The sequence below is a fragment of the Streptococcus suis genome (assembly GCF_019794555.1).
In the GTDB taxonomy this organism is placed as follows: domain Bacteria; phylum Bacillota; class Bacilli; order Lactobacillales; family Streptococcaceae; genus Streptococcus; species Streptococcus suis_AB.
This window is the reverse complement of record NZ_JAIMEP010000003.1, coordinates 57,672-147,201: the sequence shown is the minus strand read 5'-3', so window position 1 is coordinate 147,201 and position 89,530 is coordinate 57,672. Positions and strand designations below refer to the sequence as shown.

Genomic DNA, 89,530 nt, shown 5'->3' with positions numbered 1-89,530 from the left:
ACAATTTCTAGTTTCTCAGAGACAGACTTTGGACTTCTTTTGGACATAATAAAACTCCCTTTATAGTTTCTAGTGAAAATTTTTGTTTTTTCACTGTCCACTATAAGGGGAGTATATCAACTTCCTAGAGGTTTTTGCTTTTTTTATTACCAGTTTTTAGGTAAAATAGATAAAAATCAACAAAGGAGTCAAATAATGGGACTATTTTCAGGTTTGCTTGGTAATGCTTCGCAATTAAATAATGACAAAATTGAGCAGGAATTAGAACATGTATTGTTGGACAATGAACAGGTTGATATGGCTTTCAGCTTGGTTCGTGACTTGATTGTGTTTACGGAATATCGTTTAATTTTGGTGGATAAACAAGGAGTGACTGGGAAGAAAGTATCCTATAAGTCTATTCCTTATCGCTCTATTTCTCGCTTTACAGTAGAAACATCAGGACATTTTGATTTGGATGCCGAGCTCAAAATTTGGATTTCTTCGGCTGCAGAACCTGCTGAAATTCTTCAATTTAAGAGTGATAAAAGTGTGATTGCCATTCAAAAAGCCTTAGCTACTGCTGTTTTAGGGAAATAAAGAACACTCAAAAATGTAAGTGATAACTTTTAGTTTTTGAGAATTGTGGATATTCAAAAAATTTACCAAGATAAATAGTAAAAAGCAGAGAATTGAACTCTGCTTTTTTTCATGAAAACGTATTATTTTTATTTTCAAAGTATTTACTAACGATTATTCCTAGATTGTGTTATACTAGGTAAGTTGCAAGTCTGATACTGGTTAGTTCGCTGCCAGTGGAAATAATTGTTACAAATAACGTGAGATAAGGTAGCTTCGCACTGCCTTGTAAAAGAAAGGAAATGCGTTAGGAAACTAGTTCGGGATGAGTATTCGAACCCGTGCTAAAAACTTCGTGAAAAAGATAGACTTCCTAGTGTGTGGTCACACTGCGTCAGTCTCCTATTTTCATCTTGTTTTCTTAACGCACTTGGTATTATAATTGAAATTTACCGAATTAAACTTATCCGAAGATATTTTGCTTGCCGTTGAGAAGGCTGGTTTTGAAACGCCGTCACCAATCCAGGAGCAGACCATTCCGCTTGCTCTGGAAGGAAAAGATGTGATTGGTCAAGCACAGACGGGGACAGGGAAAACTGCAGCCTTTGGTTTGCCAACTCTCAACAAAATTGACACAAACAATCAAGCAATTCAAGCCTTGATTATTGCTCCAACGCGTGAGTTGGCGGTGCAGAGTCAGGAAGAGCTTTTCAAATTTGGTCGTGAAAAGGGTGTAAAAGTTCGCTCGGTTTACGGTGGTTCTAGCATTGAAAAACAAATCAAGGCCCTTCGTTCTGGTGCTCACATTGTTGTTGGTACACCTGGTCGTCTCTTGGACTTGATCAAACGTAAAGCTCTCAAGCTTGACGGTGTTGAAACCCTTATTCTTGATGAGGCTGATGAAATGCTCAACATGGGCTTCTTGGATGATATTGAAGCCATCATCGAACGTGTGCCAGAAAGCCGTCAAACTCTTCTGTTTTCTGCAACTATGCCAGAGCCAATCAAGCGTATTGGTGTCAAATTCATGAAAGAGCCTGAGCACGTTAAGATTGCTGCCAAGGAATTGACCAACGTCAACGTGGACCAATACTATATCCGTGTCAAAGAACATGAAAAGTTTGATACGATGACACGTTTGATGGATGTTGACCAGCCAGAATTATCCATTGTTTTTGGTCGTACCAAACGCCGTGTCGATGAGTTGACCCGTGGCTTAAAATTGCGTGGGTTCCGTGCTGAAGGTATTCATGGTGATTTGGACCAGAATAAACGTCTCCGTGTCATTCGTGATTTTAAAAATGATCAGATTGATGTCCTTGTTGCGACAGACGTTGCAGCCCGTGGTTTGGATATCTCAGGTGTGACACATGTCTACAACTACGATATTCCACAGGACCCTGAAAGTTACGTGCACCGTATCGGTCGTACAGGTCGTGCTGGTCAATCCGGTCAGTCGATTACCTTTGTATCTCCAAATGAGATGGGTTACTTGGCCATCATCGAAGAGTTGACCAAGAAACGTATGAAGGGACTTAAGCCAGCAACTGCTGAGGAGGCTTTTGAAGCGAAGAAGAAAGTTGCTCTGAAAAAGATTGAGCGTGACTTCGCCGACGAGAGCATTCGTGGAAACTTTGATAAGTTTAAGAAAGACGCAGTCAAGTTGGCGGCCGAATTTACCCCTGAGGAGCTCGCACTCTACGTACTCAGTCTGACTGTACAAGACCCAGACAGCTTGCCAGAAGTGGAAATCGCACGTGAAAAACCATTGCCATTCAAGTATGCTCCTGGTCAAGCCAAGGGCAAGGGTGGACGTGGTGGTCGCGACCGTGATCGCGGTGGTCGTCGTGATGGAGACCGCAACCGAGACCGCGGAGGACGCCGTGGTGATCGTAATGACCGCAACCGTCGCGATGACAAGTTCAAGCGCGATAACCGCCGTCAAGACAACAAAAAACCACACCAACGCACATCAAGTGAAAAGAAAACAGGCTTTGTTATCCGCAATAAAGGGGAGAGATAAGTTCAAAACCGCTTCATAATTGGAGCGGTTTTTGTTATACTAGAAGTAGCAAAACAGGAGGAAATACCATGGGTGTTTTAACAATGGACAAAGCCTTTGTATTCTAAAAAACAATACAAAGGAGAAAGACATGATTACTTACAAACAAAATCCTCAACTTGATTTTCAAGCTGTCCTAGACCTCTATGCTTCTGTGGGTTGGACAGGCTATACTAGACATCCAGAAATGCTAGAGAAGGCCTTGGAACATAGTCTGCTCGTTCTTGCTGCCTTTGACGGTGACCGTCTAGTGGGTCTCTTGCGAGCAGTTGGCGACGGGTATTCAATCGTTTTTATTCAGGACATCTTGGTCCTACCAACCTATCAGCGACAAGGAATTGGGTGTCAGCTTTTGGAGCAGGCCGTTACCCACTTTCCGGGTATTTATCAGCTTCATCTCTTGACGGACAATACTGAGAAAACACGGTCTTTCTATGAGGCAATTGGCTTTACAGCCGTTGATAGCCTGGACTGTGTCGCTTACACCTATTTAAAATAATAAAACAATCTAAAAAAAAGAGGCTGGGAGACCAGCCTTTTGCTTCGAGCAAATGATTTGAATTTCAAATCAAAAAGAGTAGAATATGTTTATCAATAATTAGTAATAACGAATGATAAAGGAGAGAACCAATGGCAAATCTATTAATCGTAAAAGCCCACCCCCTTGACCCACAAAAGTCCTACGCCTTGCGAGCATTGGAGGAATTTCTAACTCGTTACGCCAGTTTGCACCCAGAAGATCAGATAGAAGTAGTGGATGTTTTTGAAGACCAGATTCCAGCCCTGGACAAATCTTTGTTAGAGGCTATGGGAGCTGCTAAAAAAGGCGAGAGTATCAGTCCTGAACAAGCAAAGCAATTGGACCGTTACAATGCCTTGACCCAGCAATTTCTTATGGCGGATAAGATTGTTGTCGTCAATCCTCTCTGGAATCTCAATGTGCCAAGTCAGTTGGTATCTTGGGTCAATACCATCAATGTAGCAGGCCTGACCTTTAAGTATGGTCCAGAAGGCTCTATCGGTTTGGTCAAGGGCAAAAAATTGTTGCACATCCAGTCCAATGGTGGTGTTTATGCAGGTCAAGATCCAGCTGCCCAGTATATCAAGTCTATCTTTGAATTTCTTGGCTTTGAAGACATCCATCAGGTCTTTATCGAAGGACAATCAGCTGATCCAAGCCAGGCTCAGGCTATTTTTGAAGAAGCTATGGGGAAAATTGATACAATTTTGGAAGTATTTTAAGATTTGGAATTTCCAAGTCTTTTTTTTTTTGGAAGATTTAGTTGACATTATAGACCAAGCGGTCTATAATTATAAATCGGAGGGAAGACCATGAGAAAAGAAGAAAAAACAAGACTTCGTAGAGAAATGATCATTGCAGCAGCCTTGGGGGAATTTGCTGCCAAGGGTTACAAGGGATTTGTCATTAATGAGCTTTGTAAGGTAGAAGGGATTTCTAAAGGAGTTTTGTATCATAATTTCTCAGGAAAGTCGGATCTCTATCTGGCATGTGTTCAGGAAAGTTTTGAAAAAGCTTTGACCTTGTTTCTGGGGGAAGATGGTCAAGTGCCCACTCTGGCTGCTTATATGGAAAGACGACACCAATTTTATCGGGACTTTCCAGAGCAGAGTCATCTATTCTTTGAAGCTATGATTGCAACACCAGAGGAGTTGGAGGAGGATATTGCGCCTCAGAAGGCAATTTTTCTAGACTTGAATGAACAGGTTTGTCAAAAATTACTATCAGAATCCAAACTGAAAGAGCATATTGATAAAAAGAAGGCCATGGCCTATCTACGCTTGATTCAGGACATGTTTCGTTCTTACTATCTAACTGTTTCGTCAGACAGCAGTTTGACAGATTTGGTATCGGGCTACGAAAATCAATTGTCACAGGTTTTGGATATGATGGTTTATGGAATCATTAAGGACTAGGTCCTTAAAAAAGGGGGAGACAGAAATGTCAAAAAATTGGAAATGGTTGTTATTGCTTGCAGGTATCTTTTCTGTATTTGCTGGTTTTCAAATGTTAGCGAATCCAGCGATTAGTCTTGCTTCAATGACCTTTTTATTCGCACTTGTATTTGCAGCTCAGGGGATTTCTGAGATTGTGAATTATTTTAAAGCAGAAGAAAAGCATGGTTGGAACTTGTTTGGCGGGATTGTAACGCTTATCTTGGCCCTAGCCTTGTTCTCTGGTAGCTTTATTGAAATGGTAACCTTTGTACCATTCATCATTTCATTCTGGGCCTTAACAAACGGTATTACTAAAACAATCGTTGGTTTTAAGGTTCGTAAGGCAGATAAATCGGTTGGGACACCCTTATTAGCTTTAGGAATTTTAGGAATTATTGCTGGTCTAGTCATGATGGCCCATCCGTTGATGACAGGATTCTTGATCAGCTACACCATTGCCTTTGTCTTTATTTATCAAGGGATTGTGGCGATTGTTCAATTCTTCAAATTGAAATAATGAAAGATGCAAAAGTGCCTCTTTCTTGTAGGTAGATTATGGTAGGAAAAAAGAAATTCACCTGACCGCCATTGGTTTGGTTTACAGTAGTGTCATTGCCTTAGTTTCGTATGGTTTTATCATGGCTGAAAAGGTTATTAGTCACTTTTTATGGGAAAGTCTGCCCCATCAGTTTCATTTTGGAACAGTCTATTCGATTCTGATCTTGCTTCTGTTAACCTGTTTGGTCATTCTTCTAAAAAATAAGTGGGGGAATTTACCCAAGACCAGTCATGATTTGCTTCATGAATTGGGACATGACGGAACGGTGTCTTATCAGAATACATGGCGTAATTTAGTTTTGGCACTGGTCATTTTGGTTTCGGGTGCTGGAGTTGGTCCTGAAGCCACCTTACTTGGGGCAGTGATTGCCTATTCCATCTGGCAGGCGGATAAGTTACGTTATCTGGAAGCCAACTGGGAGCAGGTGAGTGGACAGGGAATAGGGATGTGGATAAATTATCTCTTTCATCCTAGCTCTTACCTTTTGCCTTATCCGAACAGTCAAAAGCAGACAGGGAAACTATTACGCAACTTGTTGATTGCCAATGGTTTGTTTGTCTTTTGGCTTATGATGAGATTGACCGACCAGCCATCTTTTGTCACTAAGTTGGGAGAAACCAGCTGGTCGCTGAATGACTTACTTTTCTTTTTGCCACTTTGTCTGTATGGTTATTTTTTGGGAAAAGGCTATTCTTGGTTGAAACCATTTATTCGTGCAAGTTTAAATCGATTGAACCTTTCATTACCAATCAAGACTAGCCTTGGTGCAGTAGCAATTTTCATTGTTACAATGATTGCTCCAACTCTATTGTTTTCAGGACAACAGAGTTTACATTCAATTGTCGAATTGGGGATGGGGACTCCTGTACTCATTCTATTTATTCTATCCATAACTAAGTTGCTATTCTTAGAAGTTTGCTTATGGACTGGTTGGACTGGAGGGGACGTTTTTCCTGTAACCTTTGCAGCCTTCCTGCAAGGGTTTGCTGTGGCACAACTTTTTCCACAGGTGGACAGCTTATTTATCGTGTTGGTCGTGAGCTTGTCTATGGCCATCGCTTCTCTTGAAAAGGAATGGCTAGCAGGTATATTTATTAGTTTATTCTTTCCATTTCAGCTTTTGCCAATCTCTTTATTGATAATTGGCTTGACTATATTTGGAAGAAAGTTAATCTCTAATCAGAAACAAGAAAAAACTGGTTCCTAAGAGCCAGTTTTTTGCTTGTCCTGTTCGATTGCTAAAGAATAATGCTTGCTGACCTCAGTATAGTAGCTGACGACCAAACCAGACAGACTTCCTAAAAAGAGGATGCCATAAATAGCTAAGAGAATGCTGATAATCCGTCCAAAAGCAGTGGTGACTAGCATATCTCCATAGCCAACAGTCGTTGCTGTAACAAAGCTGTACCATAAACTATCACCGTAGCTGGTAAAATCAGGCTCCAACCAGAGTAGCAAACCAGCTGCTAGGAAGATAAAACTGAAAAAGGAAGTGAGAAAAGTGGCGAAGCCAGTCACTCTCACGATATGCCAAATGATGCGAAGGCGGTGGATTTGTTTCTTATTTTGTATCATTTTTTCTGCTTTCTGCAATATAATTTAACTTGCTCTGCCGGCTACGTTTTTTAAACAAGGCTTCGGCAGACATGGCTTCCTGCTTACTGGCAAAAGCTTCTTGATAGAGTAGTTTGACAGGCAAACGACCACGTGTATATTTAGCACCTTTTCCACAATTATGAGTAGCAAGTCTTTTTTCCACATTTGTTGTATAACCGGTATAGAGGCTGTCATCAGCACATTCTAAAACATAAAAATAGGCTTTATTTTCCATAATAAATCTCATGAATAGCAGGAGTATAGTCGCCGTCTTCCTCGTGAACAACCAGAGGTGGCAGGATATGTAATCCATCTACAGAACCATCTTTGATAGCCTCAATCAGTAACATATTCGCTTCCTTACTGGCCTTGGGATAGACAAACTGGATGCGTTTTGGAGCCAGTTTGTAGATACGTAGCTTATCTAAAATATCCAAAAATCGATCTGGTCTATGGACCATGGCCAAGCGACCATTGGATTTGAGTACTTGTTGTGCTACCTGGCAAATATTGTCAAGGTTGGTCGCAATCTCGTGTCTGGCTAAAAGGTAATGCTCGCTTTCATTGAGGTTAGAAGATTCATCTACTTTAAAGTAAGGAGGATTGCAGAGCATTAAATCAACTTTTGATCGTAAATCATAATGAGGTAAGTTTGCCAAATCGTCGTTAATCACTGTTAACTGTTCCTCTAAATCATTGAGTTCGATGGATCGCCGATTCATGTCCGCTAAGCGTTCCTGTAATTCAATCTGCACAATCTGAGCCTTTGTACGTGTGGAGGCAAAGAGGCCCACCGCCCCATTTCCGCTACAAAGGTCGACAATCAATCCTTTTTTAGCTGGCATTTTCGGAAAACGCGATAGGAGGACGCTATCAATTGAATAACTAAAAACTTCCCGATTTTGAATAATTTGAACATCTGTTGAGAAGAGCTGGTCAATCCGCTCCCCATCTTGTAATTCTATTTTATGCATATGATAATTATAGCATATTGTAAGAACAGAACTTCAGATTTTTTTCGGAGATAAAATATGGTATAATGTAAGGACTGAAAAGGAGATGACTATGTTTTACGCCTATTTACGTACCTTACTATCTTTTTTACTTTGGGCAATTAATGGAAATATCCATTATCATGATAAAGAAAAAATATTGCCACAAGAGGAGAATTATATTTTAATCGCTCCACATAAGACCTTCTGGGATCCTGTTTTTTTAGGATTTGCTGCTGCGCCAAAACAGTTTATTTTTATGGCTAAAAAAGAACTTTTCAAGGATCGCGGTTTTGGCTGGTGGATTCGCAAATGTGGAGCCTTCCCAATTGATCGTGAAAATCCTGGGATGGCAGCTATTAAATACCCTGTCAACATGTTGAAAAAAAGCAATCGTTCTTTGGTCATGTTTCCTTCTGGAAGTCGTCATTCTTCAGAACTAAAAGGTGGTGTAGCGGTCATTGCCAAGTCAGCCAAGGTTAAACTCATGCCTGCAACCTATGTGGGACCGATGAGCATCAATGGGCTCTTGGCTGGTGAGCGAATCGATGTGGCTTTTGGAAATCCTATCGATGTTTCAGACATCAAGCGCTTGGATGATGCAGGGACGGCTGAAGTAACTCATCGAATCGAAACTGAATTTAAACGTTTGAATGATTACGCAGCATCCTTCCAAACTAAGAAAAAACCAAATATATTAACTTATATTTACCGTCTCCCTATCCTTATCCTAGTAGCAATTATTTTAGGATTAACCTATGTTTTTAGTTACATAGCAAGCTTCTTTTGGAATCCATCGGTAGAATTAAAAAAATGAATTGAAAAACTCGTTTCTGCGGGTTTTTCTTTTTTATTTTCGAATAAAAGGATGGAGGTAAATTTATGGAAGAAATGTTAAACATAGTAAAGAAACATAAGTGGTTTTGTGTAATTGCAAGTATGATGACAGTAGTGGTTGTGAGTGTTCTATTGCTCAACCAGCCCCCTCAGCCTGCAGATCAAACGGGTTTGGCAGCATTTTCACAGGAGAACCAAGCAAGTAGTGTTCCAGAAGAGGTTGAAGAATCCAGTACAGAAAGCAAAACAAGAGATACTGAACAAGAAATCCAACTGGTTGTGGTAGATGTTAAAGGAGAAGTAGAGAGACCTGGACTTTACACACTTAAGCTCGAGAGTCGCGTCAATGATGCGATTGTTGCGGCTGGTGGTTTCACAGCAGAAGCAAATCAAAAATCAGTCAACTTAGCTCAAAAATTGGCAGATGAAGAGATTATTTACGTCGCACACAAGGATGAGGATATTTCGGTAATAACAGCACCAAGTTCCAGTGCTGTAGCAACTCAAACTAAAGAGGAGAGCCAATCTTCTTTGGTCAATTTAAATACTGCTACCGAGGCAGATTTACAAACCATTTCAGGTATAGGTGCAAAGAGAGCGGCGGATATTATTGCTTACCGTGAAGCCAATGGTGGTTTCAAATCGGTTGACGACCTGAATAATGTTTCAGGAATTGGTGATAAAACGATGGAAAGTATCCGACCATATGTCACGGTTGATTAGACTCCCTTGTCAGCCCATTCACTTTGCAGTTTTGGCGGTGTTAACCTACTTTGCAGTCCACTCTTTTTCCCTTTTGACAATGAGCCTGCTGAGTCTGTTACTAGCAGTCTTTGGGCTTCGGCAAGGAAAGGTGGTCTTCATCAAAACGCTACCGCTTCTAGCCTTATGTGGTCTCTTTTTCGGATGTCAGAAGATACAATGGGAGCGGACAAATCAATGGGCTCCAGAGCAAGTGACAACTGTGCAGGTTATTCCTGATACCATTGATGTCAACGGAGAGAGTCTATCTTTTCGTGGTCGGGCTGAAGGTCAAGTTTTTCAGGTTTTCTATAAACTTGCAAGTCAGGAAGAACAAACCTACTTTCAGGAGCTTACGGACTTGGTGCAGTTAGAGGTAGATGCAGAAGTTAGCCAACCAGCAGGTCAACGTAATTTCAATGGTTTTGATTATCAGGCTTATCTCAAAACCCAGGGCATCTATCGGACAGTAAAAATAAGTACCATTAACAATATTCTCCCTATTCATTCCTGGAATATCTTTGACTGGTTGTCAACCTGGCGGAGGCAGGCTCTCGTTTATATCAAATCACATTTTCCTGCTCCCATGAGCCACTACATGACTGGACTACTATTGGGAGAGTTAGATAGTGACTTTGACCAAATGAGTGACCTCTATTCTAGTTTAGGGATCATTCATCTCTTTGCCCTGTCTGGGATGCAGGTTGGTTTTTTCATTGACAAATTTCGTTGGCTTTTATTGCGTTTGGGTTTTACCAAGGAAACTGTCGATAAGCTTCAAATTCCGTTTTCTCTTGTTTATGCAGGATTGACAGGATTTTCTGTCTCAGTCGTGCGGTCCTTGGTCCAGAAAATTCTGGGTAATCTTGGGCTACGAAAATTGGATAATTTTGCAGCAACTGTCTTTGTTTGTCTCTTGCTTATGCCACGTTTTCTTCTGACAGCAGGAGGTGTGCTGACATTTACCTATGCTTTGTTATTGACAGTCTTTGATTTTGAAGAGCTAGGGCAGCTAAAGAAGATAGCAGTGGAGAGTCTGAGTATTTCTCTTGGAATTTTACCGGTCTTGATGTCCTATTTTTTTGCCTTTCAGCCCTTATCTATCCTTTTAACGTTTGTTTTTTCCTTCGTTTTTGATGTGTTGTTGTTACCTGGGCTATCTGTCATTTTTTTACTATCGCCCTTCATTAAAATTACGTGGGTCAACGGATTCTTTATCCTTATGGAAAAGATTATTGTATGGGTGGCAGAATTGGGGATTCGGCCCTGGATTTTAGGAAAACCTACGGGCCTTGTCTTTTTGCTCTTGCTGGTCTGCCTTTTCTTGCTTTATGATTTTCACAGAGAGAAGAAATGGCTCCTTGGATTGAGTCTGATCCTTGCTCTGCTATTTTTCATAACCAAACACCCGCTGGAAAATGAGGTGACGGTGGTAGACGTAGGGCAGGGGGATAGTATCTTTCTACGGGACATTCGGGGGCGGACGATTCTGATTGATGTGGGCGGACGAGTCGATTTCGCAGCCAAGGAAGCGTGGCAGGAGCGATCTCGGCAGGCAAATGCAGAGCGGACTTTGATTCCCTATCTGCATAGTCGAGGTGTGGATAGGATTGATGATTTGGTTCTGACCCATACCGAAGTGTGAGTTCTGAAATTGATACAATAACACATAACGGTTTTTAATGAAGTTTATTATTTTTTTTGAAAAAATTCGCAAATTTTACTTTTTCTTGCGAATATAATAAGTGAAAGCAAATTGCTTACTTATTAATGATGAAGAGGAAAAGTAGAATGACAACTATATTTTTAACAAAAACAAACTGCACTAATTGTGGAAAACAAAGTATATTTGAACGATTTGATAGGGTTTATGCGGTGAAGACCCCCGACATTATTTCTGCTATTTTGGACTGGGATTTCTTTAAGTTTACCTGCCATAACTGTAACCATATGGTGCTAATTGATTACCCAACAGTCGTAGTAGATGAAGAACAAAAAACAATTATTCAATATTGTGCAGACGGTAATGTTGATGTTCTTTCTATGCAAATATACTCTTTGATTTCTGAGGGTGTTGATCTCAGTGAATATAGAATTCGAGTAGTTTCGGATATAGAGTCTTTTGTTGAGAAGGTACAGATTGTTTCAGCAGGGTATGATGATAGAGCAATTGAGCTTATGAAGTTTATGAATAGTCCTCTAGAGGATGGTGATATTCAGTTTAACTATGAGCATATGGTTTTTACCAAGGTTGGACAGGGAAGCTATCAGTTTATGTTTATTGATAACCAGATTGCAGTAGCATCTCTCGACTTTTCTCAAGAACAATATGAGTACTACCTTACAGATGTTCAAGACCTAGAAACGAATACATATTACATAGATTCTAGATGGGCGGAATCATTCTGTCGTACCAGTTTGGCATAAAATTAAAAATTTATTTACAAGTATTAATGGCCTAATTTTTAGTTAGGTCATTTTTTATCTTCTAATTTAGAAAAATGTAGTTAATATATATAATTATTATGTAGATTTCTAGAAAGGAGGTAAAACCAATGGTAAGACGGAATTCTAAAACTACTCATCAACAGAAGAAAATTCGAGATGCATTTGTATCTGAGAGAACTGTTGAAATTATTCCTGCAAAGCGAGAGTTCACTGATGTTAAGACTAAGAAGTTGCGTGTTGCTGCCTATTGTCGAGTAAGTACTTTTGACGAATCTCAGTCAGGTAGTTTTGAACTTCAAAAACAAACCTATACTGAAAGAATCAATAGTAACCCTGATTGGATAATGGCTGGAATCTATGCTGACCAGGGAGCTTCAGGAACATCAATCAAACGACGCGAACAATTCCAACAGATGCTTCATGATTGTAGAAGTGGTAAGATTGACTTGATAATCGTTAAAAGTGTAAGTAGGTTTGCTCGCAATCAGCTAGATTTTATTAGCATTTACCGAGAGTTGAAGGCGCTGTCCCCACCTGTTGGAATATACATCGAAGATATAAATTTGAATACACTTGATACGAATAGTGAATTCATTCTTGGTATTATGGCCATAGTAGCTCAAGGTGAGAGTGAGCAAAAAAGTGCTTCAATTACATGGTCTGTAATTGAACGCTTTAAAAGAGGGATACCAATGATTCCTACCCATAACCTTCTGGGGTATACGAAAGACCAGTATGGTCGAGTAGTGATAGATGAGACAGAAGCAAAAATTGTTCGCCTAATATATGATTCGTACATTGAAGGTATGACTGCAAGTGAGATTGCTTCAACTTTAATGACCAATCATATACCAACAGTTACTGGTTTGGAGCGTTGGACAAGTTTAGCTGTCTATAATATTCTCAGGAACGAGAAATATAAAGGCGAAATCATCATGCAGAAGACATTTACTGTTGATTGTTTTAGTCATAAAACTCGGAAAAATAATGGTGAAAAGCCAAAATATCGATTAAAAAATGGAATTCCCTCTATCATACCAGAATCAAGATGGGATTTAGTACAAGAATTACTCAAGCAACCTAGAAGAAAATCGAAATCTACTTCTGAGATATTTGTACCTAAACTCTATATCAAGAAACTAAAATCTGGTAAGTTGAGGGATTTTGTTGTACTTGATCCTAGTTGGAAGTCGGAAGACATTCACGAAGTTTTTAAATAAGAAAGAGGTAAATTATGCGTTTTAAAGATTTTAATCTTGAAGTTGTTAATGTTGAACGTTACTCATCAGATTATAGTATGACGGTGAACAAGAACTTTGTTACTTTTAGTAAAGGAATTGTCCAAGCTTTAGAATATCCAGCACATGTATTGGTTGCCTTTAATAAGGATACAAAGGTAATGGGTATACAAGTTTGTCGTGCAAAAACTAGGGGAGCATTTTCTTTTTCAAAACCTGTTGGGGAGCAAAAAGGTATTGTTCAGGTAGGTCATAAAAATTTAAAAGAAACACTCTTAACAATCATGAGTGAATGGAAATCTGATAAGCGTTATAGGGTAGAGGGGATTCACATTCCTGAAGATAAGGCATTTATTTTTGAATTGAAGGATTTTGAGGAACTATCTGACTTTCGTAAAAACGACAATAAATATTAAGGAACGAAGATAAAATTTATTGGTGGGAGTACAACTATTGTATTCCTACCATTTTCATATTCTTTAAGTCCATATACACAAGGGGGTTAAAAAATTTGATAATTGTTTATGATGTTTTGTATTGTAATAGTAGAGGTCTATTTTTGATTTGCAGCTAAAGTATCTAATAGTAAACGCCCAATAATGTAAAGTGGAAGGCGTGAATGTACTTCTACATCTGGGAAGTATGTTAACTCTGTTTTAAATCCAAAAAGCTTTATCTGAGTATAATTTGATAGGCTACCTGAGGGGTTAGCACTCAGGAGTATAGTTGTGGTATCGTTCTTTTGACAAATTTTTGCAGCATCTTGTAATTCAATCGTTTCTCCATTTAAGGATACAAATACCACACAATCATTTGCATCCAATCTGGTACTTACAGTACGGATAATGTTTGGGTCTGTATGAAGTTCTGTATAATACCCTAGTAAGAGAAATTTTGTTTGCATCTCAGTAGCAAGTAATTCAGAAAATCCTCTGGCAAAAATAGTAATTTTCTTTGCACTTTGTAGTTTTGAGATTGCCATTTCTAATGTTTCTAGGTCAAGTTCATTAAGAGTTTTTGTAACTTCTTGATAACTCTTTAATACGGAAACTTTGATTTCGTCGGTAATTTTTTTATCTTTGAGGATGGATAAGCTATCCTGTTTTCTGTTTCTTACATCGTGCTTAAAATCAGAAAATCCAGTATAACCTTTTTTTTGTAGTGTTCTAGTAATAGTAGCAGTTGAAACATTTAATAATTCACTAGCTTCCGAAATGCTAAGAGTAGAGATCTCTTTAAATTTATTATTAAGATGTGTCCAAGTGTGTTTTTCAGTTTCAGTCAAATGTTTATTAATCGCCATTATTATTCCTTATGCTTTATGAATTTTTTATCTCAAAGAGGGAAGAGCATTTTTCATCTAATCATCATTAAAGAAACTGCAACACAAAAAATTAGATGAAGTTGTTTTCTTAATACTGATAATTTATGCTCATTAATTTATATGATTTTCAGTTTACCTTTATTGAATTTTGGGATGTCCTGTAGAGTAAATTGTTACAAAATCATTAGAATATTAGAAAACACTTACATTTTAAAAATGTTATTATTATTATAACAAAAAAGAATGAAAGGAGAATAAGGTGTGGGTATCTATACTTTAACAATGAATCCGGCTATTGATATGTTTATCAAAACAAACCAGCTAAAAAATAACATCGTTAATCGAACTTTATACGATGAACTGCAACCAAACGGAAAAGGTGTTAATGTCTCGTTAATTCTAAAGATGCTAGATATTCCAAATACAGCTTTTGGGTTTAGTGCAGGTTTTACGGGACAGTTCATCAAGGATGAGTTAGTTGCTAAAGGGATTACCGAAGAGTTTATTGACGTTGAAGGAATAACTAGAATTAATGTGTTCACACAGGTTCTAGAAACATCAGAGGAATATAAATTGGTAAATAAAGGCCCAGAAGTTTCTCCTTCTGCTCAAGATGCTCTATTAGAAAAAATTCGATTGCTCGGTTTAAATGATTATTTAGTTATTTCAGGAAGTCTTCCTAGAGGAATTGATTCCAGTTATTTAGTTAAGATAGCTGAGATAACAAATGAAAATAACGTATCTTTAATTTTAGATATTAGTGATCCAGTTATTCTCACTTGCCTAAAGTATAAGCCATATCTGATTAAGCCAAATGATGAAGAAATTGCACAATGGTTCGAAGTGCAAGATATATCAGAAGATGACATTTTAGAATATGGGAAATCGCTTCAAGACTTAGGTGCAAGAAATGTACTGATTTCTTTAGGTAGTAAGGGAGCAGTAATGTTTACGGATAGTGGAGAAATATTTACTTGCAACGCTCCGAAAGGAGAAGTGGTAAATACTGCTTGTGCGGGGGATACTACTCTTGGTACTTTTTTAGGATCAAAAATATTGGGTCTATCAACTGAGAAGTCCTTAATCAAAGCAGTTGCTGCAGGCTCTTCGACGGCATTTAGAAGTGGACTAACGGATTTTTCAGATGTCGATGAATTAAGTAAACAAATATTACTAAAAAAAATGGAGGTAAAGTAGATGGCTACTTATAAATTGATTGCAGCTACTGGTTGTCCAACTGGTATTGCACATACATTCATGGCTCAAGAAGCACTTGAGCAAGCGGCTAAAGAGCGTAACGTTTCTATCAAAGTAGAAACTCATGGTCAAATTGGTATTGAGAACGAGTTGACAGCTGAAGAAATTGCTGCAGCCGATGCGGTTATTATTGCAGCTGACAAGGATGTAAACGCAGAACGCTTTGCAGGGAAACGTGTCATTGAGACTTCAGTTGGGGAAGGTATTAAAAATGCTTCTAAATTGATTGATGATGCTCTATCTGGTAAAGGTGTTGTAAAAGCAGGTGAAGCTATTAAGCAAGAATCTTCATCAGCAGGAAATGAGAGTTTTGGACGTCAAATCTATAAACATCTAATGAACGGTGTATCTCACATGCTTCCATTTGTAGTTGCAGGAGGAGTTTTGATTGCCATTTCATTCCTATTTGGTATTTTTTCATTTGACCCAAATAGTGAACAATATAATCCTTTTGCTGCTATGTTGAAAAATGACATTGGTGGTGTAGCAATGGGTATGATGGTTCCTGTTTTATCAGCTTATATTGCCGAATCTATTGCTAAGCGTCCTGGATTTGTATCAGGTCTTGTCGCTGGTTTGATGGCCGCAAATGGAGGTTCAGGATTCTTAGGTGGTATCGTTGGTGGTTTCGCTGCTGGCTATATTGTTTTGGCTCTAATGAAACTATTTAAGGGATTGCCAAAATCACTAGATGGTTTGAAAGCTATTTTCCTATATCCATTGTTCGGTGTATTTGTTACTGGATTATTTATGGTGGCAGTGAACTCTCCAATGACATGGGTAAATGAATCTATGATGGCTTGGCTCGCAGGATTTGAAAATGCCAATCCTATAATTCTTGGAATTATTATTGGTTGCATGTCTGCTTTTGATATGGGTGGTCCAGTAAATAAAGCAGCGTATGTAACAGGTACAGCCCTTTTAGCACAAGGAAATACTAGCTTTATGGCAGGTGTTTCTGCAGCATGTATTGTCCCACCATTGACAACTTTTGTTGCTACAACAGTATTCCGTAAATATTACTCTGATGAAGATTGCAATGCAGGTCTTGCAAATTTAATCTTAGGTTCTACACATATTACTGAAGGTGCTATCCCATTCGCTGCAAAAGATCCACTCCGTAATCTACCAACATTGATGCTTGGGTCATCAATTGGTGCAGTGTTAACTTATCTTTGGGGTGTAAAAGTCCCTGCTCCACACGGTGGATTCTTAGTCCTTCCTGTAGTAACAAATGCTGGACTTTGGGTGTTAGCAATTGCAATTGGAGCTATTATTTCAGGATTACTTCTAGGATTTATTCAAAAAACTAAAATTGAAAAGGTATAAGAGGTACATTAATGATAGATAAGAAATTAGTACTAGTTGATGTGTCTGCTTCATCAAAGGAGAGTGTGTTTGATTGTTTATCACAACTGGTTTTTGAACATGGATATGCAACAGACATTGCCTTAGTTAAAGAAGCACTTCTTGCAAGGGAAGATGAAGGTACTACCGGAATGATGGATGGTTTTGCCATTCCACATGCTAAATCTTCTGCAATCACAAAACCTGGCGTAGCTGTTTTGAAATTAGCTAATGGTGTTGAATGGCAGTCAATGGATGGTCAACCTATCACTTCAGTTATTGCACTATTTATTCCGGAAACGGAAGCAGGTACCACTCACTTAAAATTTTTATCAAAAATTGCTCGTTTACTCATGAAGACTGAGTTCAAAACATCTTTTACAAATGCTAATTGTGTAGAGGAAATTGTTGAGCTATTGGAGAAACACTTAGTGTAATCATCTTTATCTCCTGACGTATAGAGTAGATGTCAGGAGATTTCTTTATTTAGAAAGGAATAAAAATGGTAAAAAATCTATCTAAGTTAATGACAAAGAATGGTATTATATCAGCTCTTGCTTTTGACCAACGTGGTGCTTTGAAAAAAATGATGGCAAAACATCAGGCAGAAGAACCTACTGTGGAGCAGATGGAAGAGCTAAAAACGCTAGTTTCTGAAGAACTAACACAGTTTTCTTCTTCTATTCTTTTAGATCCTGAATTTGGCTTACCAGCTTCACGCACCCGCGATGAACAATGTGGTTTACTTTTGGCCTATGAAAAAACTGGCTATGACACCAGCTCTACCAGTCGTTTGCCAGATTGCCTAGTAGAATGGTCTGTAAAACGACTAAAAGAAGAGGGGGCAGATGCCATTAAGTTTCTACTCTACTATGACGTTGACGGTGATCCATACGTTAATCTTCAAAAACATGCTTATATTGAACGCTTAGGTTCAGAATGTCAGGCAGAAGGTTTGCCATTCTTCTTGGAGATTTTGAGCTATGATGAAACAATTGAAGACAATGCTAGTGTTGAGTTTGCTAAAGTTAAACCTAGAAAAGTAAATGAAGCCATGAAAGTCTTTTCGGACGAACGTTTTGGAGTAGATGTTCTCAAGGTAGAAGTACCTGTGAACATGAATTTTGTAGAAGGATTTGGAACAGGGGAAGTCGTTTATACAAAAGAAGAAGCAGCCGAATATTTCCGTCAACAAGAAGCATCAACTCATTTACCTTATATTTATCTAAGTGCAGGTGTTTCAGCTAAACTCTTCCAAGATACTCTAGTGTTTGCTCATGAAGCAGGTGCTAAATTTAACGGTGTTCTCTGTGGTCGTGCAACATGGGCAGGTGTTGTGCCAGTCTATATTGAACAAGGAGAAGAAGCTGCACGTGAATGGTTACGAACTGTTGGTCGTAAAAATATTGAGAGCTTAGATAGAGTATTATCTCTTACTGCTAGTTCTTGTGAGGAAGGATAGATAGAACTATTCTAAGGGCAGTTTCTGAGTACTTTAAAATAACTTTAATTCATGTTATAAGAAAATAGGAGCATATTTATGAACTCCTATTTTTGTGCTAAGTAAGTTGTTGTTTTCTTATATGAATAGCGGTAGATTAGTGGATTTTCATCTATGGTACTTACCTCAAAAATGAAAAAATGATCACGATTATCTCTAGCCTTTTCCTTATTTAGGACAAAGTAATTCTTATGAGAAGTCGCCATTGTTTTGAGGATATCATCAGTCAGGAAGGTCAATGGAATATTCATGTTGGAGTAGCGGTAGAAGTCACGTTCAAAATCTTGGTAGCTCTCACTGTAATAGTCCATTTGCAGGTGATTACGCTGAAATTCAAGCTGATTCATAGGAGACCTCCTCTTCAAGTTCAATACTAATTATGTCTTTCAATTTCAAATTGATGTGACCTGTTGTAGTTTTTATCAAAATGAAATCTTTGGTCAGACTTGGTATTGTCCCAGTGTAGGAAACTCGCATGTTTTTTTCAACGACATAAATGCGCGTGTGAAGTTGCCCAGCATACACCTGACTTAGGAGTAATAATTTCTTCTCTAGTGATAAATCAGACATGTACGTTACTTTGTTTGCATCGTCAGTGAGTGCTGATGTATGCTCAGATAGGAAAAATCCCATCCATTTTTGCATCTTTGTATCTTGGTACTCTCTTGCTGATTGAAATGGTAAGTATGAACGGTCAATCATTTTAATCCCTCCAATCCACCAGCGGAATGACCGCCGATAAGTTTACTACGTTCAATATTTCTGGAACCTTCGGTTAGGACGGTTCCTTTTTGTATGGCTAAAAAGCCAAACTGTTCTCTGACAACATCAATAGCTGTCTGAAGTCTATTATCTTTTTCAATTTGTTCTACATCATCAAAGAGTGATAGTAGAGTATAGCTTTCATCTACGAAGCCACTATAAGATACACCAATTTGTCTCACTGCACCAGAGGTGTATTTCTTTCGGAATAATTCAAGTACATGGCTTACCATTGTTTTTGGGAGATTTGCGGGGTCAATTTTTTTCTGAGTATTTATAGATTTTTTCATTTCAGTTCTAGAATAGCCAATATGGATTGAAACAACAGTTGCTTTTTTATGTGCCGAGCGAAGACGGTTAGCAACCTGATCAGCCATTTCAGCTAATACGATTTCAATTTCTCTTTGGGTTCTGTAATCTCTAGGAAGTACTTGTGAGTTACCCAATCCTCGTGATTTTGGTTTATAGGGTTCATGGACGTTGCTCTCGTCAACTCCATTGGCGTGAAACCAAAGTTGAACACCGACTTTACCGAATTCTTTTTTGAGAATATCAGGATTGAAATTGGCTAATTCTTTGATTGAATGAATACCAAGTTTTTGTAAATGAATCTCGGTTTTACTACCGATTCCCCAAAAGTCTGTTAATTTTGGAATGGCCCATACCTTGGTTTCTACATCTTCGTATGACCAGTTAGCTCTCATTGTAGCAGTTTTCTTTGCTTCATTATCTAGAGCTAGTTTAGCTAGAAGAGGATTGGAATTACTCATTCCAACAGTTGAGATAATACCTGTTTTACTGTAAATATCTCTCTGAATCATAGCCGAAACATTATCTAACTTATCTTTCCTTGACATTGACTTATCAGAAATAAAGTAAGAAAGTGAGCTAGTAAGGTCAATAAAGCCTTCATCGATTGAATAGGGGAGAATGTCATCTGGAGCAGCATAGTCTTGAAAGATATGCTGAATCTCTAGATTCTTCTCAATATATCTGTCCATTCGAGGAGGAACGATGAGTGTACGTTTTGCCCAGTGTTCAATAAACGATTTATACTTTGGTGTTACCTCAATTCCCTGTTTCCATGCATTTTGATAGCTGAATTTTCGAGTGTTGATATCAAATGGCAAGTCGTAGGAACGACCTACATTTGCTTTACCGAAGACTTTCTTAAACATAGGAGAAGAAGCGAGAATCAATCCTGCCGAGTTGTCTGCACGGCTCATGACGCACAGTGATGTGTAGAGAGGATGCAAACCTCTATCCACACATTCTACTGAAGCGTAGAAGGACTTCATATCGAGGAAGGCTATGTCACTTTCAGGTTCTATAGAATAGTCGATATAGCCCATAGGATTATCTCCTTTTAAGTTTTTCAAGCTCTTCGATAAGTTCTCCGATATAGTCAGTAATGTCGTATTCGAATTTGTCAGGGCTGAAGAAAATACGTTCGTCTTTGATGTAAATCATTTCTTTAACATTCATTGGTATTGTCATCCTCCTCGGTCATAGCAATTAAAATAGAATCTTCTATCAAAAAAGCGTAAGGATAGATTTTTGCATCCTCATTTTGAGGAATAAGAATTTCATCGAATCCTTCGTTCTCTAGTCGCTCTTCAAAGTTATCCATATTGAAAATTTCAACTTTACAATCAGGGTTGTAACCATATGTTCCTAGTTCTAAAATATCTTTTAATTTCATAACTAAACTCCCTCAACAGGCATAAAGTGACCTACAACTAGACCAACAATTCTTGGTTCATCCTCAAAAGGGATGAACTTCTCTGGATAGTCCTTATTCAAGGAGACCATTCGGAAACCATCTTCAACTTTGTACAGTTTTTTTATGTAAGTTTGGTCATTCCAAACCAAGGCATAGACTGCTCCATCGTAGTCAAAACCAGTTTCACGAATAAGGGCTACTTCGCCATCTAAGTATTTAGGAGACATAGAAGTTCCTTTGATCCAAGTGGCAAAGTCGTAACCATATTGTTCCTCATCAGAGTAAACAGTACGAGTCTCGTATTCGTCCGCAAAACTTTGTCCAGGACCAGCAGATAACGAAATATCGTCCAACACCTCGATAGGAAAAAGCTGAACGACCTTACGCTCAACCTCACGCTGAGTTTGAAGTAAGTCCTCCATATATTCCTCGGCTAGAACTTTGTTGAAGTCGTTGAGCTGTAGGAAGTTGTTGACAATGTTGTACTCAGATTCGAAGTAAGTCACAGGAACATCAAGGATAGCAGCGAGAGCAATGAGATTTTTTTGATTGGGTTTAGCTCTACCAGATTCCCAGCTATTGTATGATGAACGATTAATTTCGAGTATGTTTGCGATTTCGACCTGAGATAAGTTTTGATTCACTCTTCTTTGTTTGAGACGTAATCCAGAAAACATGGTATAATACTCCTAAGTTGTTTTATAAAACAACTAAATTATAACAAATTTTATTTTTTGTATCAATAATTTTACTAGGGACAAATAAAGTTGATAATTCTTTAAATATAAGTTAAGATACACTAAGGTATAGAAAGGGTAGTTAAAAGAGATGAAAAATGCAGTTAGTTTATTTTCTTCTTCTGGTATCGGTGATTTAGGTTTACATGCAAATGGTATTAATACTGTTGTAGCGTGCGAGCTTTTAAGTGAGAGAGCAGAATTGTTCCAAGCCAATAATCCTGGTGCAAAAGTGTTTAATGGAGATATTTGGGAACTAGAAGATGATATAGTTGATTATTATCGTAAAAATTTCGAAGAGAGTCCTTTTATTATTTTGGCCACCCCTCCCTGTCAGGGAATGTCTTCTAATGGTATGGGGAAAATGTTGAACGATTATAGGAAAGGATTGAGGCCTAAATATGATGAAAGAAATCGTTTAATTATTCCTGCTATCCATATTATTAAGAAATTACTGCCGGAGTGGATTATTTTTGAAAATGTTTCAAACATGGTAAATACCCTTATTTATGATGAAAATGATAATCTAATAAATATTATTGATTATATTCATCAGGAACTAGGAGATGACTATGTGGGTGAGCCTCAAGTAATTAATGTGGCTGATTATGGTGTCCCTCAGAATAGAGTAAGATTATTGACAGTTTTTTCCAGGACAGTAAAAGGAAGCAAATATTTTACTTCAAATAAGACTTTTTTACCAGAACCAACACATTCTAGAGAAGGAGACCTTTTAACAAGTAAATGGCTTACTCTAAGAGATATAATCTGGGAATTACCTTCTCTAAGAGCAGAAAAGGGGAAAAATATATCTAAAGAGAACCCACTTCATAAGGTTCCAATCTTAGATGAGAAGAAATTATTTTGGTTAGATAATACACCAGAAGGTAAAACAGCTTTCAACAATCAGTGTATTAATCCTGAATGCTTATATCAAGAAAATAACTTACATGGTTCGAAGCATAATACTGAAGGAATAAATAAGGCAAGAACTGATACACCATTATATTGTCAGAAATGTGGAGAACTTCTACCAAGACCATATGTAGAAGATAAAAAAAGTGGTGAGAAGAGGCTGATGAAAGGCTTTGTTAGTGCCTATAAGAGGATGTATTGGGATGAGCCAGCAAGTACAATTACTCAAAATTTCCAATATGTGTCTTCTGATAATAAAGTTCATCCTACACAAACACGAGTATTATCATTATGGGAAGCAATGAAACTACAGACTATTTCAGATTATGACTATGCTTTTGAAGTAGATAATAAACCAGTAAAGGATGGCTTGATTCGGGATTCGATTGGAGAAAGTGTCCCCCCTCACATTATTGATATTATTGTGAAAAATATACTTAAAATTGAGAATTAATAACAATGTAAAAAGGGCTATATAAGCCCTTTTTGATTTCTAGAAAACTATTCATCAATTATTTGGAGATGTTATAACCAATCCATTTTTTTGCCGCAAGTTTTTCTATGTATTTCTCATCGTCAATGACAGCAATCCAACTGGTGCACATTTTCTTAACTCCTACGGAATTCATAATAGAGACACTAGTTGTTCTACCACCATTAGTTTTAGGTTGTACAATTTTACCCCAATCGTCTTGAGAAAGCTGATTACTATAAAAAACAGCTATAATAGTAGGGACCTCATTGATAAAATCCCATAAAATTCCAATTAAATTATTAGTATCTCTATGATGAGCTTTCCAATCGAATGAGTTGAGTAAATCAATTCGTTGTTCCCCGATTAGTGGTTTAGGAATTTTTTTAGCTGATGGAGTAGAACCACAAGTTGCTTTGACTTCAACGCCGCCAAATTTATAGGGGCTGAATAACGATTTTTCACGCGGATATTTTTTCCCATCTGATTCGGTATATAGGGAGCGGAAGTAATCTAATTTATCTGGACTGTTAGTTAATAGTAAGTCAGGGTAGCCGTCTTGATGAAGATTTGAATGTAGATTTTGATCAGAGAATTTTTGAAGACTCTTCCCAAAATATTCACCAACGACACCGCTGAGATTTCTCATCCCCATAACTTCAAAAATATTTATTTCAAATTCCCTTGTCTGTGCATCAAGAGAAATAAGTGCCTCGTTAGCGAATTCGACTGCAGATAGTAATTGTTCATTAGAAATAATCTGTTCATCATTTATTGTTACTTGGTTATCGTTATTTAAAATATATCTAGTCATATTTATGCTCCAGGATATCTAGTGTATGGGTTGACTGTATTATCTAAATACAGTAATGTCATATTATTAAAGCTATTTGCAGAAATTACTGCAGTTTTACCTGAGTCCCCTTCAGTATTGCTTATATTGAAGGAATTCTCATTTAAGAAGCCATATTTTATCTCCCAAATTGTAATCGAACCTTTGCTATCTAATATATAACGGAAAGTAAGATAATTTCCTTTTTTAGGGAGATGACCTTTGGGATAATTTTTTTTGTAAAGCAACTTTGATTTCTATATTCTGTTCTTTGTCTGATTTATTAATTAAATCAGGATATGTATGTGGTCCATTTTGATAGTATTTTCCCTTACTGTTAATGGCGAACCCAGCTCCTAAGATATTACCTACAATAGATGATAAATTTGCTTTTTCAACTAATGTAGATAATCTGTCAGAGTTAGAGCTTACTAATGTATTATCAATCGTATCTAGAATTTGGTATAAGTGATCAACTGATTTGATTAATGTATTATGATCAAAGGGCAAACCTTTGAAATTCTCTAACTTTAAATAAGTATGATTTATTTGCTTCATATTTAGTTCCTTCCTATATGATTACAAAATAATTATATCATTTTCTTTATTTTGACACACCTAAAAATATAGACATTGTTCTATAAGAAAAACGTCAATCTGAAATCAATATGTTGTCTTTTTTTCTAATTTCGACCACAAGATATTGATGTAAGTAGTTTGTGAATTATTGATTTTTTTGCTTTATCTGATATAATATCATCGAGGAAATCAAAGAAAATAGCATCAAAAATTTAACTATAGAAAGATAAGTGGTGAGCCATTGGACTTTAAGCACTATTTGAATAACAATCCCCGCGTTACTGGATTCATTAATAGTTGGATTCGTGAATACCTTGACGCACTCCATGATGTTCCGTTTTTCATCAATGACATTGACATTTCAATTTATCAAGTCAAGTTTTGTACTATCTACTGGACTGATCGTGAGAGTTTTATATCTGAGTGCAGTACGGTAGTTAAGTATAAGGTCTTGAGTGAGGGTTTGACTTATACAACACGAATTTCATTCTGGTTAGATGGTTACTTTGTTGTAGACGACTTACAGGTCACGAACTTTAGAACATCAGCACCAGAAGGACTTGCAAACCACTTTACACAACGACTTGATTTAATTCCCTACATGAATCGTGGAGAGTACGAACTTGCTGCGAGTCATATTTTGTCCAAGTACTATCCTGAATTTTCAATGACTATTGACAATGTTAGTACAATTGATGTAATGTTACTAGCTCAGCGAATGGGATTGAATGTGGTGTTTCTGAACATATCGGAGGTAAATGAGCAGCAGCGTGCTATGGTCAAATTTGATAGTGAACCTGTCAAAGCTTTTGAACCAGAAACAGGAGAAATTTTCGATTATTTCCCCGAAATCGGAGACTTAATAGTCGACGCCAAGTTACTTGACCCTAACCGAGTTGGAGAGTTGAATAATTCCATCTTGCATGAATGTGTGCATTGGGAGTATCACTGGCAACATTTTGCTTTCAAACGAATGCTCTCAAACCATTATGGAAGTCCAAAACTGATACCTCTTAATCTTGTTAACGATAATCCTGAGTACTCCATGGAATGTCAAGCTAAGGGAATTGCACCAAGAATTCTCATGCCGAAAAACTCAGTTGAGAAGATGGTTATTAGTACCATGGGAGAATTCAGTTATCTTGGTTTTAGTAATGTGACTGAGTTATCACTTCTGGCCAAAGCCGTTGATAAGGTCGCTATTGCGTATCATGCTTCTAGGCAGTCCGCCAAGATACGATTAGAAGAACTCGGTTTCTCAAATAATAGTAGCGCATATGACTATATCGATGGCTCCTATGTTCCTAGTCATATCACTTCGACAAGTGGAGAAATTTATCTACACCAGACTTTTACAATTGGTTTTTCGGAACTGATCAATTTAGCTAGTACTAATAAAGAGCTAAGCGAATTATTGCTCTCTGGTGAATATGTCTATGCAGACAAATTTATCTGTCTTAACGATTCTCGCTATGTTGAAGTTGGACCGTTCGGACATTTGGTATTAACTGAAGAAGCGCTGAATGATGTGAGCAAATGCTGCTTAGCATTTAGTTATGAATACCTAAACTTTAATGCTGGCTTATCAACTCAGTATGAGTACACACTCTTCAAGTTATCGGATGCTGATTACGGTCGCATTCTGAATGGTTTCAATCAAAATGCTGAGGTACTAGATGTTAGGGAAGAGGCAGTCGCACTTGATAATTTCAATGTTTATATTAAGGAAATCATTACTGAGAATGCTGGAATCGTTGATTATTTGTATGATGTCCGCCTTTCTTTTGAAGAAGTAGTTAGTAAAATTATTGACTATCGAGGGTATGATAATCAAGAATTTATGGCTCAAACCAATCTTCATCGGAACTTCTTAGGTAAACTTCGTCAATTCAAAGGTACCTCATATGAGGAAATGACACTCTTGAAACTTTTTGTAGGGTTGAAAATTCCGACAATCTATCTTGAAAAATTCTTTGCTATTGCTGGTAGAACCATTAACCCAACCGACCAAAAAATGCAGTATATCACTCAACTTCTATCTGTATACCACGGAATCGATATTGATAAGTTTGAGAAACTCGTAAAACAAATTCCAGCGTAGAAAATAAATTTGCACCTAGGCTAGGTGCATTGGTAGAGCAGAAATGCTCTTTTTTTGTACTCAATTTTTGAAAATTGTTGATATTACAGTAATCCCTGTGCACCTAGGCTAGTACACAGGGATTTTCGTTTTAAGGTACACTAGAGTTACAAATAATTGAGTAATAACTCTTTATAAATTTTTACTAGCTTTTCTGTCACTGATCATGACCGTTAACCATAAGAATCGCTAGTAGAAACTGTCAACGTGTATGGTTAGTTGACCAATTATGTAATAACCGCAAAGGAAAAGCATATGAGGTCGAACACAAAATTGAATATTGGGTTGTCATACTCTTTTTCTTTGCTTGCCAAAGAAAAGGAGTCAAGATATGACAACAAATGACAAAAATACTAATTCAAAATACACTCCAGATCGCTATCAAAGTGCAAAGCCTTATAATGGTGTAGAACCTACTGATTCACAAGTACTAGCTCCATTCGTTATTAGAGATAAAGCGATGTTAGTTAACAAGGATGTTAATCGAGACAATCTCAAAACGTTTAATATCTATGGCAAGCGAATTCTTGTTGGATTCGTACCAGTTGAACGAGTAGAGTTTGCGAATGCTCTTCGTGTCTTTAACATGGATACCAATGAATATTTGAGCCGTCATTCTAAAGGAAAACATGATGATTTATCTTTAGATGAGATGTTCGATAAGATGGATAATGATGAGAAATTTGGCTACGATCCAACTGGAATCCCTTCTCATGAGGAGAAACTGATGCTTATTGAAACACTAGAAGAATTGATTGATGTTGTTTATCAACGTAATGAAAAGTACGGTAAAATCCTAAAGCTAATCTACCAAGATGTCACAATTAGCAAACAAGAAATCATTAAACAACTTGGTCTCAAAAAGACCCAAGGTTATGATGCAATCAAGAAAGCACATGCACTTGCAAAGGAGGTTTATAAAGAACTAAATCAATAAATGAAAATCGCCATCTCGTTTTGAGGTGGCGATTTTTTGCTAATCTTTCTGATAGAATAAGCATTCGTATCCGTCGGCGCGAAGATTAATATCGGGCATCCAGTCTGGTGCAATTCCCATCAACGATGCAATCTCATCAAGTTCTTGTTCCATTGGACATTCCATTATTACTTCATCATGTACGTGACCGACAATCTTTTCATTGCCTAACAATCGCATGGCATAGGCCAATAAATCACGACTGATGGCTTGGACTATATTTTCGACAAATTTTGGACCATAACTTTCAATGCGATCCCATTTCTTGCCTGTTACAAGCCCCTCATATGTGACTGATTCACTACCAAATTGGTTCTCTCCCATCCTAGGTTTGACATAGGATAAGCGACGACCAGATGGTAGAGTGATGAATAACAAGCCACTCTTAACCTCAAAGGTAATTCCATGGGTAGATGTCTTGGTTCTCTCTTTAACGGCTGTTTTCACTGCTTTGTCTACATCCCACCAGAATAATACTATGTTGGGATTAGACTGCCTCCATGCTTCCACAAGAGGTTGGAGTTCTTCCTCATTCAATCCCATTTCAAGAGCACCCATAGCTTTTAAAGCACCAACTGAACCACCATAGCCAAGAGCCAACTCTGAGATTTTACCTTTTTGACGTAAATGGCTATTGACTCCGTGTTTCTCCACAGGTACATGGAACATTTTGCTGGCGCTGGCACAGTAGATATCTTCGCCATTCTCAAATACTTTACTACGCCATCTCTCCCCTGCCAAGTGGGACAGGACACGAGCTTCGATAGCTGAAAAGTCGCAAACAATGAATTTTTTTCCTTCACTTGGAACGAAAGCGGTACGGATAAGTTGCGATAAGGTATCCTGAGTATCGTAGAGTAGCTCAGTAGCTTCTAAGTCACCGGTTCTGAAAAGTTCTCTCGCTTCCTCAAGGTCAGGAAGATGGTTCTGAGGTAGATTCTGAAGTTGTACCAAGCGACCAGCCCATCGACCAGTTCGGTTAGCTCCGAAAAATTGAAACATTCCTCTTACTCGACTGTCTTTACAAACACAGTTCATCATAGCCTGATATTTGGAAACACTTGATTTGGTAGCTTGCTGACGAAGTTTGAGAACTTGAGCAGTTGTTTCATCAACCGTTTTGAGTAATTCTTTTACAGCTTTTTTGTCTAGAGAATCTGTTGCTACTCTATGTTCTCGTAACCAGCCAATCATCTGTAGAACAGAGTTTGGATTTTCAAGACCTGTTAAACCTTTCAGTTCCTCTTGGATTTGAGCTTTGCTCTCTGTATCAATTTTGATTGCAGCTTTTACAAAATCAACATCTATGCCAATACCGTGGTCGTTGATAATCTGATCATGGTGGTACTCATTCCAAACAAAGCTAGGTACTGGGAAGTTTTTCACCCGTTCCTTGATGGCCAATTCGACTTCTACATCTCGTTTGTTGTAGTTGATAAAGGTAGACCACTTGTCAGGAGCGTGATGAGGAAAGTTACGAATTCGTCCCCCATTGACCTTGGTAGGCTTACAAGGTACGCAGAAGTAGCGAATGAGGTCAGCCCCCTCTCTCATCTTTTGGTCTTTGAGTTTGAGAACTGTTCCAACTCCTTCAAGGGAGAGGGGAAGTCCTAAAAAGGCTGACCAAATCATGCTACATTTCCATGAAACTGGAGATAAAAATCCATCTAATAATAAATCAGGATGATATTTCTTGAGCCAGTTGGATAGGCAAATTCGCTCAAATGAAGCGTTGAATGCCCATTTAATTACACTATCATTCACCAAGGCCTCAAGGATATCTTGTGGTAATTGCTCTTTAGTCAAGTCATAAACAGTCACTGGTCCATTATCGACAGAAACCGCAAACAAAAGGAGTTCAAAACTGTCATCTTCCGCATAGCGATATACACCGGATTTTCGTAAGTCAATTTCACAATAGGTTTCGATGTCAATGCTGAGTTCTTTTATCGGCATAGTTTGTCCTTCCTAAAAAGGTGACAGAAGTACTGCCACCTAAAGTTCTATTTGTTTTTTCGACTGAGTGGTGTTTGGCTAAGTTTTTCTTTATTTTGCTTTGCCTTTCGTTCTATTTCATTTCGAATGTCATCTCTAATGGTCATGTACCCGAAGTATAGTCCGATAAGCACCCAGAGTCCCATAATAGTACAAGTTAAAATAGTATACATCATCGATCTAATTCTCTCTTTCTAGTTCAAAAAGTCATCATCATCTTCAGTCGCAAAATCATCTTCAGCACGAGTGCGTCCACCGAGGGGTTCACCATCACGCAATTTTTGCAAGTTATTCAAACCGCAAGCAATACCTTTGTTGCCGTTAGAATTGAAAGCATAGAAGGTAATAGAAGCACGACCATAGATACCAGAGTACAATTCTGAAGTATCAATAATTTCTTGACGATTGCCATCAACCACACCAGGTTTATGCGGAGAGTTAGCATTTACGAAGTAAGCATTTTTGTATGCTTCATCATCAGGTCGTTCAAGGTCACCGTCACGTAGGGGAGTTTTCAGAGTAGATAGAGCAGGTACAGATTTACCGTTGCCCTTGAGCCTTGACTCACCTTCTGTATAGGCTTGTTCAATAGCAGCCTTGATTTTGTTAATGGTGACTGTATCCTCTTTTGGGATGATGAGTGACGCACTGTACTTGGGAGTGCTACCATTGATAGATTTTGGTTCGTTGGCATTTAAGTAGCTGAAGCGAGTGTTTGGTCCTGTAATTACTTTAGTTGTCATATAGTTAATCCTCTTTAAATTCATGTTTTGCTAGGTTCATCTCTTGACGGCTATCGTCAATTGGAACGAGTGTTGGTTTACCACTTGGTTTTATTACGAGACCACCAAGTAGGTCGTTAAAAGTTTTCTTGCCAAGTAACTTAGTCATGGCAGTGATAGTGAGCAGTTTCTTCTCGTAAGGGTCAAATCCAGCTTCAATCACTGCTTGGCTAACGGCTGACTCATCTGAGAATTTATGAACAGAGCGACCTTTAACCAGTTTGTATCCTGGGATAGGATGTCCATCTTTTGCTTGATTCAATGCATAAGCTTTGATGTCATTTGCCCATGAAATCAACAAATCTAGTTTAGGCAAAATATCAGCAATGTCCTCGTTATTAAGGGAAGCTGGATCCGCAAACTCCATCTTGGCTAGTGCCAAATTATCCTCAGCACGCTTTCGACAGACATTCCTGAGTTTACAGAATTGGCAGTGTTTACCAGATTGTATCTCCCCCTCACCTTTGAATGCAAGTTCAGCTTTTGGAGCGAGCACGTTTTCAGCCCATTCAAGCAACTCAGTCTTTTCCATCTCAAAGGTAGAAATGTTATATTTTCGTGGTTGAAAGATGGTCATGGTGACTTTATCAAAATCATAAAGTCCATCAAACATTTCAATGCTACCCAAGGCATAACACATCATTTGCGGGTTGTAGTTTGCATCTACTAGAACACCAAGTCCGTGCTTATAATCAATAACCTGTAGAAGTCCGTCTGCCACGATGATGCAATCCCCAGTTCCAAAGCCCTCAGGTACCCATTTGGAAAAGTCAAGTCGTTGTTCGACAAGAACTGTAGGGTCACGAGAGTAGCCTTTGGCTTTCTCAACTTGATCCATCACATAGTTGCGGTATTCTTCTGCGCAATTCTGCATTTCATCGTTGTAAAATGCTAAATCTTCTGTTGGATCACGCGCATTCCTCCCTAAAGCTTTCTCGACTAGATAAGCACACAACTCGTGAGCATCCGTACCTTCAAGAGCAAAATCAGATGTTGTGTCTGGCAGATCTTCGGTGAGACGAACAGATGGTGGGCAGCTCAACCAACGATGTGATGCAGATGCGGATAGAATGGCGTGGTTAGTCATTACCAATCCCTCCTGCTTTTTTAAGTACTGCCGCAAAGTGTTTTGGATCAAGTGCTGATAGAGAAGAAGCACCGTAAGCGTTTAGAAGAGCACGGACATCTTCCTTATAGCCATCTTTTGCTTTCGAGGCAAGTACAGCACGGATATCCTCCAATTGAATTTCCTTTTGTGGTTCTTGTTTAGGTTGATCAGGTTTTGTTACCGTTTCTTCCTCAGAAGAGAGCAGTTTCTTGAATTCATCTACCAATCGAAGGTAGTACTTTGCGGTTTCTTCCATATCATGAATTAGTCTATTCAGTTCTTTCATTTTGCTCATTGATTTCTTCCTCCTTTATTTTACGAGCGAGTTGCTTTGAGATGACGCTGATGGCGGTAAGTGTATCGACCAGTTCATCATTGTGATTCACAGTTATTTCTTGAGTCATTTTGTGACCTCCTATCTTATTAGGTAGAGATGTGAACAGAAATTCCGGTTTTTATTAAAAATTTTTTGAATCGATGTTTTTCATCCCTTACACCTATATAGGTAATACTAGGATGTAATTTTCCGCTTTTTTATAAAATTTTTTTAATTTGGTAAACATGAAAATAATCTTCCTCTAGCTAAATAAAGGAAGATTATTTTTTTTTGAAAAAATTTTATTAAGGTGCGGAAAAATGAGCCGTAGTTCTACCTAATAAGGTAGGAGGGAAAAATCTCCACACATCATTAATTACATTTGGAGGGTGCATAATGCAATTTACCTTATCTCATTCCGGACAGACTGGGGTTCAGACAACCACGGTTTATCCCAATCAAGTAACTATTACTGATGAAATATCGCTACAAACTGTTGTGCAATTCGACCATGTGGCAGGGCTTTTTTTAAACAATACACGCTCAAATACCAATTTCATCAAGTCGGACGTCTTGGTCATGGATATTGATAATGACCATTCTGAAAATCCGGAAGAATGGATGACGGTCGAGCGATTAAAAGAAATCTTTGCGGATTATAATTTTGCCTTGGTCACCAGTAGAAGTCATATGCAGGCAAAGGCAGGAAAAGCTCCAAGACCAAAATATCATATTTACTTCCAAATCAATGAGGTAACTGATAAAGATGTCTATGTAACTATGAAGGAAGAACTCTGTAATCAATACAAGTTTTTTGATGATAATGCTAAGGATGCGGCAAGGTTCTTCTTTGGAAATCCCAATGCACAGGTTATATGGCATGATTCTTGGCTAACTATTGATGAAGATATATTTCAAGCTGTGTCATTTGATGACGAGGAAGATTTCGATGCAGACTTCTATACTCCTCCAAGTGGACCAATCCAGCAAGGGAGTCGTAATTCAACGATGTCTGTATTTGCAGCTAAGATTGTCAAACGTTTAGGGGTAACGCAAGAAGCAAGAGATGGCTTTGATGAGCAGGCTCAGAAATGTGTACCACCGCTGGATAAAGCAGAGTTAGATTCCATCTGGGGAAGTGCTGTGCGATTCTACAACAGAACTATAAAAACATCTAAAGGCTACGTGGCTCCAGATGCTTTCAATCGAGAAACTTTAAAACCAGATGATTACTCTGATGTTGGGGAAGCGGGAGTTCTTGCAAGAGAGTATGCGAACAGGCTCGCATATACCAATGCAACAGACTATCTTTACTATGACGGAACCCACTGGCGTGAAAATAAGCAGTTGGCATTAGGTGCAGTTGTACACTTTACCGATGAACAACTTGCTGAAGCGAATGCACTCTTGGAATCTGCAGATAAGCAACTTCAGTCTTCAGGTATTGATGAATTAACCATAAAGGCTGGAGGAAAGCGTCTAGAAAATGCAGTCGAAACTCCACTTCAATTGAAATATTTAAAAGCTTATCTTGCAGCTAAAGAGTTTCATAAATTTGTTATGAAACATCGTGACTATAAGAATTTGATGGCTGTCTATAATACAGCTAAACCAATGCTTTCAGTAGAATTGTCAGAATTAGATAGTGATGACTTATTACTCAATACCCCAGAGGCTACCTATGATTTACGAAAGGGAATAAATGGGCAACAAGAACACAATCCTGAAGATTACATAACAAAAATAACCGCAGTCTCCCCTAGTGATCAGGGAATGGGATTATGGCAGGAAACTTTAGCTACCTTTTTTTGTAATGACCAAGAATTAATTGATTATGTTCAAGAAATTATTGGTATGGCAGCCATAGGTAAGGTTTATCAGGAACACATGATTATTGCCTATGGAGGCGGAGCGAACGGCAAGTCTACTTTTTGGAATACCATCGCTCGTGTGCTAGGTAGCTATTCAGGTAAATTATCTGCGGATGCCTTAACTATGTCAAACAAGCGAAATGTCAGTCCTGAGCTTGCTGAGCTTAAAGGGAAACGTCTGGTCATTGCTTCTGAAATGGCAGAAGGGATGCGACTCAATACTGCGGTTGTTAAGCAGATTACCTCAACAGATGAAATCCAAGCCGAGAAGAAGTACAAGGATCCCTTCCACTTCGTGCCCTCACACACGCTGGTTCTTTACACTAACCATCTACCCAGAGTAGGTGCGAACGATGATGGAACTTGGCGACGTTTGGTTGTCATTCCTTTTAACGCTAAAATCATAGGTCGCTCTGACATCAAAAACTTTGCGGACCATTTGTATGACAATGCAGCACCAGCCATTATGTCTTGGATTATCGAAGGTGCAGAAAAAGCCATCAAAGCGAACTTCAAAACAAAGGTACCAGCTGCCGTATCAACTTCCGTCAAAGCTTACCGAGAAGCCAATGATTGGTTAGGACACTTCCTTGGTGACTGTTGTCAAGTTGGCGATCAGTTGTCAGAAAAATCAGGAGAGCTCTATAGTCAGTATCGTGCCTATTGCGCCAAAAACATGGAGTACACACGCAGTACGACCGATTTTTATTCTGCTCTTGATCAGGCAGGTTTTAAACGAAAACGGACAAGTAAAGGTAACTTCATTCTTGGTTTGAAATTGGTTGATGATGGCTATGATTTTTTAGACTAGTGACCATCATTTTTTACGGTCTACCTCCACACCAGAGGTCGCGAGAGATTGGAAACGTGTCGGTCGTTGACCCTTTGTCAAAAACTAATAAATTCTAATTACTAGAACAAATTAGTTAATCGACCAACATGAGTGACATTTTTTGATTTTGTGTAGGTCTATTTTGGTCTTTTCTAAAACTATCCTATAAGCATAAATTACTATAAAAAAAGCCAGTAAGGGGAGTTTTGGAAATGACTGCACTAGACCTACACACTTCAATTTGACGAAAGGATTTAGAACGATGAGAGAAAAATACGTTGAGCAAGCTTTGGTGAAGTCTGTGAAAGCTAGAGGAGGCATTTGTCCTAAGTGGGTATCACCATCTTTTTCTGGTGTACCAGACAGGTTGGTGTTTTTACCCAATGGCAATTTTGGCTTGGTGGAAGTAAAGGCTCCCGACCAGAAGCCAAGGAAGTTACAAGTGTCAAGACATAAACTGTTCGAGCGGTTAGGCTTTACGGTTTATGTCATTGACCGCATTGAGATGATTGGAGAAGTGTTAGATGAAATTGACATTACATAACTATCAAGTAGTCGCCAAGGACTTCATCATAGGTCACCCATATGCAGCAGTCATCCTAGACATGGGGATGGGGAAGACGGCAACAACCTTGTCTGCGGTGAATGAGCTGATGTTTGATAGATTTGAAGTCACTAAGGTTTTGGTTATTGCCCCACTTCGAGTCGCAAATACTGTTTGGAGTGATGAGATTGAACAATGGGCGGAGTTGCGTCACTTGCGTTATTCGAAAATTGTGGGAACTCCCAAGCAACGAAAAGTAGCTCTCCAGAAAGATGCGGATATCTATATCGTCAATCGTGAAAACCTCCCTTGGCTGGTGGAACAATGTAGTCCCTATTTCAAGTGGGATATGGTAGTGATTGATGAATTGAGTTCTTTCAAGTCTTGGCAGTCCAAGCGTTTCAAAGCCTTCATGGCTATGCGACCTTACATGAAACGTATCGTTGGTTTGACAGGAACTCCAAGCTCAAATGGGTTAATGGACTTGTTCGCAGAGTTTAAAGTCATTGATGGAGGAGAACGTCTTGGTTGCTTCATTGGTGAGTTTCGTAGTCGCTACTTTGAAGAAGGTCGTCGCAATGGAAACATTGTCTATGAATACATCCCTATGGATTATGCGGAGTGTCAAATTCAGGACAAGATTAGTGATATTACCATTTCCATGAAGGCTCTAGATTATCTAGATATGCCTGATTTGATTTCAACCAAGAAGCTGGTGCGTATGTCAGAAAAGGAAAAAGAAAAGTACAGTCAGTTTAAGAAAGAGTATGTATTGTCAGAGTTAGACGGACTAGAAGTAACTGCTACCAATGCTGCAAGCCTGACGAACAAGTTAGTTCAGTTGTCCAATGGAGCCGTATATTCTGATAATCATTCGGTTGTGGCATTTCACGAACAGAAACTAGATGCCCTTGAAGATATCCTTGAATCCGCAAATGGAGAGCCTGTCTTAGTTGCTTATTGGTTCAAACATGACTTAGCTCGGATTCTGGGTCGTTTAGAAAAACTCAATGTAAAGAGTCGGGTGTTGAAAACAGAAGAAGATATTCGTGAATGGAACAAGGGAAATGTCCCAGTTGGCTTACTTCATCCAGCTGGAGCTGGTCATGGGTTGAACCTCCAAAAAGGTGGTCACCACTTGGTCTGGTTTGGTTTAACGTGGTCATTGGAACTATACCAACAAACAAATGCACGACTTTGGCGTCAAGGCCAGGAGGCTGAGACAGTTGTTATTCAACACATTGTGACTGAAGGAACGATTGATGAGGAAATTCTCAAGGCACTAGAAAACAAAGATGCACAACAAGAACGGCTGATTGAAGCTGTTAAAGCACAAGTAGGAGGAACAGATGGATAAGGTGGAATATATAGCTAAAAACTATCGTGACATGAAAATGAAGTTACATTTAGTTCAGGAGAAATTGCTCAACTATCGACCTATCTCAGAGAATAGTGTGATTCAGTCACTGGTATTTGAGAAGTCAGAGCATGAAAAGGTCAAGAAAAGTAAAAACCATGGTCGTAGTGAGCTGATTTCTCTTAGTTTTAGAGAAAAACAAGAACAAGAAAATCAAGAGTACCTCAGTAGTTTGCTTAATACCTACTACTGCTTAAAAATGGATCTTTACTACTTTGAGTTCGTTATGGAGCTAATACCTGAGGATTTGAAGCCATTAGCCAAGGATTTAATTTACTTAGGCAAGAGTTGGACTGAACTAGAAGAGATTTATGAAATCAGTCATTCAACACTTGCTTATCGTAGGCGTAAGATTCTAAAACAATTACGCAAGTGTTATCGTTGGACTTCAAAAAGTCTTGAACTTAAGGTGGAAGATTATCACATCCCTATCTAGTGATGGTTGAGTGCACTAAATTGGTACTAAATTAGCACTAAATTTGTACTGGTTTAGTACTGATTTTCAACCTAGACATGTGATATACTTAAGATGTCAAAAAAGATAAAAATCTCCCTCAAATGACTGGATATTCTTTGGCTGATAGGGTAATATAAACCTAGAAAAACCAAAGGAGAATAACCATGTGGACTGACGGACGGATTGATTATCAGGGACAAAAAGTGGATTACATTGCCAAGGTTAGTCCCCAACCTTCAGAAGTTGGAATTGACCTTGGATGTATTTTCAAATTAGATATTGAAGTAGCTGAAGAAACAATCGTTTCTTACGACAGAGGATGGGAACTCTATCCTGAAACAGAAGAACGTGAAGCCATTCTTGAGGCGGTTTTGCTGGTTTTAACTGTTTAAAATATCTTTAAATTTATGCAGAAATGACTGGATATATCTCCTTTTTAGAGTTAATATGTACACAACAAAAGAAGAGGAGAACAATACCATGACAAAGCGTCAACAAGAAAAACTCAATGCCCTTTTAACAGAAATTGCAAAAGAAGAACTTTTTGTAGAAACCTTGGAAAAACGTTGGAGCGACAATCTTGACTTCTACGATGTTTCGGTATGGGGTATCAAAAGAGCATTGGAGAGAGCCTACGAAGCAGGCCAAAAATCAGTAAAATAAAGTAAAGCCTAGCCTCATAAAGGTTGGGCTTTTTGCGTGGAGGAATTATGATTATTTCTAGTGAACAAGTTTCAGTTGGACACCCAGATAAAATCTGTGATCAGATTTCAGATGCCATTTTGACGGAGTGTCTAAAGTATGACAAATCAAGTCGAGTGGCAGTTGAGACTTTAATCAAGGATAACCAAGTTGTGGTAGCTGGTGAAATTTCAACTAGACATTACTTTAATCTCGAGAACATTGTTCGTCAGGTTGTCGAGCCACTTGGTATGAAAAATGTTCGGGTAACTAACCTACTTGGACTCCAAAGCTCAGATATTGCACAAGGAGTAGATAATGGAGGTGCTGGTGATCAAGGAATGATGTTTGGTTATGCGACAGACGAAACACCTGAGTACCTGCCACTTCCTTATGTTCTAGCAACCCGAGTCCTTGAGAAACTGATGTCGCTTGGTCACCCCTTACTTGGAAAGGATGCGAAAGCACAGGTATCCTACGACTATGAGAAGAAACGGATTGATACCTTTTTAGTTTCCATCCAACATACTGAAATAGCCAACCTTGCCAAAGTGAAACGAATTGTGACTGAAGCTATGATGTCAGTAGCACTTCGTTACCGTCAGAATCTAGATTTCAAAGTTCTAGTCAATCCGACCGGACGTTTTGTTCTTGGTGGTTCGTTTGCGGATGCAGGAGTTACTGGTCGAAAAATTGTGGCCGATACCTATGGTGGTTTTGCACATCATGGTGGCGGTGCTTTCTCTGGAAAAGACCCAAGCAAGGTTGACCGCTCAGCAGCATACATGGCACGAAAGATTGCTAAGGATATTGTTCGAGAAGGGTATGCGAAACGATGTGAAGTACAATTAGCCTATGCCATTGGAGTTGCAGAACCTGTGTCGGTATATGTAGAAACCTTTGGAACCAGTCGCTACACCTCAACACAACTGGAAGGAATGATTCGTGAACGCTACGACTTGACCCCACAAGGTATCATTAAGGAACTTCATCTCTTGAATGTAGACTACACCAAAACATCTTGCTTCGGACATTTCACGAAAGAAAATCTTCCTTGGGAGAAGTAAAATGCCAAGAAGACCAAGCACACCTTGTAAACAAAATGGTTGTCCTAACTTAGTATCCTATGGTCACAAGTATTGTGACAACCATAAGGGAAACCATCAACTGGATGCCAAGTCAACCAAAGCCAAAGGATACAATGCCCAGTGGAATAAAGCACGACTTCGTTACTTAAAAGTTCATCCACTCTGTGTTGAATGTAAAGTCAAAGGTCGATTAACCAAAGCAACAGTGGTTGACCATATCACACCCCACCGAGGTGACCAAGAACTCTTTTGGAATCAATCAAACTGGCAAGCACTTTGTAAGTCTTGTCATGATAGGAAGACCATGACGACTGACCGATATGTGGAGTATACGTATCGATTTTAGTCTTGGAGTTTCGTTACAATAGTATCCAATTTTTAACCCTTTGGGGGAGGGGGGATGGAATCTCTAAACCCTTGGGAGACTAAGACCGACGCCCCCTCAAACGTGCAATTTCGCAAAATTCGCAAGCGGGTACATTAAAATCGCTTCATTTTGACGTTCCTTCCCACCGTTATCACGTTTCCAGTGTGGGGATGTAGCGTTCCCTAGTATGTCATTTTGGTAATAATAATAGTGAAAAAGGCTAGAAACAATGGTGAAAATAGTTGTTTTTAGTCCTTTTTTGTTTGAAAGGAAAACAAATGGACGAAAGTCAACGCAAACAAATCTGGAAAATGCGAGGAGAAGGTCTTGGCTATGGCTTAATCGGTAAGGCTACAGGACTGTCTAGAGATTCCGTTAAGAAATACTGTAAACGAAATCCAGCATTGCTTGGTCATGGAGCGGCGACAAAGCAAATGGCAAAAGCCGACCAGAATGACGGACTCCGTTGCCCACAGTGTTATCAAACACTTAAAATTCATAAAATAGGAAGACCAAAGAAGTTCTGTTCGGATAAATGTCGTAAAGTCTGGTGGGCCACTCATTCTGACGAACACGACAAATCAAAAACTGCATATGAAGATTTGACTTGCCAGCAATGTGGCAGGTCATTTTTATCTTATGCCAATCCAAATAGGAAATTTTGTAGCCATTCGTGTTACATTCAATCACGCTTTTATAAAGGAGAAACCAATGACAAGCCAACCAACAATGGAAATTAGAGAAATTCGATTGTCTGAATTACACCCAGCCTCCTACAATCCTCGAAAAAAACTTAAAAAGGGTGATAAGGAGTATGAAAAGATTAAGCAAAGTCTACTCAAGTTTGGCTACGTTGACCCCATCATCGTCAATAAAGACTTGACGGTAATTGGTGGCCATCAACGATTAACTGTATTGAAGGACTTAGACTATGAAACCGCCAAATGTGTCATTGTCGATTTATCCAAAGAAGATGAAAAGGCACTGAACATTGCCCTTAACAAAATCACCGGTCAATGGGACGACCAACTTTTGGCGGACTTGCTTTTGGATTTACAGGAATCGGATTTCAATCTCGACCTGACTGGTTTTGAACCACCAGAAATTGACGATATCCTGTCGAATGTTCATGATAAAGACCTATCAGATGATGACTTTGATGTTGAAGAGGAATTGAAGAAACCCACCTTTTCAAAACGAGGGGACATTTGGCAACTTGGTAAGCATCGAGTGATTTGTGGAGACTCTACGAAAGCTGAAACTTATGACCAACTTTTAGGTGATAAAAAGGCAAATTTGGTTGTGACAGACCCTCCCTATAATGTTGATGTAGAAGAAACAGCTGGAAAGATTCTCAATGACAATATGCCTGATAGTGACTTTTACCAGTTTCTTTTTGATATGTTCACTCAAGTAGAAAAACATATGGAGTCTGATGGTTCAATCTATGTATTCCATGCGGATACAGAAGGACTGAACTTCCGAAAGGCATTTAAAGAGGCGGGATTCTACCTCAGTGGGTGTTGCATTTGGAAGAAGAACTCCTTAGTTCTTGGACGTAGTCCCTATCAGTGGCAACATGAACCATGTCAGCCAGCAGGTACGATTGTTCAAACTATAAATGGTCCCGTTCCAATAGAAGACTTAAAGGATGGTGATAGGGTCATTAGTTACAATTCCTATTCAGGAACAATTCTGGGGATGCGTAATGGTGGCTATGAGATAAAAACAGCTTCTCGATATTATAATGGCACCTTATACGGTATAAAAATTGGAAATAAAATAACGTGGGCTACGGATAACCATCAGTTTTCGGTTCGTTTTAATGAATCAACAAAAAACAATTATTGTACCTATCTTATGCGTAAAGGAGACCGTTGGCGTGTAGGGATTACTGAACTCTATAACTCGAGGGGATTTGGTTTGAAAACGAGACTTCGTGGAGAGAAAGGTGAAGAGGCTTGGGTCATTGATGTATTTGATGATAAAGTAACAGCCCAGTGCCACGAACAGTTATTAGCCCTCAAGTACGGTATTCCTTATACTCATTGGGAAATGGATAGAGGACTTCCAAAGAAAGAAACTCAACGCACATCTCATCATGTCGATATGATTTATGATAACTTGGATAGCCAAATTCAATTAGATAATGCTAGACGTTTGCTTGTTGACTATGGTCGAAATATCAAATACCCACTCATTCACAAAGGAAATGGACATGAGGCATTTAGTAAACGAGTAACTGCTCGCATCAATGCTTGTAATCTGATCCCTCAAATTATGCAAGTTCCAATTCCAAAAACTTATGAAAAGGAAACGAGAGAAAATTTTTACTGGGGCGTAATTGATGAGGTTCTTACAAAAGGATTCAGTGGACCTGTTTATTCTCTTGCTGTTGAAAAATATGAACATTATATTGCAGATGGAATTGTTACTCATAACTGTCTTTATGGCTGGAAACAAAAGGGAAAACATCAATGGTTCAGTGACCGTAAACAAACAACCATTTGGGAATATGACCGTCCTAAATCCAGTAAGGACCATCCAACGATGAAACCCATTCCGCTCATGGCCTATCCTATTCAAAATTCATCCATGCGTGGGACGATTGTTCTTGATCCATTCCTTGGTTCTGGTTCAACCCTAATGGCCGCCGACCAAACTGGAAGGGTTTGTTACGGCATTGAGTTGGATGAGAAGTTTGTGGATGTCATTGTCAAACGTTATATAGAGTCAACAGGAAATCATAACGTGACGGTGTTGCGCGATGGACAGACATTGACCTTTGATGAAGCTTATTCAATGATGGAGGAGTCGGTATGACCTTAACTTTTCTTGATTTCTTTGCAGGAGTGGGTGGTTTTCGTCGTGGTTTGGAATTAGCTGGGTTCAAATGTATCGGTTACTGTGAAAAGGATAAGTTTGCACGAAAATCTTATGAAGCAATGTATGACACGAAAGGAGAATGGTTTCATGACGACATCACAAGCATTGACCCAACACAACTTCCAAAAGCAGATTTATGGACTGCGGGAAGCCCTTGTCAAAATGTGTCTATCGCAGGGAAGCGAGCAGGACTATACGGTGAACGAAGTGGACTCTTTTTTACATTTGTTGACCTCCTCCAAAGCCAAGAGGAAGAAGATAAACCCGAGTGGATACTCCTTGAAAATGTTAAGGGACTTTTATCAAGTGGCGGGGGACGAGATTATCTCGACTATCTCTCTATCTTGGATGAAGCAGGGTACGACCTTGAGTGGCAAGTGTTCAATTCAAAAGACTACGGAGTTCCCCAAAATCGAGAACGCATCTACACTCTCGGACATCTTAGAAGCAGAGGTCGACGCAAAGTACTACCTATCAGCGGAGAAAGCGGTAGCCATCTTAAGCAACTTGTAGGTGGCATGCAAAGCTACCGTGTCTACGACCCTAGTGGAATTGCCACAACTCTTGTTGGTGAGGGTGGGGGACTGGGTGCTAAGACAGGTCTTTATCTAATTGACCAATCTTTGACAGAACCAAAGTTGACAGATGAGGCACGTTGTATCACTGCACGATATACTGCTGGAGCTACAAAACGGACTGCGATGAATTCTGGAGTACTCGAAATTCAACCCATTCTGACACCCAATCGAATCAACAAGCGTCAAAATGGACGTAGGCTCAAAGAACAGGATGAGCCAATGTTCACATTGACCTCTCAAGACCGTCATGGTGTTCTCGAAGGCATCAAGGTCAGAAATGGTACGAAGCAAGGTTATCAAGTTGCAGAGGTAGGAGATTCCGTGGATTTATCCTATCCCAACTCTCCAACGAGACGAGCAAGAGTTGGGAAGGGAATTGCCCATAACCTCTCCTGTGGTGGTCAAATGGGTGCTGTGGTTTGGAATGATCGAGTTGTAAAAATCAGACGCTTAACCCCTCGAGAATGTTTTCGCCTACAAGGTTTTTCTGATGATTTGTTCGAGAAAGCCCAAGCAGTAAACTCTGATGCCCAACTATATAAACAAGCTGGAAATGGTGTGACGGTAACAGTTGTCTATGCCATTGGATGTGCCATTCTAGCAAGCGAAGAATTATCGAAACTATCTTCAAAATAATCGAGAAATGACTGGATATATGTCTCCTTTAGAGTTAATATGTACACAACAAAGGAAGAGGAGAACAAAACCATGACAACAACACTTGAAAAACTTTACGACATCTACCCAGCAACCGCAAGCATCATTCCTTACAAAGATTGGGTCATCGTTGCATCGAATGGATATAAAGGAACAGAAGTTGAGATTTACGAAACGACTGATAGTCTTGAAGAGTTTGAAAACTTTGAACGCAGATTTGACCGCATTTATCAAGAAGCAGGAACATTCGAAGACTTTGGACATGCAGTTAAGTGGGCATTTGAAAAGATTGGAGAATAACATGGACGCAAAAATTTTCAATAACCTAAAGACAATCTATCCGGTTGGGACTAAGGTTAGATTAGTTAGAATGGATGACCCACATCCAGTTCCTAAAGGAACACTTGGTACAGTTATTGGAGTAGACGACATTGGTTCACTCTTAGTTAAGTGGGAAAACGGCAGTTGCTTAAATGTTTTGTATGGAATTGATATCGTAGAAAAGGTAATGTGAGATGTGGGAAATTATGACTCGAACGGTTGGAGACAGACATTACATTTGTGAGTTTCTCCGTGAAGACACAACAGACCCAAGGAATATAGACGGTGCTTGGATTAGAATACTGACAATAAAACGTGATGGTGAATATATCTACCAATATAGATATGGGAATGAAATAGATAACATGGACGACATTGACAGAACTGTTTGTCAGGCTGTACTTGATAACTTTAATGAACTTTAAGAATGAACTCGAAATGAGTTCTTTTTTCTTACTCTAAAGGAGGTGAGATTGTGGCAATCAGGGGGCGAAAACCAAAGCCTACGAATATGAAAATACTTGAGGGAAATCCTGGTAAGCGACCACTCCCTACGAATGAAGTCAAACCCAAACAAAAAGCCCCACGTTGCCCACAGTGGCTTGAAGATGATGCAAAGAAGGAGTGGAAACGGATGGGAAAAATTCTCGAACAGATGGGAATTTTAACCGAAATGGACATGACTGCTTTTGCAGGTTACTGTCAAGCCTACGCTCGCTGGAAAGAGGCGGAAGAGTTCCTATCTAAGCATGGCTCCATTATCAAAACTCCAAATGGCTATCTCCAACAAGTCCCTCAAGTCTCTATCAGCCAGACTAATCTAAAAATCATGCTTAAATTCTGTGAACAATTTGGTTTGACACCATCAGCACGAAACCGATTAGCGACGATGGATGCGGAAGTTGGTACTGGTGATGAAATGGAAGATTTGTTAGGAGGAATTTTATGAGCTATCATTATGAACCAAGTCCATTCATGCTTCCAACCTCACACTATGATAAGGCAAAGGCTGATAGGGCAGTAACATTTATCAATAACCTCTCCCACACCAAAGGCAAGTGGGCAGGAAAGCGATTTGATTTGTTGCCGTGGCAGGAACAGATTGTCCGTGATCTATTTGGAATTGTCAAGGAAGATGGTAATCGCCAATTCTTAACAGCCTATATAGAAATTCCAAAAAAGAATGGCAAGTCTGAGCTAGCGGCAGCTATCGCTCTTTATCTACTATATGCGGATAATGAAGCTAGTGCAGAAGTTTATGGTGCCGCTTGTGACCGAAACCAAGCGTCAATCGTGTTTGATGTAGCCAAGCAAATGGTGCAGATGAGTCGCCCTTTGGAAAAGCGATCAAAGATAATGGGAGCAACCAAGCGTATTGTAAATTATTCTAATGCGGGGTTTTACCAAGTTCTTTCTGCAGAGACTGGGACAAAACATGGATTAAACGTATCTGGCTTGGTCTTTGATGAAATCCACGCTCAGCCTAATCGTCATTTGTATGATGTATTAACCAAGGGGTCAGGAGACGCAAGGGAACAACCCCTCTTTTTTATTATCACGACAGCTGGAACGGATAGAAACTCTATCTGTTATGAGTTACATACCAAAGCATTGGATATTCTGAATGGTAGAAAGAAGGATACGTCTTTCTATCCTGTGGTTTATGGTTTATCTGATGAAGATGATTGGAATGATGAAGCCAACTGGCTCAAGGCCAACCCTTCACTAGGGCATACAATTGGGATTGACCGTGTGAGAGAAGCCTACCAACAGGCACTTGACAATCCTGCAGAAGAGAATGTCTTTAAGCAGCTCCGTCTAAATATGTGGACAAGCTCAAGTGTTGCTTGGATTCCAGAACATGTTTATGCGAAGGGAAATGATCCTATCCAATATGAAAGTCTCAAGGGTCGTAGCTGTTATGCAGGTTTAGACCTTTCTAGTACGTCAGATATAACGGCTTTTGTTTTGGTATTCCCTCCTAGATTTGAAGAGGAAAACTATATCGTTCTGCCTTTCTTTTGGCTACCTGAAGATACATTGGAACTGAGATGTCGACGTGACCATGTTCTATATGATGTTTGGGAGCGTCAGGGATACATCAAAACTACAGAGGGGAATGTTGTTCACTATGGGTTTATCGAAAAGTTTATTGAAGACTTATCGGAAATCTATCATATCAAGGAAATAGCCTATGACCGTTGGAATGCGACGCAGATGGTTCAGAATCTAGAAGGAATGGGCTTGACCATGGTGCCTTTCGGTCAAGGGTACAAGGATATGAGTCCACCATCAAAGGAACTCTATAAACTTATGATGGAAGGCAAGATTCAACATGGTGGGCATCCAGTTCTGAAATGGATGGGACAAAACGTAGTCATGAGACAAGACCCTGCTGGTAATATCAAGCCTGACAAGGAAAAGTCAGTCGAGAAGATTGACGGTATTGTAGCACTCATTATGGGACTGGACCGTTGTATTCGTCATCAAACCGATGAAGGAAGTGTTTATGATGAACGCGGAATATTGAGTTTTTAGCTAAAAATTTATTCAAAAATAATGCAGAAATGACTGGATAATACTTCTCTTTAGAGTTAATATGTACACAACAAAAGAAGAGGAGAACAAGACAATGGCAACAAAAGCGCGGATTGGATTATTGACTAAAAACCATACAGCACAAACAATCGAGGTAGCGTATGAAGGATATCCAGAATACACTGGGGAACTTCTAAAGAAACACTTTAAATCAAGCAAAGAAATTCGTGCATTACTTCAGAAAGGTGATATCATTCAGCTTGAAGATAGTCTTGATAAGATCGAACACGATGACTTACAGGGGAATGCCCAGCAACATCGTTTTATCGGTGACATCAGTCAATTGGCAGAGGATACCCTGGCAGATTACATTTATCTATTTCAAGAAAGTGATAGAACATGGTATCTACTTGAAGAAGGAGAGATGAAAAACATCTAAGAACAAACGATAAGTACTTCAATCGAGGTGCTTTTTTCGTACTCAAAAGGAGGAAGTATGGGACTACTAGATTTACTGGGACGTAAGCGTGCTAGGGATAAACCACGGAATAGTTATGAAGGCCAGGACTTTTCCTATCTGTTTGGACGAACGACCAGTGGGGAGAATGTGGATGAGTTTAAAGCTATGCAGACGACAGCTGTCTATGCTTGTGTCCGTATCTTAGCTGAAGCAGTTGCTTCATTACCCATTCATGTATTTGAGAGAACGGCAACTGGAAAGGAGAAGAAGGTGGAACATCCCCTTTATTTTCTCTTACATGATGAACCTAACCCTGAGATGTCATCTTTCGTCTTTAGAGAAACCTTGATGACCCATCTTCTGATATGGGGCAATGCCTATGTCCAGATTATCCGAGATAGGAGTGGACAGGTAATCAGTCTTTACCCACTCTTACCAGATAAGATGTCAGTTCATCGAGACGAGAGTGGTAAGCTCTACTACAAATACAAGCGTCAGTCAGAAGAAAATCCAAACTTTAAGGAAAAGGGAGATGCTATCTTGAGAGCAGAAGATGTTCTCCATGTTCCAGGTCTGGGTTTTGATGGATTGATTGGCTATTCTCCAATTGCCCTTGCAAAAAATGCCATCGGTATGACCTTGGCTACGGAAAACTATGGTGCATCATTCTTTAAGAATGGTGCAAATCCTGGTGGTGTTTTGGAACATCCAGGGATTCTCAAGGATCCCAAACGAGTGAGAGATTCATGGAATGCAGTCTACAATGGGGTAACCAATGCCCATAAAGTGGCAGTTCTTGAGGAAGGGATGAAATACACTCAAATAGGCATTCCACCTGAAGAAGCCCAGTTTCTCCAAACTAGAAAATTCCAAATTAATGAAATTGCAAGGCTCTACCGCATTCCACCTCATATGGTTGGTGACTTGGAGAAATCCTCATTTTCAAACATTGAGCAACAATCTCTAGAATTTGTTAAATATACCTTAGACCCCTGGGTAGTTCGTCTCGAACAGGCTTTCAAGAGGTCTCTTTTTTTACCTGAAGAAAAGAAAACCTACTTTGTGAAGTTCAATGTAGATGGTCTTCTTCGTGGAGACTATCAGAGTAGAATGAATGGCTATGCGATTGGGAGACAAAATGGCTGGCTGTCGACGAATGATATTCGTGAACTTGAGGACTTGAATCTCCTTTCAGATGAGGAAGGAGGCAATCTCTACTTGATAAATGGAAACATGACGAAACTGAAGGATGCGGGTGGCTTTATGAAACAAGCACCGTTAGAACAAGAAACTCAATCTGAGGAGGATATGGATGCATAAGTTTTGGAATTTTACAGAAGATGATAGTGGTCGAACACTTCGTATTGAAGGACAGATTGCTGATGAGACGTGGTTTGGCGATGAAGTCACGCCACAAGTATTTAAAAATGATTTACATGCAGGAAGTGGAGACATCACCCTCTGGATTAATAGTCCAGGGGGTGATGTTTTTGCGGCGGCTCAAATCTATAACATGTTGATGGATTACAAAGGTGATGTCCATGTCGTAATTGATGGCTTAGCCGCAAGTGCTGCTAGTGTCATTGCCATGGCAGGTACAACGGTTTCTATGAGTCCAGTTGCCATGATGATGATTCACAATCCTTGGACAGTCGCACAAGGTGAAGCCAAGGATATGCAGAAGGTCATTGAAATGTTGGGAGAGATTAAGGAATCCATCATCAATGCCTATGAATTAAGAACAGGACTTTCAAGAACCAAGCTATCACACCTCATGGACTCAGAGTCTTGGTTCAATGCCAAAAAGGCTGTTGATCTCGGCTTTGCGGACAAGATTCTCTTTGACAAACAAGAGGAACATGGAATGGACACCGAGAGTTATTCTTTCAGTCGAAATACTGCACAACAAGATTTACTTGTAAAAATGCAGGCGAAACTTGAAGTCCAACAACCAAAGAAAACAATCCCTATCAATCAGTTGGAAAAACGATTGAATTTGCTCAAATAACGAAAGGAATATGAACTGATGTCTAAATTACTTGAATTGAAAGAAAAACGTAACCTAGCTTGGCAACAAGCAAAAACCTTCCTTGACTCTGTTCGCTCAGAAGACGGACTGGTATCAGAGGAAGATTCCAAACGCTATGATGATATGGAAGCAAAAATCAACCTCTACAATCAAGAGATTGCTCGATTGGAGCGACAAGAAAAGATTGACCTTGAACTTTCTCAACCAGCATCACAGGCTCTAATTGGGCAGCCCACTACAGTTTTGAATGACAAGACTTCTGAAGAGGAAAAGAAAGGTGTGGCTTCAGATAGCTATGCCAAGACATTTTGGACAAGTGTCCGTAAGCGTCACTTCTTTGATGTTAAAGACGTCCTTCGAGTAGGAGAAGATACCGAAGGTGGTCATCTTGTTCCTGATGAGTATGAGAAGAAATTGGTTCAAGGATTACAAGAAGAGAATTTCTTCCGTAGCCTTGCGACTGTCATCAAAACCTCTAGTGGTGAGCGTAAGATTCCTGTTGTGACTGGACACGGTTCAGCATCATGGATGGATGAAAATGGCCTTTATCCTGAAACAGAAGAAACCTTTGGTCAGGTGACACTAGACTCTCATAAGATTGGGACTGCTATTCGTATTTCTGAAGAGTTGCTTAACGATTCAGTTTTTGACCTTGAATCCTATATGACAGCTGAATTTGCTCGTCGTATTGGAACGGAAGAAGAAAAAGCATTCTTGATTGGTGATGGTTCTAAGAAACCAACTGGAATCTTTACTCAGGCAGAAGTTACAGGTCCAACGACTGCTACAAAGGATATTACCTTTGACGACATGATTGAACTGTATCATTCTCTCCCTGCCCCATACCGTAAGAACGCAGTTTGGATTTTACATGATACGACTGTCAAAGCTATCCGTAAACTCAAGGACAATAACGGTAATTACATTTGGCAGCCATCCACTCAAGCTGGACAACCAGATTTGATTCTAAATCGACCATATTATACATCAACCTTTGCCCCACTTCCTGAAGCAGGAAACAAAGCCATTGCATTTGGTGATTTCTCATATTATTGGATTGCAGATCGGCAGGGACGTACCTTCAAACGTCTGAATGAACTCTATGCCAACAATGGACAGATTGGTTTTCTTGCTTCACAACGTGTGGATGGTAAGTTAGTTCTACCTGAAGCTGTTAAGACTCTAACTGTAAAGGCTAAGTAGTTATGGTTAGTTTAGCAGAAGCAAAACAGTATCTCAAAGTGGAACACGATGATGAGGATGGACTGATTGAGCAATTGCTTGAAACCAGTCAACAACTCTGTGAAGATATTTTGCGACAATCAATTTATTCAGAAGTTCTAAAGACGGCAATCCTATACGGGGTTGCCTATCTTTATGAACACAGAGAAGATGCAAATCATAGAGAGTTGAAGGAGACGCTTTATCACTTATTGTTGGCTGAACGAAAGGATGTGTTCTGATGAAGATTGCACCTTTGAGGGAACGATTGTCATTTCATGTTCGACAGATTGTTCAAGATGAGATTGGCAATGAAACTTCGACATGGATACCTTTATTTGAACGGTGGTGCTCTTGCCGTCCTCTCACCTTGACCGAAAGGGATGGGAGGGTGACGAAACTGGAACAAGAGAAAGTCCAGTTCACCCTCAGGTATGAAAAAGCAATTCTTGGACTTCATTCTTTAACGACACGCATTCAATTTCGTGGTCAAACCTATGAGATTGAGTCGATTGATGGAGATACAGTGCCAAGGCAACTGATTTACATAGTCGCCATTAAGGAGGAGATTTATGACTAGAATTGAATTGGGTGCACTAGAATCTGCCATCGCAAATGAGCTAGCTGAGTATGTGCAGGACACTACAGAGGTGATGCGTGAAATTGTAGAGGAAGTCACTGAGGAATCTATTGAAACCTTGAGAGCAACGTCACCTAGAAAGAGTGGATCTTATGCCAAAGGGTGGAAGAGTAAAGCAACGATTGATACCAGTACAGGTTTAACCAAAACCATTCATAATCGAACGCCAGGCTTGACGCATCTATTAGAAAATGGTCATGCCAAAAGCTCTGGTGGGCGAGTTGAGGGAATCAAGCATATCGCTCCCATTGAGAAACAAGCGATACAATCCTTAGAAGAAAAGCTGAGAAAGCGAGTGTGATAAGACATGCTACTGAGTGAAATGTACTCCATTCTCAAAGAATTACAGCTCCCAGTCGCCTACCATCATTTTGAAGAAGGGAGTCGTCCAAGACCACCGTATCTAGTATATTTGATGACTGATTCAGATAATCATGGTGCAGACAATTGGACCTATCATAAGCTGAATAACCTGCAAGTGGAACTCTATACCACTAAGAAAGATTTAGCAACTGAACAAAAGGTGGAGTCATTATTTGACAGCCACCTTATTTATTTTGAAAAAGTAGAGACCTATATCTCATCTGAGAAACTCTATCAAATAACCTATTACATTACATTACACGGAGGATAATATGGCTGAAAAGAATAAGGTCACCTTTGGGCTACAAGATGTCCATTGGGCGGAAGTTACAAGCGAAGGTTCTGATGGTACGTTGACATATGGCAATGTGGAACGACTTCGTGGTGCTGCAGAATTAACCCTTGAACCAACAGGAGACAAGGGTTCTTATAAGGCGGACAATATCAATTTTTATACAACGGAGTCAAACGATGGTTATGAAGGAACGCTAAAAGTTGCTCTTCTAACGCAGGAATTTTTGACTCGAGTCCTCGGAGAGCAGTTAGATGCAACGACAAATACCATTTCAGAAATCGCAAATAGCGAAAAGAAAAATTTTGCGTTGATGTTCCGTTTTGAAGGGGATAAAAAAGAAACATTACACGTTTTGTATTATTGTTACGCATCTCGTCCGACTGTTGGTTCAAAAACCAAGTCAGGTTCGGATATCAATGAGGTAGAGTTGACCTTTACTGCCAGTCCTCGCCCTCTTGATAAGGTTGTACGTAGACGAACAACGGAGGAAACGAGTGATGAAATTCGTCAAAACTGGTTCAAGGCAGTTTTTGAACCTCGTAAGTAAGGAGTAGGCAATGAGAGAAAGTATTACCATAGCAGGAACAACCTACGAGTTAGCAACCAATGCCTACACACCAATTGCTTATAAAGAGCAGTTTGGTAAGGACTATTTCCAAGATCTCTTTTCTATGGTCAATAGTCAAGCTATCTTGGATAAGCTAGACCAGTTGGAAGAAGGAGAAGATTTACAGGCACATCATATTGATGTTTCTATTCTGTCTGATTTCGATATGACATTTTTCCATCGGATTTTTTGGGTCTTTGCCAAATCTGCCAATCCACGAGTGAAACCATTTGTGGATTTTTATATGGAGATGGAAGAATTTCCAGTGCAGGAAGTAGCCCCTGTCTTGATGAATATGTTGAACCAAGGGATGTCAACCAGAAAAAAGCAGATGAAACAGAAACAGCGAGTGAGGAAATCTTCACAGTAGAGAGTTATTTCTCCTGTTGTAAGGAGACTGGTCTGACCATTGACGATTTAAAACATATCTCTATTGGAATGGCACTTGACTATCAAACGGACTATGTGGAGATGCGTACTCGAGAAACTTCTCAAACACGCCCGGCAACTCAAGCTGATTTTGATAATTTCTGATGGTAGAAAGGAGGGACTATGGCTGGAAACATAAAGGGGATTACAATTGAAATTGGTGGCGATACCCAACCCTTACAAGATGCCCTAAAGGGTGTGAACAAACAAGCATCTGAAGCTACCAAAGAACTAAGACAAATTGATAAGGCTCTCAAGTTTGATACAGGCAATGTCACCCTCCTTACTCAAAAGCAGGAAGTCTTGGCAAAACAAGTCGAGACAACCAAAGAAAAATTGGCAACGCTCCGTCAAGCCCAATCACAGGTGGAAGCTCAATTTAAGGCTGGGGATATTGGGGCAGACCAGTACCGTGCCTTTCAACGTGAGGTGGAAACTACTCAAAGGCTGCTAACGTCCTATGAAACTAAGTTAGCTGATGTGTCATCAACACTTGAGAATCACGGTCGAGCAAGTAGTTCAGCGGCTCAACAATTAGATAAACTCCAAGTGGAGCAGGGGCAGTTAGCAAGTGAGATGAACAAGGTCACGTCTCAATTTGAGTTACAAGAAAGTGCTTTGTCATCCAATAGTTCCGAAGCAGAACGCAATGCAATAGCCCAACAAAAGATTGGAGCGCAGTCAGAAATTGTTTCAAAACAAATTTCCAATCTCGAAAAGCAACTAGCCTTGACAAAGAGTGAATATGGTGAGAATTCCATTGAAGCCAATAAGATGGAAGCTGAGTTGAACCAAGCAAAGACCGCTCTCAATAACCTGAACAACGAGATGGATGAGACTAAATCCTCTGCCGATGGTGCTCAAGATGGCATGAAAGCCATGTCTGACACCATTCGGGCTGAGGCACTTCAAGCGACCAGTGAGAAGCTAGCAGACATCTCTCAGAAAATCTTCGAAGTCGGAACAGAGTCCATGTCTGCGGCAGCTCAACTTCAAGCCAGCAATGCCCAATTCTCTACCGTCTTTGGAGATATGGAGAATGCTGCTAAGGATGCACTCAATAAGATTGGGGAAGAGATGGACATTGTTCCAGAGCGTCTTCAAGGCTCCTTCACTCAGATGGCTTCCTTTGCCAAAACCTCTGGGATGGATACGGCTCAGGCTTTGGATCTGACTACTCGTGCCACCAGAGCAGCGGCTGATGGGGCAGCATTTTACGACAAATCCATCGAAGAAGTCACCGAAAACCTGCAATCCTTCCTCAAAGGAAACTATGAAAATGACGCAGCTCTAGGTATTTCTGCGACAGAAACCACTCGTAATGCAGCGGCGAACAAGCTCTATGGAAAGTCCTTCAATGAACTATCAGAAGCTCAGAAGCAGTTAACCCTCCTTCAAATGGTAGAGGACGGCAATGAACTCTCTGGAGCCTTGGGACAAGCTGCAAGGGAATCAGACGGACTGGAAAACGTTATGGGTAACTTAAGACAGTCTGGAACTAATGCTCTAGCAGCAATCGGTCAACCGATTCTGGAGATGCTTATTCCAGTCTTTCAAAGTTTGGCAGACATTGTTAGTCAACTATCGACTTGGTTTACCAACTTATCCAGTCCCATCAAGGAAGTCGTCATTATCTTCACAGGTATTTTAGCCGTGGTAGGGATGTTACTTCCTGTTTTCTTGGGCTTACAGGTTGCGGCAGCCGCTATGGGGACAACCGTTGTTGGAATGATAACGGCATTTTTGCCGATTGTGGGGATTATTGTTGGTATTGTAGCCGCCATTACCTTACTGATTGTTGGGTTAAAAGAACTCTGGACGAACCACGAAGGCTTTCGAACGGCTGTGACGGAAATCTGGAATAGTATCTATGCCTTTCTGTCCATGATTATCCAGCAGATTTCTAGTTTTGTTATGTCCATCTGGGGAACCCTAACCACATGGTGGACTGAAAACCAGCAATTGATTCTAAATGCTGCAACCACGGTATGGAATGCTATCACTACGGTTATTCAAACTGTGATGACTATTCTTGGGCCGCTCATCCAAGCAAGCTGGGAAAATATCAAACTTATCATCACAACTGCTTGGGAGATGATAAAGATTGTGGTTGAGACTGCCATCAATGTGGTGCTTGGTATCATTAAGGCAGTCATGCAGGTTATCACTGGTGATTGGACTGGAGCGTGGGATACCATTAAACAAGTCCTAGCTACGGCTTGGGAGGGAATAAAGTCCCTGATTTCATTAGCTTTAAACTTCATCGCCCAGTACATCACAACTGCTTGGACAGGTATCAAAAATACCATTGCAAACTTACTGTCCGCCATTAGTTCAGTTGTTTTTTCCGTCTGGACAGCAATCCAATCGACCATATCCAGTATTTTATCTAACATCGGCTCAACAGTCTCCAATATTTGGAACAGTATCCGAAACACGGTCTCTAGTGTCTTGAATGGCATTTCAAGCACGGTGTCATCCGTTTGGAATGGTGTCAAGAATACCATTTCCAATGCCATCAATGGGGCAAAAGATGCCGTGAGTAACGCTATCAATGCCATCAAAAATCTCTTTAACTTCCAAATTCGCTGGCCGCATATACCCCTCCCTCACTTTAGGGTGTCTGGGTCTGCCAATCCTCTTGATTGGTTGAAGGGTGGAATTCCTAGAATTTCCATCGATTGGTATGCCAAAGGTGGTATTCTAACCAAACCAACTGCATTTGGAATGAATGGCAATAGCCTGATGGTTGGTGGTGAAGCAGGAAAAGAAGCGGTGTTGCCTTTGAATGAACAAACATTGGGTGCAATTGGTCGAGGAATCGCAAAGACCATGACAAGCAATCTACCAACCATTCATATCACTATTACAGGTAACACAGTAAGAGAAGAGACTGACCTTCACCGACTTGCGGAGATGGTTGGAGAGAAATTAGTGTATGAATTAGAACGTCAGCAAGGATTGAGAGGAGTGAAACCATGATTAAACATAATGCATTAACCATTGATGGAGTGTCCACGAGTTCTTTTCCTTTTAAGGTAATCGTGGAAGATAGTCCTTCAATCACAGTAAGTGAAAGTAAGACGCAATTGATAGAACACCAAGGCCTGTCAGGAGCGGTTCTTCAAACCAATCCTCGCAGAAGTGTCATGGAACTGAGCTACACCCTCTATCTTGTAAAACCTAGTGAAGAACAGTTGTTTTCCTTTTTGAAGCTATTTTTGAAAGAAGGTTTTTGGCTTGAGAACGCTAGTTTCAATACCATACGATTTTGGTGTTACAAGGTTCACCATACTCCAGTTCAAAAGGATAAGCTGGGTGTGTATGAGCTTAAGGTTTCTTTTTCTTGTCACCCAACCAAGTGGTTCAAAACGACGACCTCGCAGGTGTTTAGGACTAGTGGTACTTTGAGAAGTCAAGGTTCAGCCATAGCTTTTCCAAAGATTACCATAAGTGGCAACTCAAGTAGTGAAACTAGCTTTACGATTGGGGATGATGTCATCCGCTTGGAGCGATTACAGGAAACACTTGTTATGGACAATAATCCTAGTCAGCCAAGTTTTAAGACACAAAGAGGTCAGCCTGTAAAATGGTCTGGCGATTTCATTACCATAGATGCAGGCAGAAATGACACAGTTGGAGTTGTCTTAGGTTCTGGCATCACATCATTAACAATAGAAACGAATTGGGGGTGGGCATAGTGCTATCTTTATTAGACAAAACCGTTCGAACGGCAAAATGGCATGGTAAACCACTCCAAGAGACCATTAAGGCAAGCGTTAAAGAAACCTTGAATGGGGTTTTTGTCCTGAACTTTACCTATCCGATCACAGACAGCGGACTATTTCGAGAGTTAAAAGAGGACTACCTCGTTCGTAGCCCAGTTCCAGTATTGGGACATCAGTTGTTTCGGATAAAGCAAGTCATCGAAGGGGACACCAGTCTTGAAGTTGTGGCCTATCATATATCAGATGACGTCATGACTAGGTTGGTATCGCCATTTAGGTGTGAACAGGTACCGTGTGCAACTGCCTTATCAAGCATGGTCATGGCAAGCAAGTCTCCACTGGGAGATTTTTCTTTTACAAGTGATATTGTCAAGAACAGAACCTATACAACAGACAAGGAACAGACGCTTTACTCCACACTACTGGATGGTAAACATTCTATCCTTGGTACTTGGGAGGGAGAACTGGTTCGTGATAACCTTGCCTTATCAATTAAGAGTGAGCGAGGACAAGACCGTGGGGTAGTCATCTCTACTCACTACAATTTGAAAAAGTATCAGCGAACCAAAGAAAGTTCACAGATTATCACTCGTATCCATGCCACTTCAAGCTTTAAACAAGAGGGGCAGGATAGGGAGACTGTACTTCAAGTCACTCTAGACAGTCCATTGATAAACACCTATCCTTTCATCAATGAAGTGACCTATACCAATAATAACCTCAGATCTCGTCAAGAGTTAATAGAGTGGGCTAGTAGCAAGTTTCGCTTAGAGGGAATTGATAAGCCAAAAGATGCCATCATCATTGAGGCATTTGAGTTAGATGGTCAAACGGTTCATCTAGGCGATACCGTAACTTTAAAAAGCAAGCTACACGGGATTGATGTGAGGAAGAAAGCCATCGCTTATGATTATGATCCTTTAGCTAAGAATTACCGTTCTATCACATTTGATGATAAGGCAAGTATCGGAACAGGTAAAACTGGCGGTAGCCTAACAACACTAGCAAATAATCTCCTTGATGGGAATAAGCGGAGTGAGGATGTTGCCGTTGAAATTGCCCTTGAGAATGCCAACAGAGCCTTTGATGCGGAATTTGAGAAACGTCAAGTAGCCATCGATACCGCTATCGAACAGGCTCAAAGTCATGGGGAGGTCTATGCGGATCGATTAAAGGCTAGCATTGACAGTGAACTCTCAACTCTTCACCAACAGATGCGACAACAGGAAGAGGAGCAGCAACGCACAACTCGTGATTTATTGGCAAAGGCTGCGGTAAACACCAACCTAGCCACAGAAGCCAAACTGAAGGCAGAACAGGCTCAAACTGGGGCCACAGAAGCCATCAGAAGAGCAGAACAAGCCAAGCTTGATGCCATTAAAGAAGCTAACCGATTGACTTCAACGGAGCGTAGTCAGACAGAGACAAAGATTGCGACAGCTAAATCACAAGCTATCTCTGAAGCCAGTCGATTGGTTGATGTAGCAAAATCACTGTTGAGTGGACAGTTGGCTACTGTAAGTACAAGTCTCTCGCAAACCAAGGAGGATATAAAACTTCTTGCGAGTAAGCAACTGGTGGATAGTCTGACTGGTCGAGTAACCGGTGCAGAATCCATGATTCAAGTGCAAGCAGACCAAATTTCCCAGCGTGTTAAAACCAGTGATTTTAACCAAGCAAAACAGAGAATCGAAACTGCCGAGTCATCTATTACGCAATTGGGGAATCGCATAACAACTGAAATCAGTCAGGTAGATGCGAAAATTCCAACTAGCCTAGATGGCCTAAATTTGATGACTGGTACACGTGATTGGTCGAATAAAGGAAATGCCTGGCATTTAGGAAACAATTGGTCCACTGAAACAGAGCATTTTAGGGGACTAGTAGTTCGTTCGACCCAATCGGGTTATAACGGAAGTCATCAGAATATTGTTGTGAAAGCAGGAGATGTCATTACTTTTAGCTTTTATGCCAAAGCGAATCAGCCACTTTCTTCCATCAAAGTTTCAGCGATTTGGTCCGGTTCTAGTGTCTATCGTGCTCCAGTGGCAAGGGTGAGGGAATCGGACGATATTATATCCGTCACAAGTGACTGGAAACGCTACTGGAAAACAGTTCATGTCATATCTGATGGTTCACTCCAATTTCGAACGGAGTACAATGGCAGCACTATCCCAAATGGCAATAAATTCTATGTGGCAGGATTGAAAGTCGCAAAAAGCTCACTGGATACAGGGTATTCAGAAAACCCAGCAGATATTGCTGGAGAATTGACCGCCCAACGGACACTCATCACTCAAACGGCTTCTGGTGTGGAGCAGGTTTCTACAAGATTAACCGAGACAAATGGAAAGATTTCTAGTAGTGAGACACAGATTCGACAATTAGTTTCGGATGTATCCTCAAAGGTTAGTCAAACAGACTTTAATACAGTAAAACGAATAGTTGAAGGACATACTACATCCATCCAACAAACACAGCAATCCATCTTGCTTAAGGCTGATAAGACAGTTCTTGAAGGGGTAAAAACAACCGCTGATAATGCCTTGGCTAAGGCCAACACAAACGCTAGTCAGATTACCCAAACCAAGGCAGATTTACGGATTGCCAATGATGCCATCTCACAGAAAGTCGCAAGAACTGATTTTAATAACTTGACTAGTCGAGTAGCAAGTGCAGAAACTTCTATCCGAACTCAGGCTGGACAAATTGAACAACGACTTACAAGTACTCAAGTTGAATCTGCCATTAACTCAAAAGGTTACCAAACCAAGTCTCAGGTTGATTCCAATATTTCTGGTCGTGGCTATCTAACCAGCAGTTCTCTCCAACCCTATGCGACGACAACTAGTGTGCAGAATTTGGTTAGAACCACCTCTGATAGTTTTACTCAACGAATCAGTCAAACGGAAAGCAGAATCCCTACCTCAGTTTCGCAACGCAACTTGATAGCTGGTACTTCGGATAGATGGAGTGCTTATCAGACGATAAATGTGAGTAGTAACTGGATAGCATCATTAGGAAGAGTGCAATTTGGGGATAGTAGTGGAATTTATGTTGGGTCAAAAGTTCATTTATATGTTCATGTCTCAGCGGATGAGATTACCTTTGACCCTGCTGTAACGACTCGTACTATGAAACTTCAAGGTCCAATATTGGATAGTCAAAATGTTTGGACATGGACCAACTGGAATTTGTATCACCCTTTCTACAATAAATGGAGCAGCAATCTGACAACGGGTAACAACTATCGCTTGATAAAACTGACCGCCACCGTCACTCAAGAGATGTACCAACATTCTAAAGGATTTGAACTTCAAGTCAGAGTTGATGGGGTTAAAACTGGTAAGTTCCATGTGAGAGCCTTAATGGTATCAACTGGTGATATTTTTCCAGACTACTGGACACCGTCATTAGACGACTTTACGACAGTAACCGCCTTTCATGAAGTGCGGGATACTGTAAGTAGTCACACTCGAACAATTGGAGATCACACCAATCAAATCAGTCAGGTTGTTCAAACGGCTACTGGGATTGTGACACGAGTTGGCAATCTAGAAACAAGTCGAGCAACAACGGCGACAGTAAATGCCATTCAAACGCAGGTTTCAACACTTGCAGGGGCGTGGTCGGTTCGAAATCTGACCAGTGCAGGGACAGTCCTGAGTCAGCTCAATCTTAATAAGGATGGCACAGTCAAGATTGATGGAAAACTCGTTCAAATTACTGGCACTACCTATATCCAAGATGGTGTGATAGCGAGCGGTAAGATTGCCAGTCTTGATGCAGGCAAGATTACGTCAGGCATCATCTCAGCAGCTCGAATTGGAGCAGAAGCCATTACTGCGGATAAGATAAAGGTTGACCAAGCTTTCTTTACCAAGTTTATGGCTACAGAAGCTTATCTCAAGCAGTTATTTGCCAAATCAGCCTTCATAACCCAAGTGCAGGCAGTGACCCTATCTGCCAACAAAATTTCTGGAGGTATTTTGTCAGCAATCAACGGAGCCATGAAAATCAATCTGTCACTTGGAAACATTAAGTTCTTTACAAACTCTCCATCCATTTCTCGTGAGGTTAGTGGTTATCCTCACCAGTGGGTTTCATTTGAAACAGGTACCTCAAACGGCAAGCCATGTGGTGTAACCATTATCGGTTCCAATCGATGGAACAACTGGAATGCCAATGACGGTGGCTTTGTAGGAATTCGAGCATGGAACGGTACAGATACCGACCAAATTGATGTGGTAGGCGATAAGGTACGTTTAGCTAGTGCTCCATATACCAATCCAGATGGTTGGGAAATAGTAACGTTGCCTAACCGACTGAGTATTGATGCCTTTAAAGCATCTGACCGACCAAGTTCAATTTTGAATATCGGAGATATCCGCATCTATCGAAACGGTACAACATACGTAAGTTTGAAAGATGTTCTTCATCAATTCAACCACAATTTTAAACACTTAGTAAACATCACAGGTCGAGGTGATGTCATCTTGACATGGGATACGATTAAATAAAGGAGTTCACGGATGAATCTAGAACAAATCAACCAATCACTAAAGCTAACTATTCAGGAGCTTGTCACAAAGCTATCTGATGAAATCACCGCTAAGAACCTCATTGCCATCCAATTGGTGGAAAGGGATGAGGAGCTTAGTCAATTGCGAAAAGAAAAACAGGAATTGACTGAGTTGTTAGAAGTTCAGACAAAACCTGAAGAAGAGAAAGGAGATTAGTTGCTATGGCACTACTCAATATTGACAAAGTAACAGAACCGTTTGATTTGGAGACAGCTCTCGCTTACATGCGTAAGAACGGAGAGTTCATACGTTGTAAGACCGCAGAGCAGGATTTTTACATGTATCTTGAAGAAGTAAGGCGACCTGCCATTAAAAATGGAAAGCGCCAGTTAGTTACAACAGAAACAGTTTGGGCATTTAATCAGTGGGGCAGTACCACATTAACTCTGAATCTTTCTGATTTATTCCATGATTGTTTTTATCTGATGCGGTTTGATGAGAACGGTCAACCAGATTGGTCAGACCCTACCATTGTGCAGGGAGGTTCAGTAGAAAGTGAGGTGACCGATGAAGGAATTGTTAACACTTAATAAGATTTTATTTTCCATGATTGGAGGCTTGATTGGTAGTCTATTTGGAGAGTTGGATGGTATCCTGTATGCCCTACTTGTCTTCATTATTATTGACTATCTAACAGGAATTTTTGCGGCAGTTGTAGAGAAACAATTGTCAAGCAGTATCGGTTTTCGTGGCATCTTTAAAAAGATAGCCATTTTATTTTTAGTTTCATTAGGTCATATGATTGATACTGCAATCATCAAGCAGGGTGGAACAATTCGAACCATGGTCATTTTCTTTTATCTCAGTAATGAGGGGTTAAGTATCTTAGAAAATACCGTTCGAATTGGTCTACCAATACCTGAGAAACTACAAGCAATTTTAAAACAAATCAACGAGAGGTGATAAGATATGGGAAAACATCTAGTCATTTGTGGTCATGGCCAGGGACGAACAGGCTATGATCCTGGAGCAGTGAATGCCAAACTAGGCATCACAGAAGCGGGAAAGGTTCGAGAATTAGCCAAGTTAATGTCTAAGTACAGTGGACAACAGATTGATTTTATTACCGAACAAAATGTTTATGATTATCGGAGTATTACTAGTATTGGTAAGGGATACGACTCAATTACTGAATTGCACTTCAATGCCTTTAATGGTAGTGCCAAAGGTACAGAAGTCTTGATTCAATCTTCCTTAGAAGCGGATAAGGAAGATGTGGCAATCCTATCTCTTCTTTCACGATATTTCCAAAATCGTGGCATTAAGAAGGTAGATTGGCTCTATAATGCCAACCAAGCAGCAAGTCGTGGATACACCTTTCGTTTGGTGGAAATTGCCTTCATTGATAATGAACAAGATATGGCGATTTTTGAGAACAAGAAAGAGGACATTGCGAAAGGTCTTGTATCAGCTATAACAGGAGTTGAAGTCAAGTCCATAGTTCCATCGCCCCCCAGTTCAACCGTTGGGAGTTCAGGAACTCTTTCAAAACCAATCTATCTTGTTGGTGATAGTCTTAGGGTGTTGCCTCATGCGACTCATTATCAGACTGGTCAGAAAATCGCCAACTGGGTCAAGGGGCGCACCTACAAAATCCTCCAAGTAAAAAATGCTCACCAGTCCAACAGTAAGAGAGCATATCTACTTGATGGAATCAAGTCATGGGTGCTTGAGCAGGATGTAGAAGGAACAACTAAAGGCCATAGTGAGCAGACCTATCAAGCACAGAAGGGTGATACTTATTATGGAATCGCTCGGAAGTTTGGTTTAACAGTTAATGCCCTTCTTGCGGTAAATGGCTTGAAGAAAACGGATATTTTAAGAGTTGGACAAACTCTAAAGGTCAACGCAGCTTCAAGGACAACAACCACTATTCCAACCAGTGTTGCAAGCCGTGTGGTTGCGTCAGCATTATCCAAGGTCGGTAAGAAGGTGACTGTTCCATCTAACCCTTATGGTGGACAGTGTGTTGCCTTGGTGGATAAGATTGTTCAAGAGCTTACGGAAAAGAATATGTCCTATACTAATGCCATTGATTGTTTGAAGAAAGCAAAATCAAATGGTTTCCAAGTCATCTACGATGCTTGGGGTGTGAATCCTAAAGCAGGTGATTTTTATGTCATTCAGACGGATGGTTTGGTATATGGTCACATTGGTGTCTGTGTGACGGATTCAGATGGAAAAAGTATTGATGGTGTGGAACAGAATATTGATGGGTATTCTGACCATAATAAAAACGGGATCAATGACCAATTGGAAATTGGTGGCGGTGGAATTACTCGTCGTGTGAAACGTCAATGGATGGCGGATGGCTCACTCTACGATTCAACTGGAACAGTTAAACTTGGTAAAGTTGTAGGTTGGTTTAGAATTTCATAATTAAGATATAAGCCTGGTGGAAACATCAGGCTTTATTTTTTTGCTTTTTTTCAAAAAATGCGGAAAAATTACTCCCAAACCTACCTAGTAAGGTAGGAGGATAATATGGACGTTCAAAAAATTAATAATGAGATGACCTATCAATTGACAATGATACAAGCAAAGGTACTTCTAAATAAAGGAGCAATCACTATTGAGGAATTTGAACTTTTTAGGCAATTGATGCTTGAAAAATATCAACCATTTATAAGTCAATTATCGACCTAATAACTGGATATTTTTTTCTTTTAGAGTGATATATAGTAGCGAAAGGAGTGTATTAATTTGAGAACAGTTAGAAGAATACAACCCATAAAATCACCCTGTAAGCCAAAATTAAAGGTTGCGGCATACGCAAGGGTTTCTGATAGTCGTCTTCATCATTCTCTGTCAACACAGATTAGCTACTATAACCGTTTGATACAAGCACATCCAGACTGGGAATTGGTAGGGATTTATTATGATGAGGGTATAAGTGGTAAAGAACAAAGTAATCGACAAGGCTTTCAAAATCTTTTAAAGGATTGTGATGATGGAAAGATTGATAGGATTATCACTAAGTCAATTGCTCGATTTGGTCGAAATACAGTTGAATTACTAACTACTGTTCGACAATTACGTCTGAAAAATATTGGTGTTACTTTTGAGAAAGAAAATATAGATAGTCTTAGCTCAGAAGGAGAATTGATGTTAACCCTCCTTGCCTCAGTAGCTCAGGAGGAGTCTCAAAACATGAGTGAAAATATAAGATGGCGAGTCCAAAAGAAATTTGAAAAAGGGATTCCACATACTCCACAGGATATGTATGGATACCGTTGGGATGGAGAGCAATATCAGATTGAACCTAATGAGGCAAAAGTTATTCGAAAAGTCTTTAAATGGTATCTGGATGGAGATTCGGTACAGCAGATAGTTGATAAACTCAATCAGGAGCAGGTCTTAACAAGGCTTGGTAATCCATTTACCGTAGCAAGTATCAGAGAATTCTTCAAGCAAGAAGCATACTTTGGTCGACTTGTCCTACAGAAGACTTATCGTGAAGCATTCTCTAGGAATCCTAAAAGGAACAAAGGACAACTCAATAAGTACATCATTGAAAATGCACACGAGCCAATTGTTACGAAAGAATATTTTGAATTAGTACTTCATGAGAAGGAGCGTAGATATCAGTTAATGCATCAAGAAAGTCACTTAAATAAAGGTATCTTCCGTGACAAAATTTTTTGTTCAGACTGCGGATGTTTGATGATTGTTAAAGTGGACTCAAAACATGTTAAAAAAACAGTAAGATACTATTGTAGAACACGTAATCGATTCGGAGCCTCATCATGTCCATGTAGGACACTAGGAGAAAAGCGACTTTTGGCATCGTTTAAAAGCAAGTTATGCATTGTCCCAGATAAAGAGTGGGTTGAAAATAATATTAAACACATCGAGTATGACTTTGGTCAACGTATCATCTGGGTTATACCAGTAAAAGGAAGGAAATATCCTATAGAAATTAGAGAGGGGCGATATTAGTGAAGAAAGTAATTACTATTGAGGCTACACCAAGTATTATTAGGTCAAGTTCAGATGATTTCTCTTTGAAGAAGCGTAGGGTTGCAGGCTATGCCAGGGTATCAACTGATCATGAAGACCAAGCAACAAGCTATGAGTCGCAGATGCGGTATTACTCGGAATACATAAATGGGAGGGATGATTGGGAATTTGTTAAAATGTACTCTGATGAAGGTATCAGTGGGACAAACACAAAATTAAGAACTGGTTTCAAAGCTATGGTGGAAGATGCACTCAATGGCAAAATCGATTTGATTATTACAAAATCTGTTAGTCGATTTGCGAGGAATACCGTAGACTCACTGACTACAGTTAGGCAGTTGAAAGAGGTAGGTGTAGAAATCTACTTTGAGAAAGAAAACATTTGGACACTAGATTCAAAAGGTGAGCTACTCATAACCATCATGTCTAGTTTGGCACAAGAAGAAAGTAGGAGCATATCCGAAAACGTAACTTGGGGCTTAAGGAAACAATTCGCAGAAGGGAAGGTTCATTTTCCTTATACCAATGTTTTAGGCTTTAAAGCAGGTGAAGATGGGGCAATTGTAGTTGATCAGGATGAAGCCAAAACTGTTAGGTACATCTTTCAGCAAGCTCTTATTGGAAAATCACCTTATCATATCGCAAAGGATTTGTCTGAACAAGGTATATCTTCTCCTAGCGGCAAATCTCATTGGAACGCAACCACAATCAAGCGAATGCTTAGAAATGAGAAGTATAAAGGGGATGCTTTACTACAAAAAACTTATACAATTGATTTTCTAACCAAAAAGAAGAACATCAACAGAGGTGAATTGCCTCAGTATTATGTGGAGAATAACCATGAAGCAATAGTAGATAGAGAGACCTTTGATGCAGTTCAACAAGTGCTCGATAATAAATGCAGAAAGTCGAGTACAACAATCTTCAGCTCAAAACTAGTATGTGGAGATTGTGGTCACTTCTTTGGCAGCAAGGTATGGCATTCAACCTCCAAATACAGAAGGGTAATCTATCGATGTAACGAAAAATACAATGGCAGTAGTAAATGTTCTACCCCACACGTTACTGAGGAAGAGGTGAAACAGTGGTTTGTCTCAGCTGTTAATCAAGTATTAGATAATAAACTTGAAGTAATTGATAATCTATCTGTATTATTATCCATTGGAAGCCCTGAGGTAATTGACGAAAAGATAAAAATCCTTGAAACTGAAGCAGAAGTTGTCAGTCAGTTAGTTGCAAACCTAGTTTCGGAAAATGCCATCATTAGCCAAGACCAAGACAAGTACCTTAATAAGTATAATCAACTGACTTCAAAGTATGAAGTTATAGTACAGGAGATTGAATCACTAGAACTCCAGAGGATGAAAAAATCCAAAAGGAATAAGGAATTGCAGGTTTTCATGGAGGTTCTTAAAAAACAGGAGGGCTTGTTAACAGACTTTGATGAGTTATTATGGGAAACGATGATAGGGAGTGTCACAATCAATCCAGGGAAAAAAATAATTATTAAATTTAAAAATCAAACGGTCGTAACTATCTAGTTTACGACCGTTTGTTTTATATCCGCATTTTCTCGATTAAGCAATCAATTAAGAATACCCTTTCCTCAATTTTTGGAATAATAAAAGTTGATTGAAAAATGATTGTTATCCCAACGAAAATTCCCCACCAGAAAGTTGAAAATAGAGTAATTGTACCGTTGTTAAAAAAGTCTAAGTTTGAAATTATAAAGGATACAAGTGCGACTAAAAGAATGTATAGTGCGGAAGTTTGTTTTTTTAACCGAAGTAGATATGCTTTTTGAACAAGGAGAATATCATTCGATTCAACAATTATTCCCAACTCTTCCTTTATTTTTTTAAGTTTATTTAGCTCTTTTTGTGAATGTTTAGATAAATATTTCTCTGTTGGAACGATAACTGACGACATTGTAAGTGTCCATAAGATATATACTTCTAGAATGATAAATGGCGCGAAAAAAATAATAATTACTAATAAATTCAATAAACAATTCATAATTTAATTATAGCATTTCTTTATGATTGTATCAAATTTAGTACCCATACCGATGCAGATCATGTGGGTGATGTGCTAGAAGTGGCTAAGCAGATTCAAATAGGTAAGATTTACGTTTCTCCAGGTAGTTTGACTGTACCAGATTTTGTTGCGACTTTGAGGAAAATCAATGTCCCTGTTCATGTTGTAAAAGCTGGAGATCAATTGCCCATTTTTGATTCCTATCTAGAAGTTCTATATCCCAATGGAATCGGAGATGGAGGCAATAATGACTCAATTGTACTCTATGGTCGTTTGTTAAAAATGAATTTCCTCTTTACCGGTGACTTGGAGCAAGGGGAATTAGATTTAATCACTTCTTATCCGCAGCTACCAGTCGATGTGCTGAAAGCAGGTCACCATGGCTCCAAGGGCTCTTCATATCAAGAATTTTTAGACCATATTGGAGCAAAAATTGCTCTGATTTCTGCTGGTGAAAATAATCGCTATCAACATCCGCATCAGGAAACTCTGGAACGTTTCGACAGTCAAAATATGCAGGTTTACCGAACGGATCTGCAAGGAGCAATCCGTTTCCGAGGTTGGAAACAGTGGAGTATTGAAACGGTAAAAGAGTGACGCACTCTCTGTAGCTGTTTTCTTTTTTGCATGGTATAATGGAGAGAAGAATACGGAGAGATTATGACAGTAATTAAACAGATTGAACAAATAAAAAAAGGGAACTTAGGTTTATTGACCATTTTATGTGGTGAAGATGTTGGTCAATATCACATTGCGAAAGACTTATTGATGAAGCAACTGGAATTTGATACTTCGGACTTGGGTTTTGCCTATTTTGATATGTCAGAGGCTGACTATCACCAGGTGGATTTGGATTTAGTTTCTCTTCCCTTCTTTTCTGATGAAAAAGTAGTGATTCTTGATTATTTCGCAGATTTAACAACGGATAAGAAGCGCTACTTGACGGATGACGAGCTGAAGCAATTTGAGGCTTATTTGGAAAATCCAGTTGAGACCACGCGCTTGATTATTCTAGCACCTGGTAAGTTGGATAGTAAGCGTCGCCTTGTCAAACTTCTGAAAAGAGATGGATTGGTTTTAGAAGCCAATCCTCTAAAGGAAATGGAGTTGAAGAATCATTTCCAGAATGAAGTCGGTCGACTTGGGTTGCGGATGGACCCAGATGTTTTTCACTATCTTATGGTAAAATCTAACTTTGATTTTGCAGAAGTTAGTAAAAATTTGGTCTTTCTACAATCCTATAGAGGACAAAATGCAATTTCGCTGGCCGATATAGATGCGGCAATCCCGAAGACTCTTCAAGATAATATCTTTGATTTAACTCAACTTGTCCTTCAAACTAAAATGGATGAAGCAAACCATCTTGTTCGGGATTTACGATTGCAAGGAGAGGACGAAATCAAGTTGATTGCGATTATGTTAAATCAGTTTCGCACCTATCTTCAAGTGCAAATACTACACGAGCAAGGTCGTGGTGAACAGCAGATTGTTACTGCCTTGTCAGATTTATCTGGTCGCAAGATCAATCCCTATCAGGTAAAATATGCCTTGCGTGATTCAAGAAATCTGTCGGTTGGTTTTTTGAAAAAGGTCGTCAAGCTATTAATTGAAACAGATTACCAAATTAAAACAGGACAATTTGATAAAGATTATCTATTTGATATTGCCTTGCTAAGAATCGCTACATCGTGATTTTCAGACAAATTAATTGAAAAGGCTCTCAGAAAGGGTTACAATAGAACTATCAAATTTATAGGAGAACAGAATTATGGCGATTATTTTACCAGATTTACCTTATGCTTATGACGCTTTGGAACCACATATTGATGCGGAAACAATGACTTTGCACCATGATAAGCACCATGCAACTTATGTAGCAAATGCCAATGCAGCACTTGAAAAGCATCCTGAAATTGGCGAAGATTTAGAGGCTCTCCTTTCAGATGTTGAACAAATTCCAGCAGATATTCGTCAGGCCTTAATCAACAATGGTGGCGGACATCTTAATCACGCTCTCTTTTGGGAATTACTTTCTCCAGAGAAAACTGAAATTTCTGAAGAGTTGGCTGCAGAAATCGATGCGACATTCGGTTCTTTTGATGCCTTTAAGGAAGCATTTACTACAGCTGCAACAACACGCTTTGGTTCAGGTTGGGCTTTCTTGGTAGTTAATAAAGAAGGAAAATTAGAAATTCTTTCAACCGCTAACCAAGATACACCAATCATGCAAGGATTGAAGCCAATCTTGGCTCTCGATGTTTGGGAACATGCATACTACCTAAACTACCGCAACGTTCGACCAAATTACATCAAAGCCTTCTTTGAAGTGATAAATTGGAACAAGGTTAACGAACTTTATAAAGCTGCAAAATAAGCTATTTACTCTTCCATTTGGGAGAGTTTTTTATGTTAATAGACTGTAGCCCTACCTTAGCCACGGTAGAAAATTCATCAAAATGCTTTACATAGGTGATTAGTTAGGGTATAATATACTTTGTGTGTAATGGACACACGAAAATACAGTTTATCCGCTGGGTTTAAAAGCACCTAAGATTGACAAAGATAGGAGAAAAACATGAATCCATTGATCCAAAGTTTGACAGAAGGTCAACTTCGTACTGACATCCCTTCATTCCGTCCTGGTGACACTGTACGTGTTCACGCTAAGGTTGTCGAAGGTAACCGCGAACGTATCCAGATTTTCGAGGGTGTTGTTATCTCTCGTAAAGGCCAAGGCATCTCAGAAATGTACACTGTACGTAAAATTTCTGGTGGTGTTGGTGTTGAGCGTACTTTCCCAATCCACACTCCACGTGTTGATAAGATTGAAGTTGTTCGTTACGGTAAAGTTCGTCGTGCTAAATTGTACTACCTACGTGCATTGCAAGGTAAAGCAGCACGTATCAAAGAAATCCGTCGTTAAGATAGTCCTTTGGACTGACTTAGTCGGAATGTGAAGAGGCAGCGTTAGCTGTCTTTTTTCGTTCTAGACAATTATTCAGCAACAGTCTATGATGATATCGAAAAAGACGGGCGGTTTGGTAGAATACTAAGAAGAGATATCTGGAAAAATATGAGACAGACGCATCGCAATCTTTCTATTCATCATTAATTGTGATAAACTAAATATAATATCATATGGTTGGCAGTTTTCTAATACTGCCAATACTTGTTTCATCATTTAGAAAGTCAGAAATGAAAATAATAAAACAACTTTGGTGGTTTTTTAGGCTAGAGAAAAAACGGTATGTAATGGGGATTGTTTCCTTGTGCTTGGTAAGTGCATTGAACTTGCTTCCGCCCTATATCATGGGAGAAATTATTGATCAGATTGCAGGGAACCGTTTATCAGGCAATCAACTTCTGATTGGGGTCGCTGGTTTGGTTCTCTCTGCAATCGGTATGTATGTATTGCGTTATATTTGGAGAATGAATATTCTAGCGACTTCCTTTCGGCTTGGCAAAATTATGCGTGCTAGGCTATTTGAACATTTTATGAAAATGTCTCCATCCTTTTTTCAAAATCACCGAACAGGTGATTTGATGGCGCACGCTACTAACGATATCAATGCTTTGACACGATTAGCAGGTGGAGGAGTGATGTCATTTGTCGACGCGACGGTAACGGCCCTCATGACCTTGGTGACCATGTGTTTCATGATTTCTTGGAAAATGACCCTAGTTGCCATTCTGCCCTTGCCTTTTATGGCCATGACAACTAGCTTTTTAGGCAGAAGGACACATGAGAATTTTAAGGCTTCTCAGGCAGCTTTCTCAGAATTAAATAACAAGGTTCAAGAATCGGTATCAGGTATCAAAGTGACCAAGTCATTTGGTTATCAGGAACAGGAAACTCATGCATTCCAAGAAGTCAATCAAGCAGCCTATTTACAAAATATTAAGACTATGCGGTATGATGCCATGTTTGATCCAGCCGTTTTATTCTTTGTTGGCCTTTCTTACGTACTGACCTTGTTCGTTGGTGCACAATTTATTCGACAAGGTCAGGTGACTGTGGGGCAACTTGTTACTTTTATGACCTATTTGGATTTATTAGTATGGCCATTAATGGCAATTGGTTTCTTGTTTAATATTACACAACGTGGCGCTGTTTCCTATGAGCGTATCCAACGATTATTAGATATTCGTTCAGATGTTGAAAATCCACAGAATCCTTTACCAGCACCTGAAAATGGAGATATTTGTTACGAAATTGATGCGTTTTCATATGAAGAACAACCGACACTTGAAGACATCTATTTCACTATTGAAAAAGGGCAGACGGTTGGTCTAGTAGGTCCTACAGGATCTGGGAAAACTACTTTATTAAAATTAATCTTGCGTGAATATGATGTGGAAGATGGTCGTATTTTATTAAACAATGAAAATGTAAAAGACTATCGTTTAGCAGATTTGAGGAGTCTGCTGGGCTATGTTCCCCAAGATCAGTTTCTATTTGCAACAAGTATTTCTGAAAATATTCGCTTTGGACATCCCAATTTGGGAAAAGAGGAGATTGAGGAAGCTGCTAAAATTGTTCATGTGTATGATGATATAATGGATATGCCTGAAAAATTTGACACCATTGTGGGGGAAAAAGGTATTGCCTTATCTGGTGGACAAAAGCAGCGATTAGCTATGGCACGCGCAATGATTTTAAATCCTGAAATCCTATTGTTAGATGATTCCTTATCAGCAGTTGATGCCAAGACGGAACATGCTATTATTGAAAATGTCAAGGAGGGCAGGCGAGGTAAAACAACCATTATCACCGCCCATCGTTTATCGGCAGTAGTCCATGCAGAGATGATTTTGGTATTAGAGAATGGGCGTATTATTGAACGGGGACGTCACCAAGAATTACTTGAGAAGAAAGGTTGGTACTACAATACATATAGGATGCAGCAATTAGAAATGGAGGAGAATGATGAATAAGAAAGCACCACAAAATGTCTTTTGGCGGCTATTGTCCTATGTCAAACCTTATCTATTTCTAACCATCGCTGCCTTAAGTTTTTTATTGTTAACCACAGTAATTCGTAGTATCATTCCCTTACTGGCATCTTATTTTATTGATCATTATGTCCATCAAGTAACAGATGGGGTTTTGTTGGTTTTAGGTGGCTATTTTGGTCTGTATATCCTTCAGATGTTGTTTCAGTATATTGGTAATTTTTGGTTTGCTAAGGTTTCTTATAGTATTGTTCGAGATATTCGCCAGGATGCCTTTTCTAAAATGGAATCTTTGGGGATGGCCTATTTTGATCAAACACCGAGTGGTTCGATTGTATCTCGATTGACAAATGATACGGAGAGTATTTCAGAGATGTTTTCTGGGATACTGTCCAGTTTCATTTCCGCTATTTTTGTCGTAGCTGTTACTTTGTATACCATGTTTGCTCTTGATTGGAAATTAACCAGCCTCATTGTCCTCTTTTTACCAATCATTTTTATATTGGTGAATATGTATCGAAAAAAATCAGCACCCGTTGTGGAAAAAACACGGAGTTTATTGAGTCAAATCAATAGTAAACTTGCTGAGAGTATTGAGGGAATTCGGATTATTCAGGCCTTTAGACAAGAGGAACGTTTATCTGATGAGTTTGAAGCTATTAATCAAGAACATCTAGCCTTTGCCAGTCGGTCAATGGCATTGGATAGCCTGTTTTTACGACCTGCTCTTTCGCTGATAAAAATTCTAGCCTATGCTTTTCTAATGACCTATTTTGGCTTGGATTGGTCAGATGCTCCAGTTTCCGCAGGACTCATTTATGCTTTTATCCAATATGCCAATCGTTTATTTGACCCTCTTTTGGAAGTTACCCAACACTTTTCAACCCTTCAAACTTCTATGGTGTCTGCGGGTCGCGTGTTTACTCTAATGGATCAAACGATTGAGGAGCCAAGGCAGGAGAGTACGGATGTGCGAATCACTAAAGGTGATATTGTCTTTGAAGATGTGTCATTTTCTTATGATGGCAAGCGAAAAATTTTGGATCATGTTTCATTCGAAGTAAAAAAAGGACAAACCATTGCTTTTGTTGGGGCTACAGGATCTGGAAAATCTTCCATAATAAATGTATTTATGCGTTTTTATGAATTTCAATCGGGCCGCATCCTTATTGATGGACAAGATATACGTCAATTCGCACCTCACGAATTGCGTTCAAATATTGGGCTTGTATTGCAGGAACCGTTCTTGTATCATGGAACAATTGCTTCCAACATTCAAATGTATCAAGATATCAGTCAGGATGACATCATTGAAGCTGCTCGTTTTGTTGATGCAGCACCATTTATTGAAAAATTACCTAATGGTTACCAACAGCTTGTTACAGAGAGGGGTTCTTCCTTTTCAACTGGGCAAAGGCAGTTACTTGCATTTGCAAGAACCATGGCTAGCCAACCCAAAATTTTAATTTTAGATGAGGCTACAGCCAATATTGATTCTGAAACGGAACAAACTGTTCAGCATTCGCTTGAAAAAATGAGAAAAGGTCGGACCACCATCGCAATTGCTCACAGGTTATCCACGATTCAAGATGCTGATTGCATTTATGTTCTTGATAAGGGAAAAATCATTGAATCGGGGAATCATGAAGCATTGCTGGCACTCAAGGGAACCTATCATCGGATGTATGAGCTACAGGCTGGTCAATTGGCACAATAGTTCGATTTTTATTCAACAGGAGGAGGTTATTATGGCTCAACCACATATTCCATCAGTCATGTCAGATTTAAGACAAGACATTGTTCAAATGCCCGAAGTGATGAAAGAATGTAGTGGCATTCGTATCTACGGTCGCCGGATTCGTTCCATTTTATTTACCACTGATGTTTCAATTATTGCGAATCATAATGCCGATGCCATTCTAGCGGTTTATCCTTTTACTCCAATTCCTGCTATTATCAAGAGTATCATGATGGTTGCTTCTGTACCTGTTTTGGCTGGCGTGGGTGGTGGCTTAACAACTGGTATGCGTTCGGCTAATATGAGCTTATTGTCTGAATCGGAGGGAGCCTATGCTGTTGTTGTAAATGGTCCAACAACGGTTGAAACAATTGAAGAAATCAATAAGGTCATTGATATTCCGATTATTTATACTGTGGTTTCAGACAAATCGGATATTAAATCTCGTATTGAAGCGGGGGTTGATATCTTGAATGTATCTTGTGGTACTGAAACTCCAAAAGTGGTTGCGAAAATCCGTAAAGACTATCCTGATTTTCCTATCATGGCAACTGGTGGACCAACCGAAGAGAGCATTCGTCAAGTTATAGCAGCAGGAGCAAATGCCATTACCTATACCGCACCAAGTAATGGGGAATTGTTCAAAGGAAAAATGGAAAAATACCGTAAACATGCAGCAGACTAAAACAGTCTCAGTCTTGCATTCTGTCCTTTTCTGAGTTACAATAGAAAGGCAGACTTCCCTTAGTTAAATGGATATAACAAATTCCTCCTAAGAATTAGTTGCAGGTTCGATTCCTGCAGGGGAGATTGAAACCACCTAAAAAAGCCTGATTTAACAGGCTTTTTGTCTTCCTTGTCCAAAATTTGTCCAAAATATTTTAAAAGAGTTGTCGAACTTTTTCAAAATCTTCCTCTCGCTGATCTTTAAAAAGGTGTGTATAGGTTCTTAGTGTCTCCAAAACATCTTTGTGGCCAATCAATTTTGATATAGTCAAGATGTCAATTCCCTTGTGCTTGAGATAACTAACATAGGTATGTCTGAGACTGTGTGGTGTTGCTAGCTTGTTGCTTACCCTCTTTCTGATAATCTTCTTAATAGCTGTATCAGATGCTCTGACAAAGAGTCGTTTCTCTGGATTGTCTATGTAGCCTGTTTTGAGATATTCTTGGTAGGCTTCCCAGACATCACTATCATAAGGGACTCTACGTTTTGATTGCTTGTTCTTGGTGCCTTTCCAGCCTTTGTTTTTGCCACTTATCTTGTAAGACTTATTTACAACTAGCTCTAAATTATCCAGCATATCATCTGTTGTCAGCCCTTGAGCTTCTGCAGGTCTAAGACCGGTCTTGGATACTAAGTATATAAAAAAGTGGGATTGGTATTTGATATTCTTTCTAGAGTGGGCAATCAGCTCAAGATATTCTTCCAGTTCAATAAATTTATTTTCTTCAGGTTTAGATTCAACGTTGGAATGTACTTTGACTAACGTTGTAAAATCTTTTTTTAACGTTCCCTCGTAAATTGCAACTTTTAAGGCAGCTCTTATATGGGAATTGATCCGTTTGATTGTTTCCTTGACAAATCTATCAGCCATCAAATTCAGCACATTCTGGTAGCTTGTAGGGGTGATTTTGTGCATCTTGACATCAGGGAAGTATTCCAGTATTTTCTTATGGGTAAACTCGTATTTTTCGAATGTGACTGGATCTATGTGGGGTTTCTTGTGTACAGTAGCCCAATTCTCAAAATAATCTGCGAGTGTTACGGTCTTATCTACAACAACATTATTTTCTAAGTCGATTTGAGCCTGGGAAGCTGCAATGACAGCTTCAGCCTTTGTTTTAAATCCACCCTGGGACTTAGATCCAAAAGTGCCGTCTGGTTTCTTGTAAGACATACGATATTCCCAGCCGTTGCTTCGTTTTCTATAAGATGCCATTGATTTACCCTTTCAAATTTGATAAAATGGGTATAGTAAAGAGACCTACTGCAAAGCAGGTTTTTACTACACATGATTCGCCTTACGCTCTTGGTCGCCAAACTGTCGAGCGTAGGGCTTTTTTTATTTGTTGTAAAATAAAAGCAGTAGCTAAAAATAGTTACCGCTCGGTTGTGGCAGCTTGTACCAACTCCGTTTTTGCACTAGGTGAAACCTAGGTTAGTAACTATATTTTATCAAAATATAATATGTTTAACAATTTTTTATTTTTCGATGATTTTCATTTTACCATTGTACTCTTGTGCGATAATGGTATGATCTGTGTCGGATATTGTCACAATTAAATTTGGGAGAAAGTCGTCGCTGTTAAGTGTGGCATCTTTTGATTTGAGCCATTCGACGAACAATCTGTTCTTTTCCTTTTGAAGTTCATTCGCGAGATATATTTTTCGACTAATACTTTCGTTGCCCCAGGATTCTCCTACACGGGTAGATAGATATTCTTCATCTGCTCCTACTATAAAATCAATTTTATTTCCTGCGTCCAGCACTTCAGCATTTTCTTTAAAATAAGTTGCAAACTCCTTAGCTTCCTCATCAGTATACGAGTATGATGATTGAACCGTTGTTGATTCAGTGGTATTCGGTTCAGTAGACTCTTGTTTAGGAGCTGTGACACCAACTAAGATGAAAAAGAAAATAAATGAAATGGTTGCTATAACACGATTACGTTTATTTGGTGATTTTTTCCAGAAATACCAAATTCCAAAACCACTTATCAACAGTAACAAAATAAATAATGTATTCATACAAACCTCCTAAAGCTAATATCCACTTACTAAATTATAGTATTCTTCCTTAATCATAGCCTCATCCGCTATGGTCTTTAATTTGTACTTTTCCATAAACACCAGGTAATTAAATTGAGTGCGATCTTCGGCATAAGATAATTCTTCCTTCAAAAGATGGTGGATCATAGTTCTATTTGCGTCAAGTTCGCACCTCTCTCTGAAGAGTTGATACTGGTATGGAAAGTGATTTCTATGCTGTAACTCGTGTAGGGCGACTTGTTTTTGCTCTTGCTCAGACAAATTCACATCAACCCCTAAGACCTTGGTTATTGGATTGTAAAATCCCGAACTATGCCAGTCGCTGGCATCGAACAGGCACAATTCCACTCCAAACTCTTTACAGAGTTGGTCTAGTTTCATAGGCAATTAGTCCTTCTGTTTATTTTTGAAGTGTGCAGATAGTACCGCAGTGATGAAATCTATATCGTCTTCATCAAGTGGTCTACCGTCAAATAGCATGGTGTGGGCAGCTGCTTCTCTCAAGTCCACAACTTGACCATCAATGACAGCTGTCTCATCGCTGGCAATCCGTGGGTTATCTGTCCGTCCGAGCAGGTAGTCTGTCGATACATTGAAGTAGTCGGCGATTTCTGCAATTCGTTCAGCATTTGGTTTCTGCTTTTTTAAAGAATAAATTGTATTTCGGCTATATCCGAGTTTTTCTTCAAGCGCATTGAGTGAAATTCCATGCTTTTTACACAGTTCTTTAATTCTTTCAAATGTTGAAAACATTGATTTATCAACCTTTCTAAGAGATTGACAAAAAATATTTAAATTTTTCATTGCAAATGATTGACAAAATACAATGAATAACTTAAAATAGTTTTTGTAAGTTAAAGAGTTAGTGAAAACACAAGTTAAAACTAATTCAAAAAATAAAAGCTTTGGCGAGCAGAATGTATTGATTGAACTGGTTTTTATCAAGCTTTTTCTCTATGGTTATATTTTAAATTATCCATTGTTAAATGTCAACGGTTTTACTAACTTTTTAACTAATTTTATGGAAAGGAGGGGGAATACTGATGAAAAAACTCACAAAAAATTTTTTATCTGACATTGAAACAACTGTCAAATTTATTGACACCATTGCTGAATCGGCATTTCTGGAACTTTTGAAGGAGTGTGATAACTTGTCCGAATTGGAAACTCGTACGTTTCATTTTGATAAGTATCCAGATCTTCCAGTCGAGACAGCCACAATTTGCGAGATGGTTGCAAGTCGAGTTAGAAAAATGGCAAGTGCCTATATTGACAATGAAAAGTCCCAACACAAGATTGTATTGGGAGATGAAATTGAAGAGGCTAGCGTTTTACCGCTAAGTTCAAAAAACATCCAGGCTATTGGTTCAGCCATTCATGATACTCTCTCAACAGCTCAAGTGAAGTAGTGAAAGCTGTGACAGCAATGAGCGTTTCCTTTTGTTGCTCAGGCACAGAGTTGGCAATAGAAGTGGCTGCTTGATTTGCTTTACCGACCAGTTCAGTTACTTTTTGAGCTGAGAGAGTTGATACAAAATCGTCAAAAGATTTCATTGACCTATCCTCCTTTCCGTGATGATAAGTCAATTATACCAAAAATAGAAAGGGAAAATATGAGCCAACAACATCAAAAATGGATTGATTTGGTAAAAAAGCGACTACACGAACGTGGTTGGTCGCAGTCAGACTTTGCGATTGTGATTGGTGTTTCACCAGCAATGGTCAGTCGACTACTAAAAGATGGTCATGGTAGTGATAACCTCAAACTGAAAGTAAACAAGAAACTTAGAATTTCTGAGAGTTGGGAAAGTTTTGAAGAATATGAGTAAGAAGCTAATCGCCAACTGGCAAAAGAAAAACTACCAACTCAGTCAACTGATAGTCGATAGCCTTGAGGGGCTAGATGTGTGGGAGACTGTGTTGGCACTCAGAGAGATAAGGAGGGGAAGTATATGAACGAAATTATCAATATCAGTGTGAATGACAATCAAGAGCCTGTTGTATCTGGTCGGCAGTTGCATGAGGCTTTAGGGGTCAATTCAAACTATACAACTTGGTTTGACCGTATGACCGAGTATGGTTTTACGGAAAATGAAGACTACGTTTTGCTTTCCAATTTTGGAAACCAAACAGGTCGCGGAGGTCACAACAAAGTTGACCATATTATCAAGCTGGACATGGCCAAGGAAATTGCTATGATCCAACGGTCTGACCGTGGCAAGCAAGTTCGTCAGTATTTTATACAAATAGAAAAGGACTTCAACAGTCCAGAGAAGATTATGGCTCGCGCTCTGCTATTGGCTGACAAGAAGGTGCATCAGCTAGAGGCACAGATTGAGGCGGACAAGCCCAAGGTGCTGTTTGCTAATGCGGTCGAGGCTAGTGCTACATCTATCTTGATTGGGGACTTTGCCAAGATTTTGCGTCAGAATGGCTACAATATCGGTCAAAATCGATTGTTTGAGTGGTTGCGCAATAATGGTTTTCTCATTCGGAAACGTGGAGAGAGCTACAATATGCCGACCCAGATGTCTATGGATATGAGCTTGTTTGAGGTCAAGGAGCGGACACATAATGAGCCTAATGGCAGCATTCGGATCAGCAAGACGACCAAGATGACGGGTAAGGGTCAGACTTACTTCATCAACAAGTTTTTGAACGAAGACATGCAAAAAGCCTGACGGCAATCAGGCTCAGATATAAACATACAAGGAAAGTGTAACATATTATGATTGATTTTGAAAGCTTTTTTAAAGAAAAGATAGAAAACATCATGACTGTGGCATGGGCTGAAAAGTCTGAGATGTTTGATCCTGACAATACCTATCCACCAATCATGACTCAAGCCGAGTTTAGAAAGTGGCTGAAAATTGGCGATGCGACTGTTAAATATTTTATTTCAAAAGGTATGCCGACCATTAAGAATGAGAACGGTAGCATCCGCATTCCACGGGATGCTGTTCGTGTCTGGCTACGTGATAATTGGCAAGCATTAGCATAGGAGAGGATATGACAGAAGAATTGATGTTGACAACTGAGCAAGGATTAGCATTTATTGCTATTTTGACCCCAATATTAATCTGGCTACTTCGTAAGCCTGTTGAGATAGAAATAGAGGTCAAGGAGCCTGTGATTGAAGAAAAGCAACCAGAGCGGAATTTGAGATACTTACAAATTCACAGATATTACGGAGGATAGAATGAAATTTTGGGACATGATGAAAAAGTTTTTGAGTGTGGATGAAGAGGATTACATTCCTCAAAGCCAGTATGAACTTGAACGGGAGCTTGCATATGAAAGATACAGGGTCAAGGAATTTAAGAAGTTGGCTGATCTAAAAACACAGGAGTGTGTTGGTAAGGCTAGGCTAATCAAAGAACTAAATAGACGGATTGACCATTTAGAAAAAGTTAACAAGTGCCAGGCAGAATCACTGGCAAATCGTGAGGTCTAGCTATGGTCTGGGTTGTGGCAAAAGTAAATAAAAAGGGTCGTGGTCGTAAGCATTACTATAAAAAATGTTTCGATAGTTGGCAGGTGGCTAGGATTTACCAACAGGACCTGTGGAATAAGGGTATCAATGCTGAGATGTGGGAGGAGAAGGAATGAAAAAGAAGAAAAAAGTGTTTTTTTGGTTAAAACTTGACCAGAACTTCTTCAAAAACCTGGCTATTAAGCATGCACTGAAAAGGGTGCCAGGAGGAAAAGACATTGTATTGATTTACCAAATGCTCATGTTGGAATCTTTATCGACAGAAGGAGTCTTATACTACGAGGGAACTTTGCCAAGCTTGGAAAAAGAACTTGCTGTCAAATTGGATGTTGAGGAAGAAGAAATCCAGATGACAATCGGTTATTTTAAACAAGCAGGATTGATTCAAATAGATGACGAGCATAACGCTGAAATGTTGCAAGTTCCAGCTCTGATGGAGCAAGAAACAGATTGGGCAAGGTATAAGCGTGAGCAAAGAAAAACTTTGAGATTGGACAATGTCCAACAGGTGTCCAACAACTGTCCAACAGAGTTAGAGTTAGAGAAAGAGATAGAGTTAAAAAAAGAGATAGATATAGAGAAAGAGACAGAGTCAGAAGTAGATATTGTTAAACCTGCTACTGAATTAAATATTTACGAATATTATCAACAAAGAATTGGTTCCTTGGACGGCTATCAGTATGAGAAACTAAAAGATTACTTAGATATTGATAGGCTTGAGCCTGAACTTGTCAAGAGAGCTATTGATAGAGCAGCAGATAATGCAAAGAGAAATTTTGGCTATGTCAATGCAATCTTGAAGAACTGGGCTAAGAACGACATCAGGACCATAGTCAAACAGGACGAGGAGCAACGAAACTTTATCGACAGAAAAAGTGGATCTTTCCAAAATGGAAATACATCCCAGCTTAGAAAAACCAACATTCCTGACTGGGCCTTGGAAGAAATTGAGCAGGACAATTCAGAAGAAGCCATGCAACGTATGCAGGCTTTGAAGGCAAAAATGCTTGCTGACGAAAAGGGAGAGCCTGTGCCTGACTGGGCTGAAAAAGTTTTAGCAAGCAAACAAACTCCTGAGGGGCAGGCCAAGTTGAAAGATATATATGCTGAACTGGAGGCTATGGAAAATGGTGAAACTTAAACATGGCTCAAAGCAGGACAGACCATTTATCAGAGAAGTAAAGGTCAGCTGTACTGGAATTGATATTTCTTATGGCAACGAGCGACAGGCTATGCGGTTTGCTAGTCGTGCTGCTGCTATCCATGTTTCGAGAGCTCTTAAAGATTATGGAAATTTTTATTTGATTGAGGAGGACTGATGTATAAGCTGGATTTCATTGTGAATGGTGGCTGGATTTTTCCGATAGGGGTCTATGAAACCAAAGAAGATGTCAAGCAGGCTATCTATCAGCATATTTTTTCCTATTCTGCGATTCAACGTCCATTTTTTAGGACTAGTGGTTCGGAAGAAGTGAAGCGAGTTGATTATGGAGCTTGTGATTGTTATTACTTGATTGAGAGGAAAATGTAAATGTTAAAAATAGGAACAAGGGTTAGACCAAAGGATGGATTAAATATCAAGGATGGAATAGGAATAATTAAGGCTGTCAGACCAATGTCTAGATATTGCTACGAAGTCGCGAGGGACAAAGGACCGAGATACTGGGCTAAGAGTGATGAGTTGGAGGAACAATGCGAAAAGAAGGATTAATAGTGGTAGCACTAGGCTTCGCGTTGATTGTGTCGTTAATTGAAGCACATAGTATGCGAAACAAGATTGATACTTTGGAATCTCGCGAACCTATCATCATCTACACCGTCGACAACGCAGGCACAGAGATGATTGGCAAGGTCACAGATAAGGGTATTATCAACGGACACTACTATGTCGAAGTAGGTCCGTATGGTAAGTTCCTGGTGACCAGGGAGCAGTACGATGAAATTGAAATCGGGCAGGATATGCCTGAGTATTTGAAAGGACGGAAAGAATGAAATTTCTTGACCTTTTCGCTGGCATTGGTGGGTTTCGTCTTGGTATGGAACGTGCAGGTCACGAATGTGTTGGTTTTTGTGAGATAGACCCGTTTGCCAGAAAGAGTTACAAAGCGATACATGATACAGAAGGAGAATTTGAATTTCATGACATCACAGGAGTTACAGATGAGTCTGTTCGAGGAATCGGACGTGTGGATGTTATCTGTGGAGGATTTCCGTGCCAGGCTTTCAGCATTGCTGGTAAGCGAGCAGGATTTGAAGATACTAGAGGGACTTTATTCTTTGAGATTGCTAGGTTCGCATCTATTCTCCGACCTAAGTATCTATTCCTTGAGAACGTCACAGGATTGCTCAATCACGACAACGGAAATACGTTCGAGACTATCATCGGAGCGTTGGATGAATTGGGGTATGATGCGGAATGGCAAGTGTTCAACAGCAAGAATTTTGGAGTCCCCCAAAACAGAGAGCGGGTGTTTATTATCGGACATCTTAGAGGAGCAGGTGGACGAGCGATATTTCCTTTCGGAGGAGGTGACGAGGAAGTTAACTTTGACAAGCCGAGAAGAGTAGGGAATATCAATCCATCTGGCAACGGTATAAATGGCGAGGTATTTTCTTCGGACGGCTTGGCTCCAACCTTGACGACAAACAAGGGTGAAGGGCAGAAAATTGTGGTACAGATAGGCAATCTACTGAACACGAAGAGTTTTGGAGGGAACCCACATCGAGGTCGGGTGTATGATCCGAACGGCATTTCTCCCTGCCTAAATACCATGCGAGGTGGCGGACTGGAGCCCAAAATCATTCAACGTGGGCATGGTTACAATCAAGGTGGCGAGCATGATACAGCACCTACATTGACTAGCAACAGTTGGCAGGAGAATAACTTATTAGCCATCAAAGAGGCAACTACCAAAGATTATTCTGAGGCAACCGTTGGTGATTCAGTCAATTTGTCACATCCCAACTCTGCCACACGACGTGGACGTGTTGGTAAACAAGTGGCTAACACGCTTTTGACAGGCGAGGAGCAGGGTGTTGTGGCACCGAATTTTCGTATCCGTAAGCTAACACCTCGAGAATGCTGGAGGCTACAGGGATTCCCCGATTGGGCGTTTGATAGAGCTCAAGCAGTATATAGTAATAGTCAGCTATATAAGCAGGCTGGCAACTCGGTTACGGTTAATGTGATTGAGGCAATAGCGAGGAGATTGGAGGAAACAGATGAAACAGCAAGATTTTTATGAAGTTGACGGGTGTACTGAGTTTATACCCATAACAGTCAACGAAACATACACTGACGGAGTTGATGTCACAGTACGCAGCACCACACATCCTTTTAGAATAACGGTTAAACAAGTGTATCAGTTTTTGAAACCAAACGAACCACAGAAGGTTGTGGTGCCGAAGTTTGTGGCGGAGTGGATTGAGGGTTGCAAACGCTCTGGTTGGCATTTGGAAAAAGTTCTTTACAGACTGGATGATGATGAGAAAGTCGGTGATTGGGCATATGATGAGAATTACGACTTGATTCCTGAAAAGGTAGATATGATAGCCCGAGCCTGGCTGGACGGCTATGAGGTCGAACAGGAGAAGTTGTACACGGTTGAGATACCAGACCCGAATAGCGTAGGTATTGTCACATTTTTGCATAAAAAAGAAGAGAAGGTTCTTATCGGAAATTATTTCCGTTCCGATGAAATACCCCAAGATGATTGGAAAAAAGACCCAACCACCCAACTCACTGAATCCGAAATCAAAAAGGATTTTGAGTGGGCTTGGCAGTTTGCGAAAGAGGTGGAGTGATGGAGAAATACATTGTGAATGAAGATAACGAACGTCCGGTGTGCGCAAATTGCCAGAGCGAAATCTTTGATGAAGAGTATCTGATGATTCGAGATAATTTCTTACTAGTTAATTATTTTGATGACCCAGATGGATTGGACAACATATTCTGTTCAGAACACTGTGTTTGCGAGGCTTTATTCGTGTCTGGAGTGGAAATTGTGGAGGCGTGATGAAACAATTATTGAGGTCTATTGGATTTATACTGATATTTTATTCGTTTGTCCCGAACGCTATCCACGAGATGACGCTTGCTCAGAAGATAATGTTTGGATTAGGTGCTAGTTGGCTATTTTACGAAGGAGGCAGAAAATGATACCGAAGTTTAGGGCTTGGAATACTTTCCACAATAAGTGGGTCAAGCATTTTTACATAACAGAAAATGGTCTAATCTATAACATGGAGCAACCACACAGGGATTTAATTGGTGCGGTACCGATTGAACAATCTGGTTTGATTGTCATGCAATCCACAGGGCTCTTTGATGTCAACGGCAAGGAGATTTTTGAAGGTGATGTGGTTAGGATGCACTCAGGAGAGTTGCTACCTGTAAGATTGCACCATGGAATGTTTGAGCCTGTTTGTTATTGTGTCAGCAGTGTTTTTGAGAAGGTAGGGAATATTTTTGAAAATCCTGAATTGACAGAGCATCCAGACTTTAGGGAGGCAACCAATGACTAACGAAAAAAGAGCCGTTTGGCTCTAGTCGAAAATGTAATTGTAGAGTTGGACGACTTTTTGAAAAGTCCATGTGTCTAGCTGGGTAATTTTGCTGGCGTTTCGTGCCCTGAAATCAAAGGTGTAGAGTTGCATTGGATTGACCGCTCCATCTACCTTGTCAGAAAGGATAGGGACAGATAAGCCACGGCTTTCCAAAGCTTTTGCTCCGTGAGTGATAGGGCAGACAGCGACAAATCCTGTCATCTGACTGTACTTGTGACTGGAGACGACAAGGGCTGGTCTACGTTTCTGGATTTCCTTTCCAAGCGAGGGGTCAAAGTCAATCCAGATGATGTCTTGTTTCTGAGGTATATACTTATCCTTCATTGTCAAGCAAGACCACCCCTTCGAAGTCGTTGTCCATGATGAACGGCTCCATGTTATCAAATGGATTTTGGATTTTTGGTGCTAACACGATGACATCATCAATACCCTTGTAGACAATGAACTCCTTGCCCTCAGCGACATTCAATTCTTTTGGAATGGTGATGGCAAGCGAGTTGCCAACTTTACGTGTTTTAACTGTGTTCATGATATATCCTCCTGTTTGTATACACTAAGTATATATAAAATAAAAGAGGAAGTCAAATAGAAAGAGGTAACTAATGACTAACGAAAAACTAGGCGTGCTACTGGTCGATGTGCCAGAGCCGAAAATGTGGGAATATTTTTATATTGCTGTTATTGCAAATCACACAGATATAGGTAGTACTAATAGACTAGATGATGTGCTTATTTCACGGCATGGATTTATGCAGAAACCACAATAAAAAAATTACAGGAGAAAAACAATGAAAATCAAACATTTACTAACTTTTGCTATCGCGATTGCATTTGCCTTTACGTTGGAAGCTTGCGATGATATTGAAACAACAAGTGCTTATGAAGATAAGCAATCAACACTCAAACTTGCGGATAAGTTTTCGGATGGGCAGTCAACTCCAAATGACATTGATTATTCTTTAGAGCGGTATAATCTTATCCGACGTGCCTATTGGGTCAATGGTCAACGTGAAAAGGCTATTCAGTTACCGTCCAAAATCCAAAAACCAATGGGATATATCCTGCTGATGAATAGCTCAGCGGTGGTTGGAACCTTTACAGTTGATGGGAAAGTGTCTTCCCTAAACTCATTCCTGACACCAGATTCGGAATATTACGAGCTAGTTCAAGGTGGTTCCCACACAGAAGTCAATGAATGGCTTCCAGACGTTGATGGATCATATGGTGAAAACGACAACGGGATATTCTTTTTCACACCAGATGGGAAGTATATCGAGTGGACGGGAGAGTACATGTATTCTGATATACCATTTGATGTAGAGGCTCCTATTGTAAATGTGATTGGAGGAGAAGAATGAGTGAAGAAAAATTAGGTTGCTTTGCTGCCGTTGCTTTGGTTCTTATGTGCCTTGGACTTTGGGTATTTTCTCCTCAAATTAAAGGTGTACTGAATCAAAAAGACTATGAAGTTCAAAAAGTAAACGAGCGTACATCATACAAAATTCGTAAAAGTGTCGAAGATACCGCACGAAGTATGATTTCATCGTATCAAAATGACAAGTTGGCATATGAACAGTACAAGGATTCCGAGAGCCAGGAACATCAGTCCTGGGCCCAATCTTACAAGCAACGTGCCAATAGCACAGCGACAAAATACAATGAGTATATCCTGAAAAACTCCTATGTTTGGGAAGGGAATATTCCTACTGATATTGAAGTGGAGCTGGAGGTGTTGAATGAGTAGACCGAAACGATACCCATATACTCCCTCGCAGTATGAAGTAGAGGAGGAAAGAATTTTTAGAAGTGAAGAAATGATTGCGAAAGTATATAAGCTAAGAAATAGATTTACCAGAAAAATCAAACATGATTGGATTGAGTGGGAGGATAGAAATATTGACTAAACTTATTGGATTTGGGCGTTGCCTCGGAAAAACTACAATGGCTATTTTAGAAAGTCATGCGACTGGACATTATATTGTCTGTGCTAACCGTAAGATGGCTGATAATACTTTTAGGTTTGCAAAGCAGCTTGGCTATACTATTCCTTTTCCGCTATCTGTCTTAGATACACGATTTAGATTTCCAGATGGTCGAAAATATTCGGATGAACCAGTAATTATTGACAACGTTGAAATAGTTTTACAATCCTTGTTAGGATGTCCAGTCGAAACAATCACTTTCAATAGTCCACATGTGATCACTGAAAAGGATCGATACGATGAAGAAATTGCTAAGCTGAAGAAGGAGTTGGCAGCATGCTACCGTGAAAAGGAAGAGGACCAGGTTATCATCGAAACCCTAAAAGACAAATGCGTGGACCTCATGCTTGAAAATGCTGACTATATCTGGGATGAAATGGCTAGAGAAACAGCTAAGCAACGGGCAAACAAGAGAAGATGGAGGGCGAAGACATGTATTTGAAGTACAAGCAAATGCAGATTGTTAAACATGCTTTACAGCACTACCTCAAAAGGGAAGGTGCTAGCGTGCATGATTTGATGGTTGAACAAAATCTATTAAAAAAGGTCACGCAAGAAATTGATGACTTTAAAGAAAATGTTATGAAAAGAACATTTTGAGGTTACGCATGAACAAAAGAATCAAGAAAAAGAAGGCTAAGCAGGCACGTCAACAAGAACTGGAGCAGTTAGAACAGGAACTGGCCAAACTAAGTCCAGAACAACTTGTAGACATCCAGAATGCAATAAGCCAGGTATTTTATGAGTTTGGTAAAGCTTTAGGGAATGCCCTTGAAGGCTTGGTAGAATTTTTCAAAAATTTGGAGGTGACATTTGAAGAAACTGAACAACAAGGAACTTCAACTACTGGACCAAGAACTATTCAAGTTCCGAGGTATCCAGCGAACTATAGATCTACGCAGACTGGAGCTAACTACCAGAAACCCAGACAGCCAAGGCGGGACTTCAATCGGAATCAGCAAACCTACAGAAACCATCGTGGTCAAGCTCGCAGATGATCCGACGTTGAAGTTCCTGGAAGGCTTCAAGGAGATAGTGGACAAGCTACTCGCTAACCTAATCGACGAAGACAAGGAAATCTTCAATCTACGCTGGCAGTACCCACAACTACGCTGGGAAGAAATTGCAGACCAGAAATTTTTAAGCAATGCAACTATCTATCGCCGCCGTAGAATTATCTTGGAGCAGTATGCAATATTAAAAGGGGAATTGTAAAATGAGAAAAAAGACTACTATTTTTCTCATGAAAATCTTGGTATTATGATAACATGAAGGTGTTGAACAAAAAGCTAGTATTTCCTTTCGATTTATTCTTTCGATTAGGTGGGGAAACCAATCTGAAATGATATGGCAGAAAAGATAATTTTGTTTTAATCAATACCATAAAGCCAGTTTCAAAATGAGACTGGCTTTTACTATTGTTAGAAAGGAGGAGAACTATGAACTATGTTGAACCAATTCGCAACAAGGAAGACATCGATATTATGTGTGACTATCTTAAAGATTGGGACTATCGCAACTACTTGATATTCTTGACAGGGATTAACACAGGCTTACGCATATCCGACATTCTGAATCTAAAGGTGTCTAATGTCCGTGGCTGGTATCTTTTGCTGATAGAAAGAAAAACTAAGAAACGTCGCAAGGTCAAGATGAACGCTTTTCTCAAACGGGAAATGGATAAACATATCAAAGGCAAGCGTGTCGGCGATTACTTATTCCAAAGTCGCAAAGGGAAGAACAAGCCGTTGACAAGACAGGCAGCATACAGCATTATCAAGATAGCTGCTGAAGATTGTGGAGTTGAAAACGTTGGAACACACACCATGCGAAAAACTTTTGGCTATCACTATTATCAGAAGTACAAGGATATTGCCATGCTCATGGAATTGTTCAATCATGCAAGCGCAGCAATTACCAAAAGATACATCGGTATCAACCAAGACCAACAGGACCGAGCTTTGGCAAATTTCCGTTTAGGAACATAAGAATGTGACATATTGCAGTAGTGTCAGATTGAAAAATAAGAAAGCTGGAAAACCTTTTGTTTACAAGCCCTTTGAGAAAAAAGCGAAAGTGACACAATATAGGTTAAAGATGATTGAGAGGGAAATTGGTATAGTTTTATTTTAGGAACTACCAAGCAGAGAACTTGTCAAGTGGTTTTTGAAAAACGAGAAAAAAGGGTACTATTTTTCTCACGATTTTCGTGTTATATTTGTATCATGAATTTTTGTAAACAAGTAGGACAGCTGGATAGGTTGTCCTTTTCTGTTTCGGAAAGGAGATAGTAATGGCAATGGTGTACAGAGTCTTGACAATAAATGGATATGTATTTAAGCGAAAGTGGGCTGATGGCATTTTTGGGTATGTGGTAGGGTCTCCAATAACAAATAGCTGCATGCGCACTGATACATTTTCGTTAGAGCAAGCAAAATTGTTAGCGAAACTATTTAATGGCACGATTATCTTTGCCGGTCTTAACGATGATATTTAAACCAGTCCGAAAAAACTTTTTACAGAAAGGAGCAATAATGAAACCAAAACGGTATCCATATTCTGGCAAACCAAAGAAAAAGGAAGTGGTCAGCTTCTTTGCTGAAAACCAACTCATCGCAACACATGTATTTGAAAGATGTGACAGACCAACACTAGATATAACTAAGCGCTATATAGGGAGCGCATCTCTATGACCTTCAAACCAGTCCGAAAGACATTGAAGTCTAGTCGCTGGGAGAAGTTCCGTAGTCGTACCATGAAACGTGACAAGTATCTCTGTCAAGAATCATTGAGATATGGCAAGACTGTTCCAGCCGAAATGGTACATCACATCTATCCAGTATCAGAATATCCAGAATTGGAATTCGTATCTTGGAATGTGATTAGCTTGACTAACAAGGTACACGGAACTTTTCACGACAGAACCAACGACAAAGTGGTTGGGCAGGGTTTGTGGTGGCAAAGAAAACGAAAAAAATTTTTTGATGAATTTTATAAAAATCTTTCGGTCATTCACAAAGCCCCCCCTCAAAATTAAAATCACGCTATGCCGTTGGGGACCGGGAAGGGGAACTTTTTCCCCCTCTACGACTCTGTGAGAATTTTTGTCACATTTTTACACGAAATTTTTGGAAGGAGGTGAGTTTTTGGCAAGGCCTAAAGGACAAAGCACAATCAAAAACAGAATTGTGAAGTCCATGAAAGAAATGGGGACCTACTCAAAGCATTATGATGACATCATCGAAATCTATTCTGGCTTGCTCTATGACTACCAAAAAGCTCGGGAAGAGTTCTTGGCTAATGGGTCACAGTTCACAGAAGAGCATGAAACAGGTCGAGGGACCATTGTTGAGAGAAAAACACCTTTGGTTCAGTCCATGGAAAATCTTCGCAAGGATATTGTGACCTATTCGGATAGACTTGGCTTAAATCCAAAGGCTGTCGGAATCGAACCACCTAAGCCAAAGGATGCTGGAGGTCTGGAAGGCATGATTGCTAATCTGCTATGATGATCAAAAACAACTCACCCAACTTCGAAATAGCGGTGGATTATGCAACTGATGTAGTCGCTGGCAAGATAATTGCTGGAAAGAGGAGAATAAAGGCTTGCCAGAGGTTTCTCGATGACCTTGCAAGTGACAAGTTTGATTTTAGAAATGAGCAGTTTGACTTTGCAGTAAAAT

At 39.6% G+C, this 89,530-nt stretch carries 116 protein-coding genes, 1 tRNA gene and 4 pseudogenes (1 of these 121 running past the window's edge); 96 read left to right on the top strand and 25 right to left on the bottom strand.

Features of this window, described 5'->3' with window-relative positions; all coding sequences use genetic code 11:
- Positions 1–195: 195 nt before the first annotated feature.
- The 7 genes from K6V48_RS02465 (at position 196) to K6V48_RS02435 (ending at position 6,342) form a co-directional block, all read left to right on the top strand.
- Positions 196–579: a PH domain-containing protein gene (locus tag K6V48_RS02465; protein WP_105127442.1), complete on the top strand. Its 384-nt coding sequence runs from the start codon at positions 196–198 to the stop codon at positions 577–579.
- Between the two features lie 421 nt (positions 580–1,000).
- Positions 1,001–2,581, top strand: coding sequence for a degradosome RNA helicase CshA (gene cshA, locus K6V48_RS02460; protein ID WP_105127441.1), 1,581 nt, complete (start codon positions 1,001–1,003; stop codon positions 2,579–2,581).
- 130 nt (positions 2,582–2,711) lie between these two features.
- On the top strand, positions 2,712–3,119 hold the full coding sequence (locus K6V48_RS02455; RefSeq protein WP_222367723.1) for a GNAT family N-acetyltransferase: 408 nt from the start codon (positions 2,712–2,714) through the stop codon (positions 3,117–3,119).
- A 131-nt stretch (positions 3,120–3,250) separates the two neighbouring features.
- Positions 3,251–3,862 (top strand): FMN-dependent NADH-azoreductase, encoded by a 612-nt coding sequence (locus tag K6V48_RS02450; protein ID WP_222367721.1) that lies wholly within the window; start codon positions 3,251–3,253, stop codon positions 3,860–3,862.
- Between the two features lie 90 nt (positions 3,863–3,952).
- Positions 3,953–4,555: a TetR/AcrR family transcriptional regulator gene (locus K6V48_RS02445; RefSeq protein WP_222367719.1), complete on the top strand. Its 603-nt coding sequence runs from the start codon at positions 3,953–3,955 to the stop codon at positions 4,553–4,555.
- A gap of 25 nt (positions 4,556–4,580) precedes the next feature.
- Positions 4,581–5,093 (top strand): HdeD family acid-resistance protein, encoded by a 513-nt coding sequence (locus K6V48_RS02440; protein WP_172039326.1) that lies wholly within the window; start codon positions 4,581–4,583, stop codon positions 5,091–5,093.
- 121 nt (positions 5,094–5,214) lie between these two features.
- A complete protein-coding gene (locus K6V48_RS02435; RefSeq protein WP_222367717.1) occupies positions 5,215–6,342 on the top strand; it encodes a chloride channel protein in 1,128 nt (375 codons plus the stop codon).
- Here the strand turns inward: K6V48_RS02435 and K6V48_RS02430 are convergent.
- Genes K6V48_RS02430 through K6V48_RS02420 form a run of 3 tightly spaced genes read right to left on the bottom strand, consistent with a single transcriptional unit; the run spans position 6,339 to position 7,705 of the window.
- Positions 6,339–6,707, bottom strand: coding sequence for a potassium channel family protein (locus K6V48_RS02430; RefSeq protein ID WP_222367739.1), 369 nt, complete (start codon positions 6,705–6,707; stop codon positions 6,339–6,341). The genes K6V48_RS02435 and K6V48_RS02430 overlap by 4 nt on opposite strands.
- Positions 6,697–6,966 (bottom strand): GIY-YIG nuclease family protein, encoded by a 270-nt coding sequence (locus K6V48_RS02425; RefSeq protein ID WP_222367713.1) that lies wholly within the window; start codon positions 6,964–6,966, stop codon positions 6,697–6,699. Before K6V48_RS02425 ends, K6V48_RS02430 begins: the two co-directional genes overlap by 11 nt.
- A complete protein-coding gene (locus K6V48_RS02420) occupies positions 6,956–7,705 on the bottom strand; it encodes a tRNA1(Val) (adenine(37)-N6)-methyltransferase (protein ID WP_222367711.1) in 750 nt (249 codons plus the stop codon). Before K6V48_RS02420 ends, K6V48_RS02425 begins: the two co-directional genes overlap by 11 nt.
- A gap of 91 nt (positions 7,706–7,796) precedes the next feature.
- Between K6V48_RS02420 and K6V48_RS02415 the strand changes: the two genes are divergently transcribed.
- The 6 genes from K6V48_RS02415 to K6V48_RS02390 all read left to right on the top strand — a co-directional run bounded on the left by K6V48_RS02415 (position 7,797) and on the right by K6V48_RS02390 (position 13,403).
- Positions 7,797–8,540 (top strand): lysophospholipid acyltransferase family protein, encoded by a 744-nt coding sequence (locus tag K6V48_RS02415; protein ID WP_172036418.1) that lies wholly within the window; start codon positions 7,797–7,799, stop codon positions 8,538–8,540.
- Positions 8,541–8,605: 65 nt separating this feature from the next.
- Positions 8,606–9,283 carry a helix-hairpin-helix domain-containing protein gene (locus tag K6V48_RS02410; protein WP_222367708.1) on the top strand — a complete coding sequence of 226 codons (678 nt, stop codon included), beginning with the start codon at positions 8,606–8,608 and terminating at the stop codon, positions 9,281–9,283.
- The gene (locus tag K6V48_RS02405) at positions 9,267–10,946 is read left to right on the top strand and encodes a ComEC/Rec2 family competence protein (RefSeq protein WP_261311023.1); all 1,680 of its coding nucleotides are present in this window, start codon (positions 9,267–9,269) and stop codon (positions 10,944–10,946) included. The genes K6V48_RS02410 and K6V48_RS02405 overlap by 17 nt, the downstream gene beginning before the upstream one ends.
- A 146-nt stretch (positions 10,947–11,092) precedes the next feature.
- Complete coding sequence (locus tag K6V48_RS02400) at positions 11,093–11,728, top strand: CpXC domain-containing protein (protein WP_261311022.1); 636 nt, start codon at positions 11,093–11,095, stop codon at positions 11,726–11,728.
- A gap of 128 nt (positions 11,729–11,856) precedes the next feature.
- Positions 11,857–12,969, top strand: coding sequence for a recombinase family protein (locus K6V48_RS02395; protein WP_222367702.1), 1,113 nt, complete (start codon positions 11,857–11,859; stop codon positions 12,967–12,969).
- A 14-nt stretch (positions 12,970–12,983) separates the two neighbouring features.
- Entirely contained in the window at positions 12,984–13,403 is a 420-nt protein-coding gene (locus tag K6V48_RS02390) for a hypothetical protein (protein WP_172015131.1), read from the top strand.
- A gap of 137 nt (positions 13,404–13,540) precedes the next feature.
- Here the strand turns inward: K6V48_RS02390 and K6V48_RS02385 are convergent, their stop codons facing one another.
- On the bottom strand, positions 13,541–14,290 hold the full coding sequence (locus K6V48_RS02385) for a MurR/RpiR family transcriptional regulator (protein WP_222367699.1): 750 nt from the start codon (positions 14,288–14,290) through the stop codon (positions 13,541–13,543).
- 282 nt (positions 14,291–14,572) lie between these two features.
- On the opposite strand from K6V48_RS02385, the gene pfkB reads away from it, so the two are divergent.
- The 4 genes from pfkB (at position 14,573) to lacD (ending at position 18,377) form a co-directional block, all read left to right on the top strand.
- Complete coding sequence (gene pfkB / locus K6V48_RS02380; protein WP_222367697.1) at positions 14,573–15,508, top strand: 1-phosphofructokinase; 936 nt, start codon at positions 14,573–14,575, stop codon at positions 15,506–15,508.
- Positions 15,509–16,897, top strand: coding sequence for a PTS fructose transporter subunit IIC (locus K6V48_RS02375; protein ID WP_044688802.1), 1,389 nt, complete (start codon positions 15,509–15,511; stop codon positions 16,895–16,897).
- An 11-nt stretch (positions 16,898–16,908) separates the two neighbouring features.
- The gene (locus K6V48_RS02370; RefSeq protein WP_044688801.1) at positions 16,909–17,352 is read left to right on the top strand and encodes a fructose PTS transporter subunit IIA; all 444 of its coding nucleotides are present in this window, start codon (positions 16,909–16,911) and stop codon (positions 17,350–17,352) included.
- A 65-nt stretch (positions 17,353–17,417) separates the two neighbouring features.
- A complete protein-coding gene (gene lacD, locus K6V48_RS02365; RefSeq protein WP_044688799.1) occupies positions 17,418–18,377 on the top strand; it encodes a tagatose-bisphosphate aldolase in 960 nt (319 codons plus the stop codon).
- Between the two features lie 86 nt (positions 18,378–18,463).
- Here lacD and K6V48_RS02360 read toward each other — a convergent pair whose 3' ends face one another.
- The 6 genes from K6V48_RS02360 to K6V48_RS02340 are packed head-to-tail and all read right to left on the bottom strand — an operon-like array spanning position 18,464 to position 21,578.
- A complete protein-coding gene (locus tag K6V48_RS02360) occupies positions 18,464–18,763 on the bottom strand; it encodes a DUF5960 family protein (RefSeq protein WP_044688798.1) in 300 nt (99 codons plus the stop codon).
- Positions 18,750–19,118, bottom strand: a complete 369-nt coding sequence (locus K6V48_RS02355; protein WP_172059687.1) for a hypothetical protein — start codon at positions 19,116–19,118, stop codon at positions 18,750–18,752. The genes K6V48_RS02360 and K6V48_RS02355 overlap by 14 nt, the downstream gene beginning before the upstream one ends.
- Positions 19,115–20,530 (bottom strand): Y-family DNA polymerase, encoded by a 1,416-nt coding sequence (locus K6V48_RS02350; RefSeq protein WP_222367695.1) that lies wholly within the window; start codon positions 20,528–20,530, stop codon positions 19,115–19,117. The genes K6V48_RS02355 and K6V48_RS02350 overlap by 4 nt, the downstream gene beginning before the upstream one ends.
- Before the next feature lie 4 nt (positions 20,531–20,534).
- A complete protein-coding gene (locus K6V48_RS11760) occupies positions 20,535–20,663 on the bottom strand; it encodes a hypothetical protein (RefSeq protein WP_260429854.1) in 129 nt (42 codons plus the stop codon).
- Positions 20,653–20,880 (bottom strand): hypothetical protein, encoded by a 228-nt coding sequence (locus K6V48_RS02345; RefSeq protein ID WP_125065791.1) that lies wholly within the window; start codon positions 20,878–20,880, stop codon positions 20,653–20,655. The genes K6V48_RS11760 and K6V48_RS02345 overlap by 11 nt, the downstream gene beginning before the upstream one ends.
- Positions 20,881–20,882: 2 nt before the next feature.
- Entirely contained in the window at positions 20,883–21,578 is a 696-nt protein-coding gene (locus K6V48_RS02340) for a helix-turn-helix domain-containing protein (RefSeq protein WP_222367693.1), read from the bottom strand.
- Positions 21,579–21,729: 151 nt separating this feature from the next.
- Here K6V48_RS02340 and K6V48_RS02335 point away from each other — a divergent pair, with 151 nt between their 5' ends.
- Complete coding sequence (locus tag K6V48_RS02335; RefSeq protein WP_222367690.1) at positions 21,730–23,007, top strand: DNA cytosine methyltransferase; 1,278 nt, start codon at positions 21,730–21,732, stop codon at positions 23,005–23,007.
- Between the two features lie 58 nt (positions 23,008–23,065).
- Here the strand turns inward: K6V48_RS02335 and K6V48_RS02330 are convergent, their stop codons facing one another.
- Complete coding sequence (locus K6V48_RS02330) at positions 23,066–23,839, bottom strand: hypothetical protein (RefSeq protein ID WP_261311021.1); 774 nt, start codon at positions 23,837–23,839, stop codon at positions 23,066–23,068.
- Positions 23,840–24,064: 225 nt separating this feature from the next.
- Positions 24,065–24,415 (bottom strand): hypothetical protein, encoded by a 351-nt coding sequence (locus K6V48_RS02325; RefSeq protein ID WP_222367686.1) that lies wholly within the window; start codon positions 24,413–24,415, stop codon positions 24,065–24,067.
- A gap of 262 nt (positions 24,416–24,677) precedes the next feature.
- Between K6V48_RS02325 and K6V48_RS02320 the strand changes: the two genes are divergently transcribed.
- Both K6V48_RS02320 and K6V48_RS02315 read left to right on the top strand, forming a co-directional pair.
- Positions 24,678–26,537 (top strand): hypothetical protein, encoded by a 1,860-nt coding sequence (locus K6V48_RS02320; protein ID WP_222367684.1) that lies wholly within the window; start codon positions 24,678–24,680, stop codon positions 26,535–26,537.
- A gap of 370 nt (positions 26,538–26,907) precedes the next feature.
- On the top strand, positions 26,908–27,513 hold the full coding sequence (locus tag K6V48_RS02315) for a hypothetical protein (protein ID WP_222367681.1): 606 nt from the start codon (positions 26,908–26,910) through the stop codon (positions 27,511–27,513).
- A gap of 39 nt (positions 27,514–27,552) precedes the next feature.
- Here the strand turns inward: K6V48_RS02315 and K6V48_RS02310 are convergent, their stop codons facing one another.
- The 5 genes from K6V48_RS02310 to K6V48_RS11755 form a co-directional block, all read right to left on the bottom strand.
- Positions 27,553–29,508: a DNA polymerase gene (locus K6V48_RS02310; protein ID WP_222367679.1), complete on the bottom strand. Its 1,956-nt coding sequence runs from the start codon at positions 29,506–29,508 to the stop codon at positions 27,553–27,555.
- 233 nt (positions 29,509–29,741) lie between these two features.
- Complete coding sequence (locus tag K6V48_RS02305) at positions 29,742–30,290, bottom strand: DUF2815 family protein (RefSeq protein ID WP_172114702.1); 549 nt, start codon at positions 30,288–30,290, stop codon at positions 29,742–29,744.
- Between the two features lie 4 nt (positions 30,291–30,294).
- Complete coding sequence (locus K6V48_RS02300; protein ID WP_222367676.1) at positions 30,295–31,416, bottom strand: DUF2800 domain-containing protein; 1,122 nt, start codon at positions 31,414–31,416, stop codon at positions 30,295–30,297.
- Entirely contained in the window at positions 31,409–31,732 is a 324-nt protein-coding gene (locus K6V48_RS02295; RefSeq protein ID WP_222367673.1) for a hypothetical protein, read from the bottom strand. The genes K6V48_RS02300 and K6V48_RS02295 overlap by 8 nt, the downstream gene beginning before the upstream one ends.
- A complete protein-coding gene (locus K6V48_RS11755) occupies positions 31,707–31,841 on the bottom strand; it encodes a hypothetical protein (protein WP_015057839.1) in 135 nt (44 codons plus the stop codon). The genes K6V48_RS02295 and K6V48_RS11755 overlap by 26 nt, the downstream gene beginning before the upstream one ends.
- 308 nt (positions 31,842–32,149) lie before the next feature.
- Here K6V48_RS11755 and K6V48_RS02290 point away from each other — a divergent pair, with 308 nt between their 5' ends.
- The 38 genes and pseudogenes from K6V48_RS02290 to K6V48_RS02105 all read left to right on the top strand — a co-directional run bounded on the left by K6V48_RS02290 (position 32,150) and on the right by K6V48_RS02105 (position 65,846).
- Positions 32,150–34,435 carry a phage/plasmid primase, P4 family gene (locus tag K6V48_RS02290; protein ID WP_222367670.1) on the top strand — a complete coding sequence of 762 codons (2,286 nt, stop codon included), beginning with the start codon at positions 32,150–32,152 and terminating at the stop codon, positions 34,433–34,435.
- 283 nt (positions 34,436–34,718) lie between these two features.
- Positions 34,719–35,000: a VRR-NUC domain-containing protein gene (locus K6V48_RS02285; RefSeq protein WP_222367666.1), complete on the top strand. Its 282-nt coding sequence runs from the start codon at positions 34,719–34,721 to the stop codon at positions 34,998–35,000.
- Positions 34,981–36,357: a DEAD/DEAH box helicase gene (locus K6V48_RS02280; RefSeq protein ID WP_222367664.1), complete on the top strand. Its 1,377-nt coding sequence runs from the start codon at positions 34,981–34,983 to the stop codon at positions 36,355–36,357. The genes K6V48_RS02285 and K6V48_RS02280 overlap by 20 nt, the downstream gene beginning before the upstream one ends.
- Complete coding sequence (locus K6V48_RS02275; protein ID WP_000361943.1) at positions 36,350–36,853, top strand: hypothetical protein; 504 nt, start codon at positions 36,350–36,352, stop codon at positions 36,851–36,853. Before K6V48_RS02280 ends, K6V48_RS02275 begins: the two co-directional genes overlap by 8 nt.
- Before the next feature lie 185 nt (positions 36,854–37,038).
- Complete coding sequence (locus tag K6V48_RS02270) at positions 37,039–37,266, top strand: DUF7678 domain-containing protein (RefSeq protein WP_105140993.1); 228 nt, start codon at positions 37,039–37,041, stop codon at positions 37,264–37,266.
- An 88-nt stretch (positions 37,267–37,354) separates the two neighbouring features.
- Positions 37,355–37,537, top strand: coding sequence for a DUF6900 domain-containing protein (locus K6V48_RS02265; RefSeq protein ID WP_024388637.1), 183 nt, complete (start codon positions 37,355–37,357; stop codon positions 37,535–37,537).
- Positions 37,538–37,584: 47 nt separating this feature from the next.
- Entirely contained in the window at positions 37,585–38,622 is a 1,038-nt protein-coding gene (metK, locus tag K6V48_RS02260) for a methionine adenosyltransferase (protein ID WP_105145862.1), read from the top strand.
- A gap of 1 nt (position 38,623) precedes the next feature.
- A complete protein-coding gene (locus tag K6V48_RS02255) occupies positions 38,624–38,989 on the top strand; it encodes an HNH endonuclease (protein WP_029185059.1) in 366 nt (121 codons plus the stop codon).
- A 299-nt stretch (positions 38,990–39,288) separates the two neighbouring features.
- Entirely contained in the window at positions 39,289–39,750 is a 462-nt protein-coding gene (locus tag K6V48_RS02250) for a helix-turn-helix domain-containing protein (RefSeq protein ID WP_114866589.1), read from the top strand.
- A pseudogene (locus K6V48_RS02245) lies at positions 39,722–40,600 on the top strand (DNA methyltransferase); the annotation flags it as partial. The gene K6V48_RS02250 and the pseudogene K6V48_RS02245, both read left to right, overlap by 29 nt.
- 111 nt (positions 40,601–40,711) lie before the next feature.
- Positions 40,712–41,449: pseudogene (locus K6V48_RS12000) on the top strand (hypothetical protein); the annotation flags it as partial.
- A 3-nt stretch (positions 41,450–41,452) separates the two neighbouring features.
- Positions 41,453–41,833, top strand: a pseudogene (locus K6V48_RS02235) (DNA-methyltransferase); the annotation flags it as partial.
- Complete coding sequence (locus K6V48_RS02230; RefSeq protein WP_014638124.1) at positions 41,830–43,110, top strand: DNA cytosine methyltransferase; 1,281 nt, start codon at positions 41,830–41,832, stop codon at positions 43,108–43,110. The pseudogene K6V48_RS02235 and the gene K6V48_RS02230, both read left to right, overlap by 4 nt.
- Positions 43,111–43,182: 72 nt before the next feature.
- Positions 43,183–43,431, top strand: coding sequence for an Nmad4 family putative nucleotide modification protein (locus K6V48_RS02225; protein ID WP_014638123.1), 249 nt, complete (start codon positions 43,183–43,185; stop codon positions 43,429–43,431).
- Between the two features lies 1 nt (position 43,432).
- Positions 43,433–43,645 (top strand): DUF4314 domain-containing protein, encoded by a 213-nt coding sequence (locus K6V48_RS02220; protein WP_014638122.1) that lies wholly within the window; start codon positions 43,433–43,435, stop codon positions 43,643–43,645.
- A 13-nt stretch (positions 43,646–43,658) separates the two neighbouring features.
- A complete protein-coding gene (locus K6V48_RS02215) occupies positions 43,659–43,877 on the top strand; it encodes a hypothetical protein (protein ID WP_238599932.1) in 219 nt (72 codons plus the stop codon).
- Positions 43,878–43,927: 50 nt separating this feature from the next.
- The gene (locus K6V48_RS02210; RefSeq protein WP_024414194.1) at positions 43,928–44,401 is read left to right on the top strand and encodes a phage terminase small subunit P27 family; all 474 of its coding nucleotides are present in this window, start codon (positions 43,928–43,930) and stop codon (positions 44,399–44,401) included.
- Positions 44,398–45,990 (top strand): terminase large subunit, encoded by a 1,593-nt coding sequence (locus K6V48_RS02205; protein WP_222367661.1) that lies wholly within the window; start codon positions 44,398–44,400, stop codon positions 45,988–45,990. Before K6V48_RS02210 ends, K6V48_RS02205 begins: the two co-directional genes overlap by 4 nt.
- A 94-nt stretch (positions 45,991–46,084) precedes the next feature.
- Complete coding sequence (locus K6V48_RS02200) at positions 46,085–46,429, top strand: hypothetical protein (protein WP_014636338.1); 345 nt, start codon at positions 46,085–46,087, stop codon at positions 46,427–46,429.
- A 57-nt stretch (positions 46,430–46,486) separates the two neighbouring features.
- On the top strand, positions 46,487–47,770 hold the full coding sequence (locus K6V48_RS02195; protein ID WP_222367658.1) for a phage portal protein: 1,284 nt from the start codon (positions 46,487–46,489) through the stop codon (positions 47,768–47,770).
- Entirely contained in the window at positions 47,763–48,458 is a 696-nt protein-coding gene (locus K6V48_RS02190) for a head maturation protease, ClpP-related (RefSeq protein ID WP_222367655.1), read from the top strand. The genes K6V48_RS02195 and K6V48_RS02190 overlap by 8 nt, the downstream gene beginning before the upstream one ends.
- 18 nt (positions 48,459–48,476) lie before the next feature.
- A complete protein-coding gene (locus tag K6V48_RS02185) occupies positions 48,477–49,682 on the top strand; it encodes a phage major capsid protein (RefSeq protein WP_222367653.1) in 1,206 nt (401 codons plus the stop codon).
- 2 nt (positions 49,683–49,684) lie between these two features.
- Positions 49,685–49,942, top strand: coding sequence for a head-tail connector protein (locus tag K6V48_RS02180; RefSeq protein ID WP_024411438.1), 258 nt, complete (start codon positions 49,685–49,687; stop codon positions 49,940–49,942).
- On the top strand, positions 49,942–50,280 hold the full coding sequence (locus K6V48_RS02175; protein ID WP_105140857.1) for a head-tail adaptor protein: 339 nt from the start codon (positions 49,942–49,944) through the stop codon (positions 50,278–50,280). The genes K6V48_RS02180 and K6V48_RS02175 overlap by 1 nt, the downstream gene beginning before the upstream one ends.
- On the top strand, positions 50,273–50,641 hold the full coding sequence (locus tag K6V48_RS02170; protein ID WP_105140856.1) for an HK97 gp10 family phage protein: 369 nt from the start codon (positions 50,273–50,275) through the stop codon (positions 50,639–50,641). The genes K6V48_RS02175 and K6V48_RS02170 overlap by 8 nt, the downstream gene beginning before the upstream one ends.
- Positions 50,642–50,647: 6 nt before the next feature.
- Entirely contained in the window at positions 50,648–50,974 is a 327-nt protein-coding gene (locus tag K6V48_RS02165; protein WP_105141844.1) for a hypothetical protein, read from the top strand.
- Between the two features lies 1 nt (position 50,975).
- Entirely contained in the window at positions 50,976–51,545 is a 570-nt protein-coding gene (locus tag K6V48_RS02160; protein ID WP_014636346.1) for a major tail protein, read from the top strand.
- A 10-nt stretch (positions 51,546–51,555) separates the two neighbouring features.
- Positions 51,556–51,975, top strand: coding sequence for a hypothetical protein (locus tag K6V48_RS02155; RefSeq protein WP_029185069.1), 420 nt, complete (start codon positions 51,556–51,558; stop codon positions 51,973–51,975).
- Positions 51,976–52,157: 182 nt separating this feature from the next.
- A complete protein-coding gene (locus K6V48_RS02150; protein ID WP_222367651.1) occupies positions 52,158–55,016 on the top strand; it encodes a phage tail tape measure protein in 2,859 nt (952 codons plus the stop codon).
- Entirely contained in the window at positions 55,013–55,735 is a 723-nt protein-coding gene (locus tag K6V48_RS02145; RefSeq protein WP_222367648.1) for a phage tail protein, read from the top strand. Before K6V48_RS02150 ends, K6V48_RS02145 begins: the two co-directional genes overlap by 4 nt.
- Positions 55,735–60,282 (top strand): phage tail spike protein, encoded by a 4,548-nt coding sequence (locus tag K6V48_RS02140; protein ID WP_222367646.1) that lies wholly within the window; start codon positions 55,735–55,737, stop codon positions 60,280–60,282. The genes K6V48_RS02145 and K6V48_RS02140 overlap by 1 nt, the downstream gene beginning before the upstream one ends.
- Before the next feature lie 12 nt (positions 60,283–60,294).
- Positions 60,295–60,501 (top strand): hypothetical protein, encoded by a 207-nt coding sequence (locus tag K6V48_RS02135; protein ID WP_024409976.1) that lies wholly within the window; start codon positions 60,295–60,297, stop codon positions 60,499–60,501.
- Positions 60,502–60,506: 5 nt separating this feature from the next.
- The gene (locus K6V48_RS02130; protein WP_024388659.1) at positions 60,507–60,875 is read left to right on the top strand and encodes a hypothetical protein; all 369 of its coding nucleotides are present in this window, start codon (positions 60,507–60,509) and stop codon (positions 60,873–60,875) included.
- On the top strand, positions 60,853–61,248 hold the full coding sequence (locus K6V48_RS02125; protein WP_024388660.1) for a phage holin family protein: 396 nt from the start codon (positions 60,853–60,855) through the stop codon (positions 61,246–61,248). Before K6V48_RS02130 ends, K6V48_RS02125 begins: the two co-directional genes overlap by 23 nt.
- A gap of 6 nt (positions 61,249–61,254) precedes the next feature.
- Positions 61,255–62,724: a LysM peptidoglycan-binding domain-containing protein gene (locus tag K6V48_RS02120; RefSeq protein ID WP_222367645.1), complete on the top strand. Its 1,470-nt coding sequence runs from the start codon at positions 61,255–61,257 to the stop codon at positions 62,722–62,724.
- A 105-nt stretch (positions 62,725–62,829) separates the two neighbouring features.
- The gene (locus K6V48_RS02115) at positions 62,830–62,991 is read left to right on the top strand and encodes an SHOCT domain-containing protein (protein WP_024380991.1); all 162 of its coding nucleotides are present in this window, start codon (positions 62,830–62,832) and stop codon (positions 62,989–62,991) included.
- 57 nt (positions 62,992–63,048) lie between these two features.
- Positions 63,049–64,284, top strand: a complete 1,236-nt coding sequence (locus K6V48_RS02110) for a recombinase family protein (RefSeq protein ID WP_222367644.1) — start codon at positions 63,049–63,051, stop codon at positions 64,282–64,284.
- Complete coding sequence (locus K6V48_RS02105; RefSeq protein WP_222367638.1) at positions 64,284–65,846, top strand: recombinase family protein; 1,563 nt, start codon at positions 64,284–64,286, stop codon at positions 65,844–65,846. Before K6V48_RS02110 ends, K6V48_RS02105 begins: the two co-directional genes overlap by 1 nt.
- 16 nt (positions 65,847–65,862) lie before the next feature.
- On the opposite strand, the gene K6V48_RS02100 is transcribed toward K6V48_RS02105, so the two are convergent.
- Positions 65,863–66,321 (bottom strand): hypothetical protein, encoded by a 459-nt coding sequence (locus K6V48_RS02100; protein WP_222367636.1) that lies wholly within the window; start codon positions 66,319–66,321, stop codon positions 65,863–65,865.
- A gap of 42 nt (positions 66,322–66,363) precedes the next feature.
- Here K6V48_RS02100 and K6V48_RS02095 point away from each other — a divergent pair.
- From K6V48_RS02095 to K6V48_RS02060, 8 genes and pseudogenes are all read left to right on the top strand, one after another.
- Positions 66,364–66,939 (top strand): annotated as a pseudogene (locus tag K6V48_RS02095) (ComEC/Rec2 family competence protein); the annotation flags it as partial.
- A gap of 63 nt (positions 66,940–67,002) precedes the next feature.
- Complete coding sequence (holA, locus tag K6V48_RS02090; RefSeq protein ID WP_222367633.1) at positions 67,003–68,034, top strand: DNA polymerase III subunit delta; 1,032 nt, start codon at positions 67,003–67,005, stop codon at positions 68,032–68,034.
- A gap of 76 nt (positions 68,035–68,110) precedes the next feature.
- Positions 68,111–68,716: a superoxide dismutase SodA gene (gene sodA / locus K6V48_RS02085; RefSeq protein WP_024391732.1), complete on the top strand. Its 606-nt coding sequence runs from the start codon at positions 68,111–68,113 to the stop codon at positions 68,714–68,716.
- Positions 68,717–68,917: 201 nt separating this feature from the next.
- Complete coding sequence (rplS, locus tag K6V48_RS02080; protein ID WP_011921928.1) at positions 68,918–69,265, top strand: 50S ribosomal protein L19; 348 nt, start codon at positions 68,918–68,920, stop codon at positions 69,263–69,265.
- 272 nt (positions 69,266–69,537) lie between these two features.
- On the top strand, positions 69,538–71,277 hold the full coding sequence (locus K6V48_RS02075) for an ABC transporter ATP-binding protein (RefSeq protein WP_172007423.1): 1,740 nt from the start codon (positions 69,538–69,540) through the stop codon (positions 71,275–71,277).
- Positions 71,267–73,012: an ABC transporter ATP-binding protein gene (locus K6V48_RS02070; protein ID WP_024404511.1), complete on the top strand. Its 1,746-nt coding sequence runs from the start codon at positions 71,267–71,269 to the stop codon at positions 73,010–73,012. The genes K6V48_RS02075 and K6V48_RS02070 overlap by 11 nt, the downstream gene beginning before the upstream one ends.
- A 31-nt stretch (positions 73,013–73,043) precedes the next feature.
- A complete protein-coding gene (locus K6V48_RS02065) occupies positions 73,044–73,718 on the top strand; it encodes a beta/alpha barrel domain-containing protein (protein WP_222367631.1) in 675 nt (224 codons plus the stop codon).
- Positions 73,719–73,771: 53 nt separating this feature from the next.
- A tRNA-Arg gene (locus tag K6V48_RS02060) sits at positions 73,772–73,843 on the top strand.
- A 71-nt stretch (positions 73,844–73,914) separates the two neighbouring features.
- Here K6V48_RS02060 and K6V48_RS02055 read toward each other — a convergent pair.
- The 4 genes from K6V48_RS02055 to K6V48_RS02040 all read right to left on the bottom strand — a co-directional run bounded on the left by K6V48_RS02055 (position 73,915) and on the right by K6V48_RS02040 (position 76,559).
- Positions 73,915–74,976: a tyrosine-type recombinase/integrase gene (locus K6V48_RS02055; RefSeq protein ID WP_222367629.1), complete on the bottom strand. Its 1,062-nt coding sequence runs from the start codon at positions 74,974–74,976 to the stop codon at positions 73,915–73,917.
- A gap of 263 nt (positions 74,977–75,239) precedes the next feature.
- Positions 75,240–75,785, bottom strand: coding sequence for a hypothetical protein (locus K6V48_RS02050; protein ID WP_222367625.1), 546 nt, complete (start codon positions 75,783–75,785; stop codon positions 75,240–75,242).
- A 15-nt stretch (positions 75,786–75,800) separates the two neighbouring features.
- Positions 75,801–76,187, bottom strand: a complete 387-nt coding sequence (locus tag K6V48_RS02045) for an ImmA/IrrE family metallo-endopeptidase (protein WP_222367624.1) — start codon at positions 76,185–76,187, stop codon at positions 75,801–75,803.
- Between the two features lie 6 nt (positions 76,188–76,193).
- Complete coding sequence (locus K6V48_RS02040) at positions 76,194–76,559, bottom strand: helix-turn-helix domain-containing protein (protein ID WP_222367623.1); 366 nt, start codon at positions 76,557–76,559, stop codon at positions 76,194–76,196.
- Positions 76,560–76,849: 290 nt separating this feature from the next.
- Between K6V48_RS02040 and K6V48_RS02035 the strand changes: the two genes are divergently transcribed.
- Positions 76,850–77,215, top strand: coding sequence for a hypothetical protein (locus tag K6V48_RS02035; protein WP_261311019.1), 366 nt, complete (start codon positions 76,850–76,852; stop codon positions 77,213–77,215).
- Here the strand turns inward: K6V48_RS02035 and K6V48_RS02030 are convergent.
- Positions 77,166–77,360 (bottom strand): hypothetical protein, encoded by a 195-nt coding sequence (locus tag K6V48_RS02030; protein ID WP_222367622.1) that lies wholly within the window; start codon positions 77,358–77,360, stop codon positions 77,166–77,168. The two genes, K6V48_RS02035 and K6V48_RS02030, sit on opposite strands and share 50 nt — an antisense overlap.
- A gap of 59 nt (positions 77,361–77,419) precedes the next feature.
- Here K6V48_RS02030 and K6V48_RS02025 point away from each other — a divergent pair, with 59 nt between their 5' ends.
- The 16 genes from K6V48_RS02025 (at position 77,420) to K6V48_RS01950 (ending at position 83,823) form a co-directional block, all read left to right on the top strand.
- On the top strand, positions 77,420–77,635 hold the full coding sequence (locus tag K6V48_RS02025; protein WP_222367621.1) for a helix-turn-helix domain-containing protein: 216 nt from the start codon (positions 77,420–77,422) through the stop codon (positions 77,633–77,635).
- A gap of 123 nt (positions 77,636–77,758) precedes the next feature.
- Positions 77,759–78,487 carry a phage antirepressor KilAC domain-containing protein gene (locus K6V48_RS02020; RefSeq protein ID WP_222367620.1) on the top strand — a complete coding sequence of 243 codons (729 nt, stop codon included), beginning with the start codon at positions 77,759–77,761 and terminating at the stop codon, positions 78,485–78,487.
- A gap of 92 nt (positions 78,488–78,579) precedes the next feature.
- Positions 78,580–78,807 (top strand): helix-turn-helix domain-containing protein, encoded by a 228-nt coding sequence (locus K6V48_RS02015; protein WP_261311018.1) that lies wholly within the window; start codon positions 78,580–78,582, stop codon positions 78,805–78,807.
- Between the two features lie 8 nt (positions 78,808–78,815).
- Positions 78,816–79,004, top strand: a complete 189-nt coding sequence (locus tag K6V48_RS02010) for a hypothetical protein (protein WP_222367618.1) — start codon at positions 78,816–78,818, stop codon at positions 79,002–79,004.
- 16 nt (positions 79,005–79,020) lie between these two features.
- Complete coding sequence (locus K6V48_RS02005) at positions 79,021–79,260, top strand: hypothetical protein (RefSeq protein ID WP_222367617.1); 240 nt, start codon at positions 79,021–79,023, stop codon at positions 79,258–79,260.
- Positions 79,261–79,262: 2 nt separating this feature from the next.
- Positions 79,263–79,415: a hypothetical protein gene (locus K6V48_RS02000; RefSeq protein ID WP_222367614.1), complete on the top strand. Its 153-nt coding sequence runs from the start codon at positions 79,263–79,265 to the stop codon at positions 79,413–79,415.
- On the top strand, positions 79,412–80,440 hold the full coding sequence (locus K6V48_RS01995) for a DnaD domain protein (RefSeq protein ID WP_222367612.1): 1,029 nt from the start codon (positions 79,412–79,414) through the stop codon (positions 80,438–80,440). Before K6V48_RS02000 ends, K6V48_RS01995 begins: the two co-directional genes overlap by 4 nt.
- Positions 80,427–80,618 carry a hypothetical protein gene (locus tag K6V48_RS01990; protein WP_222367599.1) on the top strand — a complete coding sequence of 64 codons (192 nt, stop codon included), beginning with the start codon at positions 80,427–80,429 and terminating at the stop codon, positions 80,616–80,618. Before K6V48_RS01995 ends, K6V48_RS01990 begins: the two co-directional genes overlap by 14 nt.
- Positions 80,618–80,830 (top strand): hypothetical protein, encoded by a 213-nt coding sequence (locus tag K6V48_RS01985; protein WP_222367596.1) that lies wholly within the window; start codon positions 80,618–80,620, stop codon positions 80,828–80,830. The genes K6V48_RS01990 and K6V48_RS01985 overlap by 1 nt, the downstream gene beginning before the upstream one ends.
- Positions 80,831–81,010 carry a hypothetical protein gene (locus tag K6V48_RS01980; RefSeq protein WP_222367593.1) on the top strand — a complete coding sequence of 60 codons (180 nt, stop codon included), beginning with the start codon at positions 80,831–80,833 and terminating at the stop codon, positions 81,008–81,010.
- On the top strand, positions 80,992–81,291 hold the full coding sequence (locus K6V48_RS01975) for a DUF1372 family protein (RefSeq protein WP_222367590.1): 300 nt from the start codon (positions 80,992–80,994) through the stop codon (positions 81,289–81,291). The genes K6V48_RS01980 and K6V48_RS01975 overlap by 19 nt, the downstream gene beginning before the upstream one ends.
- Complete coding sequence (locus tag K6V48_RS01970) at positions 81,288–82,544, top strand: DNA cytosine methyltransferase (protein WP_222367579.1); 1,257 nt, start codon at positions 81,288–81,290, stop codon at positions 82,542–82,544. Before K6V48_RS01975 ends, K6V48_RS01970 begins: the two co-directional genes overlap by 4 nt.
- Complete coding sequence (locus K6V48_RS01965; protein ID WP_222367578.1) at positions 82,522–83,103, top strand: DUF1642 domain-containing protein; 582 nt, start codon at positions 82,522–82,524, stop codon at positions 83,101–83,103. The genes K6V48_RS01970 and K6V48_RS01965 overlap by 23 nt, the downstream gene beginning before the upstream one ends.
- Entirely contained in the window at positions 83,103–83,315 is a 213-nt protein-coding gene (locus K6V48_RS01960) for a hypothetical protein (protein WP_222367577.1), read from the top strand. Before K6V48_RS01965 ends, K6V48_RS01960 begins: the two co-directional genes overlap by 1 nt.
- The gene (locus K6V48_RS01955) at positions 83,315–83,458 is read left to right on the top strand and encodes a hypothetical protein (RefSeq protein ID WP_222367570.1); all 144 of its coding nucleotides are present in this window, start codon (positions 83,315–83,317) and stop codon (positions 83,456–83,458) included. The genes K6V48_RS01960 and K6V48_RS01955 overlap by 1 nt, the downstream gene beginning before the upstream one ends.
- Complete coding sequence (locus K6V48_RS01950) at positions 83,455–83,823, top strand: YopX family protein (protein WP_222367567.1); 369 nt, start codon at positions 83,455–83,457, stop codon at positions 83,821–83,823. The genes K6V48_RS01955 and K6V48_RS01950 overlap by 4 nt, the downstream gene beginning before the upstream one ends.
- Positions 83,824–83,844: 21 nt before the next feature.
- On the opposite strand, the gene K6V48_RS01945 is transcribed toward K6V48_RS01950, so the two are convergent.
- On the bottom strand, positions 83,845–84,189 hold the full coding sequence (locus tag K6V48_RS01945) for a type II toxin-antitoxin system PemK/MazF family toxin (RefSeq protein WP_222367733.1): 345 nt from the start codon (positions 84,187–84,189) through the stop codon (positions 83,845–83,847).
- Entirely contained in the window at positions 84,179–84,394 is a 216-nt protein-coding gene (gene mazE, locus K6V48_RS01940; protein ID WP_222367564.1) for a type II toxin-antitoxin system PemI/MazE family antitoxin, read from the bottom strand. Before mazE ends, K6V48_RS01945 begins: the two co-directional genes overlap by 11 nt.
- Positions 84,395–84,467: 73 nt before the next feature.
- On the opposite strand from mazE, the gene K6V48_RS01935 reads away from it, so the two are divergent.
- From K6V48_RS01935 to K6V48_RS01880, 13 genes are all read left to right on the top strand, one after another.
- Positions 84,468–84,632, top strand: a complete 165-nt coding sequence (locus K6V48_RS01935) for a hypothetical protein (RefSeq protein ID WP_222367560.1) — start codon at positions 84,468–84,470, stop codon at positions 84,630–84,632.
- 21 nt (positions 84,633–84,653) lie between these two features.
- The gene (locus tag K6V48_RS01930; protein WP_222367558.1) at positions 84,654–85,223 is read left to right on the top strand and encodes a hypothetical protein; all 570 of its coding nucleotides are present in this window, start codon (positions 84,654–84,656) and stop codon (positions 85,221–85,223) included.
- A complete protein-coding gene (locus tag K6V48_RS01925) occupies positions 85,220–85,609 on the top strand; it encodes a hypothetical protein (RefSeq protein WP_222367556.1) in 390 nt (129 codons plus the stop codon). Before K6V48_RS01930 ends, K6V48_RS01925 begins: the two co-directional genes overlap by 4 nt.
- Complete coding sequence (locus K6V48_RS01920; protein ID WP_222367554.1) at positions 85,602–85,769, top strand: hypothetical protein; 168 nt, start codon at positions 85,602–85,604, stop codon at positions 85,767–85,769. Before K6V48_RS01925 ends, K6V48_RS01920 begins: the two co-directional genes overlap by 8 nt.
- Positions 85,762–86,289 (top strand): hypothetical protein, encoded by a 528-nt coding sequence (locus tag K6V48_RS01915; RefSeq protein WP_222367551.1) that lies wholly within the window; start codon positions 85,762–85,764, stop codon positions 86,287–86,289. Before K6V48_RS01920 ends, K6V48_RS01915 begins: the two co-directional genes overlap by 8 nt.
- The gene (locus K6V48_RS01910) at positions 86,280–86,447 is read left to right on the top strand and encodes a hypothetical protein (RefSeq protein WP_222367547.1); all 168 of its coding nucleotides are present in this window, start codon (positions 86,280–86,282) and stop codon (positions 86,445–86,447) included. Before K6V48_RS01915 ends, K6V48_RS01910 begins: the two co-directional genes overlap by 10 nt.
- Before the next feature lie 8 nt (positions 86,448–86,455).
- Positions 86,456–86,845: a hypothetical protein gene (locus K6V48_RS11995; RefSeq protein ID WP_277942167.1), complete on the top strand. Its 390-nt coding sequence runs from the start codon at positions 86,456–86,458 to the stop codon at positions 86,843–86,845.
- Positions 86,736–87,062, top strand: coding sequence for a transcriptional regulator (locus K6V48_RS01905; protein WP_277942166.1), 327 nt, complete (start codon positions 86,736–86,738; stop codon positions 87,060–87,062). Before K6V48_RS11995 ends, K6V48_RS01905 begins: the two co-directional genes overlap by 110 nt.
- A gap of 224 nt (positions 87,063–87,286) precedes the next feature.
- On the top strand, positions 87,287–87,835 hold the full coding sequence (locus K6V48_RS01900) for a site-specific integrase (RefSeq protein WP_054365603.1): 549 nt from the start codon (positions 87,287–87,289) through the stop codon (positions 87,833–87,835).
- A 305-nt stretch (positions 87,836–88,140) separates the two neighbouring features.
- The gene (locus tag K6V48_RS01895; RefSeq protein ID WP_222367542.1) at positions 88,141–88,344 is read left to right on the top strand and encodes a hypothetical protein; all 204 of its coding nucleotides are present in this window, start codon (positions 88,141–88,143) and stop codon (positions 88,342–88,344) included.
- Positions 88,345–88,536: 192 nt separating this feature from the next.
- Positions 88,537–88,884, top strand: coding sequence for an HNH endonuclease (locus K6V48_RS01890; protein ID WP_222367540.1), 348 nt, complete (start codon positions 88,537–88,539; stop codon positions 88,882–88,884).
- A 109-nt stretch (positions 88,885–88,993) separates the two neighbouring features.
- Positions 88,994–89,356 carry a P27 family phage terminase small subunit gene (locus K6V48_RS01885; RefSeq protein WP_222367538.1) on the top strand — a complete coding sequence of 121 codons (363 nt, stop codon included), beginning with the start codon at positions 88,994–88,996 and terminating at the stop codon, positions 89,354–89,356.
- Positions 89,353–89,530 carry the start of a terminase large subunit gene (locus tag K6V48_RS01880; RefSeq protein WP_222367536.1) on the top strand. It continues 1,559 nt past the right edge of the window, so only the first 178 of its 1,737 coding nucleotides appear in the window; it begins with the start codon at positions 89,353–89,355; its stop codon lies off the right edge, out of view. Before K6V48_RS01885 ends, K6V48_RS01880 begins: the two co-directional genes overlap by 4 nt.

Excerpts from the sequence above, each read along its gene's own strand:
- K6V48_RS01890 (WP_222367540.1), top strand. The coding sequence starts at position 88,537 with ATGACCTTCAAACCAGTCCGAAAGACATTGAAGTCTAGTCGCTGGGAG.
- K6V48_RS02410 (WP_222367708.1), top strand. The coding sequence starts at position 8,606 with ATGGAAGAAATGTTAAACATAGTAAAGAAACATAAGTGGTTTTGTGTA.
- K6V48_RS01920 (WP_222367554.1), top strand. The coding sequence starts at position 85,602 with ATGAGTAGACCGAAACGATACCCATATACTCCCTCGCAGTATGAAGTA.
- K6V48_RS02180 (WP_024411438.1), top strand. The coding sequence starts at position 49,685 with ATGGTTAGTTTAGCAGAAGCAAAACAGTATCTCAAAGTGGAACACGAT.
- K6V48_RS01960 (WP_222367577.1), top strand. The coding sequence starts at position 83,103 with ATGGAGAAATACATTGTGAATGAAGATAACGAACGTCCGGTGTGCGCA.
- K6V48_RS11755 (WP_015057839.1), bottom strand. The coding sequence starts at position 31,841 with ATGACTCAAGAAATAACTGTGAATCACAATGATGAACTGGTCGATACA.
- K6V48_RS02040 (WP_222367623.1), bottom strand. The coding sequence starts at position 76,559 with ATGTTTTCAACATTTGAAAGAATTAAAGAACTGTGTAAAAAGCATGGA.
- K6V48_RS02120 (WP_222367645.1), top strand. The coding sequence starts at position 61,255 with ATGGGAAAACATCTAGTCATTTGTGGTCATGGCCAGGGACGAACAGGC.
- K6V48_RS02250 (WP_114866589.1), top strand. The coding sequence starts at position 39,289 with ATGGACGAAAGTCAACGCAAACAAATCTGGAAAATGCGAGGAGAAGGT.
- rplS (WP_011921928.1), top strand. The coding sequence starts at position 68,918 with ATGAATCCATTGATCCAAAGTTTGACAGAAGGTCAACTTCGTACTGAC.
- K6V48_RS02395 (WP_222367702.1), top strand. The coding sequence starts at position 11,857 with ATGGTAAGACGGAATTCTAAAACTACTCATCAACAGAAGAAAATTCGA.
- K6V48_RS01910 (WP_222367547.1), top strand. The coding sequence starts at position 86,280 with ATGTATTTGAAGTACAAGCAAATGCAGATTGTTAAACATGCTTTACAG.
- holA (WP_222367633.1), top strand. The coding sequence starts at position 67,003 with ATGACAGTAATTAAACAGATTGAACAAATAAAAAAAGGGAACTTAGGT.
- lacD (WP_044688799.1), top strand. The coding sequence starts at position 17,418 with ATGGTAAAAAATCTATCTAAGTTAATGACAAAGAATGGTATTATATCA.
- K6V48_RS01935 (WP_222367560.1), top strand. The coding sequence starts at position 84,468 with ATGACTAACGAAAAACTAGGCGTGCTACTGGTCGATGTGCCAGAGCCG.
- K6V48_RS02135 (WP_024409976.1), top strand. The coding sequence starts at position 60,295 with ATGAATCTAGAACAAATCAACCAATCACTAAAGCTAACTATTCAGGAG.
- K6V48_RS02170 (WP_105140856.1), top strand. The coding sequence starts at position 50,273 with ATGACTAGAATTGAATTGGGTGCACTAGAATCTGCCATCGCAAATGAG.
- K6V48_RS02160 (WP_014636346.1), top strand. The coding sequence starts at position 50,976 with ATGGCTGAAAAGAATAAGGTCACCTTTGGGCTACAAGATGTCCATTGG.
- K6V48_RS02340 (WP_222367693.1), bottom strand. The coding sequence starts at position 21,578 with ATGTTTTCTGGATTACGTCTCAAACAAAGAAGAGTGAATCAAAACTTA.
- K6V48_RS02455 (WP_222367723.1), top strand. The coding sequence starts at position 2,712 with ATGATTACTTACAAACAAAATCCTCAACTTGATTTTCAAGCTGTCCTA.
- K6V48_RS02270 (WP_105140993.1), top strand. The coding sequence starts at position 37,039 with ATGTGGACTGACGGACGGATTGATTATCAGGGACAAAAAGTGGATTAC.
- K6V48_RS02360 (WP_044688798.1), bottom strand. The coding sequence starts at position 18,763 with ATGAATCAGCTTGAATTTCAGCGTAATCACCTGCAAATGGACTATTAC.
- K6V48_RS02315 (WP_222367681.1), top strand. The coding sequence starts at position 26,908 with ATGACAACAAATGACAAAAATACTAATTCAAAATACACTCCAGATCGC.
- K6V48_RS02335 (WP_222367690.1), top strand. The coding sequence starts at position 21,730 with ATGAAAAATGCAGTTAGTTTATTTTCTTCTTCTGGTATCGGTGATTTA.
- K6V48_RS01970 (WP_222367579.1), top strand. The coding sequence starts at position 81,288 with ATGAAATTTCTTGACCTTTTCGCTGGCATTGGTGGGTTTCGTCTTGGT.
- K6V48_RS01985 (WP_222367596.1), top strand. The coding sequence starts at position 80,618 with ATGTATAAGCTGGATTTCATTGTGAATGGTGGCTGGATTTTTCCGATA.
- K6V48_RS02465 (WP_105127442.1), top strand. The coding sequence starts at position 196 with ATGGGACTATTTTCAGGTTTGCTTGGTAATGCTTCGCAATTAAATAAT.
- K6V48_RS02435 (WP_222367717.1), top strand. The coding sequence starts at position 5,215 with ATGGCTGAAAAGGTTATTAGTCACTTTTTATGGGAAAGTCTGCCCCAT.
- K6V48_RS01995 (WP_222367612.1), top strand. The coding sequence starts at position 79,412 with ATGAAAAAGAAGAAAAAAGTGTTTTTTTGGTTAAAACTTGACCAGAAC.
- K6V48_RS02450 (WP_222367721.1), top strand. The coding sequence starts at position 3,251 with ATGGCAAATCTATTAATCGTAAAAGCCCACCCCCTTGACCCACAAAAG.
- K6V48_RS02000 (WP_222367614.1), top strand. The coding sequence starts at position 79,263 with ATGGTCTGGGTTGTGGCAAAAGTAAATAAAAAGGGTCGTGGTCGTAAG.
- K6V48_RS02075 (WP_172007423.1), top strand. The coding sequence starts at position 69,538 with ATGAAAATAATAAAACAACTTTGGTGGTTTTTTAGGCTAGAGAAAAAA.
- mazE (WP_222367564.1), bottom strand. The coding sequence starts at position 84,394 with ATGAACACAGTTAAAACACGTAAAGTTGGCAACTCGCTTGCCATCACC.
- K6V48_RS02220 (WP_014638122.1), top strand. The coding sequence starts at position 43,433 with ATGGACGCAAAAATTTTCAATAACCTAAAGACAATCTATCCGGTTGGG.
- K6V48_RS02295 (WP_222367673.1), bottom strand. The coding sequence starts at position 31,732 with ATGAGCAAAATGAAAGAACTGAATAGACTAATTCATGATATGGAAGAA.
- K6V48_RS01900 (WP_054365603.1), top strand. The coding sequence starts at position 87,287 with ATGAACTATGTTGAACCAATTCGCAACAAGGAAGACATCGATATTATG.
- K6V48_RS01945 (WP_222367733.1), bottom strand. The coding sequence starts at position 84,189 with ATGAAGGATAAGTATATACCTCAGAAACAAGACATCATCTGGATTGAC.
- K6V48_RS02225 (WP_014638123.1), top strand. The coding sequence starts at position 43,183 with ATGACAACAACACTTGAAAAACTTTACGACATCTACCCAGCAACCGCA.
- K6V48_RS02265 (WP_024388637.1), top strand. The coding sequence starts at position 37,355 with ATGACAAAGCGTCAACAAGAAAAACTCAATGCCCTTTTAACAGAAATT.
- K6V48_RS01930 (WP_222367558.1), top strand. The coding sequence starts at position 84,654 with ATGAAAATCAAACATTTACTAACTTTTGCTATCGCGATTGCATTTGCC.
- K6V48_RS01895 (WP_222367542.1), top strand. The coding sequence starts at position 88,141 with ATGGCAATGGTGTACAGAGTCTTGACAATAAATGGATATGTATTTAAG.
- K6V48_RS01950 (WP_222367567.1), top strand. The coding sequence starts at position 83,455 with ATGATACCGAAGTTTAGGGCTTGGAATACTTTCCACAATAAGTGGGTC.
- K6V48_RS02310 (WP_222367679.1), bottom strand. The coding sequence starts at position 29,508 with ATGCCGATAAAAGAACTCAGCATTGACATCGAAACCTATTGTGAAATT.
- K6V48_RS02005 (WP_222367617.1), top strand. The coding sequence starts at position 79,021 with ATGATGAAAAAGTTTTTGAGTGTGGATGAAGAGGATTACATTCCTCAA.
- K6V48_RS02025 (WP_222367621.1), top strand. The coding sequence starts at position 77,420 with ATGAGCCAACAACATCAAAAATGGATTGATTTGGTAAAAAAGCGACTA.
- K6V48_RS02405 (WP_261311023.1), top strand. The coding sequence starts at position 9,267 with ATGTCACGGTTGATTAGACTCCCTTGTCAGCCCATTCACTTTGCAGTT.
- K6V48_RS02325 (WP_222367686.1), bottom strand. The coding sequence starts at position 24,415 with ATGAAGCAAATAAATCATACTTATTTAAAGTTAGAGAATTTCAAAGGT.
- K6V48_RS02305 (WP_172114702.1), bottom strand. The coding sequence starts at position 30,290 with ATGACAACTAAAGTAATTACAGGACCAAACACTCGCTTCAGCTACTTA.
- K6V48_RS02165 (WP_105141844.1), top strand. The coding sequence starts at position 50,648 with ATGCTACTGAGTGAAATGTACTCCATTCTCAAAGAATTACAGCTCCCA.
- metK (WP_105145862.1), top strand. The coding sequence starts at position 37,585 with ATGATTATTTCTAGTGAACAAGTTTCAGTTGGACACCCAGATAAAATC.
- K6V48_RS02255 (WP_029185059.1), top strand. The coding sequence starts at position 38,624 with ATGCCAAGAAGACCAAGCACACCTTGTAAACAAAATGGTTGTCCTAAC.
- K6V48_RS01980 (WP_222367593.1), top strand. The coding sequence starts at position 80,831 with ATGTTAAAAATAGGAACAAGGGTTAGACCAAAGGATGGATTAAATATC.
- K6V48_RS01925 (WP_222367556.1), top strand. The coding sequence starts at position 85,220 with ATGAGTGAAGAAAAATTAGGTTGCTTTGCTGCCGTTGCTTTGGTTCTT.
- K6V48_RS02445 (WP_222367719.1), top strand. The coding sequence starts at position 3,953 with ATGAGAAAAGAAGAAAAAACAAGACTTCGTAGAGAAATGATCATTGCA.
- K6V48_RS02190 (WP_222367655.1), top strand. The coding sequence starts at position 47,763 with ATGCATAAGTTTTGGAATTTTACAGAAGATGATAGTGGTCGAACACTT.
- K6V48_RS02205 (WP_222367661.1), top strand. The coding sequence starts at position 44,398 with ATGAGCTATCATTATGAACCAAGTCCATTCATGCTTCCAACCTCACAC.
- K6V48_RS02330 (WP_261311021.1), bottom strand. The coding sequence starts at position 23,839 with ATGACTAGATATATTTTAAATAACGATAACCAAGTAACAATAAATGAT.
- K6V48_RS02215 (WP_238599932.1), top strand. The coding sequence starts at position 43,659 with ATGACTCGAACGGTTGGAGACAGACATTACATTTGTGAGTTTCTCCGT.
- K6V48_RS02055 (WP_222367629.1), bottom strand. The coding sequence starts at position 74,976 with ATGGCATCTTATAGAAAACGAAGCAACGGCTGGGAATATCGTATGTCT.
- K6V48_RS02355 (WP_172059687.1), bottom strand. The coding sequence starts at position 19,118 with ATGATTGACCGTTCATACTTACCATTTCAATCAGCAAGAGAGTACCAA.
- K6V48_RS02290 (WP_222367670.1), top strand. The coding sequence starts at position 32,150 with ATGCAATTTACCTTATCTCATTCCGGACAGACTGGGGTTCAGACAACC.
- K6V48_RS02275 (WP_000361943.1), top strand. The coding sequence starts at position 36,350 with ATGGATAAGGTGGAATATATAGCTAAAAACTATCGTGACATGAAAATG.
- K6V48_RS02015 (WP_261311018.1), top strand. The coding sequence starts at position 78,580 with ATGACTGTGGCATGGGCTGAAAAGTCTGAGATGTTTGATCCTGACAAT.
- K6V48_RS02130 (WP_024388659.1), top strand. The coding sequence starts at position 60,507 with ATGGCACTACTCAATATTGACAAAGTAACAGAACCGTTTGATTTGGAG.
- K6V48_RS02050 (WP_222367625.1), bottom strand. The coding sequence starts at position 75,785 with ATGAATACATTATTTATTTTGTTACTGTTGATAAGTGGTTTTGGAATT.
- K6V48_RS02150 (WP_222367651.1), top strand. The coding sequence starts at position 52,158 with ATGGCTGGAAACATAAAGGGGATTACAATTGAAATTGGTGGCGATACC.
- K6V48_RS02390 (WP_172015131.1), top strand. The coding sequence starts at position 12,984 with ATGCGTTTTAAAGATTTTAATCTTGAAGTTGTTAATGTTGAACGTTAC.
- K6V48_RS01975 (WP_222367590.1), top strand. The coding sequence starts at position 80,992 with ATGCGAAAAGAAGGATTAATAGTGGTAGCACTAGGCTTCGCGTTGATT.
- K6V48_RS02425 (WP_222367713.1), bottom strand. The coding sequence starts at position 6,966 with ATGGAAAATAAAGCCTATTTTTATGTTTTAGAATGTGCTGATGACAGC.
- K6V48_RS02350 (WP_222367695.1), bottom strand. The coding sequence starts at position 20,530 with ATGGGCTATATCGACTATTCTATAGAACCTGAAAGTGACATAGCCTTC.
- K6V48_RS02385 (WP_222367699.1), bottom strand. The coding sequence starts at position 14,290 with ATGGCGATTAATAAACATTTGACTGAAACTGAAAAACACACTTGGACA.
- sodA (WP_024391732.1), top strand. The coding sequence starts at position 68,111 with ATGGCGATTATTTTACCAGATTTACCTTATGCTTATGACGCTTTGGAA.
- K6V48_RS02415 (WP_172036418.1), top strand. The coding sequence starts at position 7,797 with ATGTTTTACGCCTATTTACGTACCTTACTATCTTTTTTACTTTGGGCA.
- K6V48_RS02375 (WP_044688802.1), top strand. The coding sequence starts at position 15,509 with ATGGCTACTTATAAATTGATTGCAGCTACTGGTTGTCCAACTGGTATT.
- K6V48_RS02300 (WP_222367676.1), bottom strand. The coding sequence starts at position 31,416 with ATGACTAACCACGCCATTCTATCCGCATCTGCATCACATCGTTGGTTG.
- K6V48_RS02155 (WP_029185069.1), top strand. The coding sequence starts at position 51,556 with ATGAGAGAAAGTATTACCATAGCAGGAACAACCTACGAGTTAGCAACC.
- K6V48_RS02175 (WP_105140857.1), top strand. The coding sequence starts at position 49,942 with ATGAAGATTGCACCTTTGAGGGAACGATTGTCATTTCATGTTCGACAG.
- K6V48_RS02045 (WP_222367624.1), bottom strand. The coding sequence starts at position 76,187 with ATGAAACTAGACCAACTCTGTAAAGAGTTTGGAGTGGAATTGTGCCTG.
- K6V48_RS02420 (WP_222367711.1), bottom strand. The coding sequence starts at position 7,705 with ATGCATAAAATAGAATTACAAGATGGGGAGCGGATTGACCAGCTCTTC.
- K6V48_RS02345 (WP_125065791.1), bottom strand. The coding sequence starts at position 20,880 with ATGAAATTAAAAGATATTTTAGAACTAGGAACATATGGTTACAACCCT.
- K6V48_RS02145 (WP_222367648.1), top strand. The coding sequence starts at position 55,013 with ATGATTAAACATAATGCATTAACCATTGATGGAGTGTCCACGAGTTCT.
- K6V48_RS02030 (WP_222367622.1), bottom strand. The coding sequence starts at position 77,360 with ATGAAATCTTTTGACGATTTTGTATCAACTCTCTCAGCTCAAAAAGTA.
- K6V48_RS02195 (WP_222367658.1), top strand. The coding sequence starts at position 46,487 with ATGGGACTACTAGATTTACTGGGACGTAAGCGTGCTAGGGATAAACCA.
- K6V48_RS02115 (WP_024380991.1), top strand. The coding sequence starts at position 62,830 with ATGGACGTTCAAAAAATTAATAATGAGATGACCTATCAATTGACAATG.
- K6V48_RS02185 (WP_222367653.1), top strand. The coding sequence starts at position 48,477 with ATGTCTAAATTACTTGAATTGAAAGAAAAACGTAACCTAGCTTGGCAA.
- K6V48_RS02125 (WP_024388660.1), top strand. The coding sequence starts at position 60,853 with ATGAAGGAATTGTTAACACTTAATAAGATTTTATTTTCCATGATTGGA.
- K6V48_RS01955 (WP_222367570.1), top strand. The coding sequence starts at position 83,315 with ATGAAACAATTATTGAGGTCTATTGGATTTATACTGATATTTTATTCG.
- K6V48_RS02370 (WP_044688801.1), top strand. The coding sequence starts at position 16,909 with ATGATAGATAAGAAATTAGTACTAGTTGATGTGTCTGCTTCATCAAAG.
- K6V48_RS01990 (WP_222367599.1), top strand. The coding sequence starts at position 80,427 with ATGGTGAAACTTAAACATGGCTCAAAGCAGGACAGACCATTTATCAGA.
- K6V48_RS02285 (WP_222367666.1), top strand. The coding sequence starts at position 34,719 with ATGAGAGAAAAATACGTTGAGCAAGCTTTGGTGAAGTCTGTGAAAGCT.
- K6V48_RS02070 (WP_024404511.1), top strand. The coding sequence starts at position 71,267 with ATGATGAATAAGAAAGCACCACAAAATGTCTTTTGGCGGCTATTGTCC.
- K6V48_RS02035 (WP_261311019.1), top strand. The coding sequence starts at position 76,850 with ATGAAAAAACTCACAAAAAATTTTTTATCTGACATTGAAACAACTGTC.
- K6V48_RS02065 (WP_222367631.1), top strand. The coding sequence starts at position 73,044 with ATGGCTCAACCACATATTCCATCAGTCATGTCAGATTTAAGACAAGAC.
- K6V48_RS11760 (WP_260429854.1), bottom strand. The coding sequence starts at position 20,663 with ATGAATGTTAAAGAAATGATTTACATCAAAGACGAACGTATTTTCTTC.
- K6V48_RS11995 (WP_277942167.1), top strand. The coding sequence starts at position 86,456 with ATGAACAAAAGAATCAAGAAAAAGAAGGCTAAGCAGGCACGTCAACAA.
- K6V48_RS02280 (WP_222367664.1), top strand. The coding sequence starts at position 34,981 with ATGAAATTGACATTACATAACTATCAAGTAGTCGCCAAGGACTTCATC.
- K6V48_RS02230 (WP_014638124.1), top strand. The coding sequence starts at position 41,830 with ATGACCTTAACTTTTCTTGATTTCTTTGCAGGAGTGGGTGGTTTTCGT.
- K6V48_RS02100 (WP_222367636.1), bottom strand. The coding sequence starts at position 66,321 with ATGAATTGTTTATTGAATTTATTAGTAATTATTATTTTTTTCGCGCCA.
- K6V48_RS01965 (WP_222367578.1), top strand. The coding sequence starts at position 82,522 with ATGAAACAGCAAGATTTTTATGAAGTTGACGGGTGTACTGAGTTTATA.
- K6V48_RS02400 (WP_261311022.1), top strand. The coding sequence starts at position 11,093 with ATGACAACTATATTTTTAACAAAAACAAACTGCACTAATTGTGGAAAA.
- K6V48_RS02020 (WP_222367620.1), top strand. The coding sequence starts at position 77,759 with ATGAACGAAATTATCAATATCAGTGTGAATGACAATCAAGAGCCTGTT.
- K6V48_RS02010 (WP_222367618.1), top strand. The coding sequence starts at position 78,816 with ATGACAGAAGAATTGATGTTGACAACTGAGCAAGGATTAGCATTTATT.
- K6V48_RS02440 (WP_172039326.1), top strand. The coding sequence starts at position 4,581 with ATGTCAAAAAATTGGAAATGGTTGTTATTGCTTGCAGGTATCTTTTCT.
- K6V48_RS02200 (WP_014636338.1), top strand. The coding sequence starts at position 46,085 with ATGGCAACAAAAGCGCGGATTGGATTATTGACTAAAAACCATACAGCA.